This window comes from Pseudomonas sp. NFACC41-3 (assembly GCF_900109505.1).
Lineage (GTDB): Bacteria > Pseudomonadota > Gammaproteobacteria > Pseudomonadales > Pseudomonadaceae > Aquipseudomonas > Aquipseudomonas chlororaphis.
On sequence record NZ_FOAE01000006.1, the window covers coordinates 105142 to 217631 of the forward strand.

Annotated in this window: 103 protein-coding genes, 1 tRNA gene and 1 pseudogene (2 of these 105 only partly in view); 46 read left to right on the forward strand and 59 right to left on the reverse strand. The window is 62.9% G+C overall.

Going from position 1 to position 112490, the window contains the following annotated elements:
• Positions 1 to 1111, forward strand: the 3' portion of a protein-coding gene (locus BMY68_RS25040) for a hypothetical protein (protein ID WP_085533270.1). Its footprint begins 383 nt before the window's first position; 1111 of the gene's 1494 nt are visible here — the last part of the coding sequence; its start codon lies beyond the left edge, outside the window; the stop codon is at positions 1109 to 1111.
• 336 nt (positions 1112 to 1447) lie between these two features.
• Positions 1448 to 1861, forward strand: a pseudogene (locus BMY68_RS25045) (DUF4113 domain-containing protein); the annotation flags it as partial.
• 777 nt (positions 1862 to 2638) lie between these two features.
• On the opposite strand, the gene BMY68_RS25050 reads toward BMY68_RS25045, so the two are convergent.
• From BMY68_RS25050 to BMY68_RS25090, 9 genes are all read right to left on the reverse strand, one after another.
• A complete protein-coding gene (locus BMY68_RS25050) occupies positions 2639 to 2950 on the reverse strand; it encodes a hypothetical protein (protein WP_085533272.1) in 312 nt (103 codons plus the stop codon).
• Positions 2951 to 3130: 180 nt separating this feature from the next.
• Positions 3131 to 3316, reverse strand: coding sequence for a hypothetical protein (locus BMY68_RS25055; protein ID WP_085533274.1), 186 nt, complete (start codon positions 3314 to 3316; stop codon positions 3131 to 3133).
• Positions 3317 to 3538: 222 nt separating this feature from the next.
• Positions 3539 to 4015 carry a hypothetical protein gene (locus BMY68_RS25060; RefSeq protein WP_239694133.1) on the reverse strand — a complete coding sequence of 159 codons (477 nt, stop codon included), beginning with the start codon at positions 4013 to 4015 and terminating at the stop codon, positions 3539 to 3541.
• On the reverse strand, positions 3996 to 6035 hold the full coding sequence (locus tag BMY68_RS30220) for a hypothetical protein (RefSeq protein WP_175534872.1): 2040 nt from the start codon (positions 6033 to 6035) through the stop codon (positions 3996 to 3998). The genes BMY68_RS25060 and BMY68_RS30220 overlap by 20 nt, the downstream gene beginning before the upstream one ends.
• Positions 6032 to 7762 carry a site-specific integrase gene (locus tag BMY68_RS25070; RefSeq protein ID WP_085533278.1) on the reverse strand — a complete coding sequence of 577 codons (1731 nt, stop codon included), beginning with the start codon at positions 7760 to 7762 and terminating at the stop codon, positions 6032 to 6034. Before BMY68_RS25070 ends, BMY68_RS30220 begins: the two co-directional genes overlap by 4 nt.
• Positions 7755 to 9044 (reverse strand): site-specific integrase, encoded by a 1290-nt coding sequence (locus tag BMY68_RS25075; RefSeq protein WP_085533280.1) that lies wholly within the window; start codon positions 9042 to 9044, stop codon positions 7755 to 7757. Before BMY68_RS25075 ends, BMY68_RS25070 begins: the two co-directional genes overlap by 8 nt.
• Entirely contained in the window at positions 8965 to 9330 is a 366-nt protein-coding gene (locus BMY68_RS30225) for a hypothetical protein (RefSeq protein WP_239694134.1), read from the reverse strand. The genes BMY68_RS25075 and BMY68_RS30225 overlap by 80 nt, the downstream gene beginning before the upstream one ends.
• Entirely contained in the window at positions 9314 to 10177 is an 864-nt protein-coding gene (locus BMY68_RS25085) for a hypothetical protein (protein WP_085533282.1), read from the reverse strand. The genes BMY68_RS30225 and BMY68_RS25085 overlap by 17 nt, the downstream gene beginning before the upstream one ends.
• A 119-nt stretch (positions 10178 to 10296) precedes the next feature.
• Positions 10297 to 10373 (reverse strand) — tRNA-Arg (locus BMY68_RS25090).
• 254 nt (positions 10374 to 10627) lie between these two features.
• Between BMY68_RS25090 and BMY68_RS25095 the strand changes: the two genes are divergently transcribed.
• From BMY68_RS25095 to BMY68_RS25140, 10 genes are all read left to right on the forward strand, one after another.
• Entirely contained in the window at positions 10628 to 11320 is a 693-nt protein-coding gene (locus BMY68_RS25095) for a Crp/Fnr family transcriptional regulator (protein ID WP_158539490.1), read from the forward strand.
• 89 nt (positions 11321 to 11409) lie between these two features.
• On the forward strand, positions 11410 to 11940 hold the full coding sequence (locus BMY68_RS25100) for an RNA polymerase sigma factor (RefSeq protein ID WP_172963020.1): 531 nt from the start codon (positions 11410 to 11412) through the stop codon (positions 11938 to 11940).
• A gap of 119 nt (positions 11941 to 12059) precedes the next feature.
• On the forward strand, positions 12060 to 12287 hold the full coding sequence (locus BMY68_RS25105) for a RebB family R body protein (protein WP_007930328.1): 228 nt from the start codon (positions 12060 to 12062) through the stop codon (positions 12285 to 12287).
• A gap of 18 nt (positions 12288 to 12305) precedes the next feature.
• Positions 12306 to 13013, forward strand: a complete 708-nt coding sequence (locus BMY68_RS25110; protein ID WP_009041619.1) for a hypothetical protein — start codon at positions 12306 to 12308, stop codon at positions 13011 to 13013.
• Between the two features lie 92 nt (positions 13014 to 13105).
• Positions 13106 to 13570, forward strand: coding sequence for a hypothetical protein (locus BMY68_RS25115; RefSeq protein WP_085533775.1), 465 nt, complete (start codon positions 13106 to 13108; stop codon positions 13568 to 13570).
• 85 nt (positions 13571 to 13655) lie between these two features.
• Positions 13656 to 13970, forward strand: coding sequence for a RebB family R body protein (locus BMY68_RS25120; protein WP_009041621.1), 315 nt, complete (start codon positions 13656 to 13658; stop codon positions 13968 to 13970).
• Positions 13971 to 14020: 50 nt separating this feature from the next.
• Positions 14021 to 14332 carry a RebB family R body protein gene (locus BMY68_RS25125; protein ID WP_025808521.1) on the forward strand — a complete coding sequence of 104 codons (312 nt, stop codon included), beginning with the start codon at positions 14021 to 14023 and terminating at the stop codon, positions 14330 to 14332.
• Positions 14333 to 14787: 455 nt separating this feature from the next.
• On the forward strand, positions 14788 to 16230 hold the full coding sequence (gene gabD, locus BMY68_RS25130) for an NADP-dependent succinate-semialdehyde dehydrogenase (RefSeq protein ID WP_009041623.1): 1443 nt from the start codon (positions 14788 to 14790) through the stop codon (positions 16228 to 16230).
• Positions 16231 to 16418: 188 nt separating this feature from the next.
• Positions 16419 to 17696 (forward strand): 4-aminobutyrate--2-oxoglutarate transaminase, encoded by a 1278-nt coding sequence (gene gabT, locus BMY68_RS25135; protein WP_007930337.1) that lies wholly within the window; start codon positions 16419 to 16421, stop codon positions 17694 to 17696.
• A gap of 139 nt (positions 17697 to 17835) precedes the next feature.
• On the forward strand, positions 17836 to 19065 hold the full coding sequence (locus BMY68_RS25140) for a response regulator (RefSeq protein WP_085533286.1): 1230 nt from the start codon (positions 17836 to 17838) through the stop codon (positions 19063 to 19065).
• Positions 19066 to 19483: 418 nt separating this feature from the next.
• Here the strand turns inward: BMY68_RS25140 and BMY68_RS25145 are convergent, their stop codons facing one another.
• Positions 19484 to 20476, reverse strand: a complete 993-nt coding sequence (locus BMY68_RS25145; RefSeq protein WP_009041626.1) for a GGDEF domain-containing protein — start codon at positions 20474 to 20476, stop codon at positions 19484 to 19486.
• Between the two features lie 247 nt (positions 20477 to 20723).
• Positions 20724 to 21908, reverse strand: a complete 1185-nt coding sequence (desA, locus tag BMY68_RS25150) for a delta-9 fatty acid desaturase DesA (protein WP_009041627.1) — start codon at positions 21906 to 21908, stop codon at positions 20724 to 20726.
• A 145-nt stretch (positions 21909 to 22053) separates the two neighbouring features.
• Between desA and dibA the strand changes: the two genes are divergently transcribed.
• From dibA to BMY68_RS25180, 6 genes are all read left to right on the forward strand, one after another.
• Positions 22054 to 23973 (forward strand): phosphodiesterase DibA, encoded by a 1920-nt coding sequence (gene dibA, locus BMY68_RS25155; protein ID WP_085533288.1) that lies wholly within the window; start codon positions 22054 to 22056, stop codon positions 23971 to 23973.
• A gap of 298 nt (positions 23974 to 24271) precedes the next feature.
• Positions 24272 to 24454, forward strand: a complete 183-nt coding sequence (oscA, locus tag BMY68_RS25160) for a sulfur starvation response protein OscA (protein WP_009041629.1) — start codon at positions 24272 to 24274, stop codon at positions 24452 to 24454.
• Positions 24455 to 24609: 155 nt separating this feature from the next.
• Positions 24610 to 25620, forward strand: coding sequence for a sulfate ABC transporter substrate-binding protein (locus BMY68_RS25165; RefSeq protein ID WP_085533290.1), 1011 nt, complete (start codon positions 24610 to 24612; stop codon positions 25618 to 25620).
• Between the two features lie 141 nt (positions 25621 to 25761).
• A complete protein-coding gene (gene cysT, locus BMY68_RS25170; RefSeq protein ID WP_007921521.1) occupies positions 25762 to 26580 on the forward strand; it encodes a sulfate ABC transporter permease subunit CysT in 819 nt (272 codons plus the stop codon).
• Between the two features lie 13 nt (positions 26581 to 26593).
• A complete protein-coding gene (gene cysW, locus BMY68_RS25175; RefSeq protein ID WP_007921522.1) occupies positions 26594 to 27466 on the forward strand; it encodes a sulfate ABC transporter permease subunit CysW in 873 nt (290 codons plus the stop codon).
• A 3-nt stretch (positions 27467 to 27469) separates the two neighbouring features.
• Complete coding sequence (locus BMY68_RS25180; RefSeq protein WP_009041631.1) at positions 27470 to 28459, forward strand: sulfate/molybdate ABC transporter ATP-binding protein; 990 nt, start codon at positions 27470 to 27472, stop codon at positions 28457 to 28459.
• A gap of 110 nt (positions 28460 to 28569) precedes the next feature.
• Here BMY68_RS25180 and BMY68_RS25185 read toward each other — a convergent pair whose 3' ends face one another.
• Positions 28570 to 29094, reverse strand: coding sequence for an Mpo1 family 2-hydroxy fatty acid dioxygenase (locus BMY68_RS25185; protein ID WP_085533292.1), 525 nt, complete (start codon positions 29092 to 29094; stop codon positions 28570 to 28572).
• Positions 29095 to 29196: 102 nt separating this feature from the next.
• On the opposite strand from BMY68_RS25185, the gene BMY68_RS25190 reads away from it, so the two are divergent.
• Entirely contained in the window at positions 29197 to 29883 is a 687-nt protein-coding gene (locus tag BMY68_RS25190; RefSeq protein WP_085533294.1) for a Crp/Fnr family transcriptional regulator, read from the forward strand.
• Positions 29884 to 29991: 108 nt separating this feature from the next.
• On the opposite strand, the gene BMY68_RS25195 is transcribed toward BMY68_RS25190, so the two are convergent.
• Complete coding sequence (locus BMY68_RS25195) at positions 29992 to 30996, reverse strand: AraC family transcriptional regulator (protein WP_092160559.1); 1005 nt, start codon at positions 30994 to 30996, stop codon at positions 29992 to 29994.
• Between the two features lie 100 nt (positions 30997 to 31096).
• Here BMY68_RS25195 and BMY68_RS25200 point away from each other — a divergent pair, with 100 nt between their 5' ends.
• The gene (locus BMY68_RS25200) at positions 31097 to 32170 is read left to right on the forward strand and encodes a fatty acid desaturase (RefSeq protein WP_085533298.1); all 1074 of its coding nucleotides are present in this window, start codon (positions 31097 to 31099) and stop codon (positions 32168 to 32170) included.
• Positions 32171 to 32412: 242 nt separating this feature from the next.
• Here the strand turns inward: BMY68_RS25200 and BMY68_RS25205 are convergent, their stop codons facing one another.
• From BMY68_RS25205 to BMY68_RS25215, 3 genes are read right to left on the reverse strand one after another with little or no spacing between them, the layout of a single operon-like run.
• Positions 32413 to 34023 (reverse strand): arylsulfatase, encoded by a 1611-nt coding sequence (locus BMY68_RS25205; protein WP_085533300.1) that lies wholly within the window; start codon positions 34021 to 34023, stop codon positions 32413 to 32415.
• A 14-nt stretch (positions 34024 to 34037) separates the two neighbouring features.
• Positions 34038 to 34865, reverse strand: a complete 828-nt coding sequence (locus BMY68_RS25210; RefSeq protein WP_085533302.1) for an ABC transporter ATP-binding protein — start codon at positions 34863 to 34865, stop codon at positions 34038 to 34040.
• Complete coding sequence (locus BMY68_RS25215; protein ID WP_085533304.1) at positions 34862 to 36457, reverse strand: ABC transporter permease; 1596 nt, start codon at positions 36455 to 36457, stop codon at positions 34862 to 34864. The genes BMY68_RS25210 and BMY68_RS25215 overlap by 4 nt, the downstream gene beginning before the upstream one ends.
• A gap of 403 nt (positions 36458 to 36860) precedes the next feature.
• Between BMY68_RS25215 and BMY68_RS25220 the strand changes: the two genes are divergently transcribed.
• Positions 36861 to 37883 (forward strand): ABC transporter substrate-binding protein, encoded by a 1023-nt coding sequence (locus BMY68_RS25220; RefSeq protein WP_085533306.1) that lies wholly within the window; start codon positions 36861 to 36863, stop codon positions 37881 to 37883.
• Between the two features lie 215 nt (positions 37884 to 38098).
• On the opposite strand, the gene BMY68_RS25225 is transcribed toward BMY68_RS25220, so the two are convergent.
• Positions 38099 to 39019: a LysR family transcriptional regulator gene (locus BMY68_RS25225; RefSeq protein WP_085533307.1), complete on the reverse strand. Its 921-nt coding sequence runs from the start codon at positions 39017 to 39019 to the stop codon at positions 38099 to 38101.
• Positions 39020 to 39202: 183 nt separating this feature from the next.
• On the opposite strand from BMY68_RS25225, the gene BMY68_RS25230 reads away from it, so the two are divergent.
• On the forward strand, positions 39203 to 40108 hold the full coding sequence (locus tag BMY68_RS25230) for a TauD/TfdA dioxygenase family protein (protein WP_085533309.1): 906 nt from the start codon (positions 39203 to 39205) through the stop codon (positions 40106 to 40108).
• A 272-nt stretch (positions 40109 to 40380) separates the two neighbouring features.
• On the opposite strand, the gene BMY68_RS25235 is transcribed toward BMY68_RS25230, so the two are convergent.
• Positions 40381 to 41997 (reverse strand): alkaline phosphatase family protein, encoded by a 1617-nt coding sequence (locus tag BMY68_RS25235; protein ID WP_085533311.1) that lies wholly within the window; start codon positions 41995 to 41997, stop codon positions 40381 to 40383.
• Positions 41998 to 42220: 223 nt separating this feature from the next.
• The gene (locus BMY68_RS25240; RefSeq protein WP_062824036.1) at positions 42221 to 43165 is read right to left on the reverse strand and encodes a LysR family transcriptional regulator; all 945 of its coding nucleotides are present in this window, start codon (positions 43163 to 43165) and stop codon (positions 42221 to 42223) included.
• 154 nt (positions 43166 to 43319) lie between these two features.
• On the opposite strand from BMY68_RS25240, the gene BMY68_RS25245 reads away from it, so the two are divergent.
• Both BMY68_RS25245 and BMY68_RS25250 read left to right on the forward strand, forming a co-directional pair.
• Entirely contained in the window at positions 43320 to 45689 is a 2370-nt protein-coding gene (locus BMY68_RS25245) for a TonB-dependent receptor (RefSeq protein WP_085533313.1), read from the forward strand.
• Between the two features lie 64 nt (positions 45690 to 45753).
• Positions 45754 to 47088, forward strand: coding sequence for an aryl-sulfate sulfotransferase (locus BMY68_RS25250; RefSeq protein WP_085533315.1), 1335 nt, complete (start codon positions 45754 to 45756; stop codon positions 47086 to 47088).
• 88 nt (positions 47089 to 47176) lie between these two features.
• Here BMY68_RS25250 and BMY68_RS25255 read toward each other — a convergent pair whose 3' ends face one another.
• The 13 genes from BMY68_RS25255 to BMY68_RS25305 all read right to left on the reverse strand — a co-directional run bounded on the left by BMY68_RS25255 (position 47177) and on the right by BMY68_RS25305 (position 61911).
• A complete protein-coding gene (locus BMY68_RS25255; protein WP_009041646.1) occupies positions 47177 to 47848 on the reverse strand; it encodes a hypothetical protein in 672 nt (223 codons plus the stop codon).
• Between the two features lie 270 nt (positions 47849 to 48118).
• The gene (locus BMY68_RS25260) at positions 48119 to 48481 is read right to left on the reverse strand and encodes a hypothetical protein (protein ID WP_085533317.1); all 363 of its coding nucleotides are present in this window, start codon (positions 48479 to 48481) and stop codon (positions 48119 to 48121) included.
• Between the two features lie 28 nt (positions 48482 to 48509).
• The gene (locus BMY68_RS25265) at positions 48510 to 49100 is read right to left on the reverse strand and encodes a hypothetical protein (protein ID WP_085533319.1); all 591 of its coding nucleotides are present in this window, start codon (positions 49098 to 49100) and stop codon (positions 48510 to 48512) included.
• Between the two features lie 164 nt (positions 49101 to 49264).
• Positions 49265 to 49609 carry a hypothetical protein gene (locus BMY68_RS29740; RefSeq protein ID WP_139214907.1) on the reverse strand — a complete coding sequence of 115 codons (345 nt, stop codon included), beginning with the start codon at positions 49607 to 49609 and terminating at the stop codon, positions 49265 to 49267.
• A gap of 419 nt (positions 49610 to 50028) precedes the next feature.
• On the reverse strand, positions 50029 to 50334 hold the full coding sequence (locus BMY68_RS25270) for a hypothetical protein (RefSeq protein ID WP_085533321.1): 306 nt from the start codon (positions 50332 to 50334) through the stop codon (positions 50029 to 50031).
• 513 nt (positions 50335 to 50847) lie between these two features.
• Positions 50848 to 51159, reverse strand: a complete 312-nt coding sequence (locus BMY68_RS29745; RefSeq protein ID WP_139214908.1) for a hypothetical protein — start codon at positions 51157 to 51159, stop codon at positions 50848 to 50850.
• A 3-nt stretch (positions 51160 to 51162) separates the two neighbouring features.
• On the reverse strand, positions 51163 to 55830 hold the full coding sequence (locus BMY68_RS25275; protein WP_085533323.1) for an RHS repeat-associated core domain-containing protein: 4668 nt from the start codon (positions 55828 to 55830) through the stop codon (positions 51163 to 51165).
• On the reverse strand, positions 55830 to 56567 hold the full coding sequence (locus BMY68_RS25280) for a DUF4123 domain-containing protein (protein ID WP_085533324.1): 738 nt from the start codon (positions 56565 to 56567) through the stop codon (positions 55830 to 55832). Before BMY68_RS25280 ends, BMY68_RS25275 begins: the two co-directional genes overlap by 1 nt.
• Positions 56557 to 58599 (reverse strand): type VI secretion system Vgr family protein, encoded by a 2043-nt coding sequence (tssI, locus tag BMY68_RS25285; RefSeq protein ID WP_085533326.1) that lies wholly within the window; start codon positions 58597 to 58599, stop codon positions 56557 to 56559. The genes BMY68_RS25280 and tssI overlap by 11 nt, the downstream gene beginning before the upstream one ends.
• Before the next feature lie 134 nt (positions 58600 to 58733).
• Entirely contained in the window at positions 58734 to 59252 is a 519-nt protein-coding gene (locus BMY68_RS25290) for an Hcp family type VI secretion system effector (RefSeq protein ID WP_009041653.1), read from the reverse strand.
• Positions 59253 to 59567: 315 nt separating this feature from the next.
• The gene (locus BMY68_RS25295) at positions 59568 to 60782 is read right to left on the reverse strand and encodes a CynX/NimT family MFS transporter (RefSeq protein WP_085533328.1); all 1215 of its coding nucleotides are present in this window, start codon (positions 60780 to 60782) and stop codon (positions 59568 to 59570) included.
• The gene (locus tag BMY68_RS25300; protein WP_085533330.1) at positions 60769 to 61230 is read right to left on the reverse strand and encodes a nucleoside deaminase; all 462 of its coding nucleotides are present in this window, start codon (positions 61228 to 61230) and stop codon (positions 60769 to 60771) included. Before BMY68_RS25300 ends, BMY68_RS25295 begins: the two co-directional genes overlap by 14 nt.
• Before the next feature lie 21 nt (positions 61231 to 61251).
• Complete coding sequence (locus BMY68_RS25305; RefSeq protein WP_085533332.1) at positions 61252 to 61911, reverse strand: ankyrin repeat domain-containing protein; 660 nt, start codon at positions 61909 to 61911, stop codon at positions 61252 to 61254.
• Between the two features lie 109 nt (positions 61912 to 62020).
• Here BMY68_RS25305 and BMY68_RS25310 point away from each other — a divergent pair, with 109 nt between their 5' ends.
• The 11 genes from BMY68_RS25310 to BMY68_RS25360 all read left to right on the forward strand — a co-directional run bounded on the left by BMY68_RS25310 (position 62021) and on the right by BMY68_RS25360 (position 71875).
• Positions 62021 to 62878 carry a LysR family transcriptional regulator gene (locus tag BMY68_RS25310; protein WP_085533777.1) on the forward strand — a complete coding sequence of 286 codons (858 nt, stop codon included), beginning with the start codon at positions 62021 to 62023 and terminating at the stop codon, positions 62876 to 62878.
• A 373-nt stretch (positions 62879 to 63251) separates the two neighbouring features.
• Complete coding sequence (locus BMY68_RS25315) at positions 63252 to 64079, forward strand: energy transducer TonB (protein WP_085533333.1); 828 nt, start codon at positions 63252 to 63254, stop codon at positions 64077 to 64079.
• An 80-nt stretch (positions 64080 to 64159) separates the two neighbouring features.
• On the forward strand, positions 64160 to 64885 hold the full coding sequence (locus tag BMY68_RS25320) for a MotA/TolQ/ExbB proton channel family protein (protein ID WP_037034110.1): 726 nt from the start codon (positions 64160 to 64162) through the stop codon (positions 64883 to 64885).
• A gap of 1 nt (position 64886) precedes the next feature.
• Entirely contained in the window at positions 64887 to 65288 is a 402-nt protein-coding gene (locus BMY68_RS25325; RefSeq protein ID WP_009041659.1) for an ExbD/TolR family protein, read from the forward strand.
• 336 nt (positions 65289 to 65624) lie between these two features.
• The gene (locus tag BMY68_RS25330) at positions 65625 to 66206 is read left to right on the forward strand and encodes an alpha/beta hydrolase (RefSeq protein ID WP_085533335.1); all 582 of its coding nucleotides are present in this window, start codon (positions 65625 to 65627) and stop codon (positions 66204 to 66206) included.
• A 56-nt stretch (positions 66207 to 66262) separates the two neighbouring features.
• A complete protein-coding gene (locus tag BMY68_RS25335) occupies positions 66263 to 67195 on the forward strand; it encodes a sigma 54-interacting transcriptional regulator (protein ID WP_009041661.1) in 933 nt (310 codons plus the stop codon).
• Positions 67196 to 67558: 363 nt separating this feature from the next.
• On the forward strand, positions 67559 to 68341 hold the full coding sequence (locus BMY68_RS25340) for a MetQ/NlpA family ABC transporter substrate-binding protein (RefSeq protein ID WP_085533337.1): 783 nt from the start codon (positions 67559 to 67561) through the stop codon (positions 68339 to 68341).
• 571 nt (positions 68342 to 68912) lie between these two features.
• Entirely contained in the window at positions 68913 to 69578 is a 666-nt protein-coding gene (locus tag BMY68_RS25345; RefSeq protein ID WP_007925334.1) for an amino acid ABC transporter permease, read from the forward strand.
• Positions 69559 to 70218 carry an amino acid ABC transporter permease gene (locus BMY68_RS25350; protein ID WP_085533338.1) on the forward strand — a complete coding sequence of 220 codons (660 nt, stop codon included), beginning with the start codon at positions 69559 to 69561 and terminating at the stop codon, positions 70216 to 70218. The genes BMY68_RS25345 and BMY68_RS25350 overlap by 20 nt, the downstream gene beginning before the upstream one ends.
• Entirely contained in the window at positions 70215 to 70997 is a 783-nt protein-coding gene (locus tag BMY68_RS25355; RefSeq protein WP_007925331.1) for an amino acid ABC transporter ATP-binding protein, read from the forward strand. The genes BMY68_RS25350 and BMY68_RS25355 overlap by 4 nt, the downstream gene beginning before the upstream one ends.
• Positions 70994 to 71875: a transporter substrate-binding domain-containing protein gene (locus tag BMY68_RS25360; RefSeq protein ID WP_007925329.1), complete on the forward strand. Its 882-nt coding sequence runs from the start codon at positions 70994 to 70996 to the stop codon at positions 71873 to 71875. The genes BMY68_RS25355 and BMY68_RS25360 overlap by 4 nt, the downstream gene beginning before the upstream one ends.
• 222 nt (positions 71876 to 72097) lie before the next feature.
• Here the strand turns inward: BMY68_RS25360 and BMY68_RS25365 are convergent, their stop codons facing one another.
• Entirely contained in the window at positions 72098 to 73294 is a 1197-nt protein-coding gene (locus BMY68_RS25365) for an AAA family ATPase (protein WP_085533340.1), read from the reverse strand.
• 262 nt (positions 73295 to 73556) lie between these two features.
• Here BMY68_RS25365 and BMY68_RS25370 point away from each other — a divergent pair, with 262 nt between their 5' ends.
• From BMY68_RS25370 to BMY68_RS25380, 3 genes are read left to right on the forward strand one after another with little or no spacing between them, the layout of a single operon-like run.
• Positions 73557 to 74651 (forward strand): efflux RND transporter periplasmic adaptor subunit, encoded by a 1095-nt coding sequence (locus tag BMY68_RS25370; protein WP_085533342.1) that lies wholly within the window; start codon positions 73557 to 73559, stop codon positions 74649 to 74651.
• On the forward strand, positions 74648 to 75718 hold the full coding sequence (locus BMY68_RS25375) for an efflux RND transporter periplasmic adaptor subunit (RefSeq protein ID WP_009041667.1): 1071 nt from the start codon (positions 74648 to 74650) through the stop codon (positions 75716 to 75718). The genes BMY68_RS25370 and BMY68_RS25375 overlap by 4 nt, the downstream gene beginning before the upstream one ends.
• A complete protein-coding gene (locus BMY68_RS25380; protein ID WP_009041668.1) occupies positions 75715 to 78780 on the forward strand; it encodes an efflux RND transporter permease subunit in 3066 nt (1021 codons plus the stop codon). Before BMY68_RS25375 ends, BMY68_RS25380 begins: the two co-directional genes overlap by 4 nt.
• A 109-nt stretch (positions 78781 to 78889) precedes the next feature.
• Here the strand turns inward: BMY68_RS25380 and BMY68_RS25385 are convergent, their stop codons facing one another.
• The 11 genes from BMY68_RS25385 to BMY68_RS25435 all read right to left on the reverse strand — a co-directional run bounded on the left by BMY68_RS25385 (position 78890) and on the right by BMY68_RS25435 (position 90523).
• Entirely contained in the window at positions 78890 to 79516 is a 627-nt protein-coding gene (locus tag BMY68_RS25385) for a class I SAM-dependent methyltransferase (RefSeq protein WP_085533344.1), read from the reverse strand.
• Positions 79517 to 79711: 195 nt separating this feature from the next.
• The gene (locus BMY68_RS25390; protein WP_007925318.1) at positions 79712 to 80356 is read right to left on the reverse strand and encodes a methionine ABC transporter permease; all 645 of its coding nucleotides are present in this window, start codon (positions 80354 to 80356) and stop codon (positions 79712 to 79714) included.
• Entirely contained in the window at positions 80346 to 81494 is a 1149-nt protein-coding gene (locus BMY68_RS25395; RefSeq protein WP_085533346.1) for a methionine ABC transporter ATP-binding protein, read from the reverse strand. The genes BMY68_RS25390 and BMY68_RS25395 overlap by 11 nt, the downstream gene beginning before the upstream one ends.
• Before the next feature lies 1 nt (position 81495).
• Positions 81496 to 82305, reverse strand: a complete 810-nt coding sequence (locus BMY68_RS25400; protein ID WP_085533348.1) for a MetQ/NlpA family ABC transporter substrate-binding protein — start codon at positions 82303 to 82305, stop codon at positions 81496 to 81498.
• A gap of 160 nt (positions 82306 to 82465) precedes the next feature.
• A complete protein-coding gene (locus tag BMY68_RS25405; RefSeq protein WP_085533350.1) occupies positions 82466 to 83833 on the reverse strand; it encodes an LLM class flavin-dependent oxidoreductase in 1368 nt (455 codons plus the stop codon).
• Positions 83833 to 85038 (reverse strand): SfnB family sulfur acquisition oxidoreductase, encoded by a 1206-nt coding sequence (locus BMY68_RS25410; protein WP_085533352.1) that lies wholly within the window; start codon positions 85036 to 85038, stop codon positions 83833 to 83835. The genes BMY68_RS25405 and BMY68_RS25410 overlap by 1 nt, the downstream gene beginning before the upstream one ends.
• A 24-nt stretch (positions 85039 to 85062) precedes the next feature.
• Positions 85063 to 86304 carry an SfnB family sulfur acquisition oxidoreductase gene (locus tag BMY68_RS25415; RefSeq protein ID WP_009041673.1) on the reverse strand — a complete coding sequence of 414 codons (1242 nt, stop codon included), beginning with the start codon at positions 86302 to 86304 and terminating at the stop codon, positions 85063 to 85065.
• A gap of 578 nt (positions 86305 to 86882) precedes the next feature.
• Entirely contained in the window at positions 86883 to 87644 is a 762-nt protein-coding gene (tcyN, locus tag BMY68_RS25420; RefSeq protein WP_007925310.1) for an L-cystine ABC transporter ATP-binding protein TcyN, read from the reverse strand.
• A 4-nt stretch (positions 87645 to 87648) separates the two neighbouring features.
• Positions 87649 to 88314, reverse strand: a complete 666-nt coding sequence (gene tcyL, locus BMY68_RS25425; protein ID WP_085533779.1) for a cystine ABC transporter permease — start codon at positions 88312 to 88314, stop codon at positions 87649 to 87651.
• Positions 88315 to 88364: 50 nt separating this feature from the next.
• Positions 88365 to 89162, reverse strand: a complete 798-nt coding sequence (gene tcyJ, locus BMY68_RS25430; protein WP_085533354.1) for a cystine ABC transporter substrate-binding protein — start codon at positions 89160 to 89162, stop codon at positions 88365 to 88367.
• A gap of 365 nt (positions 89163 to 89527) precedes the next feature.
• Positions 89528 to 90523: a D-cysteine desulfhydrase gene (locus BMY68_RS25435; protein ID WP_085533356.1), complete on the reverse strand. Its 996-nt coding sequence runs from the start codon at positions 90521 to 90523 to the stop codon at positions 89528 to 89530.
• Between the two features lie 191 nt (positions 90524 to 90714).
• Between BMY68_RS25435 and epsC the strand changes: the two genes are divergently transcribed.
• Both epsC and betT read left to right on the forward strand, forming a co-directional pair.
• Positions 90715 to 91641, forward strand: a complete 927-nt coding sequence (gene epsC / locus BMY68_RS25440) for a serine O-acetyltransferase EpsC (RefSeq protein ID WP_009041677.1) — start codon at positions 90715 to 90717, stop codon at positions 91639 to 91641.
• Between the two features lie 395 nt (positions 91642 to 92036).
• Positions 92037 to 94001, forward strand: coding sequence for a choline transporter BetT (gene betT / locus BMY68_RS25445; RefSeq protein WP_123362193.1), 1965 nt, complete (start codon positions 92037 to 92039; stop codon positions 93999 to 94001).
• Positions 94002 to 94082: 81 nt separating this feature from the next.
• Here betT and BMY68_RS25450 read toward each other — a convergent pair whose 3' ends face one another.
• From BMY68_RS25450 to BMY68_RS25470, 5 genes are all read right to left on the reverse strand, one after another.
• Positions 94083 to 94340, reverse strand: a complete 258-nt coding sequence (locus tag BMY68_RS25450) for a hypothetical protein (protein ID WP_085533358.1) — start codon at positions 94338 to 94340, stop codon at positions 94083 to 94085.
• A 52-nt stretch (positions 94341 to 94392) separates the two neighbouring features.
• Positions 94393 to 94881, reverse strand: coding sequence for a DoxX family protein (locus BMY68_RS25455; protein ID WP_085533360.1), 489 nt, complete (start codon positions 94879 to 94881; stop codon positions 94393 to 94395).
• Between the two features lie 73 nt (positions 94882 to 94954).
• Entirely contained in the window at positions 94955 to 95851 is an 897-nt protein-coding gene (locus BMY68_RS25460) for an SDR family oxidoreductase (protein WP_085533362.1), read from the reverse strand.
• 29 nt (positions 95852 to 95880) lie between these two features.
• Entirely contained in the window at positions 95881 to 96390 is a 510-nt protein-coding gene (locus tag BMY68_RS25465; RefSeq protein WP_062824006.1) for a DUF1097 domain-containing protein, read from the reverse strand.
• Positions 96391 to 96423: 33 nt separating this feature from the next.
• The gene (locus BMY68_RS25470; protein WP_085533364.1) at positions 96424 to 97164 is read right to left on the reverse strand and encodes an SDR family oxidoreductase; all 741 of its coding nucleotides are present in this window, start codon (positions 97162 to 97164) and stop codon (positions 96424 to 96426) included.
• A 138-nt stretch (positions 97165 to 97302) separates the two neighbouring features.
• On the opposite strand from BMY68_RS25470, the gene BMY68_RS25475 reads away from it, so the two are divergent.
• From BMY68_RS25475 to BMY68_RS25485, 3 genes are all read left to right on the forward strand, one after another.
• Positions 97303 to 98193 carry a LysR family transcriptional regulator gene (locus BMY68_RS25475; RefSeq protein WP_053259258.1) on the forward strand — a complete coding sequence of 297 codons (891 nt, stop codon included), beginning with the start codon at positions 97303 to 97305 and terminating at the stop codon, positions 98191 to 98193.
• A gap of 124 nt (positions 98194 to 98317) precedes the next feature.
• A complete protein-coding gene (locus BMY68_RS25480; RefSeq protein WP_009041685.1) occupies positions 98318 to 98500 on the forward strand; it encodes a type II toxin-antitoxin system HicA family toxin in 183 nt (60 codons plus the stop codon).
• 29 nt (positions 98501 to 98529) lie between these two features.
• On the forward strand, positions 98530 to 98931 hold the full coding sequence (locus BMY68_RS25485; protein WP_009041686.1) for a type II toxin-antitoxin system HicB family antitoxin: 402 nt from the start codon (positions 98530 to 98532) through the stop codon (positions 98929 to 98931).
• An 87-nt stretch (positions 98932 to 99018) separates the two neighbouring features.
• Here the strand turns inward: BMY68_RS25485 and BMY68_RS25490 are convergent, their stop codons facing one another.
• A complete protein-coding gene (locus BMY68_RS25490; RefSeq protein ID WP_085533366.1) occupies positions 99019 to 100065 on the reverse strand; it encodes a LacI family DNA-binding transcriptional regulator in 1047 nt (348 codons plus the stop codon).
• A gap of 207 nt (positions 100066 to 100272) precedes the next feature.
• Between BMY68_RS25490 and BMY68_RS25495 the strand changes: the two genes are divergently transcribed.
• From BMY68_RS25495 to mgrA, 3 genes are all read left to right on the forward strand, one after another.
• Positions 100273 to 102531, forward strand: a complete 2259-nt coding sequence (locus tag BMY68_RS25495) for a TonB-dependent receptor (protein ID WP_085533368.1) — start codon at positions 100273 to 100275, stop codon at positions 102529 to 102531.
• Between the two features lie 46 nt (positions 102532 to 102577).
• Complete coding sequence (locus tag BMY68_RS25500; RefSeq protein ID WP_062824002.1) at positions 102578 to 103903, forward strand: LLM class flavin-dependent oxidoreductase; 1326 nt, start codon at positions 102578 to 102580, stop codon at positions 103901 to 103903.
• An 84-nt stretch (positions 103904 to 103987) separates the two neighbouring features.
• Positions 103988 to 105025 (forward strand): L-glyceraldehyde 3-phosphate reductase, encoded by a 1038-nt coding sequence (gene mgrA / locus BMY68_RS25505; RefSeq protein ID WP_085533370.1) that lies wholly within the window; start codon positions 103988 to 103990, stop codon positions 105023 to 105025.
• 125 nt (positions 105026 to 105150) lie between these two features.
• Here mgrA and BMY68_RS25510 read toward each other — a convergent pair whose 3' ends face one another.
• The 9 genes from BMY68_RS25510 to BMY68_RS25550 form a co-directional block, all read right to left on the reverse strand.
• Positions 105151 to 105579 (reverse strand): type II toxin-antitoxin system VapC family toxin, encoded by a 429-nt coding sequence (locus BMY68_RS25510; protein WP_062824000.1) that lies wholly within the window; start codon positions 105577 to 105579, stop codon positions 105151 to 105153.
• A complete protein-coding gene (locus BMY68_RS25515) occupies positions 105576 to 105821 on the reverse strand; it encodes a FitA-like ribbon-helix-helix domain-containing protein (protein WP_009041692.1) in 246 nt (81 codons plus the stop codon). The genes BMY68_RS25510 and BMY68_RS25515 overlap by 4 nt, the downstream gene beginning before the upstream one ends.
• A gap of 127 nt (positions 105822 to 105948) precedes the next feature.
• A complete protein-coding gene (gene tauD, locus BMY68_RS25520; protein WP_085533372.1) occupies positions 105949 to 106788 on the reverse strand; it encodes a taurine dioxygenase in 840 nt (279 codons plus the stop codon).
• Between the two features lie 194 nt (positions 106789 to 106982).
• Positions 106983 to 107822: a taurine ABC transporter permease TauC gene (gene tauC, locus BMY68_RS25525; RefSeq protein ID WP_085533374.1), complete on the reverse strand. Its 840-nt coding sequence runs from the start codon at positions 107820 to 107822 to the stop codon at positions 106983 to 106985.
• Entirely contained in the window at positions 107819 to 108613 is a 795-nt protein-coding gene (tauB, locus tag BMY68_RS25530) for a taurine ABC transporter ATP-binding subunit (protein ID WP_085533376.1), read from the reverse strand. Before tauB ends, tauC begins: the two co-directional genes overlap by 4 nt.
• A 95-nt stretch (positions 108614 to 108708) precedes the next feature.
• Complete coding sequence (tauA, locus tag BMY68_RS25535) at positions 108709 to 109686, reverse strand: taurine ABC transporter substrate-binding protein (protein ID WP_007925265.1); 978 nt, start codon at positions 109684 to 109686, stop codon at positions 108709 to 108711.
• A 224-nt stretch (positions 109687 to 109910) separates the two neighbouring features.
• Positions 109911 to 111494, reverse strand: a complete 1584-nt coding sequence (gshA, locus tag BMY68_RS25540) for a glutamate--cysteine ligase (protein ID WP_085533378.1) — start codon at positions 111492 to 111494, stop codon at positions 109911 to 109913.
• Between the two features lie 214 nt (positions 111495 to 111708).
• The gene (locus BMY68_RS25545; RefSeq protein WP_085533380.1) at positions 111709 to 112092 is read right to left on the reverse strand and encodes a PaaI family thioesterase; all 384 of its coding nucleotides are present in this window, start codon (positions 112090 to 112092) and stop codon (positions 111709 to 111711) included.
• Positions 112092 to 112490, reverse strand: partial view of a Tex family protein gene (locus tag BMY68_RS25550; RefSeq protein WP_085533382.1) — the 3' portion only. The gene runs 1926 nt beyond the window's last position; 399 of the gene's 2325 nt are visible here — the last part of the coding sequence; its start codon lies beyond the right edge, outside the window — the gene reads right to left on this strand; its stop codon occupies positions 112092 to 112094. The genes BMY68_RS25545 and BMY68_RS25550 overlap by 1 nt, the downstream gene beginning before the upstream one ends.

Here is a 112490-nt window from a genome sequence, read left to right on the forward strand (position 1 = left end):
AGGGGTCTTGATCGAGGACACCCTGCCTGGAATTGGTCCTTGCGTGATGACCAGGCAGACGTTCGCCAGCCCTGAATTTGATGCTATTGCGGCAGGTGTCCGCTCACGCTTGATGGCGGAGTCCGTGCTGCTCGATAGCATTAAGGAGTGGCTACGGAATTTGGCCATCGCCAGCTTCAACAGTGTCACACTTCGAGGAGCACCAGAGGAGCAATTGCCCAGCGTAGGTACATTCAACTGGGACCTCAGTGCGCCCAGTTACAGCACTGCCCTGGCCGAACGACGTAAAGGCGAACTCAATCCCGGGTTCATCGCTTGCGATGTTCTCCTTATCGACAACGTCAGCATCAGCGCAATCAAACCGTTCCTCCACAAAGTGAAAACTCTCCAGGCGTTGAAAAACATCGGTCGCGTCATGTTCATCATGGTCGGCCAGCGTTTCGATAACGATGCCTTCGCGGCGCTAAGAACGGCGGGTGTGATACCTGCGACGCCTGAGTCCTTATTTGGAAAGGAGATTGCTGTCGCCTTTCGAGACCTGATCAAGACGCTGAAGGATACAGTGCAAGGGGTGGTTGACTCCGCGAAGCTCGACGATGTCATCACCAGACTTGGGAAGCTCGAAGGTGCTTTAGGGAATATGCGAGGCTCCTTCTTCGAACTGCTCGTTGCCGAGCTCGTACGAAAAACGTTCTCCGGGGAGGTTCAGCTCAACAAAATCTGCTTAGGCGACGACGGGAAGGCCGAGGTGGATGTCTGGGCCGTGAAAGAAGGAGTCTCAGCCCGAATCATCGAGTGCAAGGGCATGGCGTCGGGCTCTCTTGTAAGCGATGAAGAGATCGGACTGTGGCTGACTACCCGAATTAAGCGGGTCAGGCAGCATTTAATGAATATCCTCCACTGGAACAAACCCAAGCCACAGTTTGAGCTGTGGACGACTGGGGTCTTGTCACCCGAGGCACAGCATCGAATTGAAAAAACACGCAACGCGAATAGCGCCAAGTTTGACCTAATCGTCGTTGGCCCTGAGGAGGTTCGGAAGGCCGCCAAATCGGTAAACGATGAGTCACTGCTGAAAACCTTGGAGCACCACTTCATTCCTGCTCCGTAAACGGCCACGCTCTCCACGACTATCTGCCCCCGCCCCTTTGCAGCCATTCATAAAGTCCCCTTGGAGGGGGTGGTCGTCACGCTAGACTGATTTTGTCGCCCACCGTCAGCTCTTGGCCGTTCTCTGCCTGTCGAATCTCTGTCATCGATAGGGGCGAGGTAGAACGCAATCTGTGGCCAATGCAAATGGCCAGTGAGTTCGAATGGGTTACCCCTTATGGTATGGACACGACTGAGTCGTATCGCATGAATATGGCTTCTTCCTATGGACAGCCAGACACGGGTTTGAACAGCGGTGTAATCAGGCATAGAGCCATGTCCATAGCTACGCTTCTTTAAAGTCAGGGTGAGCATCCGCACCGGCATGTTCAACCCCGAGGAAGCGAAGTACGCAAACGGCGTCCTGGTGGAGCTGCCCTACCCCACTGACGACGTGCGATTGCTGACACGTAGCGCGGTGGATGCCCTGGATCGCATATTCCGCCCTGGCTTCAAGCACAGCAAAGCTGAAGTGCTTCTGCTGGACCTGTGCCGACCTGGCGAGTACACCGACGATCTGTTTGCCGTGTCGCAGCCGGCCGACGCCTCGCGGGTGATGAATGTGCTGGACCAGATTAACCAGCGCTGGGGTCGAGGCACGCTCCGATCGGCCAGCGTGCCGGCAAATCCAACCTGGGGCATGCGCCGGGAAATGATGAGCCAGAGCTATACGACCAGGATCGACCAGCTCTGGCGGGTCAACTGCTCCTGATTCTTTCCCCAGGTGGAGCCGCCCAGGATCTGCAGGCCCAAAAAAAGCCCGCCTCGACCGAAGTCGAAGCGGGCCCCCACTCTAACGCCTATTACAGCCAGTCGTTATAGCAGTCCCGCAGGAATTCCCAGACGTGATAAACACGCACCAGGTTCACTGCGAGGTCCCACGTACGTCTTGCATACTTCCACTTAGACATACTAGGCCCCCCATAAGTTGGGCCTACCTCCAGCGCGCTTACCGGAACACGCGCGCCTTCGGGATCACGTGAATGCTCCCTGTGAGGCGGCTGGGCTATGGACCTTTCGAGTTAATCCGGCACGGATTACTAGCCCGTGTCGAAAGGGCCAAAATTCGCGCGCTTGCCCGGCCACTCAACAGGTGACGCACGCGGAACGCGGACCATGTTACCGACATTTTGGCGGCTGTGTTGCGACGAAATGGCTCAACGCGGTGCAATCGACCGGCGCCGCCTGGTTGGCTTTATAAAGCGTTTATGAGGCATGATCGGCGTCGGCCTGGGGCACACACGGCCGCCGGCGCAAAACGGCGCATACACGCGCCATGTGTCGAATAACGGTGCTTCAATGTGCATTCGGCATTGCATCAATATACAAATGTGAATAACATCAATCCCACGTGAATGCTCCCTGTGAGTTGCAACACCGGCCACTAACCGGTTTTGCGTAGAAAAACCGCCCTTACTCAGGCGGTTTTTTTTTGCCTGTCATTACCACTTGGCCAGCTGATCTTCGTCAGCGTCACGGTTTTCTACCCTCACACCTCTTGCGCGGCGAAACCAGCGCGCCAAGCTTTCCAGCCACGCATGACGTAGGCCTTGATCAGCAACTGCCGTTCGAAGCTCAACAGCTCGGCGCCGTCGAGGCCATCCAGGTACGCCTCCAGTTCGCCCAGGGCGTCGGAAAATGGACGGGGAGCCTGGGCCTGAGTGACAGCGACTATGTACCGGTGCAACTCGATACCGATAGGCAGCTTGAGCGTAGCGATGGCTTCGGTTACCTGCTCCCAGGTTACGTCCGGTTCGGCCAGCGGATAGTCGGATAGATTGGTCAGTGGCAGGCTCGGCATCGAGGTCGATTCCTTTTCGAGTAAGTGGTCGGCAGTGCGTCAAACCAGCGTGCCGGGGACTGGTTGGCCAGTGTAGGGGGTACTGGTAGCCACGCCCAATAGAAAAGGCCCCCGCACCTGGTCCAGGTGTACCCCCTCATTGAACATATGTCCCGTTATTCGTAACGCGGCGCCCTACCCTTAGCGGATACTCGACGCGCTCACCCCTTTGGGCTTGCCCAGCACGTAGATAACCGTCGTGCTGCTGCTCGATCCCCGTGGAAGGCCGGGCAGCACGGCCAGCAGTTTCCAGCCCTCGGCCAGCCTTTCGTTCGCTGTCTCTTCGCCAATGACTTCCAGCACCTGTGCCGCTTCATGCATCTGCATCGGGTCTACTCCTTGATGAGGTTGAACCGGACAGTGTAGCCGGCGGCGGGGGTTCCTTTCAGTTGGAGTTTGCGGCGCGGTACGCGGCATAGGCTTCGGCGCGCTCGACGTAGAAAGCAATCTGCAGTCAGTGCCAATGCGCTTGGCTGGTCTGACGAGTGGAGTTGAGAACTCTCCAATAAAGGGCCTTTCGAACTCCCTATAGTGCGACCTCTTCTGCTGCTAGCTCCCAGATTCAAGTTTTTTGCGTCCTCGTGGATCAATGGGTAGAACATTTGAGGTCGGCAGTTGGCGCTCCAAGTCCGCAATACGGTCATACAGCTCGAGAATGGTGGCGTCGGCCTCACTGAGTAAGCTGGCCAGGTGGTCACGCTGCTGCGTGATTTCCTCGATCCGATCTCGAAGCCCACGATTTTTTCTGCGGGCTAATAAGCTGACCTGACGTACTGATGGCGGACGCTGCTCAGCGTGTCCTTCCACGTATTTTTGGATCTCAGCGATCAGTAGGGGGAAGCGAGCTTTTTTCAGCGCAGAGGGATCGCTTCCGGCCTCCTTTGCAACGTTGTTCTGGCTTACGGGCGTCCCCTTTGGCAATCGTTCGGGATTGTTGCTCTTCAGCCGCTCGAACGCTGTGCGGTACTGCTCGCCGGCATTCATTCGCTTAGCCGGGTCAGCGGATTCATGCTTGCCGGATGACATGGCGATAATTCTCCACACTACGTTTCTGGGCTTCCAACGAAGTCCTTAGCGGACCGTCTACCTCGGCAGCGGCCAGGCGCTCATCCAATACCGCCTCCAACACTTCGACTTCGTCGAATTGCTCGGGGTCATACAGTACGTCCGCACAGGGTTTGGTTTCTCCGGGGGAGTCGCCCCCTCCGCAGCGAGCGATATTGTCGATGCCGCCATAGGGACAGGGGACACGGCTCGTGCAGATGCCCAGCAAAATCGGTCGATGAGTGAGCGTCCCCTTCTTAGCCAGATTGATCGCTTTCTTGGCATCCGAAGCTGAGATCAGGCGGACTATCTCAGATTTCCGCTTTTCACCGTGGGGGCTGACGAATCGGTTGCTCGTCAGCTGTTGCAGCTGCCTACCCAAAGTTTCGTACATGGTGCGGACGTAGTATGTATGGGCCTTCTCTTCCAGCCGCACCCTGGAATGGTTTTGCCCGTAGTAGAGACTCATCGCTCTGGCGACATGCTTTAGCTGAAACTGCAATGAAGCGTCGCTGACCAGGCCGGACGCCTGCATGTTTACTGCGCCGGTTCGCCGGAGTTGATGCCAAGCCAACGGCCAGATTTTGCCGACCTTAAACTCCTCGGTCAGCGTCGGCGTCACCAACCGAGCTAATTCAAAGTCTTCCGACGTAATGCGTAACTGCTCCGGATCGAACAGCTTGTCGAACGACTGAAGCACATTGGAATAGCTCGGAATCGATGGCCGAATCGTACGGTTGATCTTGGTGTGTTTCGTTCCCCATGGCTCAAGCCAATAATCAAGCAGGTAACGCTTGGTCGGATCTGTAGACCCCGAGCCCTCGCCAGGGGGAGGATCGCATTCTGCACGGAGGTATGCGACCACTCGCATGGCTTCAACTGCCACCTGAGCTGACGGTGACGTCACCCAAAGCGCCTCAGAATCCAACATCGTCTTGGTCGTTCGTCCGCGCAATACATGGATTTCGCCAAACTGCGGATCACGTTCTACATGCAAGCAATCGGCGCGCAGGTTCCAAGCCTCTTCGACTCGCATGAGGCTGAAATTCAGCAGATAGCTCAGCCCCGCTCGACTCACAAGGTTGAGGTAGCGGCTCAGAGTTTGAACGCGGATTTCACCGCCGCTTACTCCCAACCAGCGACGAAACAATTCCACCAGGCCCAACCGATGCGCGGTGTCGATGAATGGGCCGTAATAGTGCCGCCCACGATACTTGCCATTTGTTCCATCCGACGGCCACTGAAACGGATAGAACGATTGTGGCCTGTAGTGTCCTTGGAGACCGGTGGAGTTGTGCCGATAGGCAGCCAGACAGAAGCGGAAGCACTCTTCGACCTGGTCTCGATGCGCCAAAAAATCATCCAGGCATTCGCGCAAGCGTGTGATTTGATAGTGCCAGATACGGGGTGGAATATAGGGGGTCTGGAGCTTCTGGTGGCCGGGCATCGCGGCTGCGAGGCGTGCCAATCCTGCGCGATCCAGCAGAGTGAACCCCAGCGCATCCCGCCTCTCGTACAGTTCATGCAGCAATGCCAAAAACTCACCTGACCGGGAAGCTTGGAGGACCTCCGGGAGACGGTCTGCAACACGCGGAAACTGACTCAGCTCAGATGCCAGAATGCCTTCTTGAGTGCACAAGACGAACAGCCGACGCATCTGATCGAAGCGAGTTTTCAGCCCTCGGTATCCACGAGCACCATTGGGGCCGTATAGCCACCAGCCGATAGTGATCCGCAATAAATCGGCGTTTGCAGGATCGATTGCGGCCGCATATTTCTTTGCCGGGCCATCGCCGAAGTTGAGAGTGACCATTTTCCCCGCCCAAGGGTCGAGCCGCCAAATGGCATCTCCCCAACGACTCACCACCTGACCTGTTGCGTCAAGAATGACCGGCCAATCACGCTGGGGTGGCCAGCTTGGCGGCCGATAGTTCGGCGCGTCAGGAACCGCCAGGGGCGAGTCGATGTCGAGGCCAAGTTCGGAGAGAACACTTTTCGTCATGCTGATCTTTGTCCCAGTTCCGCCAATCGGATGAAACCATCCCAAGCCGGGTGGTAATCCCCCTCACTAATGCGCGCTCGCGCTTCTTCGACCCACAGCCTGCGAATCTCACTACTTTCTTCGAAAAAGTGCAGCTTGGCAGTCAGCCGATCGATCACAAGCAATGCCGGATGCGTTGGAGTCGACTGCTTTCCGGAACTAGGCGGGCGGTAGCGTGCAAGCTCAAGCGATTTGAGGTAGCGCAAGCTACTCAGAGACCACACATGATCTTCACTTTCGATATCCCGGTGCTGGGTACAAAACAGGCAACCGGCAGCATTGACGCAGTCGGGTTGCGGGGCATTCCGCGGCATCGCGCCAACCGGCTTCGGTGTAGCTGATACGCATCTGCCAGGAGCTGGTGGTGAAAGGGAGGGATCGGTTTGTTGATGGAAGCGCGAAATCTCCACCATCGCGATCTGCGGGTGGGGATCGGCATATACGCGTATCAGTGTTTCCACCGTATGTTGGGCTAACTCGGCAACCTGCTGGGGGTTCTGGGACTCCCGAAGCAACCAGTTGATGCGCGTCGCGCGTAGTTTGCGCGGCCTCACCACTGGCATGCCCAGCTCGCGGCAGATGCGCGTAACGTTTGTGAACTGTGTCGCCTCTTCTAAGACTCGTCCTCCGCTGCGTACAAGCGGAAAGAGCAAACCATCCGGCTCCTGAGGAAACCATTCGGCACGCCATTCGAGATAGCGCTCGAACCACTCCCGATAACTGGCGAAGATCTCGAACAGCACTTCTCCTTCGCGTCGTTTTTTGTAGGTACGTACCTGGTAGCCGTCCAAGTGGCTGGTGTAATGAAACTGCTCGATCCTAAGGGTATGCGCTTGCTGGAGGTTCAGGCCGGTATGGGCAATGAACATCAGCATTTCACTCTCGATCCGTAAATTAACGAGGGGGAAACGGGTCCGCAGGGTCCGATCTGCATCGTAGGCGGCTCGCGCTGCCAGGGAGGCTTCGATTTGCACTTGGCTTTGCGGCCTAGTACGGCGTGCCGCGACTTTCTCGGGGCTCTGCAATCCCGACCATAGTTCCAGCACTTGACCGGTGCGTAACGAAATACAAACTGGGAGAGAGGCCCTTGTCCCCCTCCAGGTCAAAGCCTCGCATACGTCGGCTAGAAGGTTTCCGAATGCGAAAGTGTTTTGCAGACTCTGCTTGTCCGCTTTGCTCGTATGTACCTTGCCTTTGCCGCGCGGCTTGCGAATACGCGTGCTCTTGCTCAGGCTTGCTTGGCGGTCCAATGCTCGGTCCAGCATCGTCGCCGTGAGCCTGGTGAGATCGTATAGGGAGCCATCGCTGAAATTGCGTTCGACTCGATGACGCTGGAGCAAGTGCTCGGTCCAACGAATGAACGTGCTGGCCGCCGTCTCGAGACTAAGATTCACGTTTTCTGAATCGATCCAGGTAAAAAAACGGCGCAATGCACTGATCTTGTTCTGTGCCGAGAAGCGGCTTCCGCCGTCTGCAAGATCGTCAGCCATGTGTTCATGCAGCCGCGTGACCAATTCGATACGTTCCGACAAGGGACTGCCGAGTTCGCCTTGAACGATCTGGCGGGCCACTTGCTTCACCTTTGCTGCTGCGCCCCCGCGAAACAGCAGCGGTCGGAGGTCCCAAGGTGTTTCAGTGGCCCCATACTCAAGCATTGGGAAAGTGAGATCGATTTCGGAACTATCCATCGTGCCGCGCCCCAAGGCCGATCCCGCTAAACGCCGCCATGAAGCTATTTGAGAGGGCCTGTTTAATCGGCAGTGCCTGTACGAATCGGATATATTTGAAGGTGGTGGCTTCAGAGTGAGGCCCATGGAGCAACGCATCACTGACCGTCGCAATGACGATAGAGGCATCGGCACAAGCCGAGAGCGCCAGACGTGCCAATTCGGTACCGAAGGTGCAGCGCGATTGATGGAAGCGAAACTTTCGTAGCGCCTGTAGTCCTGTTTTGACGCCTCGTTTTCGAAACTCGGACATCTCAACATTCACAGCGGATGACTGATCGGTACCGCGCCTGCCATAGGCGTTTCCAAAGCGGGTCAAGAACAGCAAGTCACGATTCTCAGGAGACGCTTTCGCCTCTCGCTCCATCCTCCGCCAGCCTTTGGCATATTCCAGCAACTCATCACGCAAGGCTTCGGGTATCCAGACCTGGCCAGTCACGCCGAATTTCGTGTGCACTGGTGGAGCTGCGCCTGGACCAACTGCAAGGCGTAGCAGCCCTTCAGCGGAAGGGTCGGGAACAGCGTGCTCCAAAGTTTGAATCTTGAGATCACAGATGCTACCGAGCCGCATCCCGGTAAAGAACCCAAGGGCCAACATGAGGTAGAGCTCGGGCGTGGTGTTCTCTGCGGCGAAATCCAGTATGGCATCGCGATCGGTTTCCGAGACTGGCAACAGCCCATCTTCAAGCGTTTGGCCTGGGCGCTTGCGGTTCGGGATGCCGAGGTTGGTGGTGGTTCCGCTGATCGTTCGCTCGAACCCCACCCGATCGAAGTATTTAACGATATAGGGCTTTTCCCGCCACAGCTGGACGTGTGGAGCAAGAAGCTCCCTATGCCTTACCCACCGATAGAACATGATGCAATTGCGCATGTACTCAGATGCCGTGGAGGGCCTGATCTGGCCGGCATCGCGCATCTTGATCAACGCTCCTCGGTATAGCACCAGACAGCGGTCAGCTTTGCGAGCGGGAAACTCGAACCACTGCAGATCACGAGACTCCAGGAACTTCGCGTAACTCAGAAGGCCATTCATATTACTGGCAACGGTCTTCAGAGAAGCGTCACCAGTCGTTGCTCGCTCCACTGCCCACAGGTTTGCCTCCCTCCAGGGTGCATAGTCTGTCCAAAAGATTTGGGGCAAGCCCTCAATGGATGGTCGACTGCTACTGGGGGAGTATGCGACGGCGTTCTCTCCGCGCACGAGGTAGTGGGGAACGAAATGAACGCGCTCTAGTGTCGCCATTCAACGCCCCTGGATGGACTAACAATGTCCATGGGTAGCACCTATAAGTTTGGGTGCCCGCACTATACAACTTACTCTTATCGATGCTGTAGACATACAGCTCGAAGCCGGCGCTCAACTGCTGCTCGCCGTCGGCGTTATCGCGCAGGTAGGCGAATATCCCGGGCCAATTGATGCAGAACAGGTGCTCGTCCCAATCGCCGTCCCGGGTCAGGTACTCACCCTGGCCGCGAAAGAACTGCGGTATTTCCTGGCGCGCCAGGGCCCGTTCAAAGTTGCTGCTCATGCTGCTCTTCCTCTCGTGAGCCCTGGACGTTGGCGATGCTGACGGACTGCGCCACGCATTCGATGATGCAGTCGAAGCCGATGTCCAGGCGCAGGTAATAACCAGGCTGCAAGCGCGTGAGCTGGGTGCGCATACACCCGTCGAAACGCGTACCGCTGACTTGCAATTCGCTGATGCCCTGGATCTTCAGGTCCAGGCGGCAGTGGGTCAGCGCCTGGCTGGCCGGCCAGGTGGACGGCAGGGACTGGCGATGCAATGCGCCCGCCAACTGCAGGCTCAGTTGCTCGCCCTGGAACTGTGGTCCCGGGGTATGCAGGTTGTAGGGCGTGGCCGCTACGTCGAATACGGCTTTCCAGGCTTGGGGATTATCGACGCTGAACAGCCAGTCGCGGGAACCGCGATCTCGCTCCGGGATCGCCCGGCATTCGGCCAGGGACGGCAACCGGGCGCGTGTCAGGTCGTCGTGCCACAGCTGCCGGGCCGCCAGGAGCAGGCGCTGGAAGAAGTCCCGGCTGTCGTCGATCTGCGCCGGCCAGCCGGCGGGCCATTGATCGTATTCGTAATCGTCTTCAATGGGTTCCCACACTTCCTGGAAGTCGAAATCCGGATCGTCCAGCGCCGCTTGCAGGACCTCCACCAACCGCTGCCGGTGACGGAAGTTCTCCCGGGCGTTGAAGCGCGCCAGGCAGTAATGGCGGATCAGGTGCTCGCGATCATCAGGGTCGTTGGGGTCGTAGCGGCTCAGCTCGGCATCCAGGGCCGGGGGCATGTCATAGCCGATGAAACCGCCGATCCAGGCGCGCAGGTCCGGCTGGTAGGGCTGGTCGAGTAAAGGATGGCGCAGCATCGGGACCTCCTGTCCGCGAGGCGTGGCTCGGCACACACCTCGGTGATTCTTCGATCGACTCAACGGTTGGAAACGAAAAAGCCCCAGGCCATGCGACCTGGGGCTTTTGCGTTTCTGGCTGGCGCACTCGGCGGGATTCGAACCCACGACCCCTGCCTTCGGAGGGCAGTACTCTATCCAGCTGAGCTACGAGTGCAGTGCGGGCGACATCATACCCATGTCGGCTTAGGGCGTCCATGCGGTTTTTTTTCGCGTGATGATTGGTCGTCGCCTCGTTGTTTATCTTGTCCTTTGCGATACCCGCAAGCCCCCTCGCCTCATTCACAAGTCCTCCTCTCGGACGTCCCTTTGTTTGCTTTGCTCTATGGCTTCAAGCGCTCTAACCGCTGCGTGCTCGCGCAGCGATTTCCTACCAGTCAAGGCGAACGCATGCATTCAAAAGGCGCGGTAATGCTCGATTTTTCGTTGCGTCAGACTCTGCTGGCACGCTCCGATCTGTTCAGGGGGCTGCCAGACACTTTGATCCGTTATGTGGCCACCCATGCCGTGGAGCGCTCGTTGAGTGACCGGGAGGTGCTCTACCTCAAGAGCGAGGCGCTGGACTTCATCGCGCTGGTCGCCGAAGGGCAGGTGTATTCGGTGATTCATGGCCCGGACGGGCGCGAGCAGATTGTCGGCAGCGCCGGCGTCGGCCAGGTGGTGGGCGAGTCGGCGCTGATCGAGGGCCACGCCCGGGAAACCTCGGCCTTCGCCTGTGGCCCGACCCGGGTGCTGCTGTTGGGGCGGCGGCATTTCCGGGTGCTGTACGACGAGCCGCTGTTCTGGCAGCGCGTGTTGATGCTGCTGATGACCCGCCTGATGAAGATCCTGGAGTTGCTCGAGCTGGTTTGCCTGCATCGCCTGGAGTCGCGTTTGGCGCGGTTCCTGCTGGCCAATATCGATGACTTCGAGCTGGCCCCGGCGACCTGTGCGGCGGTGCCGCGCAACCAGGGCATCCTGGCCTCGATGCTCAACACCAGCCGGCCGAAGCTCAATGTCCAGTTGCAACTGTGGCGGCGTTCGGGGGTGATCAGCTGCCAGAGCGGCCGCCTGGTGATCAACGATGTCGAGCATCTGCGGCGCAAGGCCTGTTCGCTGAATTAATTGTCCAGCTGTTCCCCAGGTAACAGCGAACGCCTGCTGCGCGATCAGAGACTGTCGGCTCATCAAGGAATGCACAGGGAGTGCTGGCGATGGGATCTTTTCGTGAAGTGGCGGCGGTCGACCGGTTGTTCGAGGCAAGCTGGCGAGCGGTGTACCCCGAGCTGATGCGCCGGGCCAACCGGCGAGCCAGGGGCAACCTGGCCCTGGCCCAGGAGTGGCTGTCCAACACGGCCGTGAAAGCCCTGCTGTTCTTCAGGCGTTCCCCGGAACGCATACGAGAGCCGCAGGGTTTTCTGTTTCTGGTGCTGGACCATGTGTTTCTCGACAGCCTGCGGCGCAGCAAGCGTGAAGGGCAGCTGTTCGATCATTCGATCGACCTTGAGCACGATCATCAGGCCCTTCTCGCTGCGCCTTGCCTGTCGGTGTTCGAGTACACCGAGCGGTTTGAACGACTGGTGCAGTTGGGCAACCGCGTGGAGCAACTGCCATTGCTCCAGCGGCGGTTGTTTGAAATGCGTTTTGTCGAGGAATTGCCGTACCCGCAGATCGCCGCCGAGCTGGGCATCGCCCAGCCCCTGGTGCGCAAGCGCGTGCAGTTGCTGCGGGCGGCGCTGCGTTGACAGCGCTTTTGCGTTCACAGCCGTGGATGCCGGGCGTTCTTGTGTCATGAGCACCTGAAACCGTCGACGAGTTCACCGCCAGCGCGCCTGCGCTGGCGCCTTCCATCAAGGAGAGATGTATGCCAGAGGTCAACAGCCAGATTACCGACGCTGTAACGCAAACCAACGTCAAGGTGGTGGCCGAGGCGCCGGCCCAGGCCATTGCCTCGCTGTACCAGGTGGCCAGTCATTCGGCGGGGCTGTCCCTGCAGAACGCGGTCAACAGCCAGCAGGCGTTGAATCAGATCTCCAATGCGGTGATCTCCAAGGCGGTGTCGCTGATCATGCAGATCGGCGAGAAGCCTTGACGCCTGGGGAGATGCCTCATGTTCTGGTTCAAGAAAAAACCTGCTGCCGCCGTCGAGCCGGAGACTGACGCCACGTCGGCGACCGACCCCGAGGCGGTCGATCCCAAGCCAAGCGATACCGAGCCGCGCAATCCCAAACCGCGCAATTCCGAAGCCGCCGAGCCTACGGCTGCGGGGCCCCAGGTTGCCGATCCCACCCCAGCGGGCGACTCCCCGCCACCGAGTCCTCCCAGCAAGTCGCCGCGCACGGTGATGGACCGCATGAACGACTACATGATGGTCCAGGTCGCGGCGCCGCCGACCGGCAGCACCGATGCGCTGAACAGCCAGATCGTCGAGGCGGTGCAGTTCACCAACGCGCAGACCTTCAGCTACGCCCCGGCGCAGATCGCCATTGCCCCGGACATGATGATCAGCCAGGCCGCCGGCCTGGTCGCGCAGTCGGCGGCGGGCTATTTCGACGGGGTCAGCAAGCTGGCGCTGGCGGCCCAGGCGGTATTGCTCGAGCAGATGACGAAAAACATCGTCGAAAACCATCCCGAAAAAGCCGCCGAGGACGCCTTGGGCGCCCTGGCCACCGATCTGCTGGTGGGGGCGGCCGCCGCCGTTGCCGCGGCCGCTGGCGCCCTGGAGGCGACAGCGGCGGGTATTGCCATCGACAAGATCGACGAGAGCATCGCCAAGTACAGCAACACCCTGGCCAATCGCGGCGCGCCGCCGTCCTGAGTCACGCCGTCCTGGCGTCATGAACACCCGGTCCCGGAGCCCTCCGGGACTGGGCAGCAGCACGTTCTTTAATGAGCAAGGAGGAGGCCGAGATGCCCCAGGAAAATTCCGACTCGCTAGCGAGTCTTTATCAATTGGCCGATGCGCTCAACCTGAGCCTGTCCCCGGGCGAAAAGCAGATTCTCGAAGCCTGGATGCGCAGCGAGCCGCGCACGGGTGTCATGGAGCGGGTGCTCAACCAGACCCAGCACCTGATCGAGAGCGAGAGACAACGCACCCGCGACTTGATGGAGCAGGCCAGGGTCAGCGAAAGCAGCCTGCTGGGCAGTCCCCAGCAGCGCGAAGCGGTGATCCGCCAGTGGCTGGCGGCCAAGCAACAGGCGACGGTTATCGATGCGCCGGAGGAGCCTGTGCGGATGCTCAGCAGCGCGCAGAACCAACTGATCCGCCAGACCGTCGAGGAAGCCGTGCAAGCGCGGATGCTGGGGCTGGTGCAGCAGGTCGAGGCGGTGCTTTCCCGTATCGACCAGGCAGGCGACGCGCCGCAGGACCATTGAGCATTTGCTCGTTCACAGCCTGTGTTTTGCCACGTTCATTGGTTAACACGGAACCCGCCGTGTACTAAACAAAGGAAGTTGAACCATGCCATTAGTCAACGAGCAAATTACCGACGCGGTCACCCAGACCAACGTCAAAGTGGTGGCCGAATCCCCAGCGATGGCGATGAGCACCATCTACCAGTCCATGGGCCAGGCCACGGCGATTCTGTTCCAGAACGCTGTTTCCGCCCAGCAGCAGCAAAATACCCTGGCCCAGGCCGCCACCAACCAGGGCGTGATGCAGATCTACAGCGTCGATACCACCGCCGGCGCGGCGGCGACCGAAAAAGTCGCCCAGGGCGGCGTGGCCGACAACCTGACCAGCCTGCTGACAGTCCTCAAATCGTTCAACCCTTGATCGGGCGAGCGCTAACGGAAGTTGTTCTTTCTTAATAAGGAGTTTCACCTATGAGTACAGTCAGTCCGCAAATCACCGACGCCGTGACCCAGACCAACGTCAAGGTCGTGGCCGAAGCGCCGGCCATGTCGATGGGCACCATCTACCAGTCCCTGGGGCAATCCGTAGCGATCCTGTTCCAGAACTCGGTCTCGGCCCAGCAACAGCAAAACACCCTGGCCCAGGCGGCGACCAACCAGGGCGTGATGCAGATCTACAGCGTCAATACCACCGCAGGCGCGGCGGCCACCGAAAAAATGGCCCAGGGCGGTGTCGGCGACAACCTCGCCAGCCTGCTGACGATCCTCAAGTCGTTCACCTAAGGCCTGGCCCTGGGACAACCCCGCAGCCTTATGGGCTGCGGGGTTTTTTGCGTTTGGCACGCCCAACCCCCTGTAGGAGCGAGCTTGCTCGCGATAAAGAACGCCCATTCGACACCCATGTCGACCGCCAGGCCGCCATCGCGAGCAAGCTCGCTCCTACAGAGGGGGCGTCTGCTCCCAATCGCCGGGGCGGTGTCGTTGATCCGAAAGATTCTGCCAAAGCGGCGTTTTCGTTCTTTTTTTCGAACAGCCTATTGCCCTGTCCCCTGGTTGACCCTAGGATTCGTTTGAGATTTCAAACGCTCTTGTCTGAGAGCCGATCCGCCCGTCTATTCTGACAGGCGCTATTTCTGTGCTTGAGCCCGGTAACAGTTTTTCCTGACGGCAGCCTGTCAAGGCGCCTTTCAACAATCACAATTCGCTCCGCCCCGCGCGGTGCTGTTAAGGAAACCGACATGCAGCTTAAAGACGCCCAGTTGTTCCGCCAGCAAGCCTTCATCGATGGGGCTTGGGTCGACGCGGATAACGGCCAGACCATCAAAGTGAACAACCCGGCCACGGGCGAAATCCTCGGCACCGTGCCGAAGATGGGCGCTGCCGAAACCCGTCGAGCCATCGAAGCCGCCGACAAGGCCCTGCCGGCCTGGCGCGCGCTGACCGCCAAGGAGCGGGCGACCAAGCTGCGTCGCTGGTATGAGCTGCTGATCGAAAATCAGGACGACCTCGGTCGCCTGATGACCCTGGAGCAGGGCAAGCCACTGGCCGAAGCCAAGGGCGAAATCGCTTACGCCGCCTCCTTCATCGAATGGTTCGCCGAAGAAGCCAAGCGCATCTACGGCGACGTGATTCCCGGCCACCAGCCGGACAAGCGCCTGATCGTGATCAAGCAGCCGATCGGCGTGACCGCGGCCATCACCCCGTGGAACTTCCCGGCGGCGATGATCACCCGTAAGGCCGGCCCGGCCCTGGCCGCTGGTTGCACCATGGTGATCAAGCCGGCGTCGCAGACGCCGTTCTCGGCCCTGGCCCTGGTCGAGCTGGCGCACCGCGCGGGCATTCCGAAAGGCGTGCTGAGCGTGGTCACCGGCAGCGCCGGCGACATCGGCGGCGAGCTGACCAGCAACCCGATCGTGCGCAAGCTGTCCTTCACCGGCTCGACCGAAATCGGTCGCCAGCTGATGGCCGAATGCGCCAAGGACATCAAGAAAGTCTCCCTGGAGCTGGGCGGCAACGCGCCCTTTATCGTGTTCGACGACGCGGACCTGGATAAGGCCGTCGAAGGCGCGATCATCTCCAAATACCGCAACAACGGTCAGACCTGCGTCTGCGCCAACCGCCTGTACATCCAGGATTCGGTCTACGACGCCTTCGCCGAGAAGCTGAAAGTCGCGGTGGCCAAGCTGAAGATCGGTAACGGCCTGGAAGAAGGCACCACCACCGGTCCTCTGATCGACGAAAAAGCCGTGGCCAAGGTCCAGGAACATATCGCCGACGCCCTGGGCAAAGGCGCGACCCTGCTGGCCGGCGGCAAGCCGATGGAAGGCAACTTCTTCGAGCCGACCATCCTGGTCAACGTGTCGAAAGACGCGGCCGTGGCCAAGGAAGAAACCTTCGGTCCGCTGGCGCCGCTGTTCCGTTTCAAGGACGAAGCCGAAGTGATCGCGATGTCCAACGACACCGAGTTCGGCCTGGCCTCGTACTTCTACGCTCGCGACCTGGGCCGTGTGTTCCGTGTGGCCGAGGCCCTGGAATACGGCATGGTCGGCGTCAACACCGGGTTGATCTCCAACGAAGTCGCGCCGTTCGGCGGCATCAAGGCTTCGGGCCTGGGCCGTGAAGGTTCCAAGTACGGCATCGAGGATTACCTGGAAATCAAATACCTCTGCCTGGGCATCTGATACCCGCGCCAAGGCATGGTTTTAAACGCCAGGGGCACGAGAGCGCTGTCCCCTGGCGTCGCTTTAAACGATCTTTCAGTTAGTGGCCGGGATAGCCGGGGCAGTCGATCATCGCATGCTGCCGCGGTTGCCTTCCCGCCACGTCATCCTTGAACCACGCCGACCGATGAGCGGCGAATGAGGACACTATGAGCAAGACCAACGCATCCCTGATGAAACGCCGTGAAGCCGCCGTACCGCGCGGTGTTGGCCAGATTCACCCGATCTTCGCCGACTCCGCGAAGAACGCCACGGTAACCGACGTTGAAGGTCGCGAGTTCATCGACTTCGCCGGCGGTATCGCCGTACTCAACACCGGCCACCTGCACCCGAAAATCGTCGCCGCGGTGACCGAGCAGTTGAACAAGCTGACCCACACCTGCTTCCAGGTCCTGGCCTACGAGCCTTACGTGGAACTGTGCGAAAAAGTGAACGCCAAGGTGCCGGGCGATTTCGCCAAGAAAACCCTGCTGGTGACCACCGGTTCCGAGGCCGTGGAAAACTCGGTGAAGATCGCCCGTGCCGCCACTGGCCGCGCCGGCGTGATCGCCTTCACCGGCGCCTACCACGGTCGCACCATGATGACCCTGGGCCTGACCGGCAAGGTCGTGCCTTACTCGGCCGGCATGGGCCTGATGCCAGGCGGCATCTTCCGCGCGCTGTACCCGAACGAGCTGCACGGTGTGAGCATCGACGATTCGATCGCCAGCATCGAGCGCATCTTCAAGAACGATGCCGAGCCACGTGACATCGCCGCGATCATCATCGAGCCGGTGCAGGGCGAAGGCGGTTTCTACGTCGCGCCTAAAGAGTTCATGAAGCGCCTGCGCGCCCTGTGCGACCAGCACGGCATCCTACTGATCGCCGACGAAGTGCAGACCGGCGCTGGCCGTACCGGCACCTTCTTCGCCATGGAACAGATGGGTGTTGCCGCCGACCTGACCACCTTCGCCAAGTCCATCGCTGGCGGCTTCCCGTTGGCCGGTGTCTGCGGCAAGGCCGAATACATGGACGCCATCGCGCCAGGCGGCCTGGGCGGCACCTACGCCGGTAGCCCGATCGCCTGCGCCGCGGCCCTGGCCGTGATGGAAGTGTTCGAGGAAGAGCACCTGCTGGACCGTTGCAAGGCGGTCGGCGAGCGTCTGGTGACCGGCCTCAAGGCCATCCAGGCCAAGTACCCGGTAATCGGCGACGTGCGTGCCCTGGGCGCGATGATCGCGGTCGAGCTGTTCGAGAACGGTGACAGCCACAAGCCGAACGCGGCCGCCGTGGCACAGGTTGTTGCCAAGGCGCGCGACAAGGGCCTGATCCTGCTGTCCTGCGGCACCTACGGCAACGTCCTGCGCGTGCTGGTTCCGCTGACCTCGCCGGACGAGCAGCTGGACAAGGGCCTGGCGATCATCGAAGAGTGCTTCTCCGAGCTCTGATCCCGCCTGTGACCCGATCGACAAAAAGACCCGCTTCGGCGGGTTTTTTTGTGCCGAACGAGGCTGCGCAGTGCATTTGCGTTGTATGCAAGCCTCGGCATTGACTAAGGTGCAAGGGATTGCCCAGGGAGCGTGCTGCATGACTGCTGTGGATTTACCCGCTGTACCGCGAGTGTTGATTGCCGAGGCGGACCCTTGGTCGCGCGATTTGCTCAAGCAGGTGTTGTTGAATGTACGTTGCGACGCGCGGCTGGATGTATGCGCCGACGGTCAGGAAGCCCTGCAACTGCTGGCCGAAAACCCCTATGACCTGGTGATCGCCGACTGGGAGTTGCCCGGCGTCGACGGCCTGGGCCTGCTGCGCAGCGTGCGCCAGCGCAAGCGCAACCCGGTGCTGCCGTTCATCCTCATGAGCAGCCGCAACGACAGCGCCAGCGTGCGCGAAGCCCTGCCGCTGGCGCCGACGGCCTACCTGACCAAGCCGCTGAACATGGAAGGCCTGACCCAGCGCCTGCAGGACCTGCTGCTGGACCCCGGCCAGGAAGTGTCGTGCGAGGTGCCGACCCTGGCGCCGGGCATGACCCTGTGGACCTTTCTCGAGCGCCGCCGCGAGCTGGCCGACGGCGCGCCGTTGCTCGCCGATGTGCAACTGGCGGTGAAGCGCAGCCTCAACCCCAACGGTCTCGACCTCAAACTGCTGGAAGAAGAGGTGCGTACCGACCCGCAGATCAACGCGGTGCTGATCGCCGCGGCCAACAGCGCCGCGCAGCACCATGGCAGCGCCGTGCAGACTCTGGCCCAGGCCCTGCAACGGCTGGGTACCGGGCAGAGCATGAACCTGATTCTCGGCCTGGCTCTCAAGCGCAGCGCGCGCCTGAGCGACCCGGCCCTGGGCGATTACGCCGAGCGTTACTGGGAGCTGTCGCTGCACACCGCGGAATACGGCCGGACCCTGGCCCGCTTGCTGGATCTGGACCAGGAGCGCTGCTATTGCGCCGGCCTGCTGCATCGCCTGGGGGACCTGGCGCTGCTGCGTTGCCTGCAAGAGTGGAAGCAGGCCGGCGGCGCGCTGGACGACATGGAAGAGATCGGCGATGCCCTGGCACAGTTCGGCGCGGCCTATGGTTCGGCCCTGCGCACCCGCTGGCGCCTGCCGCTGGAGCTGCGCGAGCTGATTGCCTCGGCCTACCAGCTCGGTGGCGGGGTTTACTCCCGCGAGGCCCTGGTGATGAACCTCTCCGCCCAGCTCGCCCGCCTGCAGCCATCCGAGGGCCTCGAAGAGCTGGCCGACAGCAAGACCGCGCGCCTGCTCAAGATCGGCCTGCCGGAGTTGGTTCGCCTGCGTAAAACCGATACGCGAGAAGCGTGAGGACACCGCGCAATCCTGTAGCCGCTGCCGAGCCCACGCGGCTGCGATCGGCGGCGCAGCCGCCGCAAAACCAGCGCACGCGGTGTGCCTGATGCAACGCGGAGCCTGCTTTGCGATGGCTGCGCCATCGTTCGCAGCCTCGCGTTGCTCGGCAGCGGCTACAGGTGCGCAGCCGGCTGAGGTGCTGAGCTTTCGCAGTACCTCTTTTCGCAGCTCTTATTGCGTTTGGCCAATTCATGAACCCCCCGTACCTCGTAGCCGCTGCCGAGCCAGCGAGGCTGCGATCGGCGGCGCAGCCGTCGCAAAACCAGCCCACGCGGTGTGCCTGATGTAACGCGGAGCCTGCTTGGCGATGGCTACGCCATCGATCGCAGCCTCGCGTTGCTCGGCAGCGGCTACGGTGGGTTGCAGTTGCGAGCTACCCCGAAACGATCCGGTTCTTGCCCTGGCGCTTGGCTTCGTACATCGCCGCGTCGGCGCGGGCGAAGAGGCTGTCGAGGTTTTCGTCGGCGGCGGTGAGGCTGGTCAGGCCCTGGCTGACGGTGATGCTGAACTGCTCCTCGCCATGGCTGAAGGTCAGGCGCTGGATTTCCCGCTGCAGGCGTTCGGCAACCTGGCGCGCCATGTCCGGGGCGCAGCCGGGGAAAAGGGCGGCGAATTCCTCGCCGCCGATACGCCCGAACAGATCGCCACGGCGCAGGGTCGCGCGGCCGGTCTCGGCGATGCGTTGCAGGACGTTATCGCCCTCGGGGTGGCCGTAGGTGTCGTTGACCACCTTGAAGTCATCGATATCCAGCAACAGGAAGGCCAGCGGCGTGCCTTGCTGGCGCGCCTGCTCGAATTCGCGGTTGGCGCATTCGAAGAAGTGCCGGCGGTTGCTGCTCTGGGTCAGCACGTCGGTGGTGGCCAGGCGTTGCAGCTCGGTTTCCAGGTGCTTTTTCTCGGTGATGTCCTCGGCCAGGCCGACGATGATCACCCGGTCCCCGGGGGCGGCATTGCGATTGATGAAGCACTTGTCGCTGAGCCAACGGACCTGGCCCTGGGCATCGATGATGCGGTATTCGCGGTCTTCTACCGCGCCTTTTTCCAGCACCTGGGCCAGGGTCCGCTCGGCGTATTCGAGGTCGTCGGGGTAGACGCTGTCGCGCCATTCGTTGGCGTCGGCCAGCAGCAGGCCGGCGGAGCGGCCGAAAATGCGTTCATACGCCGGGCTGACGTACAGCACCTGGCGGGCTTCCCAGTCGAAGGCCCAGAGCACGGCATTGACGCTGACCAGCAACGAGCTGAATAGCTGTTCGCGTTCTGTCAGCCGGGCGACCTCGCCCTGGGCATGCATCAGCGCCATCAAGGTTTGCGCGGCCTCGGGCCACTGGGGAAAAGCGGATGGGAGTTGTGGGTTCTTGTTGACCATCGGCACCGATCTCAAAGCGCACGCCGCTCGGGAAACGAAGCGGCCACGGAAAGCCCGCCTGGATGGCGAAGTGTTGCTTGAGATAGGGGATTGGCGGCGAAGTTCCCGTTTGCCGCGGTCTGGAAGCCAACAGCCGCTGGGCGGTCACGGTGGCGCGGATGACGGGCTGGAACTCATGGGGCGGGGTGGGCAGCGAAGCCCACCCGCCACGGCAGCCGGGCTCGCCATGGCGGGTGAACGGCCAGCGTCAGGCGGTGGCGGGGCGCAGCGAGTAGGTTTTCAACTGGCTGGCGAAGTCGCGCAGCGATTGGATCCCGCTGGCCTCGGCTTCGTGGACCCAGTCCTTGATCGCCGCCAGCATGTCGTGGCCGTTGGAGCTGGTCTTGGCCCAGATCTGCTGCAGCGCCAGGCGTTTTTCGTAGATCACTTTCAGGGCCTGGCTGTGCTCCAGCATGTTCTGGATACGCGCATGGTGGCGCTCTTCCAGCAGGCTGGTCTCGCGCGACAGCAGGCGCTTGGCGCGATGGAACTGGTGGCGCACCGAGTGATCGACCTTGTCCAGCTCCTGCTTGACCAGCGGCGCGATCACCAGCTTGCGGTACTGCGCCATGATCTGGAAACGGTTGTTGAGGATCGCCATCGCCGTGTCCATGTCCAGGTGGCCCTTGCCTTCGACCCGGTGGGCGATCGGCGCGACCCGCTGCACCTTGGCCAGGCGCAGGAAGCTGAAGACCTTGATCCAGGCCCAGCCCAGGTCGAACTCCCACTTCTTCACCGACAGCTTGGCCGAGTTGGGGTAGGTGTGATGGTTGTTGTGCAGCTCTTCGCCGCCGACCAGGATGCCCCAGGGCACCAGGTTGGTGGCCGCGTCGCGGCATTCGAAGTTGCGATAGCCGACCGCATGGCCCAGGCCGTTGATCACGCCGGCGGCCCAGACCGGGATCCACATCATCTGGATCGCCCAGATGGTGATGCCGATGGTGCCGAACAGCAGCAGGTCGATCACCGCCATCAGCGCCACGCCGCCCAGCTTGTAGCGCGAGTAGAGGTTGCGTTCGATCCAGTCGTCCGGGCAGTTCTTGCCGTAGATGCGCAGGGTTTCCGGGTTTTTCGCCTCTTCGCGGTACAGCTCGGCGCCTTTGCGCAGCACCGTGGACAGGCCCTTGATCACCGGGCTGTGGGGGTCATCCTCTGTCTCGCATTTAGCGTGGTGCTTGCGGTGGATGGCGGTCCACTCGCGGGTGTTCTGCGCCGTGGTCAGCCACAGCCAGAAGCGGAAGAAATGTTTCAGGCCGGCATTGAGCTCCAGGGAGCGGTGGGCTGAATAGCGATGCAGGTAAACCGTGACGCCAACGATGGTCACGTGAGTCATTAACAGGGTGACTGCCACCAGTTGCCAGGCCGACAAGCCAAGAAAACCTTCGTACCACATAGGCTGTAGGGCCCTCGATAAAGAAAAAACAGCAGTCGCATTATCACCGAGCCCACAGAGAAAACCAGTCGCCCTTTCAGATAAGAGTGGCGAGATGTTTCTTCCTCTATAATTCCAAGCTTTTCGTAAGGACATTGACGACCTTATGTCGGTTTCTTCTCGCGACGCTTTGCGCGCAGCCCTGCTCTACCTCTTGTTGTCTGTGTTGTGGTTGCAGTTCAGTGGTCATTTATTGAGCAGTTTCTTCGATGAGTCGAACGATCTGGCGCGCTGGCAACTGATCAACGGGTATCTCTGGGCCCTGGTCAGCGCGGTCCTGATCTTCATCGCGCGGGGCCGTCTGTTGCGTTTGCTGGGCGCTGACTCCTGGCGGCATCACCAGCGCGAGGACCGCGAGCGTCTGCGCCAGGCGGCCGCCGTGTTCGATTGCACCCGCGAAGGGGTGCTGGTCAGCGACCGCCGGGGCCAGATCGTCCATGTGAACCGCGCGTTCATCGAGATCACCGGCTATCAGCGCGACGAGGTGCTGGGCCGCCAGCCGAGCCTGTTCAAGTCCGGGCATCACACGGCGGATTTCTACCAGGCCATGTTCGATTCGCTGAACGCCACGGGCGAGTGGAGCGGCGAGATCTGGAACCGGCGCAAATGCGGCGAGATCTACCCGCAGTGGCAGACCATCCGCGCCATCCGCGATGACGACGGCCAGCTCAGCCATTATGTCGCGGTGTTTTCCGACATCAGCGCGATCAAGGATTCCGAGCACGAACTGGCCCACCTGGCGCACCACGATCCGCTGACCGACCTGCCCAATCGCTTGCTGTTCACCGACCGCGCCGAGCAGGCCCTGGCGTCGGCGCAAATCCACAAGCGCTGCTGCGCGTTGCTGATGGTCGACCTGGACCACTTCAAGATGATCAACGACAGCCTTGGGCACACTGTCGGCGACCGCCTGCTCAAGGCCGTGGCCCAGCGCCTGCAAGGCATGTTCGGGCCGGGCATCACCCTGGCGCGGCTGGGCGGCGACGAGTTCGCGGTGCTGGTCGAGAGCTGCGCGCAGCCAGGGCAGGCCGCGGTGCTGGCGCAGCGCATCATCGACGGGGTGAAGCAGCCCTTCCTGATGGACGAGAACCAGCTGTTCATCAATGCCAGCATCGGCATCAGCCTGTTTCCCAGCGATGCCCTGAGCGCCGAGCAACTGTTGCGCAATGCCGACACGGCGCTGTTCAAGGCCAAGAGCGCCGGACGCGACAGTTACGCGCTGTACACCGAGGAACTGACGGCCCACGCCCAGCAACGGGTGGAAATTGCCTTCGAATTGCGCCGCGCCCTGGAGCAGCAGGAGCTGCGGGTGTTCTACCAGCCGGTGCACGACCTTGCCAGCAGCCGCCTGGTCGGGGTCGAGGCGCTGGTGCGCTGGGAGCATCCGCAGCGCGGCCTTGTGCCGCCTGGCGAGTTCATTCCGATTGCCGAGCGCGCCGGGCTGATCGCCGAGATCGATGCCTGGGTCATGCAGCAGGCCTGCCGGCAGATGTGCCAATGGCAGGCGGAGGGCATGGCGTTGTCGTTCGTCGCGGTGAATGTCTCCAGCCGCCTGTTCGCCCGCCGCGAGCTGTACCAGCAGGTGGCCCAGGTGCTGCACGACACCGGCCTGGACCCGGCCTACCTGGAGCTAGAAGTCACCGAAAGCGCGGTGATGGAAGACCCGGAAGTGGCCCTGGAGCAGATGCACCGCCTGCGCGAACTGGGGCTGCGCCTGGCCATCGACGACTTCGGCACCGGTTATTCCTCGCTGTTGCGGCTCAAGCGCCTGCCGGTGCAGAAGCTGAAGATCGACCAGGGTTTTGTCGCCGGCCTGCCGGGGGACGAAGACGACGCGGCGATCTCCCGGGTGATCATCGCCCTGGCCCAGAGCATGGGCATGCAGGTGCACGCCGAGGGCATCGAACAGGTGGAGCAGGCGCGCTTCCTCCTCGACCAGGGCTGCGACCTGGGCCAGGGCTACTGGTTCGGCCGCCCGGTGCCGGCGGCGCAACTGGAATGGAACCGGGTGCCGCAGATCCACTGATTGCCAGGCTTGCATCGATTCCTCCCTGTAGCCGCTGCCGCAGGCCGCGATCGACCGAAACGGCCGTGGCGCTCGCAAGGACGCAGGAGGACTGCGGTCCTATCGCAGCCTGCGGCAGCGGCTACAAGGTTTTCTGCCGCCTGAAGAGACGCAACCCCGCGTCAATTCAAATAATTTCTTCTGGTTATATAAACATTCTTAAATAGTATTTTTAAGAATATCTGCGCCTATCTACTATTGCCCTCACGCCGCAAGCAGTGCCGCCACTGCCAGGCACATCTCATTCAGGAGCAACACCATGAGCGCATCTCTTCGTAGCGTTGACGGCCAGGACGAACAAACCATCTTGCGCGAGATTCAAAGCGCATTGCGCGACCTGCGTTTCGGCGCGGTGGAAATCACCGTGCACAACGCCCAGGTCGTGCAGATCGAACGCAAGGAAAAATTCCGCCTGCAAAACCCTGGCAACAAGCCAAGCTGAATTTCGCACCACCTCTCGCCACGAGAGGCCCGACTGGACCACCGGAGGGCGTCATCCATGACCCCCAGCCTGAACCCCAGCGTTCGCCCACGAATGCGGGCCTGATTCGCCATAAGAAAAATGCCAGCACATTAAAAAATTTCGGGAGCTCCATCATGTCGTCGATTCGCCGTTATGCCCTGGCCGCCCTCGCCAGCGCCGTTTTTGCCGGTTCCGCCGTTGCCAAGGATTACGAGTTGCTCAACGTGTCGTACGACCCGACCCGCGAGCTGTACCAGGACTACAACAGCGAATTCACAAGCTTCTGGAAAAAGGAACACCCGAGCGACAACGTCAAGATCCAGCAATCCCACGGCGGCTCGGGCAAGCAGGGCCGCGCGGTGATCGACGGCCTGCGCGCCGACGTGGTGACCCTGGCGCTGGCCGGCGACATCGATGAAATCGCCAAGCTCGGCAAGACCCTGCCGGCCGACTGGCAAACACGCCTGCCGGATGCGAGCACACCCTACACCTCGACCATCGTGTTCCTGGTGCGCAAGGGCAATCCCAAGGGCATCAAGGACTGGGGCGACCTGATCAAGAAAGACGTGTCGGTGATCACGCCGAACCCGAAAACCTCCGGTGGCGCCCGCTGGAACTTCCTCGCCGCCTGGGCCTATGGCCTGAAAGCCGGTGGCAGCGAAGCCAAGGCCCAGGAATACGTGAAAGAGCTGTTCAAGCACGTACCGGTACTGGACACCGGCGCCCGCGGCTCGACCATCACCTTCGTCAACAACGGTCAGGGCGACGTGTTGCTGGCCTGGGAAAACGAAGCCTTCCTGGCATTGAAGGAAGACGGCGGCGCCGACAAGTTCGACATCGTGGTGCCTTCGCTGTCGATCCTCGCCGAGCCGCCCGTGGCGGTGGTGGACAAGAACGCCGAGAAAAAGGGCAACACCGAGATCGCCGAGGCCTACCTCAAGCACCTGTACAGCCCGGCTGGCCAGGAGATCGCGGCGAAGAACTTCTATCGTCCGCGGGACAAGGACGTCGCGGCCAAATACGCTCAGCAGTTCCCCAAACTGGACCTGGTGACCATCGACAAGGACTTCGGCGGCTGGAAAACTGCCCAGCCGAAATTCTTCAACGATGGCGGGGTGTTCGACCAGATCTACCAGGCGCAGTAAGCAACACTACCTGTAGGAGCGAGCTTGCTCGCGAAGATCGTCAACGATAACGCGTACATTCTGATTGAGCGCGGTGCCCTTGAGTTCTTCGCGAGCAAGCTCGCTCCTACAATGGTATCTACCCGCTAACCAAGGACTTTTATGTCGCGTCGTATCTCCCCCGTCATACCCGGCTTCGGGCTGACGCTGGGCTACACCTTGGTGTACCTCAGCCTGATTGTGCTCATACCCCTGGCGGCGATGTTCGTGCATGCCGCCCAACTCACCTGGGATCAGTTCTGGGCCATTGTCTCGGCGCCGCGGGTCCTCGCCGCGCTCAAGCTGAGCTTCGGCACGGCGCTGTACGCGGCGATCATCAATGGCGTGATCGGCACGCTGCTGGCCTGGGTGCTGGTGCGCTACAGCTTTCCCGGACGCAAGATCATCGACGCGATGATCGACCTGCCGTTCGCCCTGCCCACCGCCGTGGCCGGTATCGCGCTGACCGCGCTGTATGCGCCGACCGGCCTGGTCGGCCAGTTCGCCACCGACCTGGGGTTCAAGATCGCCTACACCCCGCTGGGCATCACCCTGGCGCTGACCTTCGTCACTCTGCCGTTCGTGGTGCGTACCGTGCAGCCGGTGCTGGCCGACATTCCCCGTGAGGTCGAAGAAGCCGCCGCCTGCCTCGGCGCCAAGCCCTGGCAGGTGTTCCGCCACATCCTGGTACCGGCGCTGCTGCCGGCCTGGCTGACCGGCTTCGCCCTGGCCTTTGCCCGGGGCGTCGGCGAGTACGGCTCGGTGATCTTCATCGCCGGCAACATGCCGATGAAAACCGAAATCCTGCCGCTGCTGATCATGGTCAAGCTCGACCAGTACGATTACACCGGCGCGACCTCCATCGGCGTGTTGATGCTGGTGGTTTCCTTTGTCCTGTTGCTGCTGATCAACCTGCTGCAGCGGCGCATCGAACGACCTTAAGGAGGCGCGAACCATGTCCCAATCGTCCATTTCCGCAGCCTCTTCGGCCAACGCCGACCGTCGTGGCAGCGCCACCTCGCGGCGCATCCTGATCGGCCTCGGCTGGTTGATCTTCGCCCTGTTCCTGCTGTTGCCGCTGTTCATCGTGGTGTCCCAGGGGCTCAAGCTCGGCCTCGGCGCGTTCTTCGCCGCGATCTTCGAGCCGGACGCGCTGTCGGCCCTGAAGCTGACGGTGATTGCCGTGCTGATCTCGGTGCCGCTGAACCTGGTGTTCGGCGTCAGCGCCGCCTGGTGCGTGAGCAAATACACCTTCCGCGGCAAGAGCATCCTGGTGACCCTGATAGATTTGCCGTTCTCGGTCTCGCCGGTGATCGCCGGCCTGGTCTATGTGCTGATGTTCGGCGCCCAGGGCCTGTTCGGACCGTGGCTGCAGGATCACGACATCCAGATCGTGTTCGCCCTGCCGGGCATCGTCCTGGCGACCATCTTCGTCACCGTGCCCTTCGTCGCCCGTGAGCTGATCCCGCTGATGCAGGAGCAGGGCACCCAGGAAGAGGAAGCCGCGCGGCTGCTGGGGGCCAACGGCTGGCAGATGTTCTGGCATGTGACCGTGCCGAACATCAAGTGGGGCCTGATCTACGGCGTGGTGCTCTGCACCGCGCGGGCCATGGGTGAGTTCGGCGCGGTGTCGGTGGTTTCCGGGCACATTCGCGGGGTGACCAACACCCTGCCGCTGCACGTCGAGATCCTCTACAACGAATACAACCACGTCGCCGCGTTCGCCGTCGCGAGCCTGTTGCTGATCCTGGCGCTCTTCATCCTGCTGCTCAAGCAGTGGAGCGAAAACCGTATCAACCGCCTGCGCGCCAGCGCCGCGGAGGAATGAATCATGTCGATCGAAGTCCGTAACGTCAGCAAGAACTTCAACGCCTTCAAGGCCCTGAACAGCATCAACCTGGACATCCAGAGCGGCGAGCTGGTGGCGCTGCTGGGCCCGTCCGGCTGCGGCAAGACCACCCTGCTGCGGATCATCGCCGGCCTGGAAACCCCGGACGCCGGCAGCATCGTGTTCCACGGCGAGGACGTCTCCGGCCACGACGTGCGCGATCGCAACGTCGGTTTCGTGTTCCAGCACTACGCGCTGTTCCGCCATATGAGCGTGTTCGACAACGTCGCCTTCGGCCTGCGCATGAAGCCGAAAAACCAGCGCCCGAGCGAAAGCAGGATCGCCGAGAAGGTCCATGAGCTGTTGAACATGGTGCAGCTGGACTGGCTCGCCGACCGCTACCCGGAACAGCTGTCCGGTGGCCAGCGCCAGCGGATCGCCCTGGCCCGCGCCCTGGCGGTGGAGCCGAAAGTGCTGCTGCTGGACGAACCCTTCGGCGCCCTGGATGCCAAGGTGCGCAAGGAGCTGCGGCGCTGGCTGGCGCGGCTGCACGAAGACATCAACCTGACCTCGGTATTCGTCACCCACGACCAGGAAGAAGCCATGGAAGTGGCGGACCGTATCGTGGTGATGAACAAGGGCGTGATCGAGCAGATCGGCTCGCCGGGCGAGGTGTACGAGAACCCGGCCAGCGACTTCGTCTACCACTTCCTCGGCGACTCCAACCGCCTGCACCTGGGCGAGGACCACCATGTGCTGTTCCGCCCGCACGAAGTGTCGCTGTCGCGCTCCGAACTGGCCGATCACCACGCCGCCGAAGTGCGCGATATCCGTCCGCTGGGCGCCACCACCCGGGTGACCTTGAAGGTCGAAGGGCAGAGCGAACTGATCGAGGCCGAAGTGGTGAAAGACCATGACAGCCTGGTCGGGCTGGCCAAGGGCGAGACGCTGTTCTTCAAGCCCAAGGTCTGGCAGAAGGTCGCCAATATCTAAAAGCCGAAAGCATCGCGAGCAAGCTCGCTCCTACAATGATCCGGGGATGACCCATGAACTTATGGTCAACCCCATCCCTTGTAGGAGCGAGCTTGCTCGCGATAGCCATTTCAAACAGCGGCACGCTTCGGATTGACCCGCACCCCTCCCGCCCGCGCCTCGATCTCATGCTTGAGCGCCTGGCGCAGCCCCAGCAGAAACGCCAGCTCCGCCACCACGAACAACGGCCCGACGATCAGCCCCGAGACGTCGTCGACAAAGGCCGGCTTGCGCCCTTCGTAGTAATGGCCGACGAACTGGATCACCCAGCCGATCACGAACATGCCCACCCCGCTGGCCAGCCAGACCAGGGTGCTTTGTTGCGCCAGCCCATGGCCGGCCCACACCGACAGCCCCATCAGCAGCGTCATCAGCAGGCCCAGTCGCAGTTCCAGGCGCAGGTAGAATCCGCACGACGCCAGCGCCAGCAGCAGCGCCGGCGACAGCCACAGCCCGGCGACCGGCCAGGCGGGGCGCGACAGCAGCACCGCGACGGCCAGCACAATCAGTGGAATGCCGATAAAGTGGCTGGCGATGTTGCGCGGATCACGGTGGTAGGCGGCGTATTGACTGAGATGGTCGACGAGGCTTTTCATTGTTGTTCCTCCTGTAGGGTGATCGAATCATGCCCTGCGCCGGTCGCCGGTTCTGTCGGCTAGGCGACAATCGGCTCGCTGCCCGTTTGGATAACGCTATCGATGAAGATTCAGGTCTGGCGTGAGCGCCTGATGAGCGGCCAGTGGTTCAGCCGCTTGCCCGTTCAATTACAGAATAGTCTGCTGGCCAATGCCCGTTTGCGCTCGCTGGCGCCGGGCCAACGGCTGTTCCAGCGTGGCGATCCGCCCTGCGGCCTGTACGCGGTGCTGGAAGGCACGGTGCGCATCGGCGCGGTCAGCGAGGAAGGCAAGGAGGCGCTGCTGAGCCTGGTGGAGGCGCCGCACTGGTTCGGCGAGATCAGCCTGTTCGACGGCCAGCCGCGCACCCATGACGCCTATGCCGTGGGCCCGTGCAGCCTGCTCAATGTGCCCCAGGCGGCGCTGCTCGAACTGCTGGACGAACACCCGCAATACTGGCGGCAGCTGGCGCTGTTGATGAGCCATAAACTGCGCCTGACCTTTATCAACCTCGAACAGCTGAGCCTGATGCCGGCCCCGGCGCGGGTGGCCAACCGGCTGTTGATGATCGCCCGCGGCTACGGCGAGACCGACACCCCGCGGCGGGTCCTGCACCTGCCCCAGGAGCAACTGGCGCTGCTGCTGTCGCTGTCGCGCCAGACCACCAACCAGATCCTCAAGGACTTGCAGGGCCAGGGCATTCTCAAGCTGGGTTACGGCGAGATCGAGATCCTCGACGAGGACCGCTTGCGGATCTTGGCCGGGGTTTGATCTTTAGATCGCTATCGCGAGCAAGCTCGCTCCTACAAGGACCTGCACTGTCCATGTAGGAGCGAGCTTGCTCGCGATAAGGCCGGCACTGTCTCCGCCAATCCCGGCCTAACGCAACCCATCGCGAAACTGCCCCGGGGTCATCCCGGTCCAGCGCTTGAACGCGCGGCTGAAGCTGCTGGCGTCGGCGAACCCCAGCAGGTAGCTGATCTCGCTCAGGGAACACTGCGGGTCGCGCAGGTGCAGCAGGGCGAGGTTCTCCCGGCATTCGTTGAGCAGGGTGTCGAAGCGACAACCCTCGTCCGCCAGGTGGCGTTGCAGGCTGCGCAGGCTCAGGTGCAGGGCCTGGGCCACACGTTCGGCCGAAGGTTCGCCTTCCGGCAGCTGGGCCTCGATCACTCCGCGCACCTTGCGCTCCCAGGTCAATGGTTGCAGTTGCATCAGGGTGCGCTTGAGCACCGCCTCGTTGTGTTCGGCCAGTTCCGGGTTGGCGTCGTCCAGGTGGCTGTCGAAATCGTGCAGGCCGAACTCCAGGCGATCCTCGTCGGCGCCGAAAAACACCGGCGCGCGAAACACCGTGTGCCATTGCCTGGGGTCCTCCGGCTCGGGGCGCCGCAGGTACACCGCCAGCGGTGCGTAGTCGCGGCCCAGGCGGTTGCGGCAGGTGCGCACGTAGATCGCGACAAAGGCGTCGATGGCCTCGACCGCCGGCTCCGGATTGCCCTCGGGGACCTTCAGGCGAAAGCGATAGCGGTCCTCGGTGCGGGTCAGCTCCAGCTCCAGGGCGTCGCTGACCACCTGGTGATAACGCACGATGCGCTCGAACACTTCCCGCAGGCTGCCGCTGGCCACCAGCGCATAACCCAGGGCATGGAAGGTGGTCGGGCTGACGAAGCGCGAGACCCGCAGGCCTATGGCCGGGTCGCCGCTGGCCTGCACCGCCAGCTGCCACAGGCGGGTGGTGGCCGACAGCGGGTAACGCGCGTTGGGATCGTCCATCAGCTGTGGGTCGAGGCCGGCCTGGTGGCACAGGGCTGTGCTGTCGAGGCCCAGGGCATCGAGCTGCTTGCGCAGGGCGCGGGTCCAGCTGGCGAGGGAAGTGGGTTCGGTCATGGCGGTTGGCGCGTCCGGTCAACAGGTTGGCGTCCGCGGCTAGCGCCCGGCGCGTGGGCGCAGGGCAGGATGCGAACATCAATAACCAGAGGATGGAAGCATGTACGGTACTTCTGCAAGTCCCGACCGGCTGAATGCTCAGCAACGATCGGCGCATATTCGTGAGGTGGTGCTGGCCAGGGGCGTCGAGTTGCGCGAGCGCTACCCGCTGCTCAAGCATCAGGACGCGCTGGGCGCGGGCATCCTGGCCTTGGCCCTGGCCGGGATGATCGGCACGGCGGCGCTCTATATCGGCGGGTACCTGGCCTGGTGGGCCTGCCTGCTGCTCAACGCGTTTTTCGCCTCCTTGACCCACGAGCTGGAACACGACCTGATCCACAGCATGTATTTCCGCAAGCAGCGCGTCCCCCACAACCTGATGCTGGCGCTGGTCTGGCTGGCGCGGCCGAGCACCATCAACCCGTGGATCCGCCGCCATCTGCACCTCAATCACCACAAGGTGTCCGGCACCGAGGCCGACATGGAGGAGCGCGCCATCACCAACGGCGAGCCCTGGGGCATCGCCCGCCTGCTGATGGTTGGCGACAATGTCATGTCGTCATTGATCCGCACCCTGCGCGCCAGGACCTGGGCGCACAAGCGCAATATCCTCAAGCGCACCCTCAAGGTGTACGCACCGCTGGCGCTGTTGCACTGGGGGGCCTGGTATGTGTTCCTTGGCTTCCACGCCGCCAATGGCGTCGCCGCGCTGCTGGGGGCGCCCATCGAGTGGTCGGCCAGCACCCTGGCAGTGATGCAGGTGCTCGATATCGCCGTGGTGGTGATCGTCGGCCCCAATGTGCTGCGCACCTTTTGCCTGCATTTTGTCAGCTCGAACATGCACTACTACGGCGACATCGAAGCGGGCAACGTGATCCAGCAGACCCAGGTGCTCAACCCCTGGTGGCTGTGGCCGTTGCAGGCGTTCTGCTTCAATTTCGGCAGCACCCATGGCATCCACCATTTCGTGGTCAAGGAACCCTTCTACATCCGCCAGCTGACCGCGCCGGTGGCGCACAAGGTGATGGCCGAGATGGGCGTGCGCTTCAACGATTTCGGCACCTTCGGCCGGGCCAACCGCTTTATCCGCAAGGAACAGGTGGCGGCGCAGGCGGTGCGGGGTGTCGGGGCGTGATGGATCGCATTTGAGGGCCAATCGCGAGCAAGCTCGCTCCTACAAGTACATGGATAACCTGTAGGAGCGAGCTTGCTCGCGATGGCGATTCCGCAGACGCGCAACCTTCGGCGTTTTCCCCCACCTGTAGCCGCTGCCGCAGGCTGCGATCGGCCGGAACGGCCGTGGCGATCTCAAGGCCCTAGGAGGTCCTACGACCAGCGTGGCCCGGACCATCGCAGCCTGCGGCAGCGGCTACGGGGTCAATCCGGCTGGAACGGCGAGGCGCTGAGGATCACCCCGGTTTCATCCACGTACTGCTGCCAATGGCCGATCAGCGCCTCGAGCTTGCCCGGCTCGCGCTGCGCCAGGTCGTGGATCTCCCCCGGGTCCTGGCTCAGGTCGTACAGCTGCCAGGTCGCCGGGCCCACCGGGCCGGGGATGTACACCGCTTTCCAGTGTCCCTGGCGAATCGCCCGGCGGCCGAACAGTTCCCAGCCGGTGACCGTGTGTTCGTCATGCACCTGCGCGGTCTCGCCGGACAGGAAACCCAGCCACGACTTGCCGCGCAAGGGCGCCACTTCCTTGCCGCGCCAGCGCTTGCCGGGATGACGCACGCCGGCCAGGTCGAGAATGGTCGGGGTGATGTCCATCACCGTACCGAAGCCATGGCTGATCCGGCCCTTGAGCGCCAGCTGCGGGTAATGCACCAGCGCCGGCACGCGGATCCCGCCTTCGGTGGTGAAGGCCTTGAACAGGCGTGACGGTGCGGTGGCGACCTGGGCCCAGGCCGGGCCGTACCAGACGTAGGAGTTGGCGCGGCCGATGTTGTCCAGGCTGTTGTCGTAGTGCTGGTTGAGGTAGGTCAAAAGCTGCGGGCCGAACTTGGGGAAGGCTTCCAGCAGCGCGCCTTCGGCACCGTTGTCGGACATGAACAGGATAAAGGTGTTGTCCAGCTGGCCCTGCTGGCGCAGGTAGTCCACCACCCGACCGATGTTCCAGTCCATGCGTTCGACCATCGCCGCGTAGACCTCCATGGCCCGCGCGGAAACCTGCCGCTGCTGCTCGCTCAAGGCCGCCCATTCGGCGCTCAGGCCCAGTAGCGGGTGCGGCTCCACATCGGCCTCGATCAGCCCCAGTTGCTTGAGCTTTTCCAGGCGCTCCAGGCGCAGCACTTCGGGGCCGGCGTCATAGCGGCCACGGTATTTGGCGACCACCTCCTCGGGCGCCTGCAACGGCCAGTGCGGCGCGGAAAACGGCAGGTAGGCGAAGAACGGCCGGGTCTGGTCGCGCTCCTTGAGGTACTGCAGCAGCTTGTCGCCGAAGGCGTCGGAGGAATAGAAATCCTTGGGCAATGGGTCGATGAAGCGGTCGTCCTCGATGTACAGCGCCGGGGTGGATTTGAGCAGCCCCGGGGTGTGTTCGTCGTAGGTCGGCTCGAAACCGTAGTGGTTGGCGGCGCCAGGCAGCAGTGAGAACGAACGCTCGAAACCGCGGGCATGGGGCGCCAGCTCGGCGGTCAGGCCCAGGTGCCATTTGCCGCTCATCAGGGTCTGGTAGCCGGCGTCGCGCAGCAGCTCGGGCAGGGCCACCACGCGGTCGTTGAGGTGGCCCTCGTAGCCCGGCTTGCCGATCAGTTCCGGGGTCAGGGCCTCGGCCATGGTGCCGATGCCGGCGATATGGTGGTCGGTGCCGGTGAGCAGCATGGAACGGGTCGGCGAGCAGGTCGGCGCGGTATGGAAGTCGGTCAGGCGCAGGCCACCTTCGGCCAGGGCATCGAGGTTTGGCGTGGCGATTTCGCCGCCGAAGGCACCGAGATCGGAAAAGCCCAGGTCGTCGGCGAGGATCACCAGGAAGTTGGGACGTTGCGGCATTTATTCACTCCTCATCAGCAAGCAATAAAGACCAGTGGCAGGTCACGGATCTGGGCGGGCAAAGGCACCTGGTAGTGATCGTCGCTGGTCAGTTCGTGGAGCAGTTCTTCGCGCAGCTGGTGGAAGTCGAAACTGCTGCGCTGGCGCGGATGGGGCAGGGCGATGTCCACCACCCGCTTGATCCGGCCCGGGCGCGGCTCCATCACCACCACGCGGTCGGCGAGGAAGATCGCTTCCTCGACGTCATGGGTGACCAGCACCGTGGTGATTTTGGCCCGCTCGCGGATCGCCAGCAGCTCGTCCTGCATCTGCTGGCGGGTCAGCGCGTCGAGGGCGCCGAAGGGTTCGTCCAGCAGCAGGATGCGCGGGCTGGCCACCAGGCCGCGGGCGATGGCCACCCGCTGGGCCATGCCGCCGGACAGCTGGTGCGGGTAGGCGCGGGTGAAATCGGTGAGGCCCACCAGTTCGATGAAATCGGCGATGCGGGTTTGCCGTTCGCTGGCGCTCAGGGCTTCGTTGACCAGGCCCAGGCCGATGTTTTCCGCGACCGTCAGCCAGGGGAACAGGCGGTGTTCCTGGAACACGATGCCGCGTTCGCCGCCGATGCCGTTGACGGCCTTGCCGTCGACGCGGATCTCGCCGCGAAACTGCGTGTCCAGGCCGATCAGCAGGCGCAGCAGGGTGGATTTGCCACAGCCGCTGGAGCCGACGATGGCGACGAATTCGCCCTCGGCGATCTCCAGGTTGAATTCGCGGATCGCCTCCAGCTCGCCGCCGGCGACCTCGAAGGTCTTGCCCACATGGCTGAAGCTGACGATGGGGAAAGGTGCGGGTGCGTTCATGCGTGTCTCCAGCGTGTGGCGCGGGTTTCGAGCTGTTGGCCAATAAGGTTGAGCAGGGCGCCGGTGAGCCCCACCAGGAGCATGCCGGCCATGATCAGGTCCATGCGCAGCAGCTGCTGGGCGCCGATCATCTGGCTGCCGATGCCGCCGTTGGACGGCATGAAATATTCCGCGCCGATGGTCCCCAGCCAGGCGTAGATCAGGCTCAGGCGCAGGCCGGCGAAGATCCCCGGCGCGGCGCCCGGCAGTACCAGGCGGCGCAGGCGTTGCCAGAGGTTCAGGCGCAGCACTTGCGCTGCTTCGGTCAGTTGCGGCGACAGGTTGGCGACGCTGCGCTGGGTGGCGATAAACAGCGGGAAGAATGCGGCCAGCGCGACAAATACCCATTTCGCCAGCTCCCCCAGGCCGAACCAGGCGGTGAGCAGCGGCACCCAGGCGAAAATGGCGATCTGCCGCAGCGCCGCCAGGGTCGGCCCCAGAACCCGTTCGCTCAGAGGCGACAGGCCCAGCAGCAGGCCCAGGGCAAACCCCAGGCCGCCGCCCAGCAGCAGGCCGCCGAGGGTGCGCCGCAGGCTCAGGCCCAGGCCGCCCGACAGGCTGCCGTCGAGCAGGCCGTTCCAGGTGGTTTGCAGCACCGCCAGCGGGCTCACCAGAATATTGGCGTCGACCCATTCCAGCTGGTTCGCCACTTGCCACAGCGCCAGCAGGAACAGCGGTAGCAGCCACGGCTGCAGGCGTTGCCAGCCCTGGTAGCGCGGACCGCGGCGGATCTGCGCGATGGCCGGGTGCGGCCAGTGCACCAGGGCCTTGTCCAGCAGGCCGATGCCGCGGTCCATGGCCACGCCAATCACCCCGATCACCACGATGCAGACGAAGACGATATCCAGCATGAACAGCTGGCGCGCCCAGACCATCAGGTAGCCGATGCCTTCGCTGGAGGCCAGCAGCTCCACCGCCAGCAGCGAGGTCCAGCCGGCGGCCAGGGCCAGGCGCACGCCGGCCATGAAGGCGGGCAGGGCGGCGGGCAGCACCAGCCGGCGGATCAGCAGGTGTGGCGGCAGGCGCAGCACGGCGGCGGCCTCGCGCAATTTGGGCTGGGCGTCGCGCACGCCGACCAGGGTATGCAGGGTCACCGGCACCACGATGGCCTTGACCAGCACCACCAGCTTGAGCAGTTCGCCGATGCCGAAAAACACCATGAACAGCGGAATCCAGGCCAGGGTCGGAACCTGGGACAGGGCCGAGAAAGTGGGGAACACCAGGCGTTCCAGGCGCCGGCTGGAACCCAGTCCCGCGCCGAGCAGGGCACCGGCGCCGATGCCCGCCAGCAGGCCCCAGGCCAGCCGTTGCAGGCTGATCGCCAGATGGCTCCACAGCTCGCCGCCGGCCAGCTCGAGCGCGCTGCTCCAGACCAATGCCGGGGCCGGCAGGATCTGTTCGCTCATCCAGGCATTACGGCTGGCCAGCCACCACAGGGCGAACAGGCCCAGGGGCAGCAGCCAGGGCAACAGTCGCCGGTGGATGCGCGGCCAGGACAGCGGCTTATTGGCGGGCGCGGCCAACGGCAAGCTGAGAAGGGAAACACGGGCCATGGACGATCTCCGTTGTCGGGTTTCTTGCTGATTTCAACCGTCTTCTTTTTGTAGGAGCGAGCTTGCTCGCGATAGCGGCATCGGGGCCAAAACCGGCCTGCGGCCTATCGCGAGCAAGCTCGCTCTTACAGTTTGTTTTTTGGAGTTTTCTTTTGGTTATATAAAAAGTTACATCAATGCTATTTGGAGATAAGAGAGGCCATTTAAGGCCTCCAGGCACGCCGCATCCAATGCATTTGAAGAATATTTTCGATGCTGATCATGCATACGCCGCGCAGAGCCGCGTCCTGGCTGGTTTATTCGAACGAGTTATTAAAATGTGAATTTATAGTATTTAAAGCTTTGAACGCCTTGGGCCTACCTTCTGCTCCTCAATGCCCGTCGCAGCCAGGAGCCACACCTTATGAACCTTCCCTTCAAACGCGTCCTCAGTCTGTTCGCCGCGCCGGCCCTGGCGGGGCTCCTGGGGTACCTGCCGCTGCTGGCCCAGGCGGATGAACTCAAGCAGATCCGTATCGCCGTGCCGGACCTCAGCGCCGGCACCCAGCACAGCGGCGGCGGGGTGACGGACGTGCTGCGCCAGCAGCAGATCTTCGAAAAGGCCTTCGCCGACCAGGGCATCAGCATCCAGTGGAACTACTTCAAGGGCGCCGGTCCGGTGATCAACGAGGCTTTCGCCAACGGTCAGGTGGACCTCGCCTACCTGGGGGACCTGGCAGCGATCATCGGCAAGTCCAACGGCCTGGACACCCGCCTGCTGAGCGCCACCGCCCGTGGGGTCAAGCAATACCTGGGGGTGGTGCCGGGCTCGGGGATCAAGACCTTGCAGGACCTCAAGGGCAAGCGGGTCGCGGTGTTCCGCGGCACGGCCACGCAGTTGTCGCTGGATGCCGCGCTGGCCAGCCAGGGTCTGAGCGAGAAGGACCTGAAGATCATCAACCTGGATTTCACCGCGGCGGTCGCGGCGCTGGCGGCGAAGCAGATCGATGCTACCTGGGGCGGTTCCAACTTGAACGCCTTGCAGGCCAAGGGCCTGGCCGAGGTGCCGCTGAACACCAAGGACCTGGGCGGCGCCGGTAGCGTGCAGGCGGTGCTGGTGGGCAGCGGCGCGTTCGTCGACGCCCATCCCGAGGTCGTGGAGAAGCTGCTCAAGGCCCAGCAGCAGGCCGTGCAGTGGCTGACCCAGGACAGCAACAAGGACGCCTATATCGAACTGGTGTCGGGGCTGGCCAGCTACCCGCCGCTGGTGTTGCAGCAGGACCTCAAGGATCAGCGCTTCAGCGATATCTTCCCCTCGACCCTGGACCCGGTGTTCCTCGGTAAATTGCAGGACGCGGTGGACCTGGCCGCGCAGCAGCGGCTGATCCGCAAGCCGTTCAAGGTCAGCGAATGGGTGGCGCCGCAGTTGGCCGCCGCCGGCCTGTAAGGCCACCTGGCAATCCGCTCACGTCCCGTAGCCGCTGCCGAGCCTGCGAGGCTGCGATCGGTCCCGCAGGGGCCGCAAAACCCGACAACGCGGTCTGCCTGGACGAACCGGGTGGGCCTTGTTGCGACGACTGCGTCGTCGATCGCAGCCTCGCGGGCTCGGCAGCGGCTACAGATTGCGTCTTCTGTAGGCGCGAGCTTGCCCGCGATGGCGTCCTAGGACGCCATGCTGACCTGCTGCCGATCCACCGCCACCAGCACTTCGATCATCTTGCGGGCCGCCGGCGACAGGCGAAATCCCGTGCGGCTGACGATGCCGCAGCGCGCGTTCATGCTCTCGATGTTCTGCGGCAGGTTGCGCCAGTGCAGCAGCGCTAGGGAGCCCTGTTCGATGTCCTCGACGAAGGCCTCTTCGGTGCCCACGCCAATCGCATTGGACTGGCGCACGATCTTCACCAGGGCCGGGAAATGTTCGGTCTGGATGGTCGGGGAAAAGTCGATGCGCCCGCTGAGGTTGGCCAGCAGCTTGCGGATTCCCGGCGGGATCAGCGTGGTGGCCAGCGGGTAGTCGAACATGTCGTTGGTCGACAGGCTTTCCTTGGCCAGCAGCGGGTGTCCCGGGCGGCAGAAAAACACCCCGCGCTTGGGCGTCAGGGGCTGGGTCTGAAAGTTCGGGTCGGCTTCGAAATGGCGGATGTCGGCGATAAAGAATTCGATCTCTTCGCGGCTCAGGCTGCGGCTGAGTTTTTCCCAGTTATCCACCTCCAGGCAGATGCGCACCTTGGGGTGGATGCCGGTGAATTGCGCCACCGCATCGGGCACCAGTTTCACCGCCGGCGCCGGGCCGCAACCGAAGCGCAGCTCGCCGGCGTCGAGCTTGGTCATCTGCGTCACTTCGCTGTTCAGCAAGGCCGCGCCCTGCACCAGGCTCAGGGCGTGCTGCAACACCACCTGGCCTTCCGGGGTGGGACGCAAATCCTTATTGCCGCGGTCCACCAGCACGCAGCCGAACTCCTGTTCCAGGCCCTGGATGCTGCGGCTGAAGGCCGGCTGGGTGATGCCCATGGCGTCCGCCGCGCGGACAAAACTGCGGTGTTCGTTGAGGGCGATGAAGTAACGCAACTGGCGAAGATCCATATGCTTTCCCGGCATCCGAAAAATAGCCCGAAGGCATTTGCGACGAGTGAGGAATGAGGTTTTAAATGCAAGCTCTTATTCCGTCAACGAAGCATGTGAATATCTATTAGATCTAAAGTGAATATAGATAGAGCGTTGTTTCGCTGCCGCTCACCCGTAAGCAGTCAGACGAGGGTCTACCCGATGAGCAATGCCGCACTAGCCGTTAAACCCGCTGTTCATGCGCTTGAGATCCACCCGGTGGCCGGCCGTATCGGCGCCGAGATCCGTGGCGTGCAACTCTCCGGCGAGCTGGACGCCGCCACGGTCGAAGCCATCCAGCAAGCGCTGGTGGACTACAAGGTGATCTTCTTCCGTGGCCAGACCCACCTCGACGACCAGAGCCAGGAAGCTTTCTCCCACCTGCTCGGCGAGCCGGTGGCGCACCCCACCGTACCGGTGCGCGACGGCACCCGTTACCTGCTCGAACTGGACGGCGCCGAGGGCCAGCGCGCCAACTCCTGGCACACCGACGTGACCTTCGTCGATGCCTACCCGAAGGCCTCGATCCTGCGTTCAGTGGTGGCGCCGGCCTCCGGTGGTGACACGGTCTGGGCCAACACCGCCACCGCCTACAACGAACTGCCGGTGGAGCTGCGCGAGCTGGCGGACAAGCTCTGGGCGGTGCACAGCAACGAATACGATTACGCCGGGGCCAAGCCCGACGTGTCGGCGGAGAAGCTGGAGCGCTACCGCAAGGTGTTCACCTCCACCGTCTACGAGACCGAGCACCCGCTGGTGCGTGTGCACCCGGTGAGCGGCGAGAAGAGCCTGGTGCTCGGGCATTTCGTCAAGCGCATCAAGGGCTATACCCAGGCTGATTCGGCGCACCTGTTCAACCTGCTGCAAAGCCACGTCACGCGTTTGGAAAACACCGTGCGCTGGCGCTGGACCGCCGGTGACGTGGCGATCTGGGACAACCGTTCGACCCAGCATTACGCGGTCGACGACTACGGCACCCAGGACCGCGTGGTCCGCCGCGTGACCCTCAAGGGCGACGTGCCGGTGGGTGTGCATGGGCAGCGTAGCCAGACCATCAAGGGGCTGTGACAGAGGCGTCCCACGGCTCTCTGTAGCCGCTGCCGCAGGCTGCGATCGACCCGAAGGGGCGCGGCGGTTTCAACATCGCCAAAGGCCTTCGGCCTTATCGCAGCCTGCGGCAGCGGCTACAGGGTGTGCGGTGGGTTTGAGATTTTTCGCCGGCAAGCGAGCCCGCGAAGCCGCCGCCTCACTTTTCGCGAGCAAGCTCGCTCCTACAGAAAGGCGCAATGCTGTGCCCCTGTAGGAGCGAGCTGCTCGCGATCAGCCGCGCAGCGGCGTCCTCACCACACCCCGATCTGCACCACCTTTTCCGCCTCCGGTTCGCCATAACGAAAGCGTTGCCCGCGCAGGTCGATTTCTTCGTGGCTGATGGTGGTCCGCCGCTTCAGCCCGCGCAGCCAGTCGAACAGATACCCCAGGTGCTCCTCGCGCACCGCCGCATAGGCCGGGTCGGCGCCGAGATCGTGGAGTTCCTGGGGATCGTTGTGCAGGTCGAACAGCTGCGGGCGGAAGCCGTCGTAGGCCAGGTATTTCCAGCGTTCGCTGCGCACCATGGTCATGCGGCAGCGGTCGATGGGTTGCGCCAGGCGCTCGCGGGCCGGGGCCTGGAACGCATAGTCGTATTCGCTGATGGCATAGCGGCGCCAGTCGCCCGCCGTGCCGTGCAACAGTGGGATCAGCGAGCGGCCTTCCAGCCGGTGTTCGGCGCCGGGCAGCCCCAGGGCGTCGAGAAAGGTCGGCAGGGCATCGATGGTTTCCACCAGGCGCTCGTCCAGTGTGCCGCGGCTGATATCCGCCGCCGCCCGCGGGTCGCGCACGATCAGTGGCACGCCCACGGCCGGCTCCAGTAAAAACTCCTTTTCCCCCAGCCAGTGATCGCCGAGAAAGTCGCCGTGGTCGCTGGTGAACACGATCAGGGTGTCGTCCCAGCGCCCGCTGCTTTGCAGGAAATCGAACAGGCGGCCGAGCTGATCGTCCACCTGCTTGATCAGGCCCATGTAGGTCGGCACCACGTTCAGGCGCACTTCGTCGCGGGAGAAGTTCTGGCTCTCCTGATGCTGGCGAAAGGCGGCATACACCGGGTGGTCGCTGGCCTCGTCGGCGGCGGCGCGCACCGGGGCGATCACCTGCTCGGCCGCGTACAGCGCGTGGTAGGGTGCCGGCGCGATATAGGGCCAGTGCGGCTTGATATAGGACAGGTGCAGGCACCAGGGCTGCTCGCCCTGCTCTTGGATGAAGTCGAGGGCGCGGTCGGTGGTGTAGACGGTCTCCGAATGCTGCTCGGGGACGCGGGCCGGCAGGTGGGCGTTGCGCATTTTCCAGCCGCTGAGGATTTCACCCTGTTCACCTGCGGCGGCGTTGGCCCAGTCGTGCCAGGGGTTGCGCCCCTGGTAGCCCTGTTCGCGCAGGTAATGGGTATAGGGCGCCGACTCGCGTTTGTCGTCGAACAGCGGGCTGTCGGGGAAGATCCCGTCGTGGCGCAGATAGGGTTCGAAACCGACCTCGTTGAGGGCCTCGGCCTGCTGGCTCTCGGGGTCGATCGCCAGGCGCTGCAGGGCATCGAGATTGGGCGTGGCGTGGGTCTTGCCCACCAGCGCGGTGCGGATGCCGTGGGGGCTCAGGTAGTCGCCGATGGTCAGCTCTTCCAGGGGCAGCGGCACGGCGTTCCACGCCACCTGGTGGCTGCTGACATAACGCCCGGTGTAGGCCGACATCCGCGACGGCCCGCAGATGGTGCCCTGGGTGTAGGCGCGGCTGAAGCGCACGCCGGCGGCGGCCAGGCGGTCGATGTTCGGCGTGTGCAGGTGGGGGTGGCCGTAGCACGACAGGTAATCGCGACGCAGCTGGTCGCACATGATGTACAGCACGTTGCGCACGGGTTGGACGGGGTTGGACATGGCGTTCACCGATCGAAAGACAGGTGAGGGTTTTCGCTGTCGCGGGGCGTTCCGACAAGCGCATTTGGCGCATGCTTTTCATGCACGACCTGCATGGGCCGAAGATGATCCCTGTAGCCGCTGCCGAAGGCTGCGATAAGGCCGAAGGCCTTCAGCGATATTGAAATCGCCGCGCCCCTTCGGGGCGATCGCAGCCTGCGGCAGCGGCTACAGGTGCGGTGTTTCAGACCGCGAAATTCTCCAGCGAACACAGATCCTCATCCAGCGCGTCGGTGCGCTTGATCTCCTCGATCATCGCCTCGGCCAGCGGCGACAGCCGATAGCCGGCGCGGCTGACGATGCCGTAGCGGGTGTACAGCTCCTCCAGGTCGTCGGCCAGGCCTTCGACCTTCAGGCACACCAGCTCGCCCCGGGCATTGTGCAGCGCATCGCTGTAGGCGCCGATGATGCCGATCGCGTCCGAGCGCATCACCACGCCGAGCAGGCTGTAGCTGTTCTCGCATTCCACATTCGGGACGAAATCCGGCCGGCCGCTGAGATCGACCACCACCTTGCGCAGGTTCGGCGGGCGGATGGTCGCGGCCAGCGGGTAACTCATCAGCTCGGCGGCGGTGACGCTTTTCTGCTCGGCCAGCGGGTGCCCGGCGCGGCAGCAGAAATGCCATTTGCGCGGGCGCAGGCGCTGGGTCAGGTAATCCGGGTTGGCTTCGAACTGCCGGGTGTCGGCGACGAAAAATTCGAACTCTTCACTGAGCAGGCGTTTGCTCAGGGTTTGCCAGTCATCCACCTGGAACTGCACCCGCGCCTTGGGGTAGCGCCCGATAAAGCTGCCGATGGCCCGGGGGATCAAGCCCGCCGCCGGCGCCGGTCCGCAACCGAAGCGCAGCTCGCCGGCCTCCAGGCCGTTGAACTGGCTGATCTCGTTGGCCAGTTGCTGCGCGCCGCTGACCAGCCGCCGCGCATGTTCGAGCAGCACCAGCCCCTGTTTGGTCGGTGCCAGGTCCTTGCGCCCACGATCCACCAGCTGACAGCCGACGCTGTGCTCCAGGGCCTGGATGCTGCGGCTGAAGGCCGATTGCGACAGGTTCACCGCCAAGGCGGCCGCGACAAAGCTGCGCTGTTCGGCGAGGGCGATGAAGTGACGGAGCTGGCGCAGATCGATATGCATTTTTCACATTGAAAATATCGGGGAAATGCATTGGCTATGCATTAGGTCGACTCTTTATAAAGGCAATCTCTTATTCCGTAAATCTTATTAAAAACATAAATAAATAACTTAAAAGAATATACGGATCAGTCTGTTTTTTACCCAGGAGCCGCCCATGAGTCCGTTGAACCTTGTGTCCCCCACTTCGCCCCGACGGCTCAAGCGCCTGCCGCTGGCCCTGCTGCTGGCCGGTAGCGCCGGCTGGTCCCACGGCTATGCCGCGCAAGCCGAAACGCCCACCGAAGCCCCGGCCAAGGCCGATGCCGCCCGGCCCGCCGCCAGCGGCCAGCTGGAAACCGTGACCGTGACTGCGCGGCGCCGCGAGGAGAGCGCCCAGGACGTGCCGACGCCGATGAGCGTGATCGGTGGCCAGGCCCTGGAGAGCCAGCGGGTCTATCGCATCCAGGATCTGCAGCAGCTGGTGCCGAGCGTCAACGTCGCCTACATGCACGCGCGCCAGTCCAGCGTGTCGATCCGCGGCCTGGGCAACAACCCGGCCAGCGACGGCCTGGAAGGCAGCGTCGGGCTGTACATCGACAACGTCTACCTGGGGCGGCCGGGCATGGCGGTGTTCGACCTGATGGACATCGAGCAGCTGGAAGTGCTGCGCGGTCCCCAGGGCACGCTGTTCGGCAAGAACACCACCGCCGGGGTGATCAACATCAGCACCCGCGCGCCGAGCTTCACCCCCGAGCGCAGCATCGAGACCTCGGTGGGCGAGGACGGCTACTTCCAGACCAAGGGCACTATTTCCGGGCCGCTGAACGACGAGCTGGCCGGGCGTTTCTCGGCTTATCGCACCCGCAGCGACGGCGATATCAAGAACGAACACGACGGCCATGACCTCAACGGCGGCTCGCGCCAGGGCTTCCGTGGCCAACTGCTGTTCAAGCCCAACGAGAACTTCAACCTGCGCTGGATCGGCGACTACAACGAAGAGGACTCCAGCGCCGGCACCCGGGTGCTGTACAGCACCGGGCCGACCATCAATGGCGTCAATCAGTACCAGTCGCGGGCCGCCGCGGCCGGCGCCACCCTGGTCGACGGCACGCACCGCAAGGTCAACCTGGACAACGATCAGCACGTCACGGTGTTCCAGGGCGGCACCTCCCTGGAGGCCAACTGGACCCTGCCCAGCGACTTCACCCTGACGTCGGTCAGCTCCTACCGCTGGTGGGACTTCACCCCGCGCAACGACGACGGGCTCAACGTGCCGGCCAGCTATAACGCCGGGGTCTCGGTGGAGGATAAACAGTGGTCCCAGGAGTTCCGCCTGGCCTCGCCCACCGGCGGCTTCTTCGATTACGTGCTCGGCGCCTACTACTTCGGCTCCGACCTCGATAACAAGTCCTTCGCCTATTACGGCCCCAAGGCGGACATCTGGAACGGCACGCCCACCGGCGCCCTGAACAACGTCACCAGCATCGGCAACGGGCATATCCGCACCGACAGCTTCGCGCTGTTCGCCCAGGGCACCTGGCACCTCACCGAGCGCCTGGATTTCACCGCCGGCCTGCGCGGCACCTATGAAGAGAAAAGCGCCTGGGTGACCCGCAACGCGCCAGTGGGGGGCGCCGCGGTGACCGGTGCCGCGGCCACCGCGCGGCGCGGGCGGGCCGGGGCCTACGACTCCGGCGACCTCAACCAGTACAGCACCAGCCCCTCGGGCCTGCTCAACCTCAGCTACCGCTTCACCGACGACCTGCTGGGCTACGCCACCCTGTCCCATGGCGAAAAGTCCGGCGGGGTCAACCTCGCGGTCGGCTCGGCGCCCACCGCTGGCGCCGACTCGCTGCTGATCGGCACCGAGCGCGCCAACAACGCCGAACTGGGCTTCAAGAGCACCCTGTGGGACAAGCGCCTGCAACTCAACGCCAACCTGTTCTGGACCCAGGTCAACGGCTACCAGACCAATGCCTACGACGCCAACAACCGCGTGCAGTACCTGACCAACGCCGGCTCGGTGCGCTCACGAGGCGTGGAAGTCGAAAGCACGCTGATCCCCATCCGTGGCCTGACCCTCAACCTCAACGGCTCCTACAACGACGTGCGCTACCTGTCCTACAAGGATGCGCCGTGCCCGCCTGAAGTCAGCCTGCGCCCGGGCGCCCCGGCCTCCTGCGACCTCAGTGGCCACCAGGTGGTCGGCGCCTCGAAATGGATCGGCAACGCCAACGGCGAATACAAATGGAACCTGGACAACGGCCTCGAACCCTACGTCACCGGCAGCTACGCCTTCCGCTCCAAGGCCGTCGGCACCGTCGAGGATTCCGACTACGGCCAGATCCCCAGCTACGCGGTGGTCAACCTCTCCACCGGCCTGCGTGGCAACTATGAGCAAGGGCAGTGGGACGTGTCGCTGTGGCTGAAAAACGCCTTCGACAAGACCTACTACACCACGCTGTGGTCGGGGGGGAATGGCGGCTACGAAGGTTTGCTCGGCACGCCGCGGACCCTTGGCGTGACCGGTCGCTACGACTTCTGAACACCCTCATTTGCAACCCGCGCCGGGTTCCGCGGCGCGGTTCGACCTGAACAGGAGTTCCACCATGTTGAACCTCAAGCCCGTGTTGCCCCTGCTGCTGTCATTCAGTGCCGGGGCCTTCGCCGCCCCCAGCGTCTACCCCACCGGCGTGACCCGTTACGACCCGGCCAAGGCCTTCAATCAGTACGTGATCTTCAGTGGCGCGGACAAGAAAACCCACCTGATCGACATGAATGGCAACGAGGTGAAAACCTGGCCCCAGGCCGGCTTTCCTTCGGCGATCATCGACCCGCAGCTGGTGGGCGGCGCGCGTGGCCGGGTGCTGTTGCAACTGAGCGAAAAGGACCCCGGCAAACTCGGCTCGGCCGGCAACGGCCTGGGCAACCAGAGCGTCGGCGAGTTGGACTGGGACGGCAAAGTGGTCTGGCAATGGGGCGACCAGGCGCCTGGCGGTGCGGCCCAGCAGCATCATGACCAGCGCCGCCTGAGCAATGGCAACACCCTGGTGCTGGCCAACAAGGTGCATGCGGTGGCGGGCTTCAAGGTGCCGCAAGTGATCGATGACGTGATCTACGAAGTCAGCCCCCAGGGCGAAGTGAAGTGGCAGTGGCTGGCCTCCGAACACCTCAAGGAGTTCGGCTTCATCCCGGAGCAGTTGAAGCTGGTACGGGCCACCAAGGACCCGGACTACCTGCACATCAACAACCTCAGCGTGGTCGGCCCGAACAAGTGGTTCGACGCCGGCGACAAACGCTTCGCCCCGGACAACCTGCTGTTCGATTCCCGCAACGCCAACTTCATCGCCATCATCGACAAGCAGAGCGGCAAGCTGGTCTGGCGCCTCGGCCCCAACTTGCCGACCCTCAACCCGCGAGCGCCGGCGACCTTGCCGCGCCCGGTGGACCAGTTCGTCGGCCAGCACGACGCCCACATCATCCCCGCCGGCCTGCCGGGCGCGGGCAACCTGCTGGTGTTCGACAACCAGGGCACGGCCGGCTACCCCTCGGTGCCATTGGGGCTGATTTCCGGCTCGCGGGTGCTGGAGATCGACCCCGTGACCCAACAGATCGTCTGGCAGTACAGCGCCGCCAGTTCCAGGCAGCCGGGCTGGGCCTTCTACAGCTCGTTCATCAGCAGCGCCCGACGCCTGCCCAACGGCAATACCCTGATTGATGAAGGCATGAACGGCCGCTTCTTCCAGGTCACGGCAAGCGGCGAAAACGTCTGGGAATACGTCAGCCCGTTCCTCGGCAAGGCCCCGGGCAGCGACGCCATCAGCAACTGGGTGTACCGCGCATTGCCGGTGAGCTATGACTGGGTGCCACAAGGCACGCCACGTTCGGAAACGGCGGTGATTGCGCCGACGGCGGCTTTGCAACCGACTAATGCCAGCCGTTGATCCGGCTGCTGCGCGGCTCTGGGTTACCTGAAGAGGCTCGCTCGCGATAGCGCCGGTTCAGACGGCGCATCGCGAGGTCTCTGCAGGCTTATTTGCAGCTGTAGTTTTCAGGCATGGTGACCGTGTAATTGCGCTGTACGCGGTCGCGGAAATCCAGGTTCTGCAGGCCTTGCTCCACCAGGAAGGCCTCGACCTTGCCGTTCTGGCAATCCTCGTTGTAAGAGGACACCCGCAGCAGATACACCGCCCGCCGAGTGGTTTCGTCCCGGGCCGTCGCGATAAAGGTCGACAGGGTGGTGTAGCCGGTGCGTTCCGAGGTGCCTACCGGACCATAAGACGTATTGGGCGTGCTGGTGCAGACCAGCTTTTCCTTCTTTTTCTTGCCATCCTTGCACACCGTGGAAGTGCTGTTCTGCACCCGACCGTAGTCGGTGGCGGTGTAGCGGTAAGTGACTTGCTTGCTATGGATATCGAGGCTGACCGTCATCTTGATCGGCGCATGCTTCTTGGGCAGCGACGCCTCGGTAAACACCTCGCGGAACCCCTGGTCCTTCAGTGCATTGACCATATCGCGCAGGTAATAACGGGCATTCAGCGAATTCTCGTCATTCCCCGTCGTGGCCGTCACCAGCACCAGCGCTTGCCGATCAAATTGATAGTCCGGATCCGGCGTGCCATTGAGCGCGACGTCGAACTTGGTGGCGCAGCCGGTGAGCAGAAGGGAAAACAGGAATAGCGGGTAAAGCATGTATCGAGTCATGAGGGCTTCGTTGTGTTGCGGTGGATGGGATAGGGATTAGACGGATGAGCGCGGGAATAAACAAATGGAGTAGGTGGAGCAGTAGGCCCGACAGGGGGGCGTATTGAAGGACGGCTTGGCTTGTGAGCGGGACTCCCGTCGAGCATGGTCTACGGGCGAAGCATGAGCCGTTTGCAGAGGCAGCTACGGTAGTGTTCCTGTCAGTCTCTGCGACCAGCTTTTGCCTGATCGCATCGCGATTATCGATGCGAGCTTGATGTTTGTTACTGACTAATCTTCCGTTGAGAATTTTGCTTTCAATATTTTGCATTTTAGCAAAATGCTTTCACGATCTGATATGGCGTTATTGTCGCACCAGTTGCTGATGACGGAGGCTCCGTCAGAAAATGAAAGCACTACGTGCTCGCCCATGAACTCGAATGCTATTCCTTCTTTCAGGTATTCGGGGATGTTTTCAAAGTCCTCATCAGTACCGAGATAAATTCCCGACATGTCAATGCCAAAACCCTCCAAAGTTGCGAGCTTGTCTAGCGCTACAGGTAGAAAACTTTGGATGGTCAGGGAAGAAGAGTCTTTGAGGTCGAGTAGGCAGTTGTGGATGATGCTTTTTTGTCTGAGCGTCAGTGTATTCATTTGTTTGTACTAATGGTTGAGCTTTATGTCAGTCGCATTGCGTGACTATGTAGACGCGGTCATCAACATCTGATGTTCTACTTCCAAAGAAGTATATTTCGTTCTGGTTAAATAAAGTGTAGTTTCTTTTTGTTCTAGGCTTGCTTTTGCCAAAAATATCCATTTCTTGTTGTGAAGGGGCGCTATCAACAGTCGGAAATGACTGCTCTCCATGTATTTGCAATAAAAAGTCCAAGGCCGCTCCCTTGTATTGGGCCGGTGTCTCATCCCCCATGAGCCACTTGGGCTTATCACCAGCCCAACCGAATACATCGCTGCCTTTACTGTGGCTAAATGCTAAGGGAGTCATTGCGATCCGTATCGGGTAGTCACTTGCATAGGTTTTATCTTCATTCCTGAAAAGAAAGGCCGCAAAATATTTTTGGTAATCGCTTAGAAAGTTATCTGGAATGGTTGCCCCCGATAGCGGGACTTTGAGCATTTCAGGAATCGTATAGTCTTCGTTGAAATCGTCAGTCGCGGCAAAAACACTTAGTGTGTGGCCATGTAGTGAATGAGCCTCTGGGAATTGTAGAGTGAAGTAAAAGCTCATCAAACTGCCGTTTGGGCTTTTGGGCATGCTCATTCCTTGGGGGATGACTGGTTTCCCTCCAATGTATGAAGCGGACTCGGTTTTTGGGGTTTTATTTATGTACATGGATTTAAATTGATTTTCCTGAAGAGTGGGTGGGATTTAGCTGGTGTTGGACAATGGTGAGTTGAGAGTTTTTTGATGCCACGAGATCATGCTTCTAGCATGTAACTTTCAATCTTGGCTATTAACTCGCTTTTACTCTTTGTTCTAAATTCACATATATGTTCTTCAGAATTTCTTATGGGCTTTCCACGGTTGTCATGCTTTATAGTCAGGAAGTCAACTACAAAATCTCCGAAGGGGTCTCCTTCTGGTTCCAATTTTGCATCAAAACAATGGCCAGTGCTTCTCCGCACTCCACCAATGAGTACGGAGTTGCTGTACCAGTCGGACGTCTTCTCTGTTAGCTCAACTTCGAACAGGTTGTTTATGGTTATTGTCCATCCGCTTGGCACACGAATGGCTTGAAGGTTGTATTCTAATTTTATTTTCATTTCACTTTTGCCATTGTTTTCCAAAGATTCGATACATGTGATTGCGCTCGTCACTATAGGTGGATGTTGCATGTTCTATATGTGGTGTCAACCCTTGGATGAGTGCCTATATTAAAGCTTAAATGGCCGATTAGAACGTGTCTGCGCTTCTTTCGTTATCTTCTCGAAACTTTAGATGCCCCAAAACAACTCTACCCATTTCTGGGGTATGTTTGGTCTTTTACCTGGTTTAAAAAGGGCTTCCGCACTCTTGTCAATGATTTCGCAGCGGCTTGAAGATGCTATATGCTGGGTTAAATATTTACAAGCTGGTAAAAGTCGATTCGTTTTGTAGGAAGATTCCAGTTTGGAAAGTTATGATGTCTCTAAAATTCAATATGGAAATTATAAGGTTGTAATTTAAGGCTTATGAGTCTTTCTCAGGTCTCTAGGTGTTTTAAGGTGTTTAAAGCAGCGGTGCATAGTTCGCTACAATCTTTTGCGCTGTTGGTTGAAATTGGTTGCTCCCAGTTAAGGTTTTTAATTGGAGAAACTTTAAAGTTTCCGGTTTCACAGAATTCAGGGTGCCAGCCGATATCAATAATCTGTTCGTGCGGGAAGGATGCTTGCAGTAAGTCTTCTTTTAAATCACCAATAACTTCCAGTATTTTAAGTGTATGGTCGATTTGAGATATGTCGTCGAGTGTGATTTTTCCACCACGCTCAATAATGTATTTGGAAATCATTGTTTGCTGCCTGAGTATCAATGAGCAGTGAGGGAAAATTATTGTCGATGCCGGTGATGGGCATGTATCGGTTCATGATGAAGCTCCTTGATCAAATGGAGCTGCCACTACTCGCTGTCAAACAAGATGGTTGGCAGCTGTACACGGGTTGACAGACCGAGGATCAAGGAGCCCAGCGCACGCAAAGTTGCCCCACGCACAGCCGCCATATAAAGGAACGACAGGCACAAAAAATGCCAGCTGTTCACATAGCGGCATTTGCATGCCTCGATCATATTCGGTCTGTCAAAACCGGTCACTGTTTTTGCAGCAACAATCAAAGGCTATCTCGCGACCATAGCAAAAACAAGCTGGCAGTATTCGACTCAGCTTGTAAGAAAAATCGCCCATAGAATATTTTTAGTCACTTGAATTTGTTTTCTCTAGTAATTCGGTTTTTATTAGTCTCGACAGTATCACGGGTGATAATTTAGGGGGTATGGTTATGGGTAGGTAACTTTCATGAGGCTCTGGTTATGTTTTTTTTGCTTCATAGCCTTTGGCAACTATTACTAATGCCGGGGTTGAGCTCCATGCCGAAATGAAGCTGTAGCTTTTTATGGTGTCATCAATGTCTTCGGTGTTGATGTTTTCAATGAGTATTTTTTTACTTTCTATTATTTCTGATATTTCCTCTCCCTCAGCTCCTAGACTTTGGAAGGCTATCAGGTTTTCAAATGTAATAGTCCAGTCTTGCTCTTTCCAGTCAGTAAAGTTAACTACTAGTATCCCTGGGGTACTTGTTATTTTTTTGACGGTTCCATCTGCTACAGAAAAAGAGTTCATCTTCTATGTTCCTGGATGCTTTTCTCCCGGTAGGAAACCTGTTCCATGCCCGGGTTGATAGTTATCTGGCTTCGCCTTTGAGATTAATCCCTGCCTTTTGGCTTGACCCCAGCTTAAGCCGGACGGCTTAAGCTCAATATGGTAATGCTCTCCATGGTGTCTAGCATTAAAGGGGCCTGGGTCTCCAGGGTGACTTTCGTATCTGATTCGTGTGTCAGCATTCGGCTCCCATACCATCCTCTGAGTCCCGTGCTGTGTTTGGGATACTTTTGGTTGTACTCCAAGGGCCTTAGTTAGTTCGTTGGGGTCATCTGGAAAATGAGTAAAAGGACTCGGCGGTTTTGGCGCTCCCTCATTTGTGGATGAACCCTTTGTGGTCGCGGGTGATTGCCCCGGTTGAGATCCTGTGGCTCCAGGGCAGTTATTCAACCCCAACGGATCCACCCACCCCGTAGGGTTAGGCACGTACTGGTAGTTGTTCAGCCCTCCGGCCAGCTTGATCGGATCCGGCGTCAAAAACCGTCCAGAGCTTGGATTGTAGTAGCGATGGCGGTTGTAGTGCAGCCCGGTTTCCGTATCGAAGTACTGCCCCTGGAAACGCAGCGGGTTGTCGATTTCGGAAACGTCCAGCGCCGCCAGATTGCCATACGCCCGGTACTTGGCCGACCACATGATTTCGCCGCTGTAGGCGGTTAACTCTTGCGGTGTCCCAAGGTGGTCGAGCTGGTAGTAGAACGGTGTGGCCTGGGCCGGGCCTTCGCCATCGAGCATGGCTAAGGGGCGGAAGGTGCCGGGTTCGTAGATGTAGCTGCGATAGCGGTTTTCACCGCTTTCGGCGATCAGCCGTTCGCCTTGCCATAGGAACTCGGTGGTGCGGCCGTCGACGGTTTTAGCGATACGGCGGCCGAAGGCATCGTACTTGTAAGTGGCGGTGCTGCCACCCGGCAGGCTGACGCCAATTAGCCGGTGCTGGCAGTCGTACTGGTATTCGGTGACCAGCTTCTGGCCCGCGCCGCGGCGTTCGCGGCTGAGGTTGCCGAAGGCGTCGTAGTCGTAGTGGCGGTCGCCCTGCATCAGCAGGCGGTTGCCTTTGACGTTGGCCAGGTTGGCGGCGGGTTGGTCGCCTTGGCCGAGCAGGTTACCGGCGGGGTCATGGGCGAAGCTTTCCGGGGTGGCGCCACGTACGTTGATCAGGCGATCCAGCGGGTCGTAGTGATAACGCAGGTTGCCCTTGCGGCTGTCGTCGATGCCGGCAAGGTTGCCGTTGGCGTCGTAGGCATAGGCACGGCGGTAGAGGTTGTGGTGCTGGCCGTGTTGTTGCTGGCTGACGCTGTGGGCCAGCAGGCGGCCTTGCTCGTCGTACTGATACTGGCTGAGCAGCAGGCCCTGTTGGCGTTGCTGTTCGCGGCCGGCGTTGAACTGGTGGCTGGTCAGGCGCGAACCGTTGAGGTCGATGCTGCTGAGCTGGCCGCCGGGTGCGTGGCGGTAGTCGAGCTTGCTGCCGTCGGGCAGGCGGCAATGGCTGAGCTGGCCGAGCTTGTCGTACTCGTAGCGCAGCGTGCCCCAGCCCTGGTGTTCGGTGATGAGACGGTCTTGCAGGTCGTATTCGTAGGCCAGCGGCCAGTGGCCGTCGTCGACATTCACCAGGCGCCCGAGGGCGTCGTAGCGGTAGTGGATCGCTTCGCCATCGGCCAGGGTTTTCACCAGCAGGCGGCCAGCGGCATCGCGCTGATATTCGGTGACCAGCTCGCTGCCGTTGTCGCCGAATTCGGTTTTCTTCAGCAGGTTGCCGTTGAGGTCATAGGCGTAGGCGGTGCTGCGCCCGTCAAAGCCGGTTTCCTGCTGGATCAGGCCGTTGGGGTAGTAGTCCAGGTGATACTGCTCGCCGCGCTCGTTCTCGATATCGGTGAGCAGCAGGCGCGCGTTGTCGTAGCGATAGCGCAGCTGGCTGCCGTCCGGGTTGATGCGGCGGCTGACCAAGTGCAGGTTGTCGGCGTATTCGTAGCGGGTGACGCGGCCCAGTTCGTCGCGCTCGGCGGTGACTTTGCCGTAGGCGTTGTAGCTGAAGGCGCGGGTCGCGCCGCCGGGCAGGGTGATCTGCACCAGGCGGTTGGCGGCGTCCCATTGGTACTGGGTGATGGCGCCGCTTTCGTCCTGGCGGGTGATTTGCCGGCCCAGGGCGTCGTAGCGGTACTTGCGCTGGCCGCCGTCGGGCAGGCGTTCTTCCAGCAATTGGCCGAGGCCGTTCCAGCCCAGTTGATGGCGGCTGCCGTCGGGATGGGTGATTTCCAGCAGGCGGCCCTGGCGGTCGTAGCGGTAGTGGGTTTCGTTGCCGTCGGGATCGGTCTGGCAGGTGATGTCGCCCTGACGGTTGCGCTGGTATCTCCAGCTGGCTTTGCCCCGGTGAACATCGCTGACAAAACCGCGGAAATATTCGTAGGACGTAGGCTCGTCTTCTGGCGGAATAACCGCGGTCAGCGATCCGGCTTCGTTGTAGCGATATTCGGTGACTGCGCCGAGCGGGTCTTTCTCTGCGATCAGGCGGCCTTTTTCGTCGTAGGCTTTTTGTGTTTCGGCGCCATCCGGGTCGGTCTGGCTGACCAGGCGTGCATTCTCGTCGTGCACGTATATTTGCTCGCTACCGTCGGCGTTGATGACGGTAACGGTGCCTTTGTCGTCCCACACATAACGCGCATCCATCTGCGAGAAATTCGCCCAGTGATGGATACAGCGAGACGATTTACCCGTGTTCTCCCACTCCCAGAAAAAGCTAGCGCCACCGGCCAGTTGGCGCTCCAGGATCACGTGCTGTTCGTTGTAGCGATAGCGTTCGCTTTCGCCCGCGGCATTGATGGCGCTGGTGAGTTGGCCCCGCTGGTTGTACTGATAGGTCACCAGGGTCTGTACGGTGACCCACGGCTCTTGACGCTCACCGCGCTCGTCGTATTCGGCGCGGCGTTGCTGATAGTCCACGGCGACGATAAGGCTGTCTTCATAGCGCAGGAATAAGGAGCGCCCGGCGCCGTTGTCGATGCGCTGGACGCGGTCGACCAGGTCGTAGCTGATATGCAACTGGTTGTCGTAGGCATCGCTGATGGTGGTCAGGCGGCCGCCGCGGAAGTGGAAAAAACGCGTCTGTTGACCGGCCTGGGTCAAGATCAGCTCACCCGGCGCATCGCCCAGATAGATGGCGGCCTTGGCCAGGCTATTGGTAATGGCCGGACGTTGCTCGGTGGGCATCGGGAAGCGGGTCTGACGGTTTTCACTGTCGGTCCATAGCACCCTGTCATCGTCCAGTTGCAAACGATGGGACAGCGAGTGGCTCCAGCCATAACCCAGGCGGCTGTCGACTTCCACTGCGCTGGTGCGATAGAGACGGGTCCATTCAAAGGGCAGCAGGCCATCGAGTTGGCCATCGGTCAGGGTCAACAGTTCTTCGCCGGTCACCATCGAGACGGGGCAGCCATTGGTGCAGGTTCCACCTGCACTGTCGGCGCTCTTACCGTCGTGGTTCCTAGACTGATGGGCCGCGTCGTCATGATGCCCGCTGCTTCCTACCGTGCTGTTCTTCTTGCCATCAAAACGCAGTTGCGCCACGCCTTTTTCCACCCGCGAGGCCACGCCGCGAGCGGCTACGGCGACGTACTTGCCCACATAACCCATGAAGCTCTTGATGATGTTGAACACGGCCTTCACGAAACCGGTGACCGCCTTGACGATGATCTGGCCGTATTTGGCCAGGCGCGCGGCAAGATAAAACAGCCCTGCGCCCTCGGCAGCCACAGTCAATACGATCGCGATGACGATATCGATCAGGATCCCGACAACAGCCGCCGAGGTCATTTTTGCTGCTTGGCCCGCGGCCTGGGTGGGGGGCAATCCCGCTACCCAGATGGAGGCGCAACGCACCATCAGAAAAAGGGCGGCCTCGTCGCTGGCGAGCAACATGGCCTTTTTCATGACGTCCGGCGCTTCCTTGGCCAGCTTGATCAATTCTTCGGCGCCGGCTCCCAGGTCCTCTGCAAACTTCTTGGGGTTCTGCAGGATATCCAGCGCTTTGGTGATGCCGTCCCAGACGCCTTTGATAGCTTCCCAGCCGCCTTCCAGAATGCCGCTACCAATCGCCATGGCCTGGGCCGATGCGCTCTGATTGGACCATTGGGGTTTGAAGCCTGCCCATTCCTTGCGCAGGAAACCTTCAAGGTCAGCGCTCAGGCCGTCGTAGGACTTGAACAGGGCATCGATTTGATCTTTGGTTACCTGGTCATGCACATGGATTTTATAGAGCTTGCCCTCTTTTCCCTGAAAGCTGCCTTTACCTTGTTCATTCAGGGTTATCGTGGATTTGGTACCGTCCTCGACAGCAATGATGTCGACCTTGATACCGCCGATGGGAATGTCATACACCGACTCGAATTTGCTCTCAATCAGCAGCGGGCCACCCGCCGGGCAACGGGCGACGAATGAGAAGTCATCGTCGTCCATGCTGACCGCTTTGCTGGAATTACCCGCCTTGATAATCCGCTCCATGCCCAGCAAGGAGGGCTTATCAGTCGCTCTGCTAGCCGCATCGAGGGGGGCCAGGTACCACTGTCCGATCTGCTCGCGGTACAGCGTCAGACTGCTCTTGAACGAGTTCAGTTGTTTTTCGATATCGGCAACGCGACCCATCATCCTTGCTCCAGAGTCAGGTGGTTAAGCAGTGCTTCATTAAGGGCTTTCGGGGAGTTCGGCTGACGAATGAAATGCGCGACCTTGTGGCGCAGCACAGCCTCCGGGAAAGCGTCGTACAGGTCTGGGCGTTCCTCGCTCAGCCATTGCATCAGGTTGTCGATCAGGGTGGTCGGGTCTTTCTTGGCCAGTTGATCGAGCAGGGGCTGTGGTACTTCCCACCACGGCCATTCCTTGACCCTCGGCACCGGGCGTACGCCGGTTTCCAGGGTTTGGCCATTGATCCAGTAGCGGTTGAAGACCGGCAGCACTTCACCAGCGTCTTCACCCAACCCCTCCAAAATCGGATAAATATGCCGCCCATCCCAAAACCTAAAAAACACCTCGGCGCCGCCCGGCATCTTTACCTGGGTCAGGCTGCGCAGGTGTTCGAACACCACTGCCGGTTCGCAGTGGGACACGGCGAGCCAGCCCCAGTCGTCGGCGTCGGTTTCGGCGATCCAGTCAAGGAAGGGGGAGGCCGGTTTGAGTTCGGCGAGGTAGGGCATCACCGGCTGCCAGTCGGCGTAGGGCGTGCCGCTCCAGAGGGCGGTCAGGCCGCTGGCGCCCTGGGTCTGGTAGAAGTCCTTGAGCGGGTTGGCGTCGCTGGCGTTGCTGATCACCAGGTACAGGCGCTCGTCGGGTTGCAGGGGCTGGCTAGCGAGCCAGGCCTGGGGTGTCAGGCGATCAGATGGCACAGGCACCGTCCTTGCACTTTTCGCACTCTTCGCAGAAAGGCGCGTTGCGCTTGAGGGTGTTGATTTGCGCCGGGGTCAGCAGGGCGCCGGCCTTGTCGGCGTCGGCTTGCTTCAGCACGCCGGGCATCAGTGGCGCGGCGCCGGAGCCGCTGCCCGGGCCGCCGCCGGAGTTGACCTTGACCTGCGGGCCGCTGATGGTCACGCCGCCGGCGTCGAGCTTGATAAAGCTGCCGCCGCCCTTGAGGGTCAGCTCGCTGCCGGCTTCCATCACGACCTTCACCCCGGCATTGAGGTGGATCTCCTGGCCGGCTTCGATGAACTGCCCGGTGCCGATCTTGATGTGCTGGTTGGCGCCGACGGTGAGGTGGTCGCTGGCGCGCGCTTCGACCTTGCGGTCGGCGTGCACGGTGTGGTGTTCCTCGGCCTTGAATTCGCTGTAGCTGTTGGCCTCGACCGTGTCGTGGCGTTCGTTGCCGACGCGGATCTTCTGGTCGTGCTCGACGTTCTCGTCCCAGTCGCGCTGGGCGTGCAGGAAGATCTGTTCCTGGCCTTTCTTGTCCTCGATGCGCAGCTCGTTGTAGCCACCGCCACCGGGGCTGCTCAGGGTCTTGAAGGTGCTGCGGGTCTTGTTTGTCGGCAGGTCGTAGGGGACGACGTTTTCCTTGTGGTACAGGCAGCCGCTGATCAGCGGCTGGTCGGGGTCGCCCTCAAGGAAGGTCACCAGCACTTCCATGCCGATCCGCGGGATGGCGATGCCGCCGTACTGGGCGCCGGCCCAGGCCGAGGACACCCGCAGCCAGCAGCTGGTCTTGTCGTCCGACTGGCCTTCGCGGTCCCAGTGGAACTGCACTTTGACCCGGCCGTACGAGTCGCAGTGGATCTCTTCGCCCTTGGGCCCGGTGACCACCGCGCTCTGGCTGCCGAGGATGCGCGGCTTGGGGTGCAGCAGCGGCGGCCGGTTGGGCACGTCCCAGGGCGTGGCCTGGAAGCGGTTGCGGTAGCCCTGGTGGAAGTCGTCCTTCAGGGCCGTGGTATCGCTGGTCACCGACTCTTCCAGGACCTGCGGCTGCTTGCCTTCGTGGACGATCTCGGTCAGCAGCCAGAGGTCGTTCCACTGCGCTTTCGGGTGTTCGCTCAGGGCCAGGAAATGCCCGCTGACCAGCAGCGGCTGATCGCTCTTGCCCTCGGCCAGGCGGTAGTCGCTGCGGTGGCGTTCCAGGGCGCGCTTGGCCAGGTGCTTGCCGCGTTCGCGATCGACGAAACGCCCTGGGTAGTCGTAATCCTCGAGGTCCGGCTTGAGCTCGCTCTTGGCGTCGCTCTCCAGGGTCAGGCGCGGTTTCTCGAAGTCGTAGTCGCGGCGCGTGGTGCGGCTGGTGCGGGCTTCCAGGCGCAGGTCGAAACGCTTGATCACCGGGTCGTTGGCGACCATGCCGGAGTCTTGCTGGTAGGCCACTGGCGCCAGTTTCGGGAACACCGTCTGGTCATCGCCGAAGACGATGGTGTGGCTGTCAGCGCTGTGCTGGAAGTGGTAGTGGATACCTTCTTCCTCGCACAGGCGCTGGATGAAATGCAGGTCCGATTCGTCGTACTGCACGCAGTAGTTGCGCTCGGGATAGATCGAACCCAGCTGGAACTGGTAGGCATTGCTTTGGATGCCGTGTTCTTCGAGGACCTGGCCGATGATTTTCGGCACCGTGAGGTTCTGGAAGATGCGTTGGTTGATGCGGTGCGCGAGGTAGGCCAGGTGCGGGCGGAGGGTCACCGAGTAGCGGGTCAGGCGCTTGCCGGAATCGCCCTGGGCGACGCGGTAGATCTGCCCGTGGATGCCGGTGCCGTTCAGCGCCAGCTGCAGGAAGGCCGGTTTGTGCAGCAGGCTTTCCAGGTCCAGGGCGGCCTGGACGCTGACCAGCTCGACCTCGAAGGCGAAGGGCTGGCTGATGGCTTCCCGTCCGGTGAAGGACAACACCTGGAGGTCGTTCTCCAGACCTTCGACGGTCAGGCTGAAGTGGGTCTGATTGGCCGGCGCGAACATCCCTTGTTCCTCGTGCAGTACTGCCGCGTGGGTCGACCCCGGGGCCGGGCGCCGACGAACGCAAGAAATCCCTTATGGCGTAAACAACATCGACCAGCAGAGCTGGCCGATGTTGGTGTAACGGTCGGCCGGACTTAGCCCGCGACCGGGGAACGCCAGTCGTCGGAACCGGAAGTACCGGAGACTTCGTGGGTCCAGGTGATTTTGCGGTAGGTGAAGTGCACGTCTTCCAGGTGGGTGAAGTGCGAGTTCGCCGGGTCCTGGCAGTTGTGCATGTAGTCTTTGATGTCGACGATGATCGCGTCTTCCAGGGTGGTGGTGTAGTAGTGCTCCTGGGTGCCGGCAGCGGAGGTGCGGTACCACTGGATTTCGATCTTGGTCAGACGCTCACCGGAGGTCAGGGCAGCCAGCAGCAGTGGCGAAGCCTTGTCGAAAACCTTGGTGATGACTACGGGTTTGTGCACGCGCTGGCCGGTTGGCTGGCCGGACTGCGGGTCACGCGGGATGATCACTTCGTGCTGGAAGCCCTGAACCATGACCTGGTCTTCGTGGCCTTCCTGGTAGGTGTTGCCAACGGAGTCAGCGGTGAAGGCACCGGCGGTGATCAGGCCTTGTTTGGTGCCGGTGATGGACATATACGCTGGTGTAGCCATGGATGCTCTCCTTGCTAAAAAATAAAGGTGCCCGGTGGGACGGATCGCCCGGTTGGGTGCCAAGTTGATATCAAGGAGCATGCCAGGAGTTGAAAGCGCCTTACGGAACAAGGGCTTCCGGCGTTTTCTGGCATCGTTGACGGTATTTCCAGCTCGAAAGCGCTTGAAAGTGCGCAACTTCTTGCGCAGTGCTGTGCAAGAAGTTGCGCACTTGGCTGCAGGTCCCGGTTTATCGAGCCCTTGGATAACTGTTCACAGAGTTATCCACAGAGGGGTGCGCAAGAAGTTGCGCATAGTGGCCATGGGCCTTGATCTTTAAGGCGTCGCAGATGCCGGCTGCGGTGCCGTGGTTGCCATCTGTGGCTCCCGGTAGCTGGAGGGGCTGAATACCCGGGTCAGCACCAGCATGGCCAGCACGCTCAGGACCAGTACCCACCAGGCGCTGATAAAGCTGCCGGTGAGCTGCCGCAGCCAGCCGGTCATCCACGGCGACACGGCATTGATCAGGAACCCCACCCCTTGCACGAAGGCCGCCAGCTGTCCGGCTTCCCGGGGATCGCGACGGTGGTCGAGGGTGAGGATCAGGCTCAGGGCGAAACAGGCGCCGAGGCCGAAGCCGATCAGCGCCACCCACAGCTGCGGGGCCTGCAGCGGCCACAACACCAGGCCGCTGAAGCCCAGGGCCTGGGCGCTCAGGCTGATGGCGAGCAATGGCCGGCGGTCGTTCTGGCGCTGCGCCAGGGCGGGCATTAACAGCGCGGCGGTGACCTGGAAGAGGGTCATGAACGCCAGCAGCGAACCGCTCTGGGTCGCGCTCCAGCCCAGTTGCAGGTAATAGGCCGGCAGCCAGGCGACCATGCTCATGTAGCCGCAATTGACCAGGCCGAAGTACAGCGCCAGCAACCAGGCCCGACGGTTGCGCCACAGGCTGATGGCGGGGGCGTCGAGGCGCTGCCCCGGCCCGGCGAAAGGCAGCAGCCACCACAGCAGCAGCGCCGCCAGCGCCGGCAACAGCCACACGCCGAGCCCGGCCTGCCAATGGGCGAAATGCGTGGCGACCTGCGGGCTGAGCAGCGCCGCGAGGCCGCCACCGCCCATCAGCGAGGCCGAATAAATGCCCATGGCCAAGGCCACCCGTTGCTGGAACTGGCGCTTGATCAGCGCCGGCACCAGTGCCTGGATCAAGGCCACGCCGGCACCGCCGAGCAGGGCCGTGGCGAGCAGGGCGCCGGCCTGGTCGCAGAGCAACCGCGCCAGGCAGGCGCAGAGGATCATCAACAGACCGAGGGCGACGCCGCGCCGTTCTCCCAGGCGGGCTTCCAGGCGCACCCCGAGCAATGCCACCAGGCCCATGCAGACCACCGGCAGGCTGGTGAGCCAGGCGCTGCTCTGGAAGCTCATGCCGGTGGCGCCACGAATCTCCATCAGCAGCGGGCTGATGGAGCTGATGATCGGCCGCAGGTTGAGCCCCAGGGCGATCAGCAGGGCCCAGCCGCCGAGGCGGCGCAGACGCGACTCAGCGAGCGGCATGGTGGGCCTGCCAGTCGCGGTAGATCTCGTGCATCGCCGCCTGCGGCAGGTGCTGCACCGGCAAGCGCTGCGCCGCCAGGGGCTGGGCCAGTTGTTCGTAGATCGTCGCCGTGGACAGGCCGAAGGGCGCGGCGCTGGCGTTGTCCGCGGCGAATACCGCGCGCGCCACACCGCACAGGTACATGGCGCTCAAACACATGGGGCAGGGCTGGCCGCTGGCATAGATCACGCAGCCGTCCAGGCGCGGCCCGAGCCGCTGGCTGGCGACCCGGATAGCCAGCAGCTCGGCGTGGGCGGTGGGGTCCTGGGTCAGGTGGATCTGGTTGACCGTCTCGGCCAGCACCTGGCCGTCGCGCACCAGCACCGCGCCGAACGGCCGGCCGCCGGCCGCGACGTTTTGCCGGGCCAGTTCGACGGCGCGTTGCAGGTACTCCTGATCGTCTTTCATGGGGGCTCCTTAAGGCATAAATCAGGACGCGCCGGCGTCCCGCAGCAGTTTGGCGATGGCGCTCTGGCCGCGCTTTTCCGCCTGTTGCAGGGGGCTCAGGCCATCGTTGTCCGGCAGGTTCAGGTTGGCGCCGGCGGCGATCAACTGGGCGACTATCTGCTGGTGCGCCGGGCCGCCATCGGCCAGCACAATGGCTTCCATCAGGCAGGTCCAGCCCAGGCGATTGACATGATCGAGGTCGACACCGGCCTCGATCAGCAGGCGCACGGTGTCGACATGCCCACGCTCGCAAGCCGGGATCAGCGCGGTGCCGCCGTAGCGGTTGGTGCTTTTCAGGTCGGCGCCGTGGGCCAGGGTCAGTTGCAGGATCGCATTACGTCCGCTGGCGCCGGCCAGCAGGTAAGGGCTGTCGTGGATCAGGTTCTTCTGGTTGACGTCGGCGCCAGCCTCGATCAGCGCCCGGGCAATCTCGACCTGGTTGGCGGCGGTGGCCAGCAGCAACGGGCTGCTGCCGTCCAGGCCGCGCACGTTGACGTCCACGCCTTGGCGAAGCAGCGCCTGGACCTTGGGCAACTGCCCGTCGCGGACCGCTTCGAGCAGCTCGTTATCCTTTGCCATCACCACCCCCACCATGAACAGACAGATCGCCAGGACCGCGTGTTTGCAAGACAGGTAACGCATGGCATCAGGCTCCCTGTGCGGTAAATGAGCGCCGAGTATGCTCAGGCCCTGATGTATTCTGAAATTAAATATAACCATGCCAATCAGTGGCATTCAGAATGGTGTCGCCATGTTCGATCCTGTGCTGCTGCGCAGTTTTGTCGCCGTCGTCGACTGCGCCAACTTCACCCGCGCCGCCGAGCGCCTGCACCTGACCCAGTCCACCGTCAGCCAGCAGGTGCGGCGGCTGGAGGAGAGCCTGGACTGCCAGTTGCTCGACCGCGACCAGCGCCGGGTGGTGGCCACCGCCGAGGGCGAGCGTCTGCTGGGCTACGCGCGACGGATCCTGGCCCTCAACGAAGAGGCCAGCGATGTCTTGCTGCATCAACAGAGCGAAGGCGTGTTGCGCCTCGGGGTGCCGGAAGACTTCGCCGCCGAGCGGCTGATGCCGTTGTTGTCGCGCTTCGGCCAGGACCATCCCGGCGTGCGCCTGGAGGTCACCAGCGGGCTGGGCCCGGAATTGACCCGGCTCTATCGACGCGGCGAATTCGACCTGTTGCTGGTCAAGCAGATGGGCGCCAGCGACGACTGCCTGGCGTCGTGGCCGGAGCCCCTGTGCTGGGTCGACAGCCGCGCCACCCCGGCCTTTGGCCGCGATCCGTTGCCGTTGGTGGCGTTCCCGGTGGGCGGTTTGTATCGCCATGAAATGTTGCACCACCTCGAGGTTGGCGGCTGGCGCTGGCGCATCGGTTACTCCAGCGCCAGCCTGGCCAGCGTCTGCTCGGCGGTGGCGGCGGGCCTGGGCATCAGCCTGCTGCCGGTGCGAGTGGTGGGCGCCGGGCACCGCGTGCTCGATGCCGCCAGCGGCTTGCCGGACATCCAGGGCGTGCGCCTGGCGTTATACGGCAGCAGCGGCTTGAGCCGGGCCGGCAAGGCCCTGGAAAGCCAGCTCCTGGCGCTGTGCGAGAGCCAGGTACTGAACGTCTGAACACCCTGTTCAGGGGCGCTTGAGATCCGCTTTATCGGGTGCGCCCTGATTCCTTTGATCGACGTTCGGTCGGTCTCTTTTATTTCGCCATTGCTGTCGCTCGCTGCGGTTTTGCCGCGGCGATGCGATGCCTTTGGCGAATATTTTCAATGCTCGCAAAGCATGGCTTTTTGACTCCTTCCCTGCAGCCCTTGATCCGCGCGGCCTGGCGCGAAATGACGGGTTTAAATATGCGTTTTTGATCTATCCATAACTTTAAAGATTACTTTCGGAGATAAGTGTCTGGCGCCAATCATTCAGCCCTCGACGCTGCTCCGGGGGAGTTCGCAGGTGTGGGTCGGGTTATTCGCAAAAGACTGTAGGGAGTTAATCAATGGGCAATGTCCAGACCGCCGCCAGTGCACATGAGGTGCTGTGGCGTCAGGCACCGAGCGGCGATCTGGTCGATCTCGGCCGGCCGCATCGCTTGCCGTTGGGCCAATTGCGTTTGCAGAAGGCTCCCAAGGCCGGGCTGCGGCGGCGCGAGGCGATTGCGCTCGGGGTGATCGCCCTGCTGTTGCACGGTGCGGTGATCTACTGGATCAACCAGCAGCCGACCCCGGTATTGCCGATCGTGCCGCCGGAAATTCCGCCGATGACTATCGAGTTTTCCCGGCCCGCGCCGCCGGTGGTCGAACCGCCGCCACCGCAGCCGGTACAGCCGGTGGTGGAGCCGCCACCGCCAGTGGAGGACGAACTGGCGGTCAAGCCGCCACCGCCCAAACCGGTGCCTAAACCCAAACTGCAGCCCAAACCAAAACCGGTGGCCAAGCCTGAGCCCAAGCCCGCGCCGAAACCGGTCCAGCAACAGCCCGCGCCGCCACAACCGGCCGCGCCTGTCGCCGCGCCGGCTCCGCCCGCGCCACCGGCCCCGGCGCCCGTGACCCCGGCTTCGGCGAATGCCGCGTACTTGAAGAACCCGGCGCCGGAATATCCGTCGCTGGCCCAGCGTCGCGGTTGGGAAGGCACGGTGCTGTTGCGGGTGCATGTACTGGCCAGCGGCAAGCCCGGCGAGATCCAGATTCAGAAAAGCAGCGGTCGCCAGCAGCTCGACGACGCGGCGTTATCGGCCGTCAAACGCTGGAGCTTCGTGCCGGCCAAGCAGGGTGATGTCGCCCAGGACGGCTGGGTCAGCGTACCCATCGATTTCAAGATTCATTGAGCCTGCGCCAGGTGCTGTGCCTGGTCGGTCGCTATCGCGAGCAAGCTCGCTCCTACAAGGTTATACAGAGGGAAAAGAACATGACGTTATTGGCATCTCCACTCGAATCCATCGAAAGCGCGGTGATCTGGCTGCTGGTGGTCTTTTCCGTGGCCACCTGGGGCCTGGCCCTGCTCAAGGGCGCGCAGTTCGCCCGCCTCAAGGCCCAGGATCGCAAGTTCCACAAACAGTTCTGGGCCGCCTCCAGCCTCGACTCGGCGGCCGAGCTCAGCGAAACCCAGCCCGGCGCCGCCGCTCGTGTGGCCCAGGCCGGCTACGCGGCGATCCAGGTCGGCGACACAGCACATGCGGCGGACCTGAGCCAGGCCATCAATCATCAGGACCGCCTGGAGCGCGCCCTGCGCCAGCAGATCGTCCGTGAGCGGCGTTCCCTGGAAACCGGCCTGGCGGTGGTCGCCAGTATCGGCAGCACCTCGCCCTTCATCGGTCTGTTCGGCACCGTGTGGGGGATCATGGAAGCCCTGAAAGGCATCAGCGCGGCGGGCTCGGCGAGCCTGGAAACCGTGGCCGGGCCAATCGGCGCGGCACTGGTCGCCACTGGCGTGGGGATCGCCGTCGCGGTGCCGGCGGTGCTGGTTTACAACTATTTCCTGCGGCGCCTGAAGCTGACCGCCGCCGACCTCGACGACTTCGCCCATGACTTCTACAGCCTGGCGCAGAAGAGTTCGTTCCGCGTGCTGATCCACCCGACCGCGCACAAGGCCGCGGCCCAGGGCAGCGCGCAGAAAGTGAAGGAGGCGTCCTGACATGGCCTTCTCGACCCAGGACAGCGATGAGGTACTGAGCGAGATCAACGTCACGCCGCTGGTGGACGTGATGCTGGTACTGCTGGTGGTGTTCATCGTCACCGCGCCACTGTTGACCAACGCGATTCCGATCAACCTGCCCAAGACCGAGGCCGTGGCCCCGGTGGAGCAGAAGGACCCGCTGGTGGTGAGCATCGACGGCGCCGGCAAACTCTTTATCAACAAGGACGAGATCCAGCCGGACCTTTTGGAAACCAATCTTCAGGCGGCCAAGGCCAAGGACCCGGAAGTGCGCGTGCAGCTGCAGGCGGACGACGGCGTCAACTACGGCGAAGTGGCCCGTGCCATGGCCTCCATCGAGCGTGCCGGTATCACCAAGCTGTCGGTGATCACCGCCCGCTGACCCAGTGTTGTAAGCCACGACTTTTCAGGCCGTCTCCTTGGCAGGGTGCGGCCTTTTTTTTGCCTGCGATTTGGCTCGGGGCGCTGGCCTGGACCGACGCCATCGCGAGCAAGCTCGCTCCTACAAAAGCCGGCGGGCGCCACGAGCCTGTAGGAGCGAGCTTGCTCGCGATGCAGACACTGCGGTTTGCCGGCCTGAACGCCAGCGTTCGTACAGGATCGGTACAGGCGACATTTGATATTCTTTATGGGTCTTAATAAATAGCTTCTTATTCCTTAACGAATATAACTCTCGTCCCTATACTCGATCGGGAACAGACACGCAGGAGAGCTCCCCATGCGCAACGAATCAATTCGCTACCTGATTGTGCCGGGCTGGCAAGGATCGCCAGAAGATCATTGGCAAAGCCACTGGCAGAACAGCCTGCCGAACAGTGCGCGGGTGGAGCAGGCCGACTGGCTGACGCCGCGGCGCGAAGACTGGGTCGCGGCGCTGGCCGAGGCGATTGCCGCCGACAGCACCCCGGTGATCCTGATCGCCCACAGCCTGGGCTGCATCACCGTCGCGCACTGGGCCGCCCATGCGCCGGTCAGTGCCTTGCGCCAGGTGCGCGGCGCGTTGCTGGTGGCGCCGGCGGATGTCGAACGTCCGGCCTGCGCGCCGGCGCTGCGCAATTTCGCGCCGATTCCCAGCGACCTGTTGCCGTTCCCGAGCCAGATAGTCAGCTCCGACAACGACAGCGCTATCAGTGCGCCACGTGCCCTGGAGCTGGCCCGCAACTGGGGCGCCGAGGCGGGGATCCTGTCCGGTGCCGGGCATATCAACGTCAAGTCCGGGCACCAGCGCTGGGAGCAGGGTTTCGCGTATCTCTATCGCCTGCAAAACCGCATGGAACAGCATTCCCTGCGCCGCGCCTGATTTTTTCTTTTTGTTAAACGCCCCCGCCTGCCAGCGGATTTGGGCGGGAGTCTGCCATGAGTCTGCATGAGTCTTTCGGCCAGCCGCTGCTGACCTTTCCCGATGCTGAAAAAAGCCCGCTGAGCATCCGCGCCAAGGCGCTGGTGTTCGTCGATCCCCGTTCGCGGCAGTTGCGCCAGGAGCTGGAACAGCTGGCACCGCGGGCGATCTCGGTGTTGATCCGCGGTGAAACCGGTAGCGGCAAGGAGCTGCTGGCCCGGCACATCCACCGCGCCAGCGACCGCAGCGGCCTGTTCGTGTCGGTCAACTGCGGGGCCATCAGCCCTACCTACGCCGACGCCGAACTGTTCGGCTACGCCGCCGGCACCTTCAGCGGTTCGGCCAGCAGCCGCGCCGGCTGGTTCGGCTCGGCCAACGGCGGCACCCTGTACCTGGACGAGATCGGCGACTTGCCGTTGCCGATCCAGATCAAGCTGCTGTCGGCCCTGGAAAACCATGAGGTGACCCGGGTCGGCGCCCATCAGCCGAGCCCGGTGGACGTGCGCCTGGTGGCGGCCACCAGCATCGACCTGGCCCAGGCGGTGGCGGCGGGCAAGTTCCATGAGCGGCTGTATCACTACCTCGGCGAGGGCCACCTGGAGCTGCCGGCGCTGCGCGAGCGGGTCGGCGACATCCTGTCGTTGGCCGAATATTTCCTCGGCATCTACAGCCAGCGCCTGGACCTGCCGGTGCCGCTGATCAGCGAAGCCGCCCAGCAGGTACTGGAGCAGCACAGCTGGCCGGGCAACACCCGCGAGCTGGAGAACGTCATTCACTTTGCCCTGCTGGTCAGCAGTGGCGAGGAGATCCTGCCGGAGCACCTGAACCTGCCGCCGCAGCTGTCGCGGCTGGAGCTGGTGGATCAACAGTTGAAGGGTCTGATCGCGGACGGTTCCGCCGCCGAGTTGCAGGCGCTGAAACACCTGCTCAAGCAACACGGCGTGATCTGAAGCCCCCTCCCATTCCTGATTCGTGCAGCGGGCAGCTTTCTGTAGCCGCTGCCGCAGGCTGCGATCGGCTGCGCAGCGGCCGCCCATACGACTGCGCAATCCCTTTGAAGGCAGCCTGAAAACCTGGCGAGCGCTTCGCGGTCGATCGCAGCCTGCGGCAGCGGCTACAGGGGCATGCACAGCGTCTCAGATGCGGGCTAGAGCGGCCCGATTGTGTATGAACAAAATGGAATATCAACGTGAATAAAAGATATTGTTAAGGCATAAAAAATCCCGGTATTGTCCGCTCCACGCCAGAGATAGCACTTCGCTGGCACCTTCATTACAAAAGCCGTCGTCACTGACGACTCATAAGGACACTGCATGAAAAAGGTTCTGTTGTTCACCGCACTGGCGGCTGCCCTGACTGCCGGTCTGGCCCAGGCTGGCGAGAAACTGGTGGTGGCGGCCACGCCGGTGCCGCACGCCGAGATCCTCGAGCTGATCAAGCCGACCCTGGCCAAGGAAGGCGTGGACCTGGAAATCAAAGTTTTCACCGACTACGTGCAGCCGAACGTGCAGGTCGATCAGAAGCGTCTGGACGCCAATTACTTCCAGACCCTGCCGTACCTGAAGAGCTTCAACGAAGGCAAAGGCACTAACCTGGTGACCGTGGTTGGCGTGCACGTCGAACCGTTCGGCGGCTACTCGAAGAAAGTCAAAACCCTGGCCGAGCTGAAAGACGGCGCGACCATCGCCATTCCGAACGAAGGCAGCAACAGCGGCCGGGCCCTGATCCTGCTGCAGAAGGCCGGCCTGATCGAGCTCAAGGACCCGAAAAACGCCCTGGCGACCCCGAAAGACATCGCCAAGAACCCGCACAACTTCAAGTTCAAGGAACTGGAGTCGGCCCTGCTGCCGCGCGTGCTGGACCAGGTCGACCTGGACATGATCAACACCAACTACGCCCTGGAAGCCGGCCTGAACCCGGCCAAGGACGCGCTGGTGATCGAGGGTGCCGATTCGCCTTACGTGAACTTCCTGGTGTCCCGCCCGGACAACAAGGACAGCGCCGCCATCCAGAAACTGGCCAAGGCCCTGACCAGCCCGCAAGTGAAAGAATTCATCGAGAAGAAATATAGCGGCGCGGTACTGCCGGCGTTCTGATGAACTACGCTTAAGTCGTACAAACCCCTTCAAGGTTTAAACGCCGATGGCTTCTACAGCGTCGGCGTTTTTTATTGCCCGCGTTACGCCCCCGCAAGAACGACTTCCCCTTGCTTCTGTAGGAGCCAAGCGTGCTCGCGATCCAGGCGCTGCGGCGTATCAGTAAGGACGCAAGCGCGGGCAATCGACGATGAAGGGATTTTGCTCAGGAAGGCTTCATGGCCCGGCACAGGGCCTTCAGCCATTTGACGATGTCCTGCGGATCGAGAGGTTGCGGGGTATTGAGGTCGGTCATTGTTCTTATCGTCCATGTACATGTCTGGCCCGTTGAAGTCGGGGGCCGCTTGTCCGTTCCTTGGAATCAGAAAGATCCCTTATGGCGTCAGAAAAGTAGCCGGCTCAGGCGCGCATGGCAAACCCCGCAGGTTAGTTTTTTGAGTGATATCAATATGCTTTAACGGTATTTAAATTATTGTTTTTATAGCTTTAAAGTCGATGCCTGCCGGGTGGTTACCCACCGCCCAATGGACTGCACCACCGCCGCCGTACCCCAGCGGCGTCCAGGATTGCCATGACCCTCGACTACGCTTTTATCCTCAGTACGCTGCCGGCCTTCCTCAAGGCCGTGGGCGTGACCTTGCAGGTCGGCCTGATCGCCATTGCCACCTCCCTGCTGGTGGCCCTGATCAACGCCACCATCCTGGTATTCCGCACCCCCTACCTGCAGCGCCTGATCGGGCTGTACGTGGAGCTGGCGCGCAACACCCCGCTGCTGATCCAGCTGTTCTTCGTCTACTTCGCCCTGCCGGCATTGGGGCTGAAGATTTCCGGGTTCGCTGCGGCGATCATCACCATGACCTTTCTCGGCGGCGCCTACCTTACCGAGGTGCTGCGCGCCGGCGTCGAAGCGGTGCCGACGGCCCAGCTGGAGTCGGGGCGCTCCATCGGCCTGTCGCACTGGCAACTGCTGCGCTACGTGATCCTGCCGCAGGCCGGGATCCTCAGCCTGCCGTCGCTGTTCGCCAATTTCATTTTCCTGCTCAAGGAAACCACCGTGGTCTCGGCGGTGGCGGTGCCGGAGATTCTCTACACCACCAAGAGCTACATCGCCCTCTACTACAAGACCTACGAAATGCTCGCCGTGCTCACGCTGATCTGCGTGCTGCTGTTCTTGCCGCTGTCGCTGTTGCTCAGCCGTCTGGAAAGGAGGTTGCAGCATGGCCAGTTCGGGTCTTGAACTGCTCTGGGTATCCTTGCCGCAACTGGGCAAGGGCGCCGCGCAGACGTTATCGATCTCCCTGCTGAGCATCGCCTTCAGCACCGTCGGCGGCGTGCTCTATGGCGTGCTGCGGACCCTCGACCGCAAATGGCTGAACGCCGTGTTGCGCATCTACCTGGAGCTGTTCCGGGCGATCCCGGTGCTGGTCTGGCTGTACCTGCTGTTCTTCGGTTTCCCGATCTTCTTCGGCATCAGCATTCCCAGCTTCACCTGCGCGGTGCTGGTGCTGTCGCTGTGGGGCGCCAGCGAAGTCGGCGAGGTGGTGCGCGGCGCCCTGCATTCGCTGCCCCGTGGCCAGCGCGAGGCGGGGCTGTCGATCGGCCTGTCCGACCCGCAGCTATACGGCTACGTGCTGCTGCCCCAGGCGCTGAAACGCATGACGCCGCCGACCATTAACGTCTACACACGGATCATCAAGACCAGCTCGCTGGCGGTGCTGATCGGCGTGGTGGACGTGATCAAGGTCGGCCAGCAGATCATCGAGCGCACCTACGAGTCGGTGCTGATCTACGGCGCCCTGTTCCTGTTTTTCTTCTTTATCTGCTACCCGCTGTCGGCCGCCTCGCGCGTGCTGGAGCGGCGCTGGACGCAAGCATGAGCGCACTGATCGAGTTCCAGGGTTTCAACAAGTTTTTCGGCGAGCAGCAGGTGCTCAAGGACATCGACCTCAAGGTCGCCCAGGGCGAAGTGGTGGTGATTCTCGGCCCCAGCGGCTGCGGCAAGTCCACCTTGCTGCGCTGCCTCAACGGCCTGGAAAAAGCCCACGGCGGCCACCTGAGATTCGCCGGCCAAGAGCTGCTGGACCCGGCCACCGACTGGCGCCAGGTGCGCCAGGACATTGGCATGGTGTTCCAGAGCTACCACCTGTTCCCGCACATGAGCGTGCTCGACAACATCCTGCTCGGCCCGCTCAAGGTGCAGAAACGCGACCGCCGCGAAGCCCGCGCCCAGGCCGAGGCGCTGTTGGAACGGGTGGGCCTTTCGGACAAGCGCGATGCCTTCCCGCGCCAGCTCTCCGGCGGCCAGCAGCAACGCATCGCCATCGTCCGTTCGTTGTGCATGAACCCGCAGGTGATGCTGTTCGACGAGGTCACCGCGGCGCTGGACCCGGAGATGGTCAAGGAGGTGCTGCAAGTGATCCAGGGCCTGGCCCGGGACGGCATGACCCTGTTGATCGTCACCCACGAAATGGCCTTCGCCCGCGCGGTGGCCGACCGCATCGTGTTCATGGATGCCGGGCGCATCCTCGAACAGCACCCTCCCGAGATCTTCTTTACGAACCCGCGGACCGCACGAGCGCAGCAGTTCCTGGAGAAATTCTCCTTCGTTGAAACACTGCCAAAAAAGATCCCTGCAAAGGAACTGGAGCTCTTATGAAAACTGCCAAGTCTTCGCTACTGCTACTCCCGCTGTTCGGCCTCGCCCTGCTGGCCGGCTGCGATAAATCCGCCGAAGCGCCCAAGCCCGCGGCCAGCGCCAGCGCTGCCCCGGCGGCCGGCTACCTGGACAAGATCAAGGCCCGCGACAAGCTGATCGTCGGCGTGTTCACCGACAAGCCGCCATTCGGTTTCGTCGACGAGACCGGCCGCTACGTGGGCTTCGATACCGATATCGGGCGGCAATTCGCCAAGGACCTGCTGGGCGACGAGAACAAGGTGGAGTTCGTCGCGGTGGAACCGGCCAGCCGCATCCCGTTCCTGCAGAGCGACAAGGTCGACCTGATCCTGGCCAACATGACCGTCACCCCGGAGCGCAAGGAAGCGGTGGAGTTCACCAACCCCAACCTCAAGGTCGCGGTGCAGGCCCTGGTGCCTGATGGCAGCGAAGTGAAGAGCCTGGATGACCTGGCGAGCCGCACCACCATCGTCACCACCGGCACCACCGCCGATATCTGGCTGACCAAGAACCACCCGGACTGGAAACTGCTGAAGTTCGAGAAGAACTCCGAGTCCCTGCAAGCCCTGGCCAACGGCCGCGGCGATGCTTATGCCCAGGACAACCTGATCCTGTTCAGCTGGTCCAAGCAGAACCCGGGTTACCGCGTACTGCCGCAGACCCTGGGGGAGCAGGCGCCGATCGCGCCGGCGGTGAAGAAGGGCAATATCGAACTGCGTGACTGGGTCAACGCCGAGCTGGCCAAGCTGGGCGAGGACAAGTACCTGCTCAAGCTTTACGACCAGTACGTGCGCAAGGAACTGAGCGACGACACCAAGCCTGAAAGCGTGATTGTCGAAGGCGGCAAGTGGCAGGGGTGACAGTCTGTGCCTGAGCCCCTGTAGCCGCTGCCGCAGGCTGCGATCGACCCGGGCCGCGTTCGGAGAACGGTCGCAGCGGTTTCAAGGTCGCCGAGGTCCTTCGGACCTATCGCAGCCTGCGGCAGCGGCTACAGGGATTGCATGCGACCATGCCGGCAAGCATCGCACCCTGTAGGAGCAGGGGCGACGCCTGGTTCTTGCCCGCGATGTTTTTGAGGCCGCTCAATCCGGCCAATACCACGCCGGTTCATCGAGCATCCCCTGGCCGACGATTTCGGTCTGGCCGAAATTTTTCTCCAGCACGATGCAGTTGCACTCCGGGTGTTGCTGCAACGCCGCGATCAACCGGCTGGCATGGGACACCACCCACACCTGGCACTGCTGCGAGGCGCGCATGATCAGGCGCGCCAAGGCCGGCAGCAGGTCCGGGTGCAGGCTGGTTTCCGGTTCGTTGAGCACCATCAGCGTCGGTGGCCGTGGCGTCAGCAGGGCGGCGACCAGCAGCAGGTAGCGCAGGGTGCCGTCCGACAGCTCCGCCGCCGACAGCGGCCGCAGCAGACCGTCCTGATAGAACTGCACGCCGAACAGCCCGCCGGGCACGGCATCGATCTCCAGCCGCGAACCCGGAAAGGCGTCGCTGATGGTTTCGCGCAGCGCCTGCTGATCGCCCACTTCGATGATGGTCTGCAACGCCGCCGCCAGGTCGCGGCCGTCGTGGTGCAGCACCGGCGTGCGCGTGCCCAGCTGTGGCCGGCGCGCGGGGGCCTGGCTGTCGGTACGGAAGTGATCGTAAAAACGCCAGCCGCGAATCTGCTCGCGCAAATGCAGGACCTCGGGCGATGAACGCAGGTTGCCGACCTGGTCGAACAGGCTGTCGCCGCTGGAGGTGTGCTGCGCCAGGACTTCCCACTGCCGCCCCTGGCGTGCCCGCACCATCGGCCCCTGGCGATCCACCAGCACGCTGGCCGGGCGATACACCGGCCCGCTCCAGATGCTCTCGCGCTTGATCCGCGGGTCGAGGGTGAAGCGCGACGGAATCGGTGTGCTGTGCCCGGGCAGCATGAAATGGCCGCTCGAGTCCGGCAGCCCCAGGCCGATCGAGTAACCGAAGTCCTCGCCGGCAAAGCCCAGTTGCAGGCGCTTGACGGTTTTGCGTGGCCCGCCCTGGATCGCCACCTCGCCACGGCTCATGCGCCGGCTGACCTGTTCCGGCCCGGCCCAGAAGGTCGACTCCAGGCCGCCTTCGCTGGCCAGTGCGTTGACCACCCCGCCCTGGGCGGTTTCCGCCAGCAGGCGCAGGGCCTTGTACAGGTTGGACTTGCCGCTGCCGTTGGGGCCGGTGATCAGGTTCAGCCGCTGCAGCGGAATCACCAGTTTGTTGATCGAGCGGTAATTGGCCACTGCCAGGGTCTTGAGCATGCCGGGGCTCCTTGTGCATGGAGGCGCAGTGTGCCTGATTTTCCCCTAAGCCATCGCCCCTGCGGACTGCTCTTGTAGGAGCGAGCTTGCTCGCGATCAGGTTCGCAGAACCTGAAACTCCGCGCGTCACGACGTCCTCGTTGCTCAGCCGATCAACCATTACGCATTTGTTCCGCAGCAGCCCGCGCGCAGCAGTGGAACCCTGTTCTAAGCTCACAGTCGTATCGTCACCTGTACGATGGCGTCGCGCCAAGGAGCCTGCATGGCTGGTCTCGAATCGAAGTGGATAGTGGGTTTGATGCTGGCTGCTCTACTGAGCGGTTGTGGCGCGGAAAAACCGAGCGAAAAGGAGCGGCCGCGGGTGCGCGTGCAGCAAGTGCAGACCCGCGATTTCGCCGCGCAGGTGACCCTGACCGGCGATGTGCAGGCGCGGGTGCAGACTGAGTTGTCGTTCCGCGTCGGCGGCAAGATCATCCAGCGCCTGGTCGACGTCGGCGACCGGGTCACGGCCAGACAGGTCCTGGCCCGGCTCGACCCGAAAGACCTGCAGACCAATGTCGATTCCGCCGCCGCCTCGGTGTTCGCCGAGCAGGCACGGGTCAAGCAGACCAGCGCGGCCTTCGTCCGCCAGCAGAAACTCCTGCCCAAGGGCTACACCAGCCAGAGCGAATACGATGCCGCCCAGGCGGCGCTGCGTAGCAGCCAGAGCGCCCTGAGCGCGGCCCAGGCGCAGTTGGCCAACGCCCGCGAGCAACTGAGCTACACCGCGCTGATCGCCGACGCGCCGGGGGTGATCACCGCGCGCCAGGCCGAAGTCGGCCAGGTGGTGCAGGCCACGGTGCCGATCTATAGCCTGGCCCGCGACGGCGAGCGCGACGCCGTGTTCAACGTCTACGAATCGCTGCTGGTGGCCCCGCCGAAGCAAGGCGCGATCACCGTCAGCCTGCTGGACAACCCGAACATCAAGACCACCGGCAAGGTGCGTGAAGTCACCCCGGTGGTGTCGGCGCAGAGCGGCACGGTGCAGGTCAAGGTGGCCCTCGACGGCCTGCCGGCGGGCATGGACCTGGGCTCGGTGGTCAGCGCCAGCGCCCACGCGGCCGGCCAGGCCAGTGTCGAGCTGCCCTGGGCGGCGCTGACCAAGAACCTCAACGAGCCGGCCGTATGGCTGGTGGGCGAGGACGGCAAGGCTACCCTGCACACCGTCACGGTGGGGCGTTACCAGACCGGCAAGGTGATCATCAGCGACGGCCTCAAGGGCGGCGAAAAAGTGGTGATCGCCGGCGGCCAGTTGTTGCACCCGGGGATGCTCGTCGAGATCGTTGCCGAGACCGGCACCCAAGGAGCCCAGCCATGAAGCGCCTGTCCCTGCTGTTGTGCGCCGGCCTGACGCTGGGCGCCTGTTCCAAGGAAGAACCGGCGCCCGAGCCGGTGCGTCCGGTGCTGTCGTTCGAGGTGCGCGCCGAGTCCGAGGAAAGCCTCGGGCGGTTCGCCGGGAGCATCCAGGCCCGCTATGAAACCAACCTCGGTTTCCGGGTGCCGGGGCGCATCGCCAATCGCAATGTCGACGTCGGCGCCGAGGTGGGCAAGGGCGCCTTGCTCGCCACCCTCGACCCCACCGACCAGCAGAACCAGTTGCGTTCCGCCCAGGGCGACCTGGCCCGGATCGAGGCGCAATGGATCAATGCCCAGGCCAACGCCCGGCGCCAGCAGCAATTGTTCGACCGTGGCGTCGGTGCCCAGGCGCAGCTGGATATCGCCCAGACCGACCTGAAAACCACCCGCGCTTCGTTGGACCAGGCCAGGGCCGCGGTCAGCCAGGCCCGCGACCAACTCGCCTACAGCGAGCTGCGCACCGATCACGGCGGCGTGGTCACCGCCTGGAACGCCGAGGCCGGCCAGGTGGTCAGCGCCGGCCAGCAGGTGGTGACCCTGGCCCGTCCGGACATCAAGGAAGCGGTGATCGACCTGCCGGCGACGCTGGTGGACCAGTTGCCGGCCGACGTGGTGTTCAAGGTCGCCTCGCAGCTGGACCCGAGCATCAACACCACCGCCATCGTGCGTGAAATCGAACCCCAGGCGCAGAGCGCCACCCGCACCCGGCGCTCGCGCCTGACCCTGACCGAAACCCCCGAAGCGTTCCGCCTCGGCACGGCCATCAGCGTGACCCTCAGCTCCGCCATCGTCCCGCGCACCGAGGTGCCGCTATCGGCCCTGCAGGAAGTGGACGGCCAGACCCGGGTCTGGATCGTCGACCCGCAGGCACGGACCGTGGCGCCGCGCGAGGTCACGGTGCTCAGCCGGGACCATGATTCGGCATTGATCGGCAGCGGGATCAAAATCGGCGAGCGGGTGGTGAGCGCCGGAGTGAACAGCCTCAAACCGGGGCAGAAAGTCAAAATCGACGAGGGCAGCCCACGATGACGCCGGCCACAAAAGGGAGCTTCAATTTATCCGAGTGGGCCATCAGGCATCAGTCGTTCGTCTGGTACCTGATGTTCGTCGCCCTGCTGATGGGCGTGTTCTCCTACATGAACCTGGGGCGCGAGGAAGACCCGTCCTTCACCATCAAGACCATGGTCATCCAGACCCGCTGGCCGGGCGCGACCCAGGAGGAAACCCTCAAGCAGGTCACCGACCGCATCGAGAAAAAACTCGAAGAGCTGGACTCCCTCGACTACGTGAAAAGCTACACCCGCCCCGGCGAGTCGACGGTGTTCGTCTACCTGCGCGACACCACCAGCGGCAAGGACATTCCCGAGATCTGGTACCAGGTGCGCAAGAAGATCAACGACATTCGCGGCGACTTCCCCCAGGGCCTGCAAGGGCCGGGGTTCAACGACGAATTCGGTGACGTGTTCGGCTCGGTCTATGCCTTTACCGCCGACGGCCTGAGCATGCGCCAGCTGCGCGACTACGTGGAGCAGGTGCGCGCCGAGGTCCGCGAGGTGCCGAACCTGGGCAAGGTGGAGATGGTCGGCGAGCAGGACGAAGTCATCTACCTGAACTTCTCCACACGCAAGCTGGCGGCGCTGGGCATCGACCAGCGCCAGGTCCTGCAGAGCCTGCAATCGCAGAATGCGGTGACCCCGGCCGGGGTGATCGAGGCCGGGCCGGAGCGGATTTCCGTGCGCACCTCGGGGCAGTTCGCTTCCGAGAAAGACCTGGCCACGGTCAACCTGCGGCTCAACGAGCGCTTCTATCGCCTGGCGGATATCGCCGAGATCAGCCGCGGCTACGTCGATCCTTCGACGCCGCAGTTTCGCTTCAACGGCCAGCCGGCCATCGGCCTGGCGATCGCCATGAAGAAGGGTGGCAACATCCAGGACTTCGGCAAGGCCCTGCACGCCAAGATGGACCAGCTCACCGCCGAGCTGCCGGTGGGCGTAGGCGTACACACGGTGTCGGACCAGGCCGAGGTGGTGGAAAAAGCCGTCGGCGGCTTTACCAGCGCGCTGTTCGAGGCGGTGGTGATCGTGCTGGTGGTGAGTTTCGTCAGCCTGGGCGTGCGCGCCGGGCTGGTGGTGGCGTGCTCGATCCCGCTGGTGCTGGCGATGGTTTTCGTCTTCATGGAATACAGCGGCATCACCATGCAGCGGATTTCCCTCGGTGCGTTGATCATCGCCCTGGGCCTGTTGGTGGACGACGCGATGATCACCGTGGAGATGATGGTCACGCGCCTGGAGATGGGCGAGAGCAAAGAGCAGGCGGCGACCTTCGCCTACACCTCCACCGCCTTCCCCATGCTCACCGGGACCCTGGTGACGGTCGCCGGCTTCGTGCCCATCGGCCTCAACGCCAGTTCCGCCGGCGAGTACACCTTCACCCTGTTCGCGGTGATCGCCGTGGCCATGCTGGTGTCGTGGATAGTCGCCGTGCTGTTCGCCCCGGTGATCGGCGTGCATATCCTCAGCACCAATGTGAAGCCCCACTCCGAAGAGCCGGGCCGCATCGGCCGCGCTTTCAACGGCGGCCTGCTGTGGGCCATGCGCAACCGCTGGTGGGCCATCGGTATCACCGTCCTGGCGTTCGTGCTGTCGGTGGTCGGCATGCGCTTCGTGCAGAACCAGTTCTTCCCGTCCTCGGACCGACCGGAGATTCTCGTCGACCTCAACCTGCCGCAGAACGCCTCGATCGCCGAGACCCGCATGGCGGTGGATCGCCTGGAGGCGACCCTCAAGGACGACCCGGACATCGAGCGCTGGAGCACTTACATCGGCGAAGGCGCGATCCGTTTCTACCTGCCGCTGGACCAGCAACTGCAGAACCCCTACTACGCGCAGCTGGTGATCGTCAGCAAGGGCCTGGAGTCGCGCACGGCGTTGACCGAACGCCTGAAAAAACGCCTGCGCGACGACTTTGTCGGTATCGGCAGCTACGTCCAGGCCCTGGAAATGGGCCCGCCGGTGGGGCGGCCGATCCAGTACCGGGTCAGCGGCAAGGACATCGACCAGGTGCGCAAGCACGCCATCGAGCTGGCCACCGAACTGGACAAGAACGCGCACATCGGCGAGATCATCTACGACTGGAACGAGCCGGGCAAAGTGCTGCGCATCGACATCGCCCAGGACAAGGCCCGCCAGTTGGGGCTGTCTTCGGAGGACGTGGCGCAGTTGATGAACAGCATCGTCAGTGGCTCCACCGTGACCCAGGTGCATGACGACATCTACCTGATCAACGTGGTCGGCCGGGCCGACGACAGCGAGCGCGGTTCCCCGGAAACCCTGCAGAACCTGCAGATCGTCAACCCCAACGGCACCTCGATTCCGCTGCTGGCCTTCGCCACCGTGCGTTACGAACTGGAGCAGCCGCTGGTCTGGCGCCGTGACCGCAAGCCGACCATCACCATCAAGGCCTCGGTGCGTGACGAAATCCAGCCGACCGACCTGGTCAGGTTGCTCAAGCCCGACATCGACAAGTTCGCCGCCAGCCTGCCGGTCGGTTATTCGGTGGCCACCGGCGGTACGGTGGAGGAGAGCGGCAAGGCCCAGGGGCCGATCGCCAAGGTGGTGCCGTTGATGCTGTTCCTCATGGCGACTTTCCTGATGATCCAGCTGCACAGCGTGCAGAAACTGTTCCTGGTGGCCAGTGTCGCGCCCCTGGGGCTGATCGGCGTGGTCCTGGCCCTGGTGCCGACGGGCACGCCCATGGGCTTTGTGGCGATCCTCGGGATTCTCGCGCTGATCGGCATCATCATCCGCAACTCGGTGATCCTGGTGACCCAGATCGATGAGTTCGAGCACGCCGGGTATTCACCCTGGGATGCGGTGGTGCAAGCCACCGAGCACCGGCGCCGGCCGATCCTGCTGACCGCCGCGGCGGCCAGCCTGGGCATGATCCCCATCGCCCGGGAAGTGTTCTGGGGGCCGATGGCCTACGCCATGATCGGCGGCATCATCGTCGCCACCCTGCTGACGCTGCTGTTCCTGCCGGCGCTGTATGTGGCCTGGTACAAGATCCAGGAACCGAAGAAGGAGGCAGCCTGAGGACCGCTATCGCGAGCAATCGAGCGTCGACCGGCTGCTCCTACAGGGGAATGTGTTCAATCTGTAGGAGCGAGCGTGCTCGCGAAAAAGGCTTAATAACGACGCAGGCTCAAACCTTGCGCCACACGCTCGCCAGCCACGGCTGCTGCTCCCGCGGCAGGCCGGCGGGCCGGTAGTAATGCTCCAGCTCGACAAACCCTGCCGCGGTGAGCAAATGCTGCCAGGCCGCCAGGTCGTGGTAGGCGCCATAACGCGCGCCGTTCCAGCCTTCGCGGTTGTCGCCGCGCGGGTTGGAGCTGAACAGCACGCCGCCGGGTTTCAGCGTGGCGTGCAGTTGGCGCAGCACCCGCGGCAACTCCTGCGAGGGGATATGAAACAGCACGGCGTTGGCGAAGATGCCGTCGAAGCGCTCGGCGGGCAGGTCGAGCTTGAGAAAGTCCTGCTGCCAGACCTCGCAGCCGCTGTCGTCCCGGGCCATCTGGGCAAAACGCTCGGAGCCGTCGAGGCCGACCGCGATATGACCCAGGCGCGTGAAGGTTTGCAGGTCGCGCCCGGGGCCGCAGCCGAAGTCCAGCAGGGTGAAGGGCGCCGTGCCCTGGATATGTCGAAGCAGCGCATCGATGTTCTGGCTGACATCGTGGTCGCGGGTGCCTTCGCGGAAATCTTCGGCCACCTGGTTGTAGTGACCCAGGGTGGTGGAGGTGATCTGGTCGAGGTCGTCGGGAGCGAGTTTCATGGCGGGATTCGTTGGCTGGGGATATGAGGCTGAATATACCCCATGCCCACGGCCGAAACCGTCCCGTAGCCGCTGCCGAAGGCTGCGATCGGCCTCGAAGAGGACGTGCTCTTGAAGGCCTCGAAGGCCCTTCGGGCCTTATCGCAGCCTGCGGCAGCGGCTACAGGTTATTCGTCACAACGAAGGTGGCGTTTCTCAACGCTTGTTGAGCACCCGCGCCAGGCGGTCGCCGCCGAGCTGGATCGCCGCGACGAGGATCACCAGCAGCACGATCACCGTGAGCATGATCTGGCTGTCGAAACGCTGGTAGCCGTAGCGATAGGCGATGTCCCCCAGGCCACCGGCGCCGATGGCCCCGGCCATGGCCGAGGAGTTGATCATGGTCACCAGGGTGATGGTGAAGCCGCCGACGATGCCCGGCAGCGCCTCGGGCAACAGCACATGCCAGACAATGTGCCAGCGCCGGCAGCCCATGGCCTGGGCGGCTTCGATCAGGCCGTGGTCGACCTCGCGCAGGCTGACCTCGGCGATCCGCGCGAAGAACGGCGTGGCGGCGATGGTCAGTGGCACCACGGCGGCCCAGACGCCGTAGGTAGTGCCGACAATCAGCCGGGTGAAGGGGATCAGCGCCACCATCAGGATCAGGAACGGGATCGAGCGGAACAGGTTGACGAAGGCCCCCAGCACGCTGTTCAGCCTGGGCGCTTCATAGATCCCGCCCTTGCCGCTGGTGACCAGGATCACCGCCAGCGGAATGCCCGCCAGCAGCGCGATCAGCGACGACACGCCGACCATCAGGAAGGTATCGATAACGCCCTGGAGCAAGCGATCAAACCACATAACCCAGCACCTCTACCTGTTGTGTCCATTGCTTGTGCAAAAAGTGCTGCGCGCGCAAACGTTGCTCCTCGGCGCCCAGGGACGAGCCGCTGACCGCCAGCAGCAATTGCCCCAGGGCATGCCCCTGGATCCGCTCCACGCCGCCGTGCAGCAGCCGCACGCGCCCGCCCAGGGTGCCGAACAGCGCGGCCAGGTCCGGCTCGTCGCTGCTCCTGCCGGTGAACCGCACGCGTAACACCACCGCCGCGTCGGAAGACTTCGGCTGGGCCTGCAGGCGGTTTTGCAACTCTTCTGGCAAGCCGTGCTGCAAGGGCGCCAGCAGGGTCTTGCTGACCTCGTGCTGCGGGTTGCCGAACACTTCCCAGACCGGCCCCTGCTCGACGATATGCCCATGCTCGAGCACCACCACTCGGTCGCAGATATCGCGGATCACCGCCATCTCGTGGGTGATCAGGATGATGGTCAGGCCCAGGCGCTGGTTGATCTGTTTGAGCAGGCCGAGGATCGACTGGGTGGTCTCCGGGTCCAGCGCCGAGGTGGCCTCGTCGCACAGTAGGATCGCCGGGTCGTGGACCAGCGCCCTGGCGATGCCCACCCGCTGTTTCTGCCCGCCCGAGAGCTGCGCCGGGTAGGCCTTGTGCTTGTCTTTCAGGCCCACCAGTTCCAGCAGTTCGCGGACCTTGCGCTCGCGCTGTTCCTTGGGCACGCCGGCCACCTTCAGCGGCAGCTCGACGTTCTGCCACACGGTCTTGGCCGACATCAGGTTGAAGTGCTGGAAGATCATGCCGATGCGCCGGCGCAGCTCCACCAGACGGTCTTCGTCAAAGTCGCCGATGTCCACCTGATCGATCAGCACCCGGCCGCCCGAAGGCTGTTCCAGGCGGTTGATGGTGCGGATCAGCGACGACTTGCCGGCGCCGCTGCGGCCGATGATGCCGAACACTTCGCCGCGCTGGATCGCCAGGTCGATCCCGTGCAGGGCCTGCACCGGGCCTTGCTGGCCCTGGTAGGTCTTGGTCAGGCCGATGAAGCGCACGTGGGCCTGGTTCAGTTCTGGATGCAGCTCGGTCTGCTGCGCGTCCTGCCGCTGTTCGGGCGGTTGGTTCGGCGACTTGTGCGCAAGGTAGGCGACGCTCATCTCAACCTTCCCAGCCGGCTTGGTAGAGCTTGCCGTGGGCTTTGTCCAGGGCGGCGCGCACCGCCGGCGAATGCTGGTAGATATCGACGAACTTGATCAGCCGCGGGTCGGTCTTGCTCTTGGGCTGGATCACGAACTGGATCACGTATTCCTTGTGGTCGAGGCCGTCGAACAGCAGTGCCGAACCGGCATCGAAGGTCTTGGCCAGGCGGATATAGGCCGGGTAGCCCTGCACCAGGTCGGCGTCGTCATAGGCGCGTACCAGTTGCACGGCCTCGACCTGGAGGATCTTCAGCTTTTTCGGGTTGGCGACAATGTCGTCCTCGGTGGCCTTGTAGCCGACCCCCGGCTTGAGGCTGATCAGGCCGGCCTTGGCCAGCAGCTGCAAGCCGCGGCCGCTGTTGATCGGGTCGTTGGCGATGGCCACCGTGGCGTCTTCGGGCAGCTCGTCGAAGCTTTTGTATTTTTTCGAGTACAGGCCGACGTTGTTGATGATCCCCGGGGCGAACGGCACCAGGTCGAAACCGGCGGCGGCCTTGGCGTTTTCCAGGAACGGGATGTGCTGGAAGTAGTTCACGTCGATATCGCCGGCGGCCAGGCTGACGTTCGGCGCGATCCAGTCGCTGAACTCCACCAGCTCGACTTTCAGGCCCTGTTTGCCGGCCTCTTCGACGGCGGCCTCCAGGGGGATGGCGAAGGCGGCGGTGGTGCCGACTTTCAGCGGCGCGTCGGCGGCGAATACCGCGCTGGCGAACAGTCCGAGGGCGAGGGCCAGTGCTTTGACTGGGTGGCTGAGGCGTTTGCTTTTCATGGTTTTGGTTCCAGTCAGTGCGTTAGATATTCAGGTGACCTGTAGCCGCTGCCGCAGGCTGCGATAAGGCCCGAAGGGCCTTCCAACGATCTCAAGAGCACGTCCTCTTCGTACGGAATGCCGCCCAGACCGATCGCAGCCTTCGGCAGCGGCTACAGGGTTAGTGGCGATAGGTGGATCCGCTGTGTTGCTCCGGTAATTGCGCCTCGCGCTGGAACAGCTTTTCGCGCAGGGTGCCGTTGTCGTAGGCAGTCTTGTACGAGCCGCGGCGTTGCAGCTCGGGGATCACCAGGTCGATGAAGTCGGCATAACTTTCCGGGGTGACGATGCGGGTCAGGTTGAAGCCGTCCAGGCCAGTCTCGGCGATCCAGGATTCGAGGTCGTCGGCCACCTGCTGCGGCGAGCCGACCACGGTGATGTAGCGCCCGCCCAGGGCGTGCTGGTCGAGCAGCTTGCGTCGGGTCCAGTCGTTGTTCTGCAGGTTCTTGGTGGCCGACTGGATGGCGTTGCTCTTCACGTACTGGATCGGTTCGTCGATCTCGTACTGGGAAAAGTCGATGGCGGTGGACGCCGAGAAATGCGCCACCCCGGCTTCGGCGCTGGCGTAGCTGCGGTATTCGGCGTGCTTCTTCCAGGCCAGCTCCTCGGTCGCGGCGACTATCACGTTGAGCCCCATGAACACCTTGATGTCCTCGGGATTGCGCCCGGCCGCCACGGCGCTGGCGCGGACCTTGTCCACCTGGGCGCGGGTTGTGGCTTTGTTCTGCCCGCTGATGAACACGCATTCGGCGTGGCGCCCGGCGAACAGCAGGCCGCGATCGGAACTGCCGGCCTGGAACAGCACCGGCGTGCGCTGCGGCGAGGGTTCGCACAGGTGATAGCCCTCGACCTGATAGAACTCGCCCTTGTGCTCGACCTTGTGCACCTTCTCCGGCCGGGCGTAGATCCGCTGTTCGCGGTCGTTGATCACCGCGTCGTTTTCCCAGCTGCCTTCCCAGAGTTTGTAGAGCACTTGCAGGTATTCGTCGGCCTGATCGTAGCGCCGGTCGTGTTCGGCCTGTTCGCTCAGGCCCATGGCCTTGGCGGCGCTGTCGAGGTAGCCGGTGACGATGTTCCAGCCGACCCGGCCGCGGCTCAGGTGGTCCAGCGTCGACATGCGCCGGGCGAACAGGTATGGCGGCTCGTAGGTGAGGTTGGCGGTGAGGCCGAAGCCGAGGTTGCGGGTCACCGCGGCCATGGCCGAAACCAGCAGCAGCGGGTCGTTGACCGGCAGCTGGATCGACTCCTTGAGCGTCACGTCCACCGAGTTCTGGTAGACGTCGTAGACCCCGACGATGTCGGCGATGAACAGCCCGTCGAACAGTCCGCGCTCCAGCAGCTGCGCCAGCTCGGTCCAGTATTCGAGGGTCTTGTACTGGGTCGAGGTGTCCCGCGGGTGGGTCCACAGGCCGTGGTTGATGTGCCCGATGCAATTCATGTTGAAGGCATTGAGCAGGATCTTTTTTTTGCCTTTCTCCAGAGCGCTCATCAGATAGTCCCCCGCAGTGGCGGGTTCGTCTGGTTGAGGTAGTAGTTGCCCACCGCGTGGTACTTCCAGCGCACCGGGTCGTGCAGGGTGTGCACCCGGGCGTTGCGCCAGTGACGGTCCAGGCCGTGTTCGGCCAGGGTCGCCTGGCTGCCGGCCAGTTCGAACAGGGTGCTGCCGGCGGCCAGGGAGATTTCAGTGCTGATGGCGCGGGCCTCGGCGACCGCGATGGAGGCGGCGGCCACGGTCTCGGCGTTGGGCTCGGCCTGGGCGGCGTCGAGGAACTCCCCGGAGCGCTCCAGCAACGCCTCGGTGGCGTGCAGGCGAATGCTCAGGTGGCCGAAGCTCTTGAGGGTCAGTGGGTCTTCGCTGGCCTTGTCGTTGCCGGAGTCGATCCACGGCCGGGTCTTGGTGCGCACGAAATGCAGGGCGTCCTCATAGGCGGCGCGGGCGATACCGGTGTCGATGGCTGCGTGGAGAATCTGCGCCAGCGGGCCGACGGTGGTCGGGCGCTCGAAGGCGCTCTGAAAGGGAATCACGTCCTCGGCGGCGACGAACACGTCCTCGAATACCACCGAGCCGCTGCCGGTGGTGCGCTGGCCGAAGCCGCTCCAGTCGTCGATCACGTTCAGGCCCCGGCTGCCCGCCGGAACGAAGGCCAGTTGCTGCACGCCCTGTTCATCCACCACCGAGGTGGGGATGCGCTGGGCATAGAGGGCGCCGGTGGAATAGAACTTGCGACCGTTGATGCGATAGCCGTCGCGTCCGTCCTGCACGTCCCGGGTCAGGCGAGTGGTGCGGTCGTGGGCGGTCTTGGTGCCCAGCTCGGCCAGGGCATTGCCGAAGCGCTGGCCGGCCAGGACCTCGGCGTACAGGCGTTTTTTCTGCGCCTCGCTGCCGTTCACCCGCAGCACTTCGAGGGCGTAGAAATGGTTCTGCGGGATCTGCCCCAGGGAGCCGTCGGCCTGGGCGATCAGGGCGATGACCTTGGCCAGGGTGACGTTGGACACACCGGCACCGCCGTATTCCCTGGGCACGCTGATGCCCCACAGGCCGGAGCGGGAAAAGGCTTCGAGTTCGGGGTGAGGCAGGCGACGTTCGCGGTCGCGCAGGGCGCTGTCGCGCTTGAAATCCTCGGCCAGGTCGCTGGCGACGATCAGGGCTTGCTCATCGCTGGTTATGACCGCGACGTGTTGAGAAAGAGTCATGTACTTCTCCAGAGATCTGGTCGCTTAAATCCAGGAATGGCGAGCCGGCAGGGTGCCGTTCAGGTGATAGGTGCCGACGGCGTGGTATTTCCAGCGCACCGGATCGTGCAGGGTGTGGACCCGGGCGTTGCGCCAGTGCCGGTCGAGGTTGAACTCGGCGAGGGTGGCGCGGCTGCCGGCCAGCTCGAAGAGTTTCTCGCTGGCCAGCAGGGAGATCTCGGTGGTCAGCACCTTGGCTTCGGCCACGGCGATCGAGGCGCGGGCCGCGGACTCGGCGCTGATCGGCGCGGCGCTGACCTGGTCCAGCACCTGGCCGGCCTTGCGTAGCAGGGCTTCGGCGGCGTGCAGTTCGATTTTCAGCTTGCCGATGTCGGCGATCACATACAGGTCGTCGCTGGCCCGTTCGACGTTGGCGTCGACCCACGGCCGCGAGCGTTCACGCACGAAGCTGATGGCGTCGTCGATGGCGGCGCGGGCGATGCCGGCGTCGATGGCCGCCTGGATCAACTGCGAGACCGCGCCCTGGATATTCGGCGACTCGTTGATGCGCCAGTTGTCCACCACCAGGTCGGCATCGACCCGCACGTTGTTGAGCAAAATGGTGCCGCTGGCGGTGGTGCGCTGGCCGAAGCCCGACCAGTCGTCGACGATGCGCAGCCCCGGGGTGCCGCGGCGGACGAAGGCCAATACTTGCTTGCCGTCGTCGTTCAACGCCTTGACCGCCACCCAGTGGGCGAACAGGGCGCCGGTGGAATAGAACTTCTGGCCATTGAGCAGGTAACCGTCGCCGTCGGCGGTGATTCGTGCCTTGAGTTCCAGGGTGTTTTTGGTCCCGCGCTCCGGGCCGGCGTTACCGATGCGCCAGCCTTCCAGCACGCTCTGGAACAGCTGCTTTTTCTGCCGTTCGGTGGCGCTGCCGAGGATCAGGTTGAGAATGCCGAACTGGTTCTGCGGGATCTGTCCCAGGGCCGGATCGGCCGCGGAAATGATCGCGAAGACTTCGGCCAGGGTGACGAAGGAAACCTGCGGGCCGCCGTACTCACGGGGGATGGCAATACTGCCCAGGCCACTGCGGGTGAAATGTTCGATTTCCGCCCACGGCAGCTTGCGCTGCTGGTCGCGCCGGGCCGCCTGCTGGCGAGCGACGGTGGCCAGTTCATGGGCGGCTTGAAGGGCTTCTGCGTCGTTCAGCAGAACCCGTGCGGGCAACAACAGGGGGGCGACATCCAGATCGCTCTGGACATTTGCATCGGCCAGATTGGACATCAGTGCCACTCCTTGGCTGCACGCAATGCCCTGGCGATCTGCACTGGGGTGATTGTGTTCCGGACCATACCTACCTCACATCTTTGGAAGTGCCGCGCCGTGGGCGGCGAAATCGGGTTCAAGAATGTCCGGTGGTCCGGTGCATATACCCTATGCGCGTATAAAAATTAAATAAACTAACTTTTAGGAATATGTATAGAAGGGGTTTACGTATACGGCAGGTAGGAAAAGGCGAAGGGTAATTTGAGATAGATCTGAGGCCTGTAACCGCTGGCGCAGCCGTCGTAAAACCGGGGTATACGGTTTTCCCGGCGCAATGCAGTGGCGGGCCTGGCGGCCGCTGTGTCGGAATGCCGCCCAGACCGATCGCAGCCTCGCGTTGCTCGGCAGCGGCTACAGGGGATGTGATTACAGGGGCGCGTGGTTACAAGGGAGCGTGGTTTCTGTAGCCGCTGGCGCAGCCTGCGCGCGGCGGCGTAGCCGTCGTAAACCGGCGTATGCAATGTGTCTGGCGGAATGTGATGGCGGGTTTGCATTCGCTGCACAGCCCATCCTGGGCTCGGCAGCGAGGGCGCCGCTCAGGCCTGGGGATGGCCCGAGGTGAGGAACTTGCTGAGGAATTGCCGGGTGCGTTCTTCCCTGGGGTTGGCGAACAGCGCCTTGGCTTCGCCCTGTTCGACGATCACCCCCTTGTCGAAGAAGATCACCCGGTTGGCCACGTCGCGGGCGAAGCCCATTTCGTGGGTGACGATGACCATAGTGCGTTTCTCCTCGGCCAGGCCGCGGATGGTCGCCAGCACTTCGCCCACCAGCTCCGGATCGAGGGCCGAGGTCGGCTCGTCGAACAGGATTACCTCCGGCTCCATCGCCAGCGCCCGGGCAATCGCCACGCGCTGTTGCTGGCCGCCGGAGAGGCGCCGCGGATAGGCGTCTTCCTTGCCCGCCAGGCCAACCTTGGCCAGCAGCCCGCGACCCAGGGCCAGCGCCTGCTCGCGGGGCGTCTTCTTCACCACCAGCGGGCCTTCGATGACGTTTTCCAGCGCGGTGCGATGGGGGAACAGGTTGAAGTTCTGGAACACGAAACCCACCTGCTGGCGCAGTTGCCGCACCAGGCCCTGCTGCTGGGTCAGCGGGCGGCTGCCATCGATTTCGATGTTGCCGACCTTGATCCGGCCGCTGGTAGGTTCTTCGAGGAAATTCAGGCAGCGCAAAAAGGTGGTCTTGCCCGAGCCGCTGGGGCCGATGATGGCGACCACTTCGCCTTCCGCCACCGTCAGGTCGATGCCATTGAGGACGGTCTGACCCTTGAACTGCTTCGTCAGTTTTTCAACCACAATCATGGGTTCAGGACTCCTGGTCGTGCCGATTGACCCGCTCTTCCAGTCGGTTCTGCAGGTGCGCCAGCACGCTGGCCAGAACCCAGTAGATCAGCGCGGCGGCAAGATACATGGTGAAGACTTCGAAGGTCCGGGCGGTGATCAGCTGCGCCTGGCGGAACAGTTCCGGGACCTGGATAGTAGCGGCCAGGGCGGTGTCCTTGACCAGCGAGATAAAGCTGTTGCCCAGGGGCGGCAGGGCCGTGCGCATGGCTTGCGGCAGGATCGCCCGGCGCAGGGTCTGGGCCCGGGTCATGCCGATGCTGGCCGCCGCTTCCCACTGCCCGCGCTCGATGGAGCCGATGGCCGCGCGCAGGATCTCGCAGGCGTAGGCCGCCATGTTCAACGAGAAGCCGATCAGCGCCGCCGGCAGTGGGTCAAGCTCGATACCCAGCTGCGGCAAGCCGTAATAGATCACGAACAGTTGCACCAGCAACGGCGTGCCGCGAAAGAACGACACATAGACGCGGGCGATCCAGCTCAGCAGCTTGAAGCGCGACAGGCGCATCAGCGCCAGGGCGAAACCCAGCGCCAATCCGAAGAACATGCCGCCGAGGCTGAGGATGATCGTGAAATACGCGCCCTTGAGCAGAAAGGGCGCGGAGTTCAGCAACAGCTGCGTGGTTTCGGCGATTTGCTGGCTCAACTGCGGGAAAGACAGTTCGAACTGAAAACCTGCTTCCATTATTGAGTGACGTCAGCGTTGAAGTATTTTTCCGAGAGCTTTTTCAGCGTGCCGTCGGCGCGCAGTTCCTCGATTGCCTTGTTCACCGCGGCCAGCAGTTCGGGTTCGCCTTTGCGCAGGGCCACGCCGGCTTCCTGGCGGGAGAAGGGTTCGCCGGAAATAGCCAGGGTGTCGTTGGTTTTCTTGATCAGTTCGAAGGCGGCCAGGCGGTCCACCAGGATCGCGTCGATACGGCCTACGCGCAGGTCCTGGTACTTGGTCGGATCATCGTCGTAGGTCTTGATGATGGCTTGCGGCACATTGTCCTTGAGCCATTGTTCGTAGTTGGTGCCCAGGCCGACACCGACCTTGTGTCCGGCCAGGTCGGCGGCGGTCTTGAACTTGCCTTCGTTCTTCTTCTGGGTCAGGGCCTGGATGCCGGAAACGGTGTAGGGGGTGGAGAAGTCGTATTTCTTCTTGCGTTCATCGGAGATGGTCACCTGGTTGATCACCGCGTCCAGGCGCTTGGACTCCAGGGCGGCGAGGATGCCGTCCCACTTGGTCGGCTGCAGTTTGACCTTCACGCCCAGCTTCTGCGCCAGGGCTTCGGAGAACTCGACTTCGAAGCCGGCCAGCTTGCCGCTTTCGTCGACGTAGCTGAACGGTGGATAAGTGCCTTCCAGGCCGACATTGATGGTGCCGGCGTCCTTGATCTTCTGCAGTTGCTCACCGGCAACCGCTTGCCCCAGCAAACCGGCACCGAGGACCAGGCCCAGCGAGCCAACGAGGATATTTCGACGTAGTGCGGAAAAAATCATGACAAGCCCCTGTGTTTTCTTATGCAGATGCGGTTGGGAGATGCAGGTCAATCGGTGAGCGGTAACGAGCGCCTTATCCTGCACTAAATGCAGCGTATGCGTCTCGCGGCAAATTCGCCTGCGTCGCGACTATAAGTGGCTGCTTATAGATGTAAAAATAATATAAATTCACATTGTTATGCTTTTTGTAAATATAAAGATTCTCAATCTTTGTAGCCGCTGCCGCAGGCTGCGATCGATTGGGCGGCATTCCGACGTAGCAGGTGCAAATCCGGCGAACGTGTCTCTTCCGAGACGCCGCATATGCAGGTTTTACGACGGCTGCGCCGCCGAGCGCAGGCTGCGCCAGCGGCTACAGGCATTTGTTATGCAAACGAGCCGGCATAAGCGAACAGCGCCGGCGCGCCGCCGGTGTGCAGGAAGATGATCGGGCCGTCGTCGAAGCGCTGGCGGCCGATGCCGTCGAGCAGGCCGGCCATGGCCTTGCCGGTGTAGACCGGGTCCAGCAGCAGGCCTTCCTGGCTCGCCAGCAGCTTTACCGCGGCCAGGGTGCCGGCATTCGGTTCGCCATAACGCGGGGCGAAATATTCGTCCCACAACTCCACCTTGAAGCTCTCCGGCAGCGCCACCCCGAGCAATTCGGCGGTGCGCTCGGCCAGGCCCTGGACCTTCGGCCGTTGCGCTTCGTCGGTGCGCGACACGGTGACGCCGATCACCGGCAACTGCGGCAACACTTCGCTCAAGGCCAGGGCCAGGCCGCTGTGGGTGCCGGCGCTGCCCGAGGCCAGCACCACGGCGGCGAAGTCGAGCCCGCTGTTGTTGATTTGCTCCGCCAGCTCCAGGCCGGCGCGCACGTAACCCAGCGCGCCGAGGGCGTTGGAGCCGCCAACCGGCACCAGGTACGGCTGCTTGCCGCTGCTGCGCAGGCGCTCGGCCAGGGCCTGCAACTGCTCGTCGGCGTTGTCCAGGTTCTCCACCAGCTCGACCTTGGCGTCGAACAGGTCGAGCAGCAGGCGGTTGCCGTTGCCCAGGTAATTGCCGTCATCGGTACCGGTGGGGTTTTCCAGCAGGGCGACGCAGCCCAGGCCGAGCTTGGCGGCCAGGGCCGCGGTCTGGCGCACATGGTTGGACTGGATGGCGCCCGCGGTGATCAGGGTGTCCGCGCCCTGGGCCAGCGCATCGGCGGCCAGGTATTCGAGTTTGCGCAGCTTGTTGCCGCCCATGGCCAGCGGCGTGGTGTCGTCGCGCTTGACGTAGACATCGCGGCCCAGCCAGGTGGACAGGCGTTCGAGTTTTTCCAGGGCGGTGGCGCCGCCCAGCAGGTCGAGACGGTTAAAACGGTCGAGCTGTCGTTTGATCATGAGGCCGCACAGGTTGTCAGAGGTGTCAGGGACTATAGGCAGCGATATTTACCGGGGCAACCGTCAATCGCTTATGCCAAAAGGTACTTAGGCCAGCACAATTAGTTCTTAATTTGGCCTGGGACGCATACCGTAAAGTGACGTCGTTTACGCGGCCAGACCGTCCGGCCGCCTGAGTGAGGAGTCTTATCGTGAGCGAGCGTTCCAGCCATTGGCAATTGCAGACCATAGTCGGTCAACTGCGTGATGCCCGCGACCAGTGGCGTACCCGCAACGGGCGGGTCAGTGGTGAGCAGGGCGGTCGGGAACTGCCGTCGCGCGCGGCCATGGCCGAGATTCTCGAGGCGCTGTGTGGGGCCTTGTTCCCGATGCGCCTGGGCCCGGTGGACCTGCGCGAGGAAAGCGAGGACTTCTACGTCGGCCACACCCTGGACGCGGCCCTCAATGCGCTGCTCGCCCAGACCCGCCTGGAACTGCGTTATGCCGCGCGCCAGAGCGGCGAGGCGGACGAAGACGTCAACGCCAGGGCCATCCGCATCATCCAGGATTTCGCCCTGGCCCTGCCGGGCCTGCGGGTGTTGCTCGATACCGATGTGCTGGCCGCCTACCACGGCGACCCCGCGGCGCGCAGCGTCGACGAAGTGCTGCTGTGCTACCCGGGCATTCTGGCGGTGATCCACCATCGCCTGGCCCACCATCTGTATCGCGCCGGCCTGCCGCTGCTGGCGCGGATCAGCGCGGAAATCGCCCACTCGGCCACCGGCATCGACATTCACCCGGGGGCGCAGATCGGCCGCAGCTTCTTCATCGACCACGGCACCGGTGTGGTGATCGGCGAGACCGCGATCATCGGCGAGCGTGTACGCATCTACCAGGCGGTGACCCTGGGCGCCAAACGCTTTCCGGCGGACGAGGACGGCCAGTTGCAGAAGGGCCACCCGCGCCACCCGATCGTCGAGGACGACGTGGTGATCTACGCCGGCGCGACCATCCTCGGGCGCATCACCATCGGCAAGGGCTCGACCATCGGTGGCAACGTCTGGCTGACCCGCAGCGTGCCGGCAGGCTGCAACCTGACCCAGGCCAACCTGCAGCATGACGATGGGTCGCAAAAATAAGCCGGGGTGCTTGCATCATGTAGCCGCTGCCGCAGGCTGCGATCGCCCCGAGAGGAGCGCCGCACTTGGGTCTTTTGCAGGCCCTGCGGGCCTTGGCGCAGCCTTCGGCAGCGGCTACAGAGATCGCGCTATTTAGCGCTGAACGATTCCCTCCGCGACACATCAGACCTTTCTTAAAACCTGCGAAATCAGGCGACCGCCGAGCCCGGCGATTAGTCCTTGCGTGCCTATCCGTGTTTAACTTGAACGCTTGTTCAAGTTAAACCGGCAGCTCGCTGCCCGCTCACAACAGGAGGCTTACCTTTGCTGAGTCCGATCTTTTCAGCCGCGTTTTACCCCCTCGAGGTGCACGTTTCATGAGTGCATCGTCCATTCCCGCCAGCGGCCTGATCCGCATGAATCCGCCGGTGTTCTACTTCGCCGCGAGCTTTATCCTGGCCTTCGGCCTGGTGGTCATTGCCCTGCCGGAACAAGCCGGTGCCTGGCTGCTGGCCGCGCAAAACTGGGCGGCCAATACGGTCGGCTGGTACTACATGCTGGCCATGACCCTGTACCTGATCTTCGTGGTGGTCACCGCCTTGTCCGGCTACGGCAAGATCAAGCTCGGTGCCGACCACGACGAACCGGAATTCAGTTACCTGTCCTGGGCCGGCATGCTGTTCGCCGCCGGGATCAGCATCACGCTGTTTTTCTTCTGTGTGTCGGAACCCCTGACCCACATGCTGCAACCGCCCCAGGGCGAGGCCGGGACCGCGGATGCGGCGCGCCAGGCCATGCAGATTCTCTTCCTGCACTGGGGCCTGCATGGCTGGGGTGTGTTCGCCTTCGTCGGCATGGCCCTGGCGTATTTCGCCTACCGGCATAACCTGCCGCTGGCCCTGCGTTCGGCGCTGTACCCGCTGATCGGCAAGCGCATCAACGGCCCCATCGGCTACGCGGTGGATGGCTTCGGCATCATCGCCACGGTGTTCGGCCTCGGCGCCGACATGGGCTTTGGCGTGCTGCACCTCAACTCCGGCCTGGATTATCTGTTCGGCATCGCCCACACCCAGTGGGTCCAGGTGGGCCTGATCACCCTGATGATGGGCGCGGCGATCATTGTCGCGGTGTCCGGCGTCGACAAGGGCGTGCGGGTGATGTCCGACATCAACATGCTGCTGGCCTGTGCGCTGCTGCTGTTCGTGTTGTTCGCCGGCCCCACCCAGCACCTGCTCAACACCCTGATCCAGAACCTCGGCGATTACCTCGGCGCCTTGCCGACCAAGAGTTTCGACCTCTACGCCTATGACGAACCCAGCGACTGGCTGGGCGGCTGGACCGTCTTCTACTGGGCCTGGTGGATCGCATGGTCGCCGTTCGTGGGCCTGTTCATCGCGCGGATTTCCCGTGGCCGGACCATCCGTGAATTCGTGTTCGGCGTGCTGCTGATTCCCCTGGGCTTCACCCTGGCCTGGATGTCGATCTTCGGTAACAGTGCCATCGACCAGGTGCTCAACCACGGCATGAGCGCGCTGGGCATGTCGGCCATCGAGAACCCCTCGATGACCCTCTACCTGCTGCTGGAAACCTACCCCTGGAGCAAGACCGTCATCGCCGTGACGGTGTTCATCAGCTTCGTGTTCTTCGTCACCTCGGCCGACTCCGGCACCGTGGTGCTCTCGACCCTGTCGGCCCGTGGCGGCAATGCCGATGAAGACGGGCCGAAATGGCTGCGGGTGTTCTGGGGCGCGATGACCGCGCTGGTCACCAGCGCGCTGCTGTTCGCCGGCAGCATCGATTCGCTGAAGTCGGCGGTGGTGCTGACCTCGCTGCCGTTCTCGATGATCCTGCTGCTGATGATGTGGGGGCTGCACAAGGCCTTCTACCTCGAGTCGCAGAAGCAGATCGCCCAGTTGCATTCGCTGGCGCCGGTGTCGTCGTCTTCGCGGCGTGGCAAGGGTGGCTGGCGCCAGCGCCTGAGCCAGGCGGTGCATTTCCCGTCGCGCGACGAGGTCTATCGCTTCCTCGACCAGACGGTGCGCCCGGCCATCGAAGAAGTGACCGCGGTGTTCGTCGAGAAAGGCTTGAACGTGATCACCCAGCCGGACCCGGCCAACGACAACGTCAGCCTGGAAATCGGCCATGGCGACCAGCATCCGTTCGTCTATCAGGTGCAGATGCGCGGCTACTTCACCCCGTCCTTCGCCCGTGGCGGCATGGGGCCCAAGGAGATGCGCAACCGGCGTTACTACCGGGCCGAGGTGCACCTGGCCGAGGGTAGCCAGGACTACGACCTGATGGGCTACACCAAGGAGCAGATCATCAACGACATCCTCGACCAGTACGAACGCCATATGCAGTTCCTGCATCTGGTGCGTTGATCGCGGGCAGCCGCAACAGCGTTATCGCGGGCAAGCCTTGCTCCTGGTGGAAATCGGGAGTGGGGCTTGCCCGCGGTTGTTTCAGCCCCGGCTCAATACCGTGAACAACACCAGCGCCGCCACCGGCACGCCGAACACCACACTGCCGACCGCCAGCTCCGTGCTCAGGGGCTGGCCGGCGTGGACCATCCCCACCGCGCCGTTGATCACCGTCAGCGCCAGCCAGAGTACGACGAAACTGTAGGCCAGGGTCTGGCGACCGAGGCCGATCTTCTCGCCGATAAACAGCATCAGCGCCAGCAGGGCCAGGCCGAAGGAGGTAATGATCGCGGTATGCATGACGAAGTCCTCGCGGGCGGAATTCAGGGGTGGGCCCAGGGTCGATGGCGGTTCAAAGCTCCCGACCTAGAGTGTGGTCCAGGGAGTAGCGTCCTGCTCCGCGAAACAGAATGTAGAACGACAAAAACGCCAACAGGACCGGGTATTCCATGCCCCGGTCGATCCATGGCCAGGTGGGGCCGAGCAGGCCGGCGATGGTCAGCATCTGCATGCCCATCATGGCGGCGAGCAGGCGCGTCCCCAGGCCGAGGGCCAGGAGCAACCCGCCGACGCCTTCCAGGAGCGCCACGAACAGCGCGATCAGCGCTGGCGCCGGCAAATGCAGGACGTTCTGGATCAGGTTGATCGAGGCCGCCAGAGGGTCGGCCATCGAGCCGTGGGCCTGGCCCAGCAATTTCGGCAGGCCGTGGCTGATCATGATCACGCCATAACAGACCCGCAGCAGGGCATAGGACAGGGGCTCGCCAATGCGGTACAGAGGGGCGAGGGCCGGGATCAGCAGGGTGTTGCGTGGGGCTGGCGAGTCGGTGGTCGGGCGCATGAGTGTCTCCGCGAATAAGCCGGTGGAAAGCACTGATGGCCCGGGGAATGCCCGGGCCATCCATGTCGTTGTTTTAGCGAACGGCGGGCTTGAGCAGGTCTTCCAGGCCGATGCGGCGGAACATCTCGGCGCGTACCCGGTCGGCCATGGCATTGACGATTTCGGCACCGTCCTGGGACGGGTCGATGTGCCGGCGCAACGGCCGGGTGCCGAAGGGCAGGCCGACGATCTCGACGATGGCCCTGGCCACCTCGGCGACATCGGCGTCAGCCGGCTCCAGAGCGGCCAGGCCGTTGAGTGCCTGCTCCGGCACGCCGGCATAGGGGCCCTGGTTGTACTCGGCGGCGCGGGCTTGGTCGGCCGGGGCTCCGGAGTGCGCGAAGTGGTTGGTGCCCTGAGTGAAGGCGCCCGGCACGATGATCGAGGTCTCCACGCCCCAGCGCGCCAGCTCCCCGGCATAGGACACCGCCAGGGAGTCCATCGCCGCCTTGGCCGCGAAGTACGGCGCCAGGTAGGGCGGGGTGCCGCCACGGGCGCTGCTGGAGGATACCCACAGCACCAGCCCCCGGCCCTGCTTGCGCAGTTGCGGCAGGGCCGCGCGGTTGACCCGCTGGGTGCTCAGTACGTTGATGTCGTAGAGCTGGGCGAACTGTTCGGCGGTGAAGGCTTCGGCGGGGCCGAAGGCCATGTGCCCGGCGTTGTGGATGATCACGTCCAGCCGGCCGCAGTCGGCGACTATCCGGGCGACACCGGCCTCGACCGAGGCGCTGGAGGCGACGTCCAGTTCGACGCTGCGCAAATCGACCCGGTGCTCATCGGCGTAGCGCCGCACCTCGGCCACTTGCGGCGCATTGCGGCCCAGGGTTTCACGCATGCTGGCGTAGACGATGTGGCCGGCGTCGGCGAGGGCGCGGGCGGTCAGGGCGCCAAAACCACTGGAGGCGCCGGTAATCAGGATGACGGATTGCATGGCATTGATCTCTTCAGGTGAGGGTGGTTTCAGGCTCGCCGGGGCAGGCGTTGTTGTACGGCGTGGGACAGCCAGCCGGCGAAGGTGCCCAGGGCTCCAGCACCGCCGAGTTCGGCGAAGCTTTCCAGGGAGGGTTCCAGGTGCGCGGCGAACCAGGCGATCAGGCCGAGGAAGTAGGCGACGATGTTATTCATCACCCGCAGGCTGCGCAGCGACACCACGAGCATCGCCACCACGAACACCACCAGCGGCAGGGCCCAGGGGCCGAGGCTTGGGCTCAGTGCGCCAATGCTCAGCGCCGCGCCCATGCCGACGGCGAGGCCCATCAGCACGCAGCCCAGGTTGACCAGGCCGTCGCGCAGGGTCAGGCCGCGGCTGAAGAACGCCACCCAGCCAACGAACATGGCCCAGACCGGCAGGCTCAGCAGCAGGCTGGAGCCCGCCGCCAATGCGGCGGTGGCGGCGGCCACCGCGGTGAACAGGATGAACATCGGTTTCGTCTGCCCGCTACGGGCGGGTGTCGCGGTGGAGTGATTCATGAGCGTGGCTCCTTCGACCGTGGGTGAGGTGGCTCAGACGAGCCCGCCGTTGGCCCGCAGGACCTGGCCGTTGACCCAGGCCGAATCAGGGCTAACCAGGAAGGACACGACGCGGGAAATATCTTCGGGTTGAGCCAGGCGCTCCAGTGGGGCCATCTTGGCGAAGCCCTGGATCTGCTCTTCGCTCTTGCCGTGCAGGAACAGGTCGGTGGCCACTGGGCCCGGTGCCACTGCATTGACGGTGATATTGCGACCGCGCATTTCCTTGGCGAACACCTGGGTCAGGGATTCCACCGCCGCTTTGCTGGCGATGTACACCGCGTAACCCGGCAGGTTCATGCCGACGGTGCTGCTGGAGAAATTGACGATGCGCCCGCCGCCGTTCAGGCGAGTCGCGGCTTCACGCAGGGTGTTGAAGGTGCCGCGAGCGTGGATGTTGAAGTTCTGGTCGAACAGTTCGTCCGTGTGTTGCGCCAGCGGCAGGACTTTAAGGATGCCGGCGTTGTTGATCAGCACGTCGACCTTGCCCAGTTGGGTTTCGGTTTCGTCGAACAGGCGGCGCACGTCATCGGCATTGGCCACATCGGCCTTGACTGCTATGGCCCGGTGGCCGGCCTGGCGCAGCTCCACCACCAGGGCCGAGGCTTCGCTGGCGCTGTTGGCGTAGTTGATGGCGACGGCGAAGCCTTCGCTGGCCAGTTGCCGGGCGATCACCGCGCCGATGCCGCGGGAGGCGCCGGTCACGATGGCAACTTTCGAAGTCTGGGTAGTCATGGCGAATTTCCTTCTGGGTAATGAGTGATTGGCTGTGGTGTGAAAGCAGATTCACATGTTTACCCAGGGTGATAAATGCGCCAGAGTTGGCTTGACTGTTCAATAATCGCCAACAATCAATGAGCCCCGGAGCCCGTCGTGGATCAAGTCAAAGCGATGAAGGTGTTCGTGCGGATCTACGAGCGCAGCAGCTTCACCCTGGCCGCCGAGGACCTGAACCTGCCGCGCGCCACCCTGACCCATACCCTCAATCAGTTCGAGGCCTGGCTCGGTACCCGCCTGCTGGAGCGCAGCACCCGCCGCGTGCGCCCGACCCTCGACGGCGAGGCCTATTACCAGCGCTGCGTACAGCTGCTGGCGGAGCTGGAAGAGGCCGAACTGGCGTTTCGCACGGTGGCGCCGAAGGGGCGTTTGCGGGTCGACCTGCATGGCACCCTGGCCAAGTACTTCGTGATTCCGGCCCTGCCCGAATTCATGGCGCGCTATCCGGAAATCGAACTGTCCATCAGCGAGGCCGATCGTTTTGTCGACCTGATCGCCGAAGGGGTGGACTGCGTGTTGCGCGCCGGCACCCTGGGCGATTCGTCGTTGATCGGCCGGCGCGTGGCCAACTTGCAGCAGATCACCTGCGCCAGCCCGGCCTACCTGCGCAAATACGGCGAGCCATCGAGCCTCGACGAACTGTCGCGGCACCGTGCGGTGAACTACGTCTCACGCACCACGGCCAAGCTGTTTCCGTTCGAATTCATGGTCGATGGCGAACTGCGGGAAGTCGCCATCGAAGGCGCGCTGTCGGTGTTCGGCGCGGAAATCTATGCCGCCTCGGCCGTGGCCGGGCTGGGCATCATCCAGTGCCCGCGCTACCGCATGGCACAGCAGATTTCCCAGGGGCTGGTGCAGGAAATCCTCACCGACACCCCGCCGCCGCCCATGCCGGTTTCCGTGCTGTACCCACACAACCGCCACATGTCGCCGCGGGTGCGGGTATTCGTCGACTGGCTGGCGGAGGTTTTTGCCAGGGCGCTCTGAAAAGGGCCAGGGTGGCGCCGGTCATCGCCGCTTTCTGTATTGATTATCTGAATGTGTATAGTGTGTATTCTTCGCCTTTGGCTGTGTAGGGTGGCTTTTCGGGACGTATCGAAAGGACACGGCAATGCGCAGTCGGGAACTGATCAGGATGATCGAGGAGGACGGGTGGTATCTGATCGCGGTCAAAGGCAGTCATCACCAGTACAAGCATCTGCACAAGCCGGGGCGGGTCACTATCCCTCACCCGGATGCGGATCTGCCCAGGGGCACGATCCACAGCATCTTGAAACAGGCGGGCCTGAAATGAGGCCGGTCTTGAACGAAGAGGTCAACGAGATGAAATTCCCGGTCGTGCTGCACAAGGATGCCGACTCCGGATATGGAGTGATCGTCCCCGATGTGCCGGGCTGTTTTTCCGCCGGTCATACCGCAGCAGAAGCCTTCGAGAATGTGAAAGAGGCCCTGTCGCTGCATTACGAAGGCCTGGTCGCCGATGGTGAACCGCTGCCCCAGGTGCATGAGGTCGACGTGCATATCGACAATCCCGATTACGCCGGTGGCGTGTGGGGCATGATCGAGTTCGACATCACGCCTTACTTCGGCAAGGCGGTGCGCTTCAACGCCACCCTGCCGGAGCAATTGCTGGAACGCATCGACCAGACGGTGAAGCGCGACCAGCGCTACCGCTCGCGTTCGGGCTTTCTCGCCGCGGCGGCATTGCGCGAGTTATCGGCGTAGCCGCGAATCGTCGCCATCGAACGTCGGCCACTCGCACCCGCCGGGGCCCGTGCCCGCGATAAGCCCGAAGAGCCATGAGGGTCGTTGCTACGCGCTCTCGCGCTCGATCAGCCGGCACTGCAGCAGGTTCAGGCGCTGGACCTCGTCTTCCACCGGCAACACGCCCAGGCTTTCCAGGACCCGGGTCGCCGCCAGGACGCCGATCTCCAGTGCCGGTGGCTTGATGGTGCTCAGGCTGGGCAACAGCATCTCGGCAAAGGGGTAATCGCCGAAGCCCAGCACCGCGCATTCCTCGGGGATTTTCAGCCCCGCTCGTTGCCCGGCCAGGGAGCCGCCGGCGGCCAGGTTGTCGTTGGCGAAGATGATCGCATCCGGCCGTGGGCGGGTTTTCATCAGGGCTTCCATGGCCTGCTTGCCGGCCTCGAACGGCGCTCGATCGGCATCCGGGGCGAACACCCAGGGTGCCAGGCCCAGTTCGCTCACGGTGGCGGCGTAACCGTCGCGGCGCTCCAGGGCGCTGAGGTCGCCGGGGGCGCTGTTCTGCACGAAGGCGATGCGCCGATAACCCTTGTCATACAGATAACGCGTCGCCGTCACCCCGACCTGGTAATGGGAAAAGCCGATCTGCAGCGGTTCCCGCTGTGGCTGGTAGTCCCAGGTCTCGATCACCGGGATATCCGCCTCGGCGATCATCTTTTCAGTGCCCGGGCTATGGAAATGACTGGTCAGCACCAGGGCGGCCGGCGACCAGCCGAGAAAGGCCCGCACGGCGTTTTCTTCCTGTTGTGCGTCGAAGTAGCTCGACGCCAGCAGCAGCTGGTAACCGTGGCGGCTGAGGGTGTCGCTGAAGCCCTGGATGGTGTTGGCGAAAATCGGCCCGGAGATGTTCGGGATCACCATGGCGACAATCTTGCCCCGTGTCGAGGCCAGGCCGCCGGCCACCAGGTTCGGCACATAACCCAGTTCGGCCACTGCCCGGGCGATGCGCTCGCGACGTTCCGGCGAGACGCTGTCCGGCTGGTTGAAATAACGCGACACGGTGATCGCCGACACACCGGCCTGGCGGGCGACGGTGTTCAGGGTCACCCGTCCGGCACCGCGGCGCTTGCGGCCTGGGGATTTTTCAGCGGTCAAAAGCACGATCCTTCAAGTAAACAAAAAAGCATATAAAAGTAATTTTTCAGTATTTTACGATCTATGTGAGGCTTGCCGATACTGGCGATGTTAGCGCTAACAAAGCGCCTTGTCTGCTACTCGCTCGAGCGAATGTCCACGACAGATTTTTCGGCGCTGCCGGCGCAGATCGGCAGCGGTTAAGGGCAAATTCCGCGCAGGTGCAGTATGCAGAACATTCATGGGGATCAGCAGAAACTGGTGCGGTCGATCCGCGCCGCCAGCGCTTCACGGGCGTATTTGGGCTGGTGGCTGGCGGGGCTCGCCGCGCTGCCGCTGCCGGGCGCTTTCGCCGCTGACAGCGACAGCACGGCGCAGGGCCAGGAGCCGACGCTGAAGTCGGTGACAGTCACCGCCACCCGCCGCGAAGAGTCGCTGCAAAAAGTGCCGGTGGCGGTGTCGGTGGTCGATGGCGAGCAACTGGAGCGTGATAACCGCAACGGTGTCGCCAGCATCGTGCAACAGGTGCCGTCGCTGAACTTCCGCACCGGCGCTTCGAACAAGGACACCTCGCTGTTCATCCGCGGCGTGGGCACCATTTCCACCTCGCCCGGCGTGGAGCCGACCGTGGCCACGGTGATCGATGGCGTGGTCTACGGCCGCCCGGGCCAGGCTACCCTCGACCTGCTGGACCTGGAACGCATCGAAGTTTTGCGCGGTCCGCAAGGCACCTTGTTCGGCAAGAACGCTTCGGCCGGCGTGCTGAATATCGTGACCAGGGCGCCGACCGCCGAGACCCATGGCTACATCGACCAGAGCTACTACAGCGGCAACGAAAGCCGCACCCGGTTCGGCATCGGCGGCAGCCTGATTCCCGACACGCTCAAGGGGTCGATCACCACCCTGTTCGGCAGCTACGATGGCAACGTCGACAGCCGGCGCAACGGGCATGAGGTCAACGGCTACAACCGCAAGGGCGTGCGCGGCAAGCTGGCGTTCACCCCCAGCGACGACCTCACCTTCACCCTGGCGGCCGACTACATGCAGTCCCATAACGACGCGCCCAATGGCGTTGTCGCCAAGGCCCTGGCTCCGGCCTTCGCCAATGCCCTGCGCCCGGTCCGGGCCAGCAGGGACAACCGCGATATCAACACCGATACCCGTACCCACGTCGAAGACATCAACAAAGGTTTGTCCGGCCAGCTGGACTGGAGTCTTGGCGATTACACCCTGACCTCGATCACCGCCTGGCGCGGCTGGAACAACACCCAGTATCAGGACGGCGACCGCCTGGGCGCCGTTACCGCCGCTTTCCCCGGTACCGCCGACAAGGGCGACCTGGACTACAACCAGTACTCTCAGGAGCTGCGCCTGGCCTCGCCCAAGGGGCAATTTCTCGGGTACGTCGGCGGGTTGTTCTACATGCACGGCAAGGATGAAGAAACCTACCGCCGCACCCTGACCACTACCACCGCGATCAACCGTGGCATCGCCGACTACAGCACCACCAGCGACAGCTACTCGGTGTTCGGCGAAACCACCCTGAACTTCACCTCGGACCTGCGCGGGATCGCCGGCCTGCGCTGGACCCACGACGACCTGGAATACGAGCACCGCCGCGTATCCACCTCGGCCACCACCGTCAGTGGCATTCAGCCCGGCACCAGCAGCTCGGGCTCGGTGGATGAGGACGGCTGGTCCGGGCGCCTGGGCCTGCAGTACGACCTAAGCGATGCGGTCACCACCTACCTGACCTATTCACGCGGCTACAAGGGGCCGGCCTACAACGTGTTCTTCAACATGCAGCCGCGGGACACCGAGGCGCTGAAGCCGGAAACCTCCAACACCTGGGAGGCCGGGATCAAGGCCACGGCCTGGAACAAGCGCCTGACCGCCAACCTGGCGATCTTCCACAGCGACTACGACAACTATCAGGCGAACTTCTTCGACACCGTCGCCGGGCAGGTGGTGACCCGCCTGATCAATGCCGGCAGCGTTAGCACCGAAGGTGTCGAGCTGGATTACGCCTTGCAGGCCACCCAGCAACTGAAGATCTCCGGCGCGCTGGCCTATACCCGCGCACGGATCGACGAATTCGCCTGCCCGGCGGGCGCGGCGGCTTCTTGCAACGTCAACGGCAAGCCGCTGCCATTCAGCCCTGATTGGAAAAGCTATGTGCGGGCCGATTACAGCATCCCGCTGGATAACGGCCTGGATATCGAACTGGGCACCGATTACAGCTGGCAGAGCGAAGTGCAGTACGACATCAGCCAGAACGCCGACACCAGGCAGGGGGCCTACGGCATCTGGAACGCCAGCATCGCCCTGGCCGACTACAACCAGGGCTGGCGCGTGGCGCTGCTGGGCAAGAACCTCGCCGACAAGTCCTATTCGCCGCTGCTGGCCAGTGGCGGCAATTACATCTACCGCGCCGTGCCACGGGATGACGAACGTTATTTCGGGGTACAGGTGCGCAAGGATTTTTGAGCCGTTGCGTGCAACGACCCTCAATGACTGCTTCAAGGAAAAGGCCATGACCCACCCAAGACAACTCAAGCTCGGCGCCTTCCTGATGGCCACCGGTCATCACGTTGCCGCCTGGCGGCATCCGTACGTACCGGCGAATGCCGGACTAGACTTTTCTGCGTACAGGCAGCTGGCCCGGATCGCCGAGGCAGCGAAGTTCGATGCCCTGTTCCTGGCTGACAGCGTGGCCGCCGCAACGGGCCCCGAGGCCCATAGAATGGCGCGTTCGGAGCAGTTTGAACCCTTGACTTTGCTGGCTGCCCTCAGCGTCGTGACCGAGCATATTGGGCTAATTGCCACTAGCACTACGAGCTATAACGTACCGTACCATGTGGCACGTAAGTACGCTTCGCTGGATCACCTGTCGGGTGGAAGGGCAGGTTGGAATCTGGTGACTTCCGACAATGCGGCCGAAGCGCAGAATTTCGGTCGCGACGAGCATTTGGGCCATGCCGAGCGTTACAGCCGCGCCCGCGAGTTCCATGCAGTGGTCACCGGGCTTTGGGACAGTTGGCAGGACGACGCCTTTGTCCGCGACAAAAGCAGCGGCCAGTACTACGACCCGGCCAAGCTGCATGTGCTGGACCACCAGGGCGAGCACTTCCGGGTCAAGGGCCCGCTGAATGTGGCGCGCCCGCCCCAGGGCTATCCGGTGATCGTCCAGGCCGGTTCCTCCGAAGCCGGACGCGAGTTGGCGGCGCAGACCGCCGAGGTGGTATTTACCGCCCAGACCTCACTGGCCAGCGCCCAGGCGTTTTATGCCGACCTCAAGGGGCGCCTGGCCCGCTACGGACGCGGCGCCGATTCATTGAAAGTCATGCCCGGGGTATTCGTGGTGGTGGGGCAGAGCGAAAGTGAGGCCCGGGAAAAATATGAATCGTTTCAGCAATGGGTCGAACCCGAGGTTGGCGTCGCCCTGCTTGGGCGTATGCTGGGCAACTTCGACCTGTCGCAGTACCCGCTGGACGGCCCGCTGCCCGCGCTGCCATTGACCGAAAGCGGCCAGCAAAGCCGGCAGAAGCTGCTGGTGGAACTGGCCGGCAAGGACAACCTGAGCCTGGCCGAGCTGGGCCGGAAAATCGCCGGGGGCCGGGGGCATTACAGCCTGATCGGCACGCCGGCGCAGATCGCCGACGAGCTGCAAGGCTGGTTCGAGGAGGGCGCGGCGGATGGCTTCAACGTGCTGGTGCCGCACCTGCCGGGCGGGCTCCAGGACTTTGCCGGCGCCGTGGTACCGGAACTGCAACGACGCGGGTTGTTCAGAACCGAATACGAGGGCAAGACGTTGCGCGAGAACCTGGGGCTGGCGCGACCGAAGAATCAATTTGCATAGAGAAGCAGGCGACCGCGGCGCGGTCGATCGCGAAACCCGAAGGCTTCAAACCACAGCGCAGTCCCGCCAATGAGAGAGGATTCGATGACTTACCTTGCTGCCGAAAACCGCTATGACTCCATCCCCTACCGCCGCGTCGGACGCAGCGGCCTGGTGCTGCCGGCGCTGTCCCTGGGCCTGTGGCACAACTTCGGCGACAGTACGCCGATCGACACCCAGCGTTCGTTGCTGCGCACCGCCTTCGACCTGGGCATCAACCACTTCGACCTGGCCAACAACTACGGCCCGCCCTATGGCAGCGCCGAGATCAATTTCGGTCGTCTGCTGCGGGAAGACTTCAAGCGGTATCGCGACGAGCTGATCATCTCCAGCAAGGCCGGTTGGGATATGTGGCCCGGCCCGTATGGCCAGGGCGGCGGCTCGCGCAAATACGTGCTGGCCAGCCTCGACCAGAGCCTGCAGCGCCTGGGCCTCGACTATGTAGATATCTTCTATTCCCACCGCTTCGACCCGGACACCCCGCTGGAAGAAACCGCCAGCGCCCTGGCCACCGCGGTGCAGCAGGGCAAGGCGCTGTACATCGGTATCTCGTCTTATTCGGGGGTGAAGACCCGCGAGATTGCAGCCTTGCTCAAGGAGTGGAAAGTGCCGCTGCTGATCCACCAGCCGGCCTATAACCTGCTCAACCGCTGGGTGGAAAAGGACCTTTTGGACACCACTGAAGAACTCGGCGCCGGGGTGATTGCCTTCACGCCGTTGGCCCAGGGCCTGCTGACCGACAAGTACCTCAATGGCATTCCCGAGGATGCGCGGGTCAACCGCCCGGGCGGTGGTTCGTTGCAAGCCTCGCACCTGTCCGAGGCCAACCTCGCCCATGTGCGCGCCCTCAACGAAATCGCCCAGCGTCGTGGCCAGAGCCTGGCGCAACTGGCCCTGGCCTGGACTCTGCGCGATCCGCGGGTGACCTCGGCCCTGATCGGCGCCAGCCGGCCGGAGCAGATCGTCGAGAACGTCGGCGCATTGCAGAACCTGAACTTCAGCGCTGAAGAGCTGGCAGAGATCGATCGTTTTGCCCGCGAAGGCGGGATCAATCTGTGGTTGAAGCCTTCAACCGCGGAATAGAGCCTGCCGTCATGTTGTAAGGCTGCCGCGGCTTCTGTAGGAGCCAGGCTTGCTGGCGATCGCGGTGGTGTGTTGTGTCAGGCATGCCGCCATCGCGAGCAAGCTGCGCTCCTACAGAGCCGGGTTCAAACTTCGAGTGGCAGCCAGGGGTTGATAACGATCAACCCTGTATCGCTGAAGTCCTTGGCGTTACGGGTGGCGATCGCCGCGTCGTGGACGCGGCATATGGCCGCGATTTGCGCATCCACCAGGCTGATCGGACGCCCCAGGCTTTCCCGGTGCGAAATCAGATGGGCGTAGTAAAGAGCCGCCTGGGTCCCGAAGGGCACGATGCGGTCGATGAAGTCTTCCTCGAACATCGCCAGGGCCGACGCATGGAGCATCTGTTTGCGCTTGCCGTGGGGCAGGCGCGCGATGCCGTGAAGAATCTCGGCCATGGTCATGGCGCTGATGTAGAGGTCTTCGACAGGTTGCGCTTCGATCCACAGCAATACCGAGGCGTCCGGTTGGGGACGCATCAGTTCCGACAGCACATTGGTGTCGAGCACGATCATTCGCCCAGATCCACCACGCGTGCCGGCTCGGTACGTTCGGGCAGTTCAAGCTTCACTCCGCCGGCCTCGGCAAAGCGTGCCCGGATACGACTGGCCAGGCCTTGGCTGTCGGCTGTTCTGTTCAGGGCGCGGCGCAAAATCAAGCGGGCTTCTTCTTCCATGGAGTGGCCGTTGTGGGCGGCCTCGATGCGCAGGCGCTCTTTGATGTGGTCGTCCAGGTTTCGGATTGTCAGGCTGGCCATGGGTTCCTCCGAATGAAATCAATGCAATCATTGATAGCATAGCCGCGCGTCATCGAGGGTGGGCAACCACTTATCGTTTGGTGACGCCGCAATCACCTGCCAGTCCTGTTGCAGTCATGAATATCGGTTATCGGAAAAACGGCACATCCCCGAGAATCGTCGCGCGGTGCATCACGCGGCGTTGCGGACGGTAGTCGTCGACCGCGTAGTGCTGGGTCACGCGGTTGTCCCAGAAGGCAACGTCGTTGGCCTGCCAGCGCCAGCGGATAGTGAATTCCGGGCGGGTGGCGTGGGCGAACAGCAGTTTCAGGATGACTTCGCTTTCGCTGTCCGACAGCTCGTTGATCCTGGTGGTGAAGCCTTCGTTGACGAACAGCGACTTGCGCCCGCTGACCGGATGGGTGCGGATCACCGGGTGCGACAGCGGCGGGTTTTTCCGCTTGGCTTCTTCCCAGCGCGCCAGGTCCTGCGGGGTATTGCCGAAGCGTTCCAGGGGGAAGGACTTGATGAACTCGTGAGTCGCGGTCAGGCCTTGCAGCAGGTTTTTCATCGGCTCCGAGAGCGCCTCATAGGCTGCGATGCCGCTGGCCCACAGGGTATCGCCACCGTATGCCGGCAACAGCTTGGCGCTGAGCACCGCGCCCAGGGCCGGGGTCGGCAGGAAGGTCACGTCGGTGTGCCAGATGGCGTTGTCGCGCACGTCGGTTTGCGCAGTGTCGAGGATCAGCACTTCCGGCTGTTCCGGCACGTTGGGGTAGATCGGATGGATATGCAGGTCGCCAAAGTTCGCCGCGAAGCGCGCCTGTTGCTGCGGGTCGATCGGCTGGTCGCGGAAGAACAGCACCTGATGCTGGAGCAGCGCCTGCTCGATGATGTCGCGCTGTTCGCCGGCCAGCGGTTGGCTGATATCGACGCCGCTGATCTGGGCGCCCAAGGCGGAGCTTAAAGGGGTGATGGTCAGGCTCATGTCGTTCTCGAATTCAGGTGTGGCTGTAGCCGCTGTCGAGCGCAGCGAGGCTGCGATCGCCTGCGAAGCAGGCGCAGGCTTTGGGCGAGCGCGTTGCGCTCGATCGCAGCCTCGCTACGCTCGGCAGCGGCTACAGGGCTACAGGGCTACAGGGCTACAGGGCTACAGGGCTACAGGGCTACAGATACAGGGTCTCAATGGGCCTGGCCGTGCCAGGGCACCAGCTTGCGCTGCAGGGCGCGCAGGCCCATTTCCATGGCGAAGGCGATCAGGGCGATGACCAGGATCCCCAGTACCACCACATCGGTGACCAGGAACTGCGCGGCGGATTGCACCATGAACCCCAGGCCGCTGGTGGCGGCGATCAGTTCGGCGGCGACCAGGGTCGACCAGCCCACCCCGAGGCCGATGCGCACGCCAGTGAGAATGTCCGGCAGGGCGCTGGGCAGGATCACATGGCGAATCAGCTGGGCCCGGGTCGCGCCCAGGGACTGCGCGGCGCGCAGCCGGGTCGGGTCGACGGTGCGTACGCCGGTGGCGGTGGCGATGGCGATTGGGGCGAAGATCGCCAGGTAGATCAGCAGCACCTTGGACAGCTCGCCGATGCCGCACCAGATGACGATCAGCGGCAGGTAGGCCAGGGGCGGAATCGGCCGGTAGAACTCGATCAGCGGGTCCAGCACGCCGCGGGCGATGCGATTGTGGCCGATGGCGATGCCCACCGGAATCGCGCTCAGCACGGCAAAACCCAGGGCCAGGCCAATGCGTCCGAGGCTCGCGCCCAGGTGCTGCCACAGGGTGGAATCCATATAGCCGCTGGTCACCAGCAGCCAGCCCTTTTGCAGCACGGCGGAAGGTGGCGGCAGGAACAGCGGTTCGATCAGGCCGCTGGCCGTCACCGCCCACCACAGGGCGAGCAGCACGACCAGGGTCAGCACGCTAATCCAGCGGGTGCCCAGGCTGCGGCGCTGGGGCACCGCGGTGTGCGGGTTAGCGGCTTTGGTCGTGGTGGCTGGGAGGTCGTAGCTGTTCATGCGCGCTCCTGCCGCAAGACGGCACTGCGTTGGGAGAACACCCGGGCCAGCACATGTTCGCGGGTTTCGATAAAGCGTGGATCGGATTTGATTGCCCGGGCCGATTCGCCGGCCGCGTAACGCTGGCCGAAGTCCAGGCTCAAACGCTCGACGATTTGCCCCGGGTTGGGGGCCAGCAGGATCAGGTCGGTGGCGAGGAACACTGCTTCCTCGATGTCGTGGGTAATCAGGAACACCGGCTTGGCGGTGCGTTGCCAGACCTGCAGCAACAGCTCCTGCATCTGCTCGCGGGTGAAGGCATCGAGGGCGCCGAAGGGCTCGTCCATCAGCAGCAGCCGTGGGTCGGCGGCCAGGGCGCGGGCCAGACCCACACGCTGGCGTTGTCCGCCGGAGAGCTGCCAGATGCGCCGTTTGTCGAAGCCGGCCAGGTCCACCAGCGCGAGCATTTCCCGGGCTCGGGCTTCGCGCGGGTCGCGGGCAATGCCGGCCAGTTCGAGGCCGAAGCCGACGTTGGCCAGCACGTCCTGCCAGGGCAGCAGGGCATCGTCCTGGAACACCACGCCGCGTTCGGCACTCGGGCCGGCGACCGGCACGCCGTCCAGGGTGATGCGCCCGGCGCTGGGTTCGACGAAGCCGGCGATCAGGTTCAGCAACGAAGTCTTGCCACTGCCGGAAGGGCCGAGGGCGACCAGCAGCTGCTGGGGCCCGAGCGTCAGGGAAATATCCGCCAGCACCGGTTCGGCGGCGCCGGGGTACTGTGCGCTGATGCGCTCCAGTTGTAGCAAAGCCATGACGGCGCGCTCCTTGTTCAAATGCAGCCTTTGTCGAGGTGAGACGCTGTACGAGAAGCGCCGGGCCTGGGCCCGGCGACCTCTGCGGCGAACCTTCAGTGGGTGATGTACTTGGCGCTGACGTACGGCGCGTAGTCCGGCAGAACCGCCTCGACCTTGCCCTGTTCCTTGAGGAACACCGCGGTGTCGGTGATGGCCTTGGTGGTCGGCGCGCCAAGGCTGATGACCTGGTCGGCCGCCAGTGGGTAGACGTTGCCCTGCAACAGCAGCGGAATGTCGCTGGCCTTGGCGCCGGAGAGTTTCACTAGCTTGTCGACGTTGCTCTGCTCCGCCAGCCAGGCCTTTGGGTCCTTGCGGTAATCGGCGTAGGCGTCGAGGGTCACCTTGGCGAAGGCGGTGACGATTTGCGGGTGCTTCTCGGCGAAGTCCTTGCGCACGATCCAGGCGTCGAAGGTCGGCGCGCCGAACCGGGCCAGTTCGCCGGAGGTGATCAGCACCTTGCCGTTTTCCTTGGCCACGCCCAGCGCCGGATCCCAGACGTAGGTGGCGTCGATGTCGCCGCGTTTCCAGGCAGCGATGATCGCCGGTGGCGCCAGGTTGAGAATCTGTACTTTCGCCGGGTCGATTTTCCAGTGCTTGAGCGCGGCCAGCAGGCTGTAGTGACCGGTGGAAACGAAGGGCACGGCGACTTTCTTGCCGACCAGGTCCTGGGGCGTGTTGATCCCGGATCCGTCGCGGGCCACCAGGGCCTCGGCGGCGCCGATCTGGGTGGCGATGAGGAAGGTTTCCACCGGCACCTTGCGGGTGATCGCGGCGGTCAGCGGGCTGGAGCCGAGGTAGCCGATCTGCACGTCACCCGAGGCGATGGCGGCGATGATATCGGCGCCGTTGTCGAACTTGCGCCAGTCGATCCTGGCCTGGGTGGCCTTTTCGTAGGTGCCGTCGGCTTGGGCGACTTTCGCCGGATCGACGGTGGTCTGGTAGGCGACGGTGACATCGGCTGCCTGGGCGAACAAGCTCGCGGTAGCCAGGGATACGGCCGCCAGAAGGCGAAGGGGAAAGTGCATTTTCATCATGAAGCTCCTCGACGGGCGGCCAAGTGTGGACGTGAGAGGAGACTAAATGATCTAAGAATCTAAAAATAAATAACTTTTCAGAATTAGCTTAAAAGAGGAATCTTCTAAAGAGAGCACTTTTTTGAAGGGGAGCGCTTTGCGCTCCATCGCGAGCAAGCTCGCTCCTACAGGACAGTACTGTGTAGGAGCGAGCTTGCTCGCGATACAGGCGGCGCGGTGTGTCAGTTACTGATTGCCAGGATACTCGCCTGGTACGAGCCGACAAACACGTCGAAATCACCGACTTCGTTGCGTTCCAGCTCGGCCTGTTGCAGCAGGGAGCTGCGCGCGGCTTCTTCGAAACGTGCCTGGTCTTCCTTGCTCAGGGGCTCGCTGCGGAAGAACTCGGCGTGGGCCAGGCTCTGGCGCAGGGAGAACTGGCTGAAGCTTTCCTTATGCTCCTGCATGGCGGCCAGGACCTGGGCCGAAGGCGTCAGGGACGAATCCTTGACCTTGGCCAGCTGGGCGTCCAGTGCCTTGCTGTGGGCGTCGCTGCCGTGGCTGCGATCGAGCAGGGCGGCCAGCGGCGCGATCTTTTCCAGCAGTTCGCCGGCCCATTCCTTGAGCTCCACCAGTTGTCCCTGGCGCAGCAGGTGCAGGCCCGGACGACGACCTTCCTTGACCACTTTGAGGAAGTTCGAGGTGGCGTTGCCGCACTCGTTGTTTTCCAGCAGCGGACTTTCGTTGAGCGCGCAATACAGTAGGAAGGCGTCGAGGAAGCGGGCTTCCTGCACGTCGATGCCCATCGGCAGGAACGGGTTGATGTCCAGGCAGCGCACTTCGACGTACTGGATGCCGCGGGCCATCAGCGCCTGGATCGGCCGCTCGCCGGTGTAGGTCACGCGTTTCGGGCGGATGTTGGAGTAGTACTCGTTTTCGATCTGCAGGATGTTGGTGTTGAGCTGGACCCACTCGCCGTCCTGGTGGGTGCCGATCTCCACATACGGCGCGTACGGCGTGGCGACGGCCTTGCGCAGGCTGTCGGTGTAGCTGTTCAGGTCGTTGTAGCAAGGGGTCAGGCCGGCCTGGGCGTTGCTCTGGTAGCCCAGGTCGCTCATGCGCAGGCTGGTGGCATACGGCAGGTACAGGGTCTCGGCGTCCAGTTGTTCCAGCTGGTGCGAGCGCCCGCGCAAGAAACCCACGTCCAGCGCCGGCGAGGCGCCGAACAGGTACATCAGCAGCCAGCTGTAGCGGCGGAAGTTACGGATCAGCGCGATGTACGCCGACGACTGATAGTCGCGGTCGCTGCCGACGAAACCTTCGGCCTGCTTGAGCAGCGGCCAGAGCTGCTCTGGCAGGGAGAAGTTGTAGTGGATCCCGGCGATGCACTGCATGGTCTTGCCGTAACGCAGGGCCAGGCCCTTGCGGTACACATACTTGAGCTGGCCGATGTTGGAGGTGCCGTAATAGGCGATCGGGATGTCTTCCTCGGCCGGCAACGGGCACGGCATCGATGGACTCCACAGGTACTCGTTGCCGAGCTTGCTGTAGGCGAAACGGTGAATCTTGTCGAGGCTGGCCAGGGTGTCAGCCGGATCGGCCAGGGCCGGAGTGATGAACTCCAGCAGCGACTCGGAATAATCGGTGGTGATCTGTTCGTTGGTCAGCGCGGAACCCAGTTCTTCCGGGTGCGGGGTCTGTGCCAGGCGCGCTTCGCCGGTCACGCGCAGGCATTCGCGCTCGATACCGTGCAGGCACTGCTCGAGCAGAGAGAGGTTAGCGCGCTCGCCGAGCAGAGCCAGGCGGCGGTTGAGAAGTTCGCTCAAGTTGGATTCCTTCACGCGTCAGTCGCCCCAATATGGGGGTGGGCAGGACGGTCTACAAGGGTGAAGTTGAAACTGGCGTTTTCGCCTGGTCGTTGAGCCTTACCGGCCCGCTTTGCAACGCCATTGCTTCATCCTTGAACTGGCTCTTGCACGCGCAAAAAACTCCGGCGCCGTGTGTGCAGCGCCGAAATTAACTCAAATCGAGGTGGAGGGGCTATAGAACAGCGAACGTGCCTTGTGCTTTAGCGACCAGTTTGTCGCCTTGCATCACATCGGCCTCGACCACCAGGGTACGGCGGCCCGGGTGGATCACCCGGGCGTGGCAGACCACGTCGCCCTCGGCGACGGCGCGGATGTAGTTGATCTTGCACTCGATGGTCGCGCTCTGCTGGTCGAAGCCGTGGGAGCTGGAACAGGCCAGCCCCATGGCAATGTCGACCAGGCTGAAGATCGCCCCACCGTGCAGCTTCTGGCCGCGATTGCGCAACTGCGGCGTCAGCGTCAGGGCGACGTCGGCTGCACCGACTTCCAGACGCTGCAGACGGCAGCCGAGCAGTTGGCTGAACGCGCTTTCGGTCAAGCCGGCCGGGATCTCCATCAGCGTTTCTTCAACTGCTTGGCGTTGGCGAACAGCGACGCCATGGCGTTGTTGGTCGGGGCCGCGGCCACGCTTTCCTTGCGCGGGGCGCTGTTGCCCGACGAGCGTGGCGCCGAGCCTGGGCGCGAACCACGAGCGCCGTCGATCTTCTCGCCCGGGGTGTCGCTCATGCGCATCGACAGGCCGACGCGTTTGCGTGGAATGTCGACTTCCATGACCTTGACCTTGACCACGTCGCCGGCCTTCACCGCTTCACGCGGGTCCTTGATGAACTTCTCCGACAGCGCCGAGATGTGCACCAGGCCGTCCTGGTGCACGCCGATGTCGACGAAGGCACCGAAGTTGGTGACGTTGGTCACCACGCCTTCGAGGATCATCCCCAGTTGCAGGTCCTTGAG

Excerpts from the sequence above, each read along its gene's own strand:
- BMY68_RS25310 (WP_085533777.1), top strand. The coding sequence starts at position 62,021 with ATGTTCGATCCTGTGCTGCTGCGCAGTTTTGTCGCCGTCGTCGACTGC.
- BMY68_RS29740 (WP_139214907.1), bottom strand. The coding sequence starts at position 49,609 with ATGAAAATAAAATTAGAATACAACCTTCAAGCCATTCGTGTGCCAAGC.
- BMY68_RS25075 (WP_085533280.1), bottom strand. The coding sequence starts at position 9,044 with ATGGCGACACTAGAGCGCGTTCATTTCGTTCCCCACTACCTCGTGCGC.
- BMY68_RS25485 (WP_009041686.1), top strand. The coding sequence starts at position 98,530 with ATGAAATTCCCGGTCGTGCTGCACAAGGATGCCGACTCCGGATATGGA.
- BMY68_RS25315 (WP_085533333.1), top strand. The coding sequence starts at position 63,252 with ATGGGCAATGTCCAGACCGCCGCCAGTGCACATGAGGTGCTGTGGCGT.
- BMY68_RS25230 (WP_085533309.1), top strand. The coding sequence starts at position 39,203 with ATGAGCAATGCCGCACTAGCCGTTAAACCCGCTGTTCATGCGCTTGAG.
- BMY68_RS30220 (WP_175534872.1), bottom strand. The coding sequence starts at position 6,035 with ATGACGAAAAGTGTTCTCTCCGAACTTGGCCTCGACATCGACTCGCCC.
- BMY68_RS25400 (WP_085533348.1), bottom strand. The coding sequence starts at position 82,305 with ATGAAAAGCAAACGCCTCAGCCACCCAGTCAAAGCACTGGCCCTCGCC.
- BMY68_RS25350 (WP_085533338.1), top strand. The coding sequence starts at position 69,559 with ATGGCCAGTTCGGGTCTTGAACTGCTCTGGGTATCCTTGCCGCAACTG.
- cysT (WP_007921521.1), top strand. The coding sequence starts at position 25,762 with ATGTCGCGTCGTATCTCCCCCGTCATACCCGGCTTCGGGCTGACGCTG.
- BMY68_RS25225 (WP_085533307.1), bottom strand. The coding sequence starts at position 39,019 with ATGGATCTTCGCCAGTTGCGTTACTTCATCGCCCTCAACGAACACCGC.
- BMY68_RS25195 (WP_092160559.1), bottom strand. The coding sequence starts at position 30,996 with ATGACCGAACCCACTTCCCTCGCCAGCTGGACCCGCGCCCTGCGCAAG.
- BMY68_RS25395 (WP_085533346.1), bottom strand. The coding sequence starts at position 81,494 with ATGAGCGTCGCCTACCTTGCGCACAAGTCGCCGAACCAACCGCCCGAA.
- mgrA (WP_085533370.1), top strand. The coding sequence starts at position 103,988 with ATGACTTACCTTGCTGCCGAAAACCGCTATGACTCCATCCCCTACCGC.
- BMY68_RS25185 (WP_085533292.1), bottom strand. The coding sequence starts at position 29,094 with ATGAAAAGCCTCGTCGACCATCTCAGTCAATACGCCGCCTACCACCGT.
- BMY68_RS25405 (WP_085533350.1), bottom strand. The coding sequence starts at position 83,833 with ATGAGCGCTCTGGAGAAAGGCAAAAAAAAGATCCTGCTCAATGCCTTC.
- gabT (WP_007930337.1), top strand. The coding sequence starts at position 16,419 with ATGAGCAAGACCAACGCATCCCTGATGAAACGCCGTGAAGCCGCCGTA.
- betT (WP_123362193.1), top strand. The coding sequence starts at position 92,037 with ATGAATCCGCCGGTGTTCTACTTCGCCGCGAGCTTTATCCTGGCCTTC.
- BMY68_RS25210 (WP_085533302.1), bottom strand. The coding sequence starts at position 34,865 with ATGAACGCACCCGCACCTTTCCCCATCGTCAGCTTCAGCCATGTGGGC.
- BMY68_RS25215 (WP_085533304.1), bottom strand. The coding sequence starts at position 36,457 with ATGGCCCGTGTTTCCCTTCTCAGCTTGCCGTTGGCCGCGCCCGCCAAT.
- BMY68_RS25455 (WP_085533360.1), bottom strand. The coding sequence starts at position 94,881 with ATGCGCCCGACCACCGACTCGCCAGCCCCACGCAACACCCTGCTGATC.
- BMY68_RS25140 (WP_085533286.1), top strand. The coding sequence starts at position 17,836 with ATGACTGCTGTGGATTTACCCGCTGTACCGCGAGTGTTGATTGCCGAG.
- BMY68_RS25200 (WP_085533298.1), top strand. The coding sequence starts at position 31,097 with ATGTACGGTACTTCTGCAAGTCCCGACCGGCTGAATGCTCAGCAACGA.
- BMY68_RS25510 (WP_062824000.1), bottom strand. The coding sequence starts at position 105,579 with ATGATCGTGCTCGACACCAATGTGCTGTCGGAACTGATGCGTCCCCAA.
- BMY68_RS25270 (WP_085533321.1), bottom strand. The coding sequence starts at position 50,334 with ATGATTTCCAAATACATTATTGAGCGTGGTGGAAAAATCACACTCGAC.
- BMY68_RS25245 (WP_085533313.1), top strand. The coding sequence starts at position 43,320 with ATGAGTCCGTTGAACCTTGTGTCCCCCACTTCGCCCCGACGGCTCAAG.
- BMY68_RS25085 (WP_085533282.1), bottom strand. The coding sequence starts at position 10,177 with ATGCTGCGCCATCCTTTACTCGACCAGCCCTACCAGCCGGACCTGCGC.
- BMY68_RS25295 (WP_085533328.1), bottom strand. The coding sequence starts at position 60,782 with ATGCCGCTCGCTGAGTCGCGTCTGCGCCGCCTCGGCGGCTGGGCCCTG.
- BMY68_RS25375 (WP_009041667.1), top strand. The coding sequence starts at position 74,648 with ATGAAGCGCCTGTCCCTGCTGTTGTGCGCCGGCCTGACGCTGGGCGCC.
- BMY68_RS25370 (WP_085533342.1), top strand. The coding sequence starts at position 73,557 with ATGGCTGGTCTCGAATCGAAGTGGATAGTGGGTTTGATGCTGGCTGCT.
- BMY68_RS25410 (WP_085533352.1), bottom strand. The coding sequence starts at position 85,038 with ATGACTCTTTCTCAACACGTCGCGGTCATAACCAGCGATGAGCAAGCC.
- oscA (WP_009041629.1), top strand. The coding sequence starts at position 24,272 with ATGAGCGCATCTCTTCGTAGCGTTGACGGCCAGGACGAACAAACCATC.
- BMY68_RS25495 (WP_085533368.1), top strand. The coding sequence starts at position 100,273 with ATGCAGAACATTCATGGGGATCAGCAGAAACTGGTGCGGTCGATCCGC.
- gabD (WP_009041623.1), top strand. The coding sequence starts at position 14,788 with ATGCAGCTTAAAGACGCCCAGTTGTTCCGCCAGCAAGCCTTCATCGAT.
- BMY68_RS25325 (WP_009041659.1), top strand. The coding sequence starts at position 64,887 with ATGGCCTTCTCGACCCAGGACAGCGATGAGGTACTGAGCGAGATCAAC.
- BMY68_RS25235 (WP_085533311.1), bottom strand. The coding sequence starts at position 41,997 with ATGTCCAACCCCGTCCAACCCGTGCGCAACGTGCTGTACATCATGTGC.
- BMY68_RS25305 (WP_085533332.1), bottom strand. The coding sequence starts at position 61,911 with ATGCGTTACCTGTCTTGCAAACACGCGGTCCTGGCGATCTGTCTGTTC.
- BMY68_RS29745 (WP_139214908.1), bottom strand. The coding sequence starts at position 51,159 with ATGAACTCTTTTTCTGTAGCAGATGGAACCGTCAAAAAAATAACAAGT.
- BMY68_RS25300 (WP_085533330.1), bottom strand. The coding sequence starts at position 61,230 with ATGAAAGACGATCAGGAGTACCTGCAACGCGCCGTCGAACTGGCCCGG.
- BMY68_RS25265 (WP_085533319.1), bottom strand. The coding sequence starts at position 49,100 with ATGCCCAAAAGCCCAAACGGCAGTTTGATGAGCTTTTACTTCACTCTA.
- BMY68_RS25460 (WP_085533362.1), bottom strand. The coding sequence starts at position 95,851 with ATGCAATCCGTCATCCTGATTACCGGCGCCTCCAGTGGTTTTGGCGCC.
- BMY68_RS25355 (WP_007925331.1), top strand. The coding sequence starts at position 70,215 with ATGAGCGCACTGATCGAGTTCCAGGGTTTCAACAAGTTTTTCGGCGAG.
- BMY68_RS25165 (WP_085533290.1), top strand. The coding sequence starts at position 24,610 with ATGTCGTCGATTCGCCGTTATGCCCTGGCCGCCCTCGCCAGCGCCGTT.
- BMY68_RS25275 (WP_085533323.1), bottom strand. The coding sequence starts at position 55,830 with ATGGGTCGCGTTGCCGATATCGAAAAACAACTGAACTCGTTCAAGAGC.
- dibA (WP_085533288.1), top strand. The coding sequence starts at position 22,054 with ATGTCGGTTTCTTCTCGCGACGCTTTGCGCGCAGCCCTGCTCTACCTC.
- tauC (WP_085533374.1), bottom strand. The coding sequence starts at position 107,822 with ATGAACAGCTACGACCTCCCAGCCACCACGACCAAAGCCGCTAACCCG.
- BMY68_RS25365 (WP_085533340.1), bottom strand. The coding sequence starts at position 73,294 with ATGCTCAAGACCCTGGCAGTGGCCAATTACCGCTCGATCAACAAACTG.
- BMY68_RS25115 (WP_085533775.1), top strand. The coding sequence starts at position 13,106 with ATGCCCCAGGAAAATTCCGACTCGCTAGCGAGTCTTTATCAATTGGCC.
- BMY68_RS25415 (WP_009041673.1), bottom strand. The coding sequence starts at position 86,304 with ATGTCCAATCTGGCCGATGCAAATGTCCAGAGCGATCTGGATGTCGCC.
- cysW (WP_007921522.1), top strand. The coding sequence starts at position 26,594 with ATGTCCCAATCGTCCATTTCCGCAGCCTCTTCGGCCAACGCCGACCGT.
- BMY68_RS25095 (WP_158539490.1), top strand. The coding sequence starts at position 10,628 with ATGCTCGATTTTTCGTTGCGTCAGACTCTGCTGGCACGCTCCGATCTG.
- BMY68_RS25190 (WP_085533294.1), top strand. The coding sequence starts at position 29,197 with ATGAAGATTCAGGTCTGGCGTGAGCGCCTGATGAGCGGCCAGTGGTTC.
- BMY68_RS25100 (WP_172963020.1), top strand. The coding sequence starts at position 11,410 with ATGGGATCTTTTCGTGAAGTGGCGGCGGTCGACCGGTTGTTCGAGGCA.
- tcyJ (WP_085533354.1), bottom strand. The coding sequence starts at position 89,162 with ATGATTTTTTCCGCACTACGTCGAAATATCCTCGTTGGCTCGCTGGGC.
- BMY68_RS25180 (WP_009041631.1), top strand. The coding sequence starts at position 27,470 with ATGTCGATCGAAGTCCGTAACGTCAGCAAGAACTTCAACGCCTTCAAG.
- BMY68_RS25050 (WP_085533272.1), bottom strand. The coding sequence starts at position 2,950 with ATGCCGAGCCTGCCACTGACCAATCTATCCGACTATCCGCTGGCCGAA.
- BMY68_RS25120 (WP_009041621.1), top strand. The coding sequence starts at position 13,656 with ATGCCATTAGTCAACGAGCAAATTACCGACGCGGTCACCCAGACCAAC.
- BMY68_RS25145 (WP_009041626.1), bottom strand. The coding sequence starts at position 20,476 with ATGGTCAACAAGAACCCACAACTCCCATCCGCTTTTCCCCAGTGGCCC.
- BMY68_RS25465 (WP_062824006.1), bottom strand. The coding sequence starts at position 96,390 with ATGAATCACTCCACCGCGACACCCGCCCGTAGCGGGCAGACGAAACCG.
- BMY68_RS25335 (WP_009041661.1), top strand. The coding sequence starts at position 66,263 with ATGAGTCTGCATGAGTCTTTCGGCCAGCCGCTGCTGACCTTTCCCGAT.
- BMY68_RS25205 (WP_085533300.1), bottom strand. The coding sequence starts at position 34,023 with ATGCCGCAACGTCCCAACTTCCTGGTGATCCTCGCCGACGACCTGGGC.
- desA (WP_009041627.1), bottom strand. The coding sequence starts at position 21,908 with ATGTGGTACGAAGGTTTTCTTGGCTTGTCGGCCTGGCAACTGGTGGCA.
- tauB (WP_085533376.1), bottom strand. The coding sequence starts at position 108,613 with ATGGCTTTGCTACAACTGGAGCGCATCAGCGCACAGTACCCCGGCGCC.
- BMY68_RS25260 (WP_085533317.1), bottom strand. The coding sequence starts at position 48,481 with ATGAATACACTGACGCTCAGACAAAAAAGCATCATCCACAACTGCCTA.
- BMY68_RS25470 (WP_085533364.1), bottom strand. The coding sequence starts at position 97,164 with ATGACTACCCAGACTTCGAAAGTTGCCATCGTGACCGGCGCCTCCCGC.
- BMY68_RS25435 (WP_085533356.1), bottom strand. The coding sequence starts at position 90,523 with ATGATCAAACGACAGCTCGACCGTTTTAACCGTCTCGACCTGCTGGGC.
- BMY68_RS25070 (WP_085533278.1), bottom strand. The coding sequence starts at position 7,762 with ATGGATAGTTCCGAAATCGATCTCACTTTCCCAATGCTTGAGTATGGG.
- BMY68_RS25380 (WP_009041668.1), top strand. The coding sequence starts at position 75,715 with ATGACGCCGGCCACAAAAGGGAGCTTCAATTTATCCGAGTGGGCCATC.
- BMY68_RS25290 (WP_009041653.1), bottom strand. The coding sequence starts at position 59,252 with ATGGCTACACCAGCGTATATGTCCATCACCGGCACCAAACAAGGCCTG.
- BMY68_RS25110 (WP_009041619.1), top strand. The coding sequence starts at position 12,306 with ATGTTCTGGTTCAAGAAAAAACCTGCTGCCGCCGTCGAGCCGGAGACT.
- BMY68_RS25545 (WP_085533380.1), bottom strand. The coding sequence starts at position 112,092 with ATGGAGATCCCGGCCGGCTTGACCGAAAGCGCGTTCAGCCAACTGCTC.
- BMY68_RS25220 (WP_085533306.1), top strand. The coding sequence starts at position 36,861 with ATGAACCTTCCCTTCAAACGCGTCCTCAGTCTGTTCGCCGCGCCGGCC.
- BMY68_RS25060 (WP_239694133.1), bottom strand. The coding sequence starts at position 4,015 with ATGTCATCCGGCAAGCATGAATCCGCTGACCCGGCTAAGCGAATGAAT.
- BMY68_RS25500 (WP_062824002.1), top strand. The coding sequence starts at position 102,578 with ATGACCCACCCAAGACAACTCAAGCTCGGCGCCTTCCTGATGGCCACC.
- tauA (WP_007925265.1), bottom strand. The coding sequence starts at position 109,686 with ATGAAAATGCACTTTCCCCTTCGCCTTCTGGCGGCCGTATCCCTGGCT.
- tauD (WP_085533372.1), bottom strand. The coding sequence starts at position 106,788 with ATGAGCCTGACCATCACCCCTTTAAGCTCCGCCTTGGGCGCCCAGATC.
- BMY68_RS25480 (WP_009041685.1), top strand. The coding sequence starts at position 98,318 with ATGCGCAGTCGGGAACTGATCAGGATGATCGAGGAGGACGGGTGGTAT.
- BMY68_RS25125 (WP_025808521.1), top strand. The coding sequence starts at position 14,021 with ATGAGTACAGTCAGTCCGCAAATCACCGACGCCGTGACCCAGACCAAC.
- BMY68_RS25360 (WP_007925329.1), top strand. The coding sequence starts at position 70,994 with ATGAAAACTGCCAAGTCTTCGCTACTGCTACTCCCGCTGTTCGGCCTC.
- BMY68_RS25390 (WP_007925318.1), bottom strand. The coding sequence starts at position 80,356 with ATGTGGTTTGATCGCTTGCTCCAGGGCGTTATCGATACCTTCCTGATG.
- BMY68_RS25515 (WP_009041692.1), bottom strand. The coding sequence starts at position 105,821 with ATGGCCAGCCTGACAATCCGAAACCTGGACGACCACATCAAAGAGCGC.
- BMY68_RS25345 (WP_007925334.1), top strand. The coding sequence starts at position 68,913 with ATGACCCTCGACTACGCTTTTATCCTCAGTACGCTGCCGGCCTTCCTC.
- BMY68_RS25240 (WP_062824036.1), bottom strand. The coding sequence starts at position 43,165 with ATGCATATCGATCTGCGCCAGCTCCGTCACTTCATCGCCCTCGCCGAA.
- tcyN (WP_007925310.1), bottom strand. The coding sequence starts at position 87,644 with ATGATTGTGGTTGAAAAACTGACGAAGCAGTTCAAGGGTCAGACCGTC.
- tssI (WP_085533326.1), bottom strand. The coding sequence starts at position 58,599 with ATGTTCGCGCCGGCCAATCAGACCCACTTCAGCCTGACCGTCGAAGGT.
- BMY68_RS25320 (WP_037034110.1), top strand. The coding sequence starts at position 64,160 with ATGACGTTATTGGCATCTCCACTCGAATCCATCGAAAGCGCGGTGATC.
- BMY68_RS30225 (WP_239694134.1), bottom strand. The coding sequence starts at position 9,330 with ATGAGCAGCAACTTTGAACGGGCCCTGGCGCGCCAGGAAATACCGCAG.
- BMY68_RS25250 (WP_085533315.1), top strand. The coding sequence starts at position 45,754 with ATGTTGAACCTCAAGCCCGTGTTGCCCCTGCTGCTGTCATTCAGTGCC.
- BMY68_RS25055 (WP_085533274.1), bottom strand. The coding sequence starts at position 3,316 with ATGCAGATGCATGAAGCGGCACAGGTGCTGGAAGTCATTGGCGAAGAG.
- BMY68_RS25330 (WP_085533335.1), top strand. The coding sequence starts at position 65,625 with ATGCGCAACGAATCAATTCGCTACCTGATTGTGCCGGGCTGGCAAGGA.
- BMY68_RS25105 (WP_007930328.1), top strand. The coding sequence starts at position 12,060 with ATGCCAGAGGTCAACAGCCAGATTACCGACGCTGTAACGCAAACCAAC.
- BMY68_RS25450 (WP_085533358.1), bottom strand. The coding sequence starts at position 94,340 with ATGCATACCGCGATCATTACCTCCTTCGGCCTGGCCCTGCTGGCGCTG.
- BMY68_RS25385 (WP_085533344.1), bottom strand. The coding sequence starts at position 79,516 with ATGAAACTCGCTCCCGACGACCTCGACCAGATCACCTCCACCACCCTG.
- BMY68_RS25255 (WP_009041646.1), bottom strand. The coding sequence starts at position 47,848 with ATGACTCGATACATGCTTTACCCGCTATTCCTGTTTTCCCTTCTGCTC.
- BMY68_RS25340 (WP_085533337.1), top strand. The coding sequence starts at position 67,559 with ATGAAAAAGGTTCTGTTGTTCACCGCACTGGCGGCTGCCCTGACTGCC.